Below are 112,297 nucleotides of genomic sequence, written 5' to 3' on the forward strand. Positions count from 1 at the left end.
GCGCCACCGCTGGGTCGCGGGATGGACCGGCATTGCGACGCTCGGCGCGCCACTGAGCCTTGGCTTTATCGGTATTGCGCTCGTTTCGGCGACGGTCATTGCCACCCTGCCGCATGTGGCGGGCGAGGCGCATCTTCAACTCGCAGCCGCCTATGGCATCGTGACGCGGATCCTCAGTTTCGCCTTCATGCCGCTGATGGCCATCGCACTCGCGATGCAGGGCATTGTCGGCAACAATGTCGGGGCGGGCCTGTACCGGCGCTCGGACACGGTCCTGAAGCTGGCGGTGCTGACGGCCTTTGGCTGGTGCGGTCTTGTTGAGTTTGCATGTCTGGCGGGCGCGCAGCTTGTTGGATACGGTTTCGTCAGCGACGCCGTGATCGCCGCTCAGGTGGCTGCGATCCTGCGCCCGATGGCGGCCTTGTACCTGTTTACCGGCCCGGTCCTGGTTCTTGCACTCTACTTCCAGGCCATAGGCCGGCCGGGGCAGGCGGCGGTTCTCACCCTGGTCAAGCCGTTCATCCTGTGCCCGGTTCTGGTTGTCGGGCTTGCGGCCGTCAGCGGCGCAGAGGCCTTGTGGTTGGCCTTTCCTATTGCGGAGGGGTTGGTGGCCGTCATGGCGGCGGCGATCCTCTTCGCCGCGTTGAAAGTCCGCGCGGAAACGGGCGGACTGGGGCTCGGGCCGGCGGGGACAATGGCATGACCGTGAGGACGCTGGCGGAAGCCAAGGCTGCGGCGCGCGCCCTGCGCACCGCTTTGAACGCGCTCGGACATGGCATCTGCCATGGTCAGGCGCTCGATCTGGTCGCCCGGCAGAATGGCGAGCGAAACTGGAATGCCCTGCATGCCCGGCTTTGCGGGGAGGAGGTTTCGGCCGGGGCCGCCGGCTCCGCGCCTTTTCACCTGCACCAGCGCGTGCGAGGGACCTACCTGAAGCAGCCCTTCACCGGCGAGATCGTCACGCTCTCTTGTGACGACGACACGCGCTACACGTTGACCATCCGCCTCGATGCACCCGTCGACACTGTCGCCTTCGGCAGCTTTTCGAACTGGCGACGGCGCATCCGCGGAACCGTCGGGCGCGATGGCCGTTCGTGGCGCAAGACGAGTGATGGCTCTCCGCACCTGGTCGTCGGGCCGTAAGGACGCCTTCGGCGGCCGCGTCAGGCATCTGCAAGAGCCCGACGCGGCCTCCGGTTCACTCGACCGGATGCTGCATTCGCGAGCCGACGGCGATCCGGTTCAGCAGGTTGATCGTGCCGATGGCGACGGTGAGCTGGGCGATCTCGGTATCCGTGAACTGCGCGCGCATGACGTCGTATGCCGCGTCGGGGATGCCGCTGTCCGCCAGCAGGGTGACGCTCTCGGTCCATTCCAGGGCCGCGCGCTCGCGCTCGGTGAAATAGGCGGACTCCCGCCAGGCGGGGACCAGATGCAGCTTCTGGTGGGTGAAGCCGTCGGCGAGCGCCTCCTTCACATGCATGTCGACACAAAAGGCGCAGCCGTTGATCTGCGAGGCGCGCAGCTTGACCAGATGCAGAAGCTGCGCGTCGACGCCGCAGTTCCGGATCGCGCCGTCGAGCTCCCGGATGGCCCGGTAGAGGTCGGGCGCGAGTTTGCTGATATTCAGTCTCTGTTGCATGAACGAGATCCTTTCGGAACTTGAGTACGATTCGTGGATAAAATATATCCATGATTATGGAAGCGCAAGGGAGTGTGGAATGAGACGGCTGAGCGATGGTGTCGAGGCGGCCCTTCACTGCGCCTTGGTGCTTGCCGGGCTGGCGCCGGGCAGGGTGCTTCCGGGAAAGAGCCTTGCGGAGCTGCACGGCGTTTCCGAAACCTATCTCCTGAAACACCTGCGGGCGCTGGCCGCTGCCGGCATTGTCGATGCCTTGCCCGGCCCACGCGGTGGTTACCGCCTGTCGCGGGCAGTCGAGGCGATCACCATGCTGGATGTCGTCGAGGCCATCGACGGCCCGGGGCCGGCGTTCGTTTGCCGGGAAATCCGGCGCCGGGGACCGGGCAAGACGAGCGATCCGTGCGCCTACAAGGCCGACTGCTTCATCAAGAGGCGAATGATGGCGGCCGAAACCGTCTGGCGGGATGCCTTGCGGGCGCAGACGCTTGCCGACCTCCTGCGCGACGGCGAAACCCAGATCGACCCCCGCAACAAGCAGGCCGTCGCCGAGGTCGTCGACAAGGCGCAGCGCTGACGAAGGTTGCCCGGACAGGGTGACACCGGCGGCATCGCAGCCGGCGTTCATGCGCGGGGGCCGCCTGCTCTCGTGCCTCCCCTTGACACATATATAACTCACTGGCTATTGGTGCGAATGCATAGCCATGGAGTTATGAATTGTCATGACACAGCCGCACGACGTCCTGTTCAAGGCCCTGTCCGACCCGACCCGGCGGGCGATCTTCGAACGGTTGTGCCGTGAGGGGGAGCAGACGGTGGCGGTTCTCACGAACGCCGCAGCGATCTCGCAGCCGGCCGTCTCCAAGCATCTCGGCATTTTGCGGCAGGCCGGCCTGGTGCGCGACCGCCAGGACGGTCGCCGGACGCATTACAGCGCGCAGGTGGCGGCTCTCGCACCGCTCTCCGACTGGACAAGCCGGATGACCGGCTTCTGGGAGAACCGGTTCGACGCCCTCGAGAACCTTCTGGAAAGGATGGATCAGTGAACGACGCCGCATCCCAAACCCGTACCGTCGTGGTCGAGCGGGAGATCGCCCATCCGCCGGAAAGGATCTGGCGCGCACTGACCCAGCCGCACCTTGTCGGGGAATGGCTCATGAAGGGCGATTTCCGTCCCGAGGTCGGCCACAAGTTCGACTTCCGCTTCGAATGGGGTGCCATCGACTGCGAGATCCTGGATGTCGAGGCGGAGAGGGCGATCGCCTACAGCTGGGGCGACCATGAGCTCAAGACGGTGGTCACCTGGACGCTGACGCCGACGGCGGGCGGCACCCGGCTGCGGATGGAACAGACCGGCTTCCGGACCGACCAGCCGCGCTATTTTGGCGGTGCAAGGGCCGGCTGGCCGCGCTTCTTCGACAATCTCGAAAAATTGCTGGAGCGGCTGGACTGACAGTTGCCGCCTGGCGGCACCGCGTCGGCCTTGCGCCGCGAACACAGGGAGACATCCATGAAACCGACCGGCTGGACACGACAGATACACCGATGGCTCTCCATCGTCTTCACCGTTGCGGTCCTCATCAACATTGCCGCCATGGCGCTCGGGGTGGAGGCCGTCTGGGTGGGCGTCCTGGCGCTTGTCCCCCTGATCCTGCTGATGCTGACGGGGCTCTATCTTTTCGCGCTGCCCTATGCCGCAAGATGGCGCGGTCGCCGGCAGGCCTCCTGGCAGGAGTAGGCGCAATGGCTGGCAAGACGCCCCTGCTCAGCGGCGGCAATCCGCAGATCGCGAAAGGCGACGGCGATGCGCCCGTCCAGGCCTATATCGCCGCCATGCCGGACTGGAAAAGCGAGGCCGGCAGGCGTCTCGACGCGCTTGTCGAGTGCACGGTTCCCGGTGTGGCGAAAGCGGTCAAGTGGAACTCGCCGCTCTACGGCATTGCCGGGCAGGGCTGGTTTCTTGGCGTTCACTGCTTCGCGAAATACATCAAGGTCGCCTTCTTTCGCGGCGCGCAGCTGGACCCCATGCCGCCCGTCAACTCGAAGGACGAAAACACGCGCTACGTCCATATCCACGAGGGCGAGCAGATCGACGATGAACTGATGACGAGCTGGATCCGGCAGGCGGCGGCGCTGCCGGGCTGGACACCCTGATGCGCAAGGAAGAAACGAACACGATGGCCGAAACCGCAAAAGCCGACGGCAGGTCGCCGTCTGAGCTGATCGATGCCCGCATCCGCGAACTTGGCGACTGGCGCGGCGAGATGCTTGCTCGCCTGCGTGCCGTCATCCTGCAGGCCGAGCCGGAGGCGGTCGAGGAGTGGAAATGGCGCGGCGTGCCGGTCTGGTACCGGGACGGCATGATCTGCACGGGCGAGACCTACAAGGACAAGGTCAAGCTCACCTTCGCCAAGGGGGCGGCGCTGGACGATCCTTCAAGCCTCTTCAACGCAAGCCTTGAGGGCAACGCGCGGCGCGCCATCGATTTTCATGAAGGCGCGGAGATCGACGGGAAGGCGCTGACGGCGCTTGTTCGCGCGGCCGCGACCCTCAACGCGTCCACCAAAAAGCGATCGCCACGCAAGCGATAGGCGAGGGAGACGCGCTTCCCCTTGACGCAAACCGGCATGACCTGTATTTAGCTGATACGCTAATTAGCGAGGAAGCTAAATATGAAACACATGCAGGACCCTCTCAGCGCGACCCTGTCGGCGCTCGCCGATCCGACGCGGCGGGCGATTCTCGCCCGTCTCAGCCAGGGCGCGGCCACGGTCAACGAGCTCGCCGAGCCCTTCGACATCTCGCTGCCGTCCGTCTCCCGGCACCTCAAGGTGCTGGAAGGCGCCGGCCTCATCTCGCGCGGGCGCGAGGCGCAGTGGCGCCCGTGCCGGCTCGAGGCGGCCCCGCTCAGGGAGGTCGATGGCTGGCTGGGTCGCTACAGGAAATTCTGGGAGGGAAGTTTCGACAGGATGGATGCCTATCTGGACGAACTCACCCGGGGAAAATCGGGAGACAAGGACCAATGAACGTATTGCGCGACGAGGAATTGCTGATCGAACGGGAGTTCGACGCACCGCTCGCCCTGGTGTTCCGGCTCTGGGAGAGCCGGGACCACATGCTGCGCTGGTGGGGGCCGGAAAAGTTCACGACCGTCGAGCTTGACTGGCAACTGACGCCCGGCCGGCTATGGAGCGGGGCGATGGTTTCCAAACAGTTCGGACTATCGCGCTTCGGCGGCGTCATTCGCGACGTGGAGCGGCTCCGGCGCATCGTCTTCACCTTCCAGTGGGACGAGGGTTCGGGCCGGGATCTCGACACGCTGGTGACCGTCGGTTTCGCCGAGAAGGACGGCAGGACGCTCCAGAGCTTCCACCAGGCGCCCTTCTCCAGCATCGCCATCCGCGACAGCCATGTCGGCGGCTGGAATTCGGCCCTGAACCGGCAGCAGGCCTATGTCGAGAACATCGCCGTCGCCGAAGAGAAAGGACTGCGCACATGATCACCCTGACCACCTACGAATGGGTTCCCGACTTCGCTGCACCTCTCATGCGGGCGCTGCGCGTGCGCTGGGCGCTGGAAGAGGCGGGCCTGCCCTACAAGGTCCGCACCCTGGCGCTCGGGCCGGAGCAGAGGTCGCCCGAACATCTCGCCCGCCAGCCTTTCGCTCAGGCGCCGGCGATCGAGGAGGACGGGCTGACGCTGTTCGAGAGCGGCGCGATCGTGCTTCACATCGCGGAACGGAGCGAAGTCCTCCTGCCGAAGGATCCGGCCGGGCGCGCGCGTTCGCTTGCCTGGCTGTTCGCGGCGCTGAACTCGGTCGAGACCTCATTGCAGGAATTGACGGTGATCGACCTGTTTCACGCAAAGGAAGCCTGGACGGCGGAGCGCCGGCCGCAGGTCGAGGCGTTCGTGCGAGACCGGCTTGCGATGCTGGAAGCGGCCCTTGGCGAAAAGGACTACCTCGAGGGCCGCTTTTCCGTCGGCGACCTGATGATGGCCGATGTGTTGCGCATCCCGGGGCATACCGACATCCTGGACGCATACCCCCGTCTCAAGGGCTACAAGGAGCGCTGTGAGGCCCGGCCGGCGTTCCGGCGGGCGCTGGCGGCGCAGCTGGAAGGCTTCGGGGTCGCGGCATAGCATGGCGGTCCCCGCCGGTTGACGGGCCGATTTTCATGTACCATAAAAAGTTACATGAAAATCGGCTATCGCCCCGCCTGCCTTGGGCGGGGTGGCCGCGGCGAGGACGCGCAGGATGCAACCCTTTACCGATCCGGCGGCGGTCGCCCGCTATGGGGATGAAACGCCTCGCAAGGTGCCCGGCTTTGCCGACCTGCAGCGGATGGCGATGTTGCTGCTCGCCGAGCACGCGCCCGGCGCGGCGGACATTCTCGTCCTTGGCGCCGGCGGGGGGCTGGAGCTGAAGGTTTTCGCGCAGGCACAACCGCGCTGGCGTCTGCTCGGCGTGGATCCTTCCGCGCAAATGCTTGATCTTGCGCGCGACGTGCTGGGTCCGCTCGGATCGCGTGTCGACCTGCTGGAAGGCTATGTTGACGATGTTCCCGCCGGCCCGTTCGACGGCGCGGCTTGTCTTTTGACACTGCATTTCCTGGCAAGGCCGGAGCGGCTGCGCACGCTCGGGCAGTTGCGCGCGCGCCTCCGGCCCGGAGCGCCGCTTGTCGTTGCCCATCACAGCTGCCCGCAGGAGGGCAGGCTTGCCCGCTGGCTGGCAAGGTCCGTCGCCTTTGCCGGCGACGGGCGCGCGGATCCCGCGAAGGTCTCGGCCTCCGCCGCGCTCATGGCCGACAGGTTGCCGGTCCTGTCGGTTGCCGAGGACGAAACCCTCTTGGCCGAGGCTGGCTTCTCCGACATCGCCCTGTTCTATGCCGGCTTCACCTTCCGCGGCTGGGTCGCGCTCGCCTAGGAATGCGTGCGGCCAGAGCGGCGACTTGCAGGAAATCACGGCTCGCGCGGTGACAGGCGCGGCAGTACTCTTGCCCTGTCGCGCCGGGACCGGCATGGCCGGCACCGGGGTGCAAAGCGGCGTTTGCGGAAAAAGGCGCTGTGAGGAAAAAGCGCTGAGAGGAAAGAGGGGCGGGAAACATGTTCAATCACGTGATGGTCGGATCGAACGACATCGAGCGCGCCAAGCGCTTCTACGACGCGGTGCTGGGGCTGCTGGGCGCCGGCGAACCCTTGCGCAACCAGAACGCCTCGGGCCAGACCCGCCTGTTCTACCGCCACGACGGCAGCACATTCGCCGTCACCGAGCCGGTCGACGGCCGGGAGGCGGTGCCCGCCAATGGCGGCACCATCGGCTTCAAGTGCAACTCGCCGGAGCAGGTGCAGGAGTTCCACGACGTGGCCATCGCCCATGGCGGCAGCTCGGTCGAAGGCGCGCCCGGCCCGCGCAACGGCCCCACGGGCACGCTCCATCTCGGCTATGTGCGCGATCCCGACGGCAACAAGCTCTGCGCCATCCACCGGCCTGCATAGGCGCGCGGGGGCACGAGCCACGAGGACAGGACAGCGAGCGGGTGCGCGGTTGAAGGCAGACGGGGAGGGGGCGGGGAGGTCCCTCTCGCCTGCCAGCCAGGCCTGGAAACCGGTCCCGGCTTGAGCATGGCTATTCCTCGGGCAGCGTCGGCGCGTCGCCCACGTAATGCATGATCAGGGGCGGGGGCACTTCGCTTCCGTCATAAAGGAAGGGCAAAACGCCTTTCATCCCGGCTTTGCCCCGCATTTCTATGATCTCGGCATCGGATTTCGTTACCCGCTGGGACATGCGTCGGCCCCATTGCGCAAGGTATCGGTAGAGACGTGTGATCTCCTCGGCATGCGCATCGGTCTTGCCCAGGTCGATGAACTCGTCCGGGTCGGTCTCCAGATCGAACAGCATAGGGCGGAAGCCGCCTTCGGCATGCATCATCTTCCAGCGCCCGTCGAAGACCATGAACAGGCGGCAGTCGCGCGGCTCGAGATCGAACTCGTTGGCGACAGTGCTCCCGGAATAGTCGAACTCGCTGACCAGAAACGCGCGCCAGTCGGGCACCTCCCCGTGCAGCCACGGCACGAGCGAGCGCCCCTCCAGGATATGCGCGGGAACCTCGCCGCCGGCCGCCTCGACAAAGGTCGCGGCCAGATCGATGCTCTCCACCAGCGCATCGCAGGTGGTGCCCCGGGTTCCGTCTGCCTGCGCGCGCGGGTCGTGGATGATCATTGGAACCTTGGCGGATTGATCGTGGAACAACGACTTTTCGCCCATCCAGTGATCGCCCAGGTAATCACCGTGATCCGAGGTCAGCACGATCATCGTGTCGTGTATCGCGCCGGTCTCCTCCATATGGTCCAGAATGCGCCCCAGATGGTCGTCGCATTGCTTGATGAGCCCCATATAGGCCGGGATGACCTTCTGGCGTACCTCTTCGCGCTGGAACGCCTGGCCGACGCGATTGTTCATGTAGGCCGCAAAGACGGGGTGCGTGTCGTCGAGCTCGATGTCGTGGCGGCGCGCGGGCGGAACCTGGCCGGGGCCGAACATGTCATGATAGGGCGCCGGCACGATATACGGCCAGTGAGGCTTGATATAGCTGACATGCGCGCACCACGGACCGGTGGCCTGGTCGATGAACTCGAGGGTTCTGGTGGTCAGCCATGCGGTTTCGGAATCCGCTTCATGTATATGGGCCGGCTTGTCGGCGTTGATGAACATCCAGCCCGATGCGATCGAGTTTTCCTCGCCCACGCCTGCGTTTGCATGATCCGCCCAGGGGTTCTCGGACGCGTAGCCCTTGGCTTTCAGGAACTCGTTATAGGGCGAGCGCTTCTCGTCGTAGAAGCCCAGCGGCCCCTGAGCCCACAGCCCGTCGTCGCGGATCCAGACATCGAAACCGCACTCGGCCTGTCGGGCGCCGATCACGCTGTCCGGGTCGAGCCCGAGCCGCTCCATGCCGTCCACGTCCGCGTGCATGTGCGTCTTGCCGATCAGCCAGCAATCCATTCCCAGCTTGCGCAGATGGTCGCCCATCGTCTGCTCGCCCACACGCAGGGGATAATTGTTCCACTGCGCGCCGTGGCTGGACGGGTAGCGCCCGGTGTAGAACGACATGCGGCTGGAGCCGCAAATCGGAGATTGCACGTAAGCGTTTGTGAAGCGCACCCCCATCGCCGCGACGCGGTCGAAATTCGGTGTCTTCAAATGCGGATGCCCCGCGCAGCTGAGGTAATCAAAGCGAAGCTGGTCATACATGATGAAAAGGATGTTCATGCGGGAACGCCTCATATTCCGAATATTGAAATTTCTATTGGATTTCAGGGGGTGACAGATCCGGCTCAGCTTTGGCCAAAAAAATGGCTGCCATGAATTGATGGCGGTACCGGCGACGCAATTGCGGATGAAATCCGGCCCGACTGCCTTCATGTTAGGAGTGCCGGCTCGTCATTGCAACCAATGGTCGCAAGGTGGGCGGCCAACCGAGGGAAGCCGGAGGGTAGGGACCCGTGCAGCATAGGAGATCGACGCATTCCCAAGAGACGCGTGGCGCGCCCGCATCAACCCGCCGATGACGGGATAGGGGTGGCGATGCGCCGCCCACCATCACCCGTGATTGACGTAAAGGGGGAATGCCGCTCGCATCCGGGGCACGCATTGCCTAAATGGGACGTTGTTCCAATGGCCGCATCCCGATGGCGGCAAGGAGTTTGCGGTGCCGTCTTTCTGCAGGGCGGCAATCGTCGACGCCCTTGGCTTTCAATGACAGGAATTAGAGATGACCCCTGAGCTGGAAACTTTTTTGCAAGAACGTGTTTTGCCCAGTCACAGGGACATCGTTCTTCGGTTCTGCCAACAGATGTCGGAGATTGCTCCCGAAGCAACGCAGCGCATGCGGGGCGGCACCGAAAAATATTATTCAGTGCCTGTTTACAGGGTTGATCGAGACATAGTGGCTATCAGTCCTACCAAAACGGGCATTACATTTTCATTTACCCATGGCGCGAGTTTTGACGACCCGAATGGGGTTCTGAAAGGTTCGGGCAAGCAGTCACGAACTGTCCGGGTTTCGAAGATTGACAATTATCCCGCCGCCGAGATGGCAGGCTTGATTAAACAGGCTGTGGCGCTGGGCACAGAATAGCGACCTCTTGTGAATGGCAGCCATGCCCGCGCGGCTGCCGTCGAACACTGTGTGCTTGAAACGGCTCGGCCCGAGAACCGCCCGCAGATGGAAGGTTCAGGTGAGAGGTTGCAAACTGAGCTTGGAAACTTGCTGGCGCTGATCTGGCCTCACAAGAAGGGGTCGGAGATGCAACGTTTTAAGGCGTGGAGGGCTTCGAACCCTCGGCACGGTCTCCCGTATGCACGCGTTCCAGGCGTGCGCCTTGAACCACTCGGCCACCTCTCCGCAGTCGGCCCGCATCACAAGGCGCCGTCAGAATGACCGGCGGATGGATTGCGGCGGCACTCCGAGGTTGCGCAGAAACGAGTTTCGCATCCGGTCGGCGGACCCATAACCCGTGGCACGTGCAACATGCGTCAGCGAGTGGGTCCTGCGCTCGACCCACTCGCGCGCAATCTCGAGCCGCATCTGCTCGACGGCGCGGGCGGGCGTCACGCCTGTCTCCGCGCGAAACGCCCGGGAGAAATGCCGGGGGCTCATCGCGGTCCTGGCGGCCAGGCTCTCCACGGAATGGGCCACGCCGATGTTTTCACGTATCCAGGTGAGCAGTTCGGCGAATCGGCCGCCGGTGTCGACCGTCTCGAGAAGCGCGGAAAACTGGGACTGTCGCCCCGGACGCCGATAGTAGATGACAAGCTCCTTGGCGATTTGCCGTGCAATGGAACTGCCTTGATCCTCGGCAACCATGGCCATCGCCAGATCCATGCCTGCGCTTACGCCCGCCGATGTCCACACCGCTCCGTCGCGTATCCAGATCCGGTCCGCCTCCACGCTCACGTCGGGATAGCGCCGTGCCAGCTCACCTGCGTAGCGCCAGTGCGTTGTTGCGCGTTTGCCCTTGAGGCAGCCTGCCTGAGCCAGGACGAAAGCTCCGGTACACACGCTGGCAACGCGTTGCCCTCGGCTCATGTGCAGGTTGAGAAGATCAACTGCCGCGGAATCGATTTCAGCGGCCACCGCTCCGACCCCGCCGCAGACCAGCAGGGTCTGGCAGGGGGAGCAATCGGCGAGCGGCCGTGTTTGGAGGTCGGCGCCGCCCGAACTCCTTATCACGCCGCCGGAAGCTGAAATCAGTTCAACCTTGTAGCCTCTGTTCGCTGTTTCGAAGACGGTCATCGGACCGGCCACGTCAAGCAATTGATAGTCGGGCAGGAGAAGGAAGCCGATGCGATGGACCATGTCCTTTTTTAGCGGATCTGTGTCATTGCCGCCAATACGGTTCTCCCTGCATGGTCTCGCCCGGTATCTGGACGCTCGGAAAGGCCCTGATCATGCTGGACAGAAGAGATGTGCTCGCTGGCCTCGCCAGCGCCGCGGTGATGTCATCCTGGTTTGCGTCGTCGGCAAACGGCGCGGAAACGCCGGGTTACAACTGGCAGGAGGACTTTTCGCGCTTGCCGGGCGTCACCCTGATGGGCGACGAGGACATCGCCATGCTGCTGTATCCCGGCTTCACCGCGCTGGACCTGATCGGCCCCTATCATTTCTTTGCAGGGATGATGGGCGCGCGCATCCACCTGGTGACCAACCAGGCCGACCTTTCTCCTGTTGCGAGCGACATGGGGCTGGCGGTTCAGCCAACCGTCAGGCTGGCAGATTGTCCGCGCGACCTGACGATACTATTCGCCCCCGGCGGCACGGACGGGACGATTGCGGCGGCGCGCGATCCCGACACCATCTCCTTTGTCCGGGATCGTGCGTCGCGCGCCATGTTCGTGACAAGTGTCTGCACCGGCGCACTCATTCTTGGCGCCGCCGGGCTGCTGAAGGGAAAGCGCGCAACCACCCACTGGTCCGTTCGCCCGTTGCTCGGCAGGTTCGGGGCAACGCCCGTTGATGCCCGCGTCGTGCGCGACGGCAACCTTGTTACAGGTGCCGGCGTGTCGGCGGGACTGGATTTCGGCCTGTCCATCGTGGCGCAACTGCGGGGGCAGCCCTACGCGGCCGCATCCATGCTCACGGCGGAGTACCATCCCGAGCCGCCGTTCGAAGGCGGAACGCTGTCGACCACGCCTGCAAATGTTGCGAAACCCATGACCGCGCTGTTTGAAGGCTTCGTTGAGGCAACCAAGACCCTTGGCGTCGCGCAATGACGTTGGCGAGCGGCGCTGCCACGTGAACCCCGTTTGCCGGCTCCGGCCTGTCTGGGGCGGACAGCCCCGGTGTTCCCGGCAGGTCAAAAGGCTCGCGCTTTGAACCGGCGCCTCGATCCGGGGTATCGGTTCGGCCTGGGTGTTTCTTGCGGCGGGGTGCGGGCAACCCTTCCGGCTCGGAGCCGTGAACCAGGAAAGTCTGCGTGAATTTCTGAAGAATGGCGGAGAGAGAGGGATTCGAACCCTCGATACAGTTTCCCGTATACACGCGTTCCAGGCGTGCGCCTTAAACCACTCGGCCACCTCTCCGCAGCCAGTCCGCTTTCCCTGAAGCCCGCCTTGGCGGCGGTGGGGATGCGGCCTTTTTTGCGGGGGAAAAAGCCCAGCCTGTCGCTCCTGTCCAAGGGACAGGAGGAGCCGGACCGACCCACCCGCAAGTCGCGCAATATACTGAGCGCGCGGGCAAGTTCAAGCGCTGATCCGTCGTCGCTCGCGCTTTTCAACCGGGAGCATCGGCAGCCCCTCCCGTTTGGCCGTTCCGCGCCCCCGGCGGGCGCCCGCGTGCCGCGTTCACGAAGCTTTGCGGTCGCAGGCAGCGCCGATGCGCACTATATCTTTCCTGTCGACCGGCGAGGACCTGCAGTCCCGCATGTGGCGACGTGTCATTCATCACCGGGCGGGGATCCATGTTCAGACTTATCCTGCGACTGATCGGCCTGTGGCTCGTGGCCGTGGCCCTTGTCGCGCTGGTCATCGACGGCACAAGCTCGATCGCGGCATCGGCCTGGTCGACGACGCCGCTTGGCAAATACTGGTTCGACTTCGCGCCGGAATCGCTCGGCCTTGCCCAGGCCGCGATACAGCGCCACGTCAATCCCTTCCTGTGGGATCCGGTCATCCAGACCCTGCTGGCGCAGCCGGCCTGGGTCGTCATCGGCCCGCTCGGCTTCCTGCTGCTCTGGCTGGGCGAACTGGGCCGCCGTCGGCGCCGCTCCGCCTCTCTTTGATCCTGGCTGCCCGCCGGCCGTCCCGCCGGCACTGTGAAGGAGAGTTCCATGTCGTTCATGACGATGCTCGCCAACAAGTTCGCGGTCGTCGACAAGGCGCAGGCACTGCCCGGGCGCGAGACGCCCGTCATGACACCGGGCCCGCACACGGTGCTCGGCCGGCCGATCGACCTTGCGCCTGCCGAGGGGCAGGACGAGGCGTTTTTCGGTATGGGCTGTTTCTGGGGCGCCGAGCGGCTGTTCTGGAACCTGCCGGGCGTGCTGGTCACCGCCGTCGGCTATGCCGGCGGGCATACGCCCAACCCCACCTACAACGAGGTCTGCAGCGGGCGCACCGGCCATGCCGAGGTGGTGCGCGTTGTCTTCGACACGGCGCGGATCTCGCGCGAGGAACTGCTCAAGGCGTTCTGGGAGGGGCATGACCCGACCCAGGGCATGCGCCAGGGCAATGACACGGGCACCCAGTACCGCTCGGCGATCTACTACGTCAGCGAGGAGATGAAGGCGGCGGCGGAGGCGACGCGCGCCGCCTATCTCGCGGCGCTCAAGGCGGCCGGGCATGCCCGCGCCATCACCACCGAGGTGAAGCCGCTGGCGGCCTTCTATTTCGCCGAGGATTATCACCAGCAATATCTCGACAAGAATCCCGGCGGCTATTGCGGCCTCGGCGGCACCGGGGTTGCCTGCCCCTCCGGTGTTTCTCCCTGAACCGTCCCGGTTTGCGGCAACGGCTCCGCGGCATTGCCGGGGTGCACAACTCTGCGCCGGCAGCGAAGCCGGTCTGGCCTTTGCCGTGTCCGGTGGGGACCTGGCGGGTCAGCGCGACAGGAACGCCGCCAGTCGTTCCCCGATCATCGCCGTTCGCAGGAAGAAGCCCGAGTTGCTCAGGACGACAAGAACGGTGCCTTGCACCAGGTCCCGCCGGTAGAAATTCGAAAAGGCCTGCCAGCGGCCGTAGGCGGTGACGACCGGCATGTCCTGTACGTTCCAGCCGAGCCCGGGCTGCAGGGTCTCGCCAAGCACCTTCTCCCGCACGATTTCGCCATTGGACAGCCGCACGGGTCTGTACGCCCTTGCATAGGTCTCGGCCGGCAGCAGGGTTCCCTGTCGCAGCGCCTGGTCCCAGATCACCAGGTCGCCCGCGCTTGCATAGATGTTGCCGTCGCCAGCAAGCCCGTCGAGCGGGGTCAGGTCGAACCGTACCGGCCGGCCGGCATGCAGGAACCGCTTGCGAAAGCCGAAGGCGCGGTCGGAAAGAAGGGCCTCCTTCTCGCGCCGGTCGATCACCGCGCTATGGCGCATGCCGAGCGGCGTGAACACCCGCGTCCGCATGAAATCCGCAAAGGAAAGGCCCGACACGCGCGCGACGATTTCCGCCAGTAGCACATAGTTGCTGTTGACGTAGTCTTCCCGCTCCCCGGGGGCAAAGTCCGGCGCGCGCGGATAGGCCGCGAGCCAGTCGATCAGGCCGTCCGGAGTGAGCAGCATGGCCGTTGCCTCCAGCCGCCGCGCCAGCGCCTTGTCGAGCGCGTAGTCCGGCAGGCCGGACGTGTGTTCCAGCAGATGGTTGATCGTCACCTTGCCATGGCGGTGAAGTTCCGGGATATGGCGGGTGAGAAGGTCACCTGTCGACAGCTTCCCCTCGTGCTCGAGCAGCAGGATGGCAAAGGCCGTCATCTGCTTGCTGACGGAGGCGAGATTGAAGGATGTCCGGTCGCCGATCGGCCGTCCGTCCGTGTCGGCCGCGCCGATATTGCGCTGCAGGACGGTGCGCCCGTCCCGAGCGACCAGGATCGTTCCGTTGAACTTTTCCCGCCGCTCCAGTTCGTCCAGCCACGCGTCCAGAGCGGCTGCCTTTTCCGGCTCCGTCAGCCCTGCCGGGGCGGCGAGCCGGGGCAGATGGACGGCGGAGAGTTCGAGAAAGATGAAAAGGCTCGCGACCGCCAGGGCCAGCATGCCCAGGGCAGCAAGGACGGCAAGGGCGATCTGGGCGGGGGTCACGGCCTTGCGGGCCCCTGTGTCCGCACCGCGCTTCCCGCCAGTCCCCCCGCCAATCCCCCCGACAGTCCCCGTGTCAGGGTCGACCAGGCAAGCCCGGCCGCCTGGGAATGGGTGAGGCGCCCCTCCCGCACTTCGCCCCAGGCCGCGTGGATGAGGTGGTCGAAACTCGTCGCGATCCAGGTGGGCGGGCAGTCGGGATGGAACGTCCCTTCCTCCGTTGCCTCGGCGATCACCGAGAGGAACCGCGCCTCCGTGCGGCGCTCCTCCGGCGCGGCGCCGGTGCCTGCGGGCGGGAAGGCGCGCGCCAGGAACCAGTGGCGGTCGCCGAGCGCGATCATCGCCGCCATGATCCGCCTCAGCGCGTCCGTGTGCGACGTGGCCCCGATACAGGCCGCGTTCGCCCGCTCCTCCATTTCGGCGCGGGCCAGCAGGCCGAGCTGTTCGAGAAGGTCTTCGCGGCCGGCGAAATGCCGATGCAGCGTGGCGCGGCCGACACCGGCGAGGGTGGCGATTTCCTCCAGCGAGGCGGCCGGATCGGCGCTCCATGTCCTGAAGGCCGCCTCGATGATGGCGTCGCGGGTGGCGGGGCGGATCGGGGATGTTTGCGTCATGAGACATTGATGTCTCATTTAATGTGTATGAGTCAACAGGCCGTGTCGCTCACGGCAGGCTCACACGCAGCTCGCCGTCAGGCCGCCATCGACGACCAGCTCATGCGCGGTGATGTAGCGGGCTTCGTCGGACGCGAGGAAAAGTGCCGCATGTGCCGTGTCCCATGCATCGCCCATGCGCCCGGTCGGGCTCTGCGCGTCGCGCTTGGCGATCATCTCCTGCTCGCCGCCATAGGCGCCGGCAAGGGGCTTGCGGATCATCGGCGTGTTCATCAGGCCAGGCGAAACGCAATTGGCGCGGATGCCGTGCGAGGCATATTGCAGGGCGATGTTGCGGGTCATGGCGACGACGGCGCCCTTGGAGGCCGAATAAGCCGCATAGGGAAAGCCGATATAGCGCGAGGCGGCGATCGAGGCGACATTGACGATGGCGCCGGCGCGCTGGGCGATCATGGCCGGCAGCACATGCTTGCAGGTCAGGAAGACGCTGGTCTGGTTGATCGCGATGACCCGGTTCCAGCTGTCCTCGCTGGCTTCCACCGGGCCGCCGGTTTCCGATATCCCGACATTGTTGTGCAGGATGTCGATGCAGCCGAAGCGGGTGAGGCAGGCGGCAACCATCGCGGCGACGTCGGTATCGCGCGAGACGTCGGCCTGCGCCGTCTCGCAGGTGCCGCCCTCCGCCTCGATGATGTCGCGGGTTGCCGCGGCCGCGTGCGCGTCGCGGTCGACCGCGAAGATCGTCGCCCCCTGCCGGGCAAAGAGCACGGCGGCCGCCTTGCCGTTGCCCCAGCCTTCGCCGGACGAGCCGGCACCGACCACCATGGCGATCTTGCCGGCGAGCCGGCCCGTTGACGGGGAGGGCGTGTGGTCTGTCATCTGCGATATCCCGGGAAAGGGCCGTTGGCCGGTTGTGAAAACGGACCCGGGCAGCACGGTGCCGCCCGGATCCTTCTCCGTGGGACTTGGGAGCCGTGCCCATTCGGGAGCGGCGTCTGTCTCCTGTGGGAGGAGCTTATTCCGCCGCCTCGCGATGGGCGCGCGCGTAGCGGGTCAGCGCGTCGTCGGCAACCGGCTCGATCGGCGTGAAGTCGCGATGGGCGATGAATTCCGGTCGCGTCGGCTTGCGGATCGCGTTGGAGATCGTCGACAGCGTCAGGTAGACGATCTTGCGCGGGTAGGGGGTGATGTTGCCCGACGAGCCATGCACGAGATTGCCATGGTGGATGAGCAGCCCGCCGGCCTTGCCGGTCGGAGCGGCGATCTCGCCCTTGGCGGCAAGCTCCGTGACCGTGTCATTGTCGAGCGTCCACAGCCCGTAGCTCGTGGTCTCGGTGTCGTATTCGGACTTCAACTGGCCGTGGGTATGCGAGCCGGCGATCACCATCAGCGGCCCGTTGATCGGCAGCACGTCGTCGAGGAAGACGGAGATGTTCATCGCCCGCGGCTCGGGCATGCCGTCATCCTTGTGCCAGGTCGGGAAGTCCTGGTGCCACTGCCACACGTCGCCGGTGAAGGCCGCCTTGGCGTTGACCTTGAACTGGTGCATGTACAGCTGCTCGCCGAAGATCTGCTGCACCGGCTCGATCAGGCGGGGATGCCGGCCCAGCAACCGGAACGCCTCGTTATAGGTGTGACAGGCGAAGGCCGTGCGCGGCGTTCCGTCCTTCTCGCGCCAGATCTCCTTGCGATCCTCGTCGAAAATGCCGACCGCGGCCTCGCGCATCACCTCGACTTCTTCCGGCGAAAAGGCTTCCGGCAGGAACAGGAAGCCCTTGCGGTTGAATTCTGCAATCTGCTCGTCGCTCAGTTTCATGGGTCGTTCCTCCTTGGTCGGATTCGGCTCTCAGGCCGAATTCCTCAGTGCCCGGCCTTCGCGCAGCCGCGCTTCTGTCTCGTGCCCGGCAGTTTCCGCGTGCGCACGAGCCGCCTCGCCGGCGGAACTGTCTCCGGCCAGCACCAGTCGGGCGATCTCGCCGTGCTGCTGCCAGGCCTTGGAGCGAAAACCACCAATATCGAGCACCAGCCGCATCGAGCGCATCATGTGGGCGAATTGCGGCTCCAGCGTTTCGGCGATCCGTCGGTTGCCGGACATGGCGATGATCTGGTTGTGAAAAGCGATGTCGAGCGCGATGCGCTCGTCCGTCGGCGTTTCGTCGCCAAAGGCGTCCGCCTTGTCGAGGATCGTGGTCAGGGCCTGGCTCGCCGCCGTCGGCATCTTTCCGGACGCGACGCGTTCGGCGGCGAGCCGTGCGGCCAGCGCGTCGAGCGCCGCGCGCACCTGGTAGACGTCGCGCAGATGCGCCGGGTCGATCTCGGTGACCTTCAGCCCCTTGCGGCCGGTTTCCTCGACCAGCCCGTCGCGTTTCAGAAGCTGCAGGGCGTGGCTGACCGGTTGGCGCGAGACCCCGAGCCGGTCGGCAAGCTCCGCCTGGCGGATCCGCTCGCCCGGCGCCAGCGCGCAGGTCGCGATCGCGTTGCGCAGCTTGTCATAGACGCGGTCGACGAGGATCGGTGTCTGGTCGATCAGTTCCATCCGGTCTTGCGTCCCTCGTTCGCCGTTCCGACCGGTCCCGCTGACCGGTCATTCTGGAATTTGGAATTCCGAATTCAAACATGCGGCATGATTGGTCGTCAAGTATGGAATTCCGAATTCGATTTGACCGGGAAGAGCGACAACAGCCGCCGGCGCCCGAGAAAGCGCCCGCGAAAGCGCCTGCGCTGCGTGGCGGAATCCGCAGGAAGGTGCCAGGCAACACCGGCAAGGAGATGAAGGCGAAGTTGAATCGCGCCCGGAACCGCCGCGACGCGAGGCGGGTCTCGGGTCCTGATCCTAGCTGCCCTGGAGCCCGAGTTCGCTGCGAAGGGCGCGGGTCAGTTTCGCCGCGACGATCCGGTGCGCCTCGGCGATATGGGCGCGCAGGTCCTCGTCGCTGAGCGGCGCGCCGCCGCGCACTTGCACCCAGGAGGCGCGGGCGAGATAGGGCGCCGGCACGACATTGTCGAGCTCGGTCAGGATTTTGTAGCTGAGCTCGGAACACTTGAAGGCGATCGCATCGCTGGCGCCCTCGCCCCAGCTGGAACACACGGCGAAGATCTTGCCGCCGACCTTCCAGACCGAGGCATTGCCCCATTGGATGACATGGGTCGTTGCCGTGAGTGTCGCGCAATAGGCATCGAAATCCGCACGCGTCATCCTGCCTGCCTCGTTCCCAATGATGTGAAACCCGTTCCTGCGCGGAGCCCGCCGGGACATCGGACGCCTGCCGGTTTCAAGGCGGCGAACGGGAATCGCGGCGCCATGGCTCTGGCGATTGCCGAGCTTGCGCATATATGGCGGGTAACACAACCTGTACCGGTTGCTGTCTGGCGTGCCGGTCCGACCTAGAGAGGCTTCATGCAAGATGTCCGCATTCTCGTCCTGTCCGGCTCGATCCGTTCAGGCTCCTACAACACGCAACTCGCCGGGCTGGTGGCGAAATATGCCGCCCTTGCCGATGCGCAAGTGACGCAGATATCGCTCGCCGACTATCCGATGCCGATCTACGACGGTGATACCGAGAAGGAAAAAGGGGCGCCGGAGGCGGCGCGCAAGCTGAAGGCGGTGTTCCAGAAGCACAACGGGGTCTTCATCGCCTCGCCGGAATACAACACCGCCATCACGCCGCTTTTGAAGAACACGCTCGACTGGGTGTCGCGCCTGTCGGACGAGGGCGAGCCGCCGTCCGCCGCTTTCAGGAACCGGGTCTTCGCGATCGGGGCGGCATCGCCGGGTGGGCTCGGCGGCATTCGCGGGCTGATCGGGCTGCGCACGATCCTGGAGATAGGCCTCGGCGCGCTGGTGATCCCGGACATGGGCATGGTGCCGAACGCGGCCTCGGCCTTCGACGAGCATGGCGAACCCGTCAACGAGCGCACGGCGAAGCTGCTGCAGGCGATGGTCGACCGGCTGGTCATGGAAGTGAAGCTGCGCGGCTGAGCGGCAGGCGGCCGCGAACAGGTCACGGCAAGACGGGAAGCGGGAAAGGCAGATCGGGGTACTCGCCCGGGTCGGGGCCGTTGTCCCGGTCTCAGGCGACGTTGCGCCGGTAGACCCACACGCGCGCCGGCGGCAGGTTCTTCAGGATCCAGCCGCTGCGCTGAACCGTGAAATTCTCGGGCTCCGGCTCCACCGGCGGCACCAGCGCATAGGAAAACTGGATGAAGGGCGCGCCCGGCTGCAGCAGCTCGAACGCTTCCATGAGGAGCGCCCGTCGCTCCGCCTTGGGACGCGAGAACAGCGGCAGGGACGAGACGATGCTGGCTAGCGAACCGGAGGGAATGTTCGCCAGGGTCTTGCGCAGTTGATAGGCGTCGCCCTCGACGACGGCCATGTCGGGATAGCGGCGGCGCAGGAGCCGGCAGAAGTCTTCGTTGTACTCCAGCGCGATCACCCGCTCGGTCGCGATGCCGCGTTCCAGGATCGCGTGGGTCACGACGCCGGTGCCCGGTCCCAGTTCCAGAACGGCGCCTGGCCTGTCGCGCTCGATGAAGCTGGCCATCCGCCGCGTCAGGTCCGGTCCGGATGGGCTCACGGCGCCGGTTGTCAGCGGGTTTTCCGCCCAGTTGCGGATGAAGCGGATCTCGTCGGCAAGCTTCGCCGAGAAGCCCTTGACCTTGCGCGCGGAAACATCGAGCATATTGAAATCCACCCTGAAAAAGTCAAAACAACATGCCGTCCGGGGCCTGTGGCCGCTCAGGTTGGCACAGCAAGGTGGTCGCGCCTCATGGCGAATTCATGGCGCGGCCGCGACCCGGGAGCGTATCTCCCGGCAATACGACACTTTTCGGTTTTACGTGACGTTCCGCGAAACGGACCGCTTCAACTGCCGAGATTGTCGAGGAAGTCCTTCACCCGGGCGAAGAAGCCGTGCGATTCCGGATGCGTGTCGCCGGAGGATTCCTGCTCGAACTCCGCCAGCAATTCGCGCTGCCGCTTGGTCAGGTTGGCCGGCGTCTCTACGGTCACCTGGATATAGGCATCGCCCAGCTGCTGCGAGCGCATCACCGGCATGCCCTTGCCGCGCAGGCGGAACTGCTTGCCCGTCTGGGTGCCTTCGGGGACCTTGACCCGCGTGGTCTCGCCGCTCAGCGTCGGCACCTCGAACTGGCCGCCAAGGGCCGCCGTCGTCATCGAGATCGGCACCCGGCAATAGAGATCCGCGCCGTCGCGCTGGAAGAAGGCATGCGGGCGGATCGACAGGAAGATGTAGAGGTCGCCGGAGGGGCCGCCGCGCAGGCCCGCCTCGCCCTCGCCGCCGAGGCGGATGCGCGTGCCGTCCTCGATACCGGCGGGAATGTTGACCGACAGCATCCGGTTGACGGTCTTGCGCCCGGCGCCCGAGCACTCGGTGCAGGGATCGGCGATCACCTGGCCACGTCCCTGGCAGGCCGCGCAGGTGCGTTCCAGGGTGAAGAAGCCCTGCGAGGCTCTGACCCTGCCCGAGCCGCCGCAGGTGCGGCAGATGGTGGGCGCGCTGCCGGTCTTTGCGCCAGATCCGGAACAGGCCTCGCAGGAAATCGAGGTCGGCACCTCGATCTCGACCGCCTTGCCGGAAAAGGCCTCTTCCAGGGAGATGTCCAGGTTGTAGCGCAAGTCCGCGCCCCGGTCGCGGCCACCGCCCCGCCGGCCGCCGCCCATGCCGAAGAACTCGTCGAAAATGTCGGACATGGCCGAAGCGAAATCGCCGGGATGGCCGCCGCCGCGCGCGCCGAAGCCGCCGTTTTCGAAGGCGGCGTGGCCGAACCGGTCATAGGCCGCGCGCTTTTGCGCGTCCTTGAGCGTGTCATAGGCTTCGCTGACTTCCTTGAAGCGGTTTTCCGCCTCCGCATCGCCCGGGTTGCGGTCCGGGTGGAACTGCATCGCGAGCTTTCGATAGGCGCTCTTCAGCGCCTTCTCGTCGGCATCGCGGGCAACGCCCAGCACCTCGTAGTAGTCGCGCTTGTCCATCAGGCTGTTCCATCCCTGCGCCCGGCCGTGTCGGCATCCTGCGTGTGAACGCGTCGAAGCAGCGCGTTCAGACGGGTGCGGCGGGCGAGTTCGTATCCATTGTCGAGGCAGATGCGGACGACGCCCGGCAACGCCTTCTCCTTGCCGGCCTCGACCACGATGAAGTCCGGGCGCAGGCCCGTCGGTCCGTTGGCGAACAGGCCGCGCAGCGCCGCCTCGTCATGGCCTTCGAGATCGACCTTCATCGCGTCGATGCGGACGATTCCGCGCCGCGCGCAGATCTCGTGGATCGGCAGCACCTCGAAACTCCCGGCGTCGTCCTCGCCCGCGGAGCGCACCCTGTGCTCGCCGCGATTGCCCTCGTGGGCGAGGATCGCGCCGCGGCCGGCATGTTCGCCCACTGCGCAATCGGCAACCATCACGCAATCGATGCCGGAGGCGGCAAGATTGGCTTCCAGCCGCGCCCTTGTGCCCGCGTCCGGCTCCACGGCAAGCACCACCACCTCGCGCGACAGCGCGCGCGCGGTGCTGACCATCCACAGGCTGTAGAGGCCGACATTGGCGCCAAGGTCGAGAAACACGAACGGGGAGGAGGGAGACGCGGCGAAGACGTCGCGCAGGGCCGCGCGCTCGTCCGGGTCGAAAAGCTGGGCGCCGGCGACAGCGCGCTTCTCGCAGCGATTGGAGGTCGGGTAGAGCCGGGCGCGGATCGAGGGAAACACCTCGACGTCGAACGGCCCGGGCGCGCCGCCAGTTGCCAGCTTGCGGATCAGCGACACGCCGATCCGGCCCAGCCGGTTCTCCGGCATCGCGCCGGCAAGCCGGCGCAGCGCCTCGCGCGGAGCGGACAGGGCATGGGCGCCGAATGGCGGATCGAGCGAACGCAGCCTCATGCCCGGGTATCACACTCCAGCGTCAATGGTCGGTTTCGAATAAGGGCTTGCGCGGCAGGGAACATCCCTCCGCCGCATGGCCGGACGCGATCGCCAGAACGGCAAGAGGCACGGCACCCTGGCGGCGCCGTGCCCCTTGCGCTCGGCAATCAGGCGGACTTCTTGTCGTCTTCGTCGCGGACTTCCTCGAAATCCGCATCGACGACATCGTCATCGGCCTTGGGCGCCTCGCCGGTCTCGCCGGCATCCGTGCCTTCCTCGGCCTGGGCGGCCTTGTACATGGCCTCGCCAAGCTTCATCGAGACTTCGGACAGCGACTGGGTCTTGGCCTGGATCTGCTCCAGGTCCTCGCCCTCGAGCGCGGTCTTCAGTTCGGTGACGGCCGCTTCGATGGCACCCTTGTCCTCGGCCGTGACCTTGTCGCCATAGTCCTTCAGCGACTTCTCGGTCGAGTGCACCAGCGCCTCGCCCTGGTTGCGGGCCTCGACAAGCGACTTGCGCTTCTTGTCGTCGTCCGCATGGGCTTCCGCGTCCTTGACCATCTGCTCGATGTCCGCGTCCGAAAGACCGCCGGACGCCTGGATGCGGATCTGCTGCTCCTTGCCGGTGCCCTTGTCCTTGGCCGAGACATTGACGATGCCGTTGGCGTCGATGTCGAACGTGACCTCGACCTGCGGCACGCCGCGCGGCGCCGGGGGAATGCCGACCAGGTCGAACTGGCCCAGCATCTTGTTGTCCGCGGCCATCTCGCGCTCACCCTGGAACACCCGGATGGTCACGGCCGTCTGGTTGTCTTCCGCGGTGGAGAAGGTCTGGCCCTTCTTCGTCGGGATCGTCGTGTTGCGGTCGATCAGGCGGGTGAACACCCCGCCCAGCGTCTCGATGCCGAGCGACAGCGGCGTCACGTCGAGCAAGAGCACGTCCTTGACGTCGCCCTGCAGCACGCCGGCCTGGATCGCCGCGCCCATGGCAACGACCTCGTCCGGGTTGACGCCCTTGTGCGGCTCCTTGCCGAAGAAGGTGGAGACCACCTCCTGGATCTTCGGCATGCGCGTCATGCCGCCGACGAGAACCACCTCGTCGATCTGGCCGGCGGCGATGCCGGCATCCTTGAGCGCCGCCTTGCAGGGCTCGATCGTGCGCTGCACGAGATCATCGACGAGGCTCTCGAACTTCGCCCGCGTCAGCTTCATCGTCAGGTGCTTGGGCCCGGAGGCGTCGGCGGTGATGAACGGCAGGTTGATCTCGGTCTGCGAGGAGGACGACAGCTCGATCTTGGCCTTCTCGGCCGCCTCCTTGAGGCGCTGCAGCGCGAGCTTGTCGTTCTTCAGGTCGATGCCCTGGTCCTTCTTGAACTCCGAAGCGAAATAGTCGACCAGGCGCATGTCGAAATCCTCGCCGCCGAGGAACGTGTCGCCATTGGTGGACTTCACCTCGAACACGCCGTCGCCGATCTCCAGGATCGAGACGTCGAACGTGCCGCCGCCAAGGTCATAGACCGCGATGGTCTTGCCGTCGTTCTTGTCGAGGCCGTAGGCGAGCGCCGCCGCCGTCGGCTCGTTGATGATGCGCAGCACCTCGAGACCGGCGATCTTGCCGGCATCCTTGGTTGCCTGACGCTGGGCGTCGTTGAAATAGGCGGGAACCGTGATGACGGCCTGCGTCACCTGCTCGCCGAGATAGCTCTCGGCGGTTTCCTTCATTTTCTGAAGGATGAAGGCGGAGGCCTGCGAGGGAGAATACTTCTCGCCGCTCACCTCGACCCAGGCGTCGCCATTGTCGGCCTTGACGATCGAGTAGGGGACAAGCTTCTTGTCCTTCTCCACCGTCGGGTCTTCATAACGCCGCCCGATCAGGCGCTTCACGGCGAACACCGTTCCGGTCGGGTTCGTCACCGCCTGGCGCTTGGCCGGCTGGCCGACGAGCCGCTCGCCGTCGTCGTTGAAGGCGACCATGGACGGGGTGGTCCGCGCGCCTTCGGAATTCTCGATCACCTTGGGAGCCTTGCCGTCCATGACGGCGATGCACGAGTTGGTCGTGCCGAGGTCGATACCGATGACCTTTGCCATATTGCCCTTCCTTTCCAGCAGACCGGTCGGACCCGTTACGGCATCGGACCGGTCCCTCTTCTCGTACGTCTAGTCGTTACGCGTCTTGTGTCGATACGTCGTGTATTGCTCCCCGCATGACGTGAACCAAGGGTCGCGCGGCATGGGAGCGGAGCGTGACCGCTATATATGTTGAGCAGTGGCGCACCGCAAGGCTGGCGGCGCGCAAGGCTCCCCCGCTCCCCCGGCCCCCGCTCCGCCGCCGCGGCGGGTCGCCCCTTGTTGCGCCGCAGCGGGAACCGGCCTAGAAGCGGCGCAAACCTCAACCGCCGGAGCGCGGCCCGCATCCCCTGCGCTGCTCCTGCACCGCCGGCGATGCCGTTCGCCCCTCCACGACACGCACCGACCCGCGCCGCGCGGCACCAGAGCGGATGGCCTGATGTTCTCATTGTCCCACTATGCGCAGGACTGGACCGGCAATGTCCGCAAGGACGTGATTGCCGGCCTCGTCGTCGCGCTTGCCCTCATTCCCGAGGCGATCGCCTTTTCCATCATCGCCGGCGTCGATCCCAAGGTCGGCCTCTATGCCTCCTTCTCCATCGCCGTGATCACCGCCATTGTCGGCGGCCGCCCGGGCATGATCTCGGCCGCCACCGCGGCCACCGCCGTGCTGATGGTGACGCTGGTCAAGGAGCACGGGCTGCAATACCTGCTCGCCGCCACCGTGCTTGCCGGCCTGCTGCAGATCGTCGCGGGCCTGCTCCGGCTCGGTTCGGTGATGCGCTTCGTCTCGCGCTCGGTGATGACCGGCTTCGTCAACGCGCTCGCCATCCTGATCTTCATGGCCCAGCTGCCCGAACTGATCGGCGTCACCTGGCTGACCTATGCGATGGTCGCCGCCGGCCTTGCCATTATCTATCTGTTCCCGCGCCTGACGACGGCCATTCCCTCGCCGCTGGTCTGCATCCTGGTGCTGACCGCGGCCGCGATTGCCTTCGGCTTCGACGTGCGCACCGTCGGCGACATGGGAGAACTGCCCGACACCTTGCCGGTGTTCCTCATTCCCGACATTCCGCTGACGCTGGAAACGCTGCTGATCATCCTGCCCTATTCGGCCGCCGTCGCCGCCGTCGGCCTGCTGGAATCGCTGATGACGGCCGCCATTGTCGACGACCTGACGGACACACCCAGCGACAAGAACCAGGAATGCATCGGCCAGGGCATCGCCAACTCGGCCACCGCCTTCATTGGCGGCATGGCCGGCTGCGCCATGATCGGCCAGTCGATGATCAACGTGAAGTCGGGCGGTCGCGGCCGCCTGTCGACCTTTTCCGCCGGCATCATCCTTCTGTTCCTCATCGTCGCGCTGGGCGAATGGGTGGCGAAGATCCCGATGCCGGCCCTTGTCGCGATCATGATCATGGTCTCCATCGGCACGTTCAGCTGGTCCTCGATCGTCAATCTCAAGGACCATCCGCGCTCCTCCTCGGTGGTCATGCTGGCGACCGTCGCCGGCGTGGTGCTGACCCATAATCTCGCCATCGGCGTGCTGATCGGCGTGCTGCTGTCGGGCATCTTCTTCGCCTGGAAGATCGCCCAGATCTTCCGCGTCACCTCGAGCCTGTCGGCGGATGGGCGTTCGCGCACCTATGTCGTGGAAGGACAGGTCTTCTTCGCCTCGGCGGAGGCCTTTACAGCCGCCTTCGATTTCAGGGAGGTTCTGGAGAAGGTGACCATCGATGTCAGCCGCGCCCATATCTGGGACATCTCCGCGGTCGCCTCGCTCGACATGATCGTGCTGAAGTTCCGCCGCGAGGGCGCGGAGGTCGAGATCGTCGGCATCAACGAGGCGAGCGAGACGATCGTCGACAAACTCGCCATTCACGACAAGCCCGGCGCGCTCGACCGCCTGATGGGCCACTGACAAGGCCGGAGGACATCCCATGACAAAGCTGATCGCGCTGGTCGACGGTTCCGTCTATTCGCGAAGCGTTTGCGAACATGCCGCCTGGATCGCGGCGCGCGCCGGCGATGCCGCCCGGGTCGAGTTGCTGCATGTGCTCGGCCGCCGCCAGGCGGAGGGAGGCGCGGCGAACCTTTCCGGCAACATCGCCCTCGGCGCGCGCACCACGCTGCTTAATGAACTGGCCGAGCTCGACGCGCGCACCGCGAAGCTGGCCCAGGCGCGCGGCCGGGCGATCCTCGACGATGCCGCCAAGGTGCTGGACGAGGCCGGCATTGCCGATGTCGGCACCCGTCTGCGCGCCGGCGATCTGGTCGAGACCCTGGCCGAGATGGAGGCCGACGCCGATCTCGTCATCATCGGCAAGCGCGGCGAGGCGGCGGATTTCGCCCGGCTGCATCTTGGCTCCAACCTGGAGCGGATCGCCCGCGTGGCGAAGAAGCCGGTTTTCGTCGCCGCCCGTGCCTTCCGCCCGATCGAGCGGATGCTGATCGCCTTCGATGGCGGCACCAGCGCCCTGAAGGCGGTCGACCACATCGCCCGCAGCCGCATCCTGGCCGGTCTCGACTGCCGTCTCCTGATGGTCGGCCAGGACACGCCGGACGCGCGCCGCTCCCTCGACGGCGCCGCCGCGATCCTCAAGGGCGGCGGCTATGCGGTCACGGCCGAAATCCGTTCCGGCCAGCCCGACACGGTGATCTCCAAGGCGGTGGAAGACGAGGGCATCGACCTGCTTGTCATGGGCGCCTACGGGCATTCGCGCATCCGCTCGCTGATCATCGGCTCGACCACGAGCGAGATGATCCGCTCCTGCAAGGTCCCGGTGATGCTGTTCCGCTGAAACGCGGTCCTGCTGGCAAAGCCTTCCGGCTGCGATATAAACCGGGATGAATGCAACGGGCGGTCCCGCCGCCCTGCCGGTCCCCGGCAAGGGGGCCGGTGTGATCCAGCCCCAGCCAGCACGGGACAAGACCTGCCATGAGCGCCGAAACCGAAAGCCCCTCCCGCGACGAACTGGAGGCGCGTGTCGCCGCCGGCAATCCCTTCGCGATCTTCGCGGAATGGCTGGCGCTCGCGGAAAAGAGCGAGCCGAACGACCCCAATGCGATGGCGCTGGCGACCAGCGGCGCAAACGGACTGCCGGACGTGCGCATGGTGCTGCTGAAGGAGTTCGACGAGGCCGGCTTCGTCTTCTACACCAACACACAGTCGCAAAAGGGCGACGAGCTGGGGCAGAACATGCAGGCCGCCGGCGTGCTGCACTGGAAGTCGCTGCGCCGCCAGGTGCGCTTTCGCGGGCCGGTCGAGCTGGTCAGCGAGGCGGAGGCCGACGCTTATTTCGCCTCGCGGCCGCGCGACAGCCGCATCGGCGCCTGGGCCAGCCAGCAGTCGCGGCCGCTGGAAAGCCGCTTCGCCCTTGAGAAGGCAGTGGCGAAACACGCGACCCGCTTCGCCATTGGCGAGGTGCCGCGTCCCGACTACTGGACCGGCTACCGCATCCGCCCGCTCTATATCGAATTCTGGATGGACAAGCCCTTCCGCCTGCACGACCGGCATGTGTTCCGTCGCCCGGCGCCCGAGGGCGGCTGGACGACGGAACGTCTTTATCCGTAAGCCGGAAAGGCGTCCGACAATACGTTGTCAGGCGGCGCGGACCGTCGACAGGAAGCGTGAAAGCTCGCCGCGCAGGGTCGTTGCCTGCCGGGTCAGTTCGCTGGAGGCCTGCAGGACCTGACCGGCCGCGGTGCTCGATTCGTCCGCCGCGCGGGTCACGGTGGTGATCGCCATCGACACTTCGGCCGTGCCGGAGGAAGCTTCCTGAACATTCCGGGCAATTTCCTGCGTTGCCGCCGACTGTTCCTCGACCGCGGCCGCCACCGCCGCTGAAATGGCGTTGAGACGCTGGATCGTCTCGGCGATGCCGTTGATCGCGGTGGCGGATTCTGTCGTCGACGACTGGATCGCGGAGATCTGCCCGGCGATTTCCGTGGTCGCCTTGGCCGTCTGGTCGGCAAGGTCCTTGACCTCGGCGGCGACGACCGCAAAGCCGCGCCCTGCCTCGCCGGCGCGCGCCGCCTCGATGGTGGCATTGAGCGCAAGGAGGTTGGTCTGGGCGGCGATGCCGTTGATCAGCTCGACGATGTCGCCGATCTTCTGTGCCGCGTTGGACAGGCCGCGCACCATGGAGGCGGCAGCATCCGCATCGCTCATCGCCACCGACGACATCTTGTTCGACTGGTCGACCTGTCCGGCGATCTCGCGCACCGAGGCCGTCAGTTCCTCCGTCGCCGCGGCAACGGTCTGGACATTGGCTGAAGCTTCCTCGGACGCCGCGGCGACCGCGGTCGATTGCTGCGAGGTCTGGTCGGCGCTGCCCGACATCAACCGGGCCGAGGCCTCGAGCTGGCTCGCGGCGGCGGAAACCGATTCCACCACCTTGCCAACCGAGCGTTCGAACTCCTGCGCCAGTTGCGCCAGGGCCTGCTTCTTTTCCGCCTCCGAGCGCGCCTTCTGGGCGTCCCTCTCGCCGGCCATGGCAGCGGCCTCGATCGACTGTTCCTTGAAGAAGAGGGCGGCGCGGGCAACCTCGCCGATCTCGTCGCGGCGCTCGACGCCGGAGATCCCCACGTCGGTATTGCCGCGTGCAAGCTCGGTCAGAACCGAGACGATGCGGCCAAGCGGGCGGGAAATGCTGCTGCGGGCGATCCAGGCGGCGATCACGATGCCGAAGACGATCCCCGCCAACGCCTTCACGATCATGTCGCGGGCGGCGGTGCGGGCTTCGTCGGCGGCAACGTCGCGCTGGGCGGCCATCATCTCGGCCGAATAGGTGCTGTAGGTCTTCACCGTGTCGGTCACCGCCTTCTGCCCCTCGAGTGCCGAGGCAAGGGCGGCATCGATTGCGGAACGGTCGTTTGCGGATCTCGCCGCGACATCGACCATCGCCTCGATGCGGATGAAATACGCATTGAGCGCCGCCTTCACGTCGGCGAGGTGCTTGCGCTGGCGTGCATCGGAAACGGCTTCGAGCTTGGGCAGCCGCTCCAGCATTTCCTCGGCGCGGCGTTTGCTTTCGGCACGGAAGTCCTCGGCACGCTCCGTTGCCTGCGCCAGCTGGTAGGTCATCCGGCTGATGGCGATGATGTCGATGCGCAGGTCCATCGCCTCGCGGGCAGCTTCCTCCGATGCGCCCACCGCGTTGAAGGAGCGTGTCAGGGCGTTCAGCTCCGTATACGCGACCGCGGCGATACCGGCGGCGGTAAAGCCCATGAGCAGCACCACGGCGAGCATCTTCTGGACGATGGACACATGCTTGAGCATGGCGGCAGACCTTTTTCATGTCGGAGGGTAAGGCGGCAGCACCGCCGGAATGATGGCGCACTCTTAGGCGGGAAGTGCTTAATTGCTGCTTAAGAGGCTCGGTCTTGCTTTGGGACTGTTTGGTAATACAAGTCGAAATAGCGTTCGTACTCTTCGTCTTGCTCGATGCGGGCGGCATATATTTGCTTTGCTAAATGGAGCGAATATTCAAGCGTGGAACGCGAAACGGGTCCTCCGCCTGCGTCTCCGGATCCGTCCTGCCGCCGTCTTGCGGCGGTGGAACCATTGTTTCTCTCACCCGTTGACGGGGCAGCAACCAACCGCGGACGCCTCTCCCCGGGGCCGCCCGCAACCATAGGAGGATTGCATGCTTCGAACCATCGGCCTCGCCGGAACCGCCATTCTCGCCCTTGCCGCCGCGCCGTCCCTTGTGGGCGCGCAGGAGGCAAAGCCCGGCGTCGAGATCGGCAAGCTGACATGCGACGTGACGGGTGAAAGCAACTTCATTGTCGGCGGGACCAACTCGCTCGCCTGCAGCTATCGTCCCGCCGATGGCGGCGATACCACCTACTACCGTGGAGAAAGTCGCGAGTTCGGCCTCGATATCGGAACGCAGGACAGTGCCACGCTTGTCTGGGGCGTGTTCGCTCCCACCGCCGACACGGACCCCGGCGCCCTTGCCGGCAGCTATGGCGGGGTGACGGCGGGGGCGAGCCTCGGCGTCGGCCTGACGGCCAATGCGCTTCTCGGCGGTCTCGACAAGTCGATCGCACTCAATCCGGTCAGCGTGGAATCGCAGACCGGCACCAACCTGACCATCGGCGTCAAGTCCCTGCTGCTTGAGCCGGCCGTCTGAACATCCGAGCCGGACCCGGATCTGCCGGATTTCCAAGGGCGGCGAGCCAGAGGGTTCGCTGCCCTTTCTCTTGTCGGCAGACAGCCGCCACACGGCGGATTCCCACTGCCGGTCAAACCGTCTACGCTCCGCATATGAAAGTCGGAAACAAGACAACGGGCGTGCGCCTGCGCCTCGTGTTCGAGCCGGATGTGGCCTTTGGTCCCGGCAAGGCGGATCTTCTGGAGAACATTGCCGCGACCGGTTCCATCGCTGCGGCCGGGCGACGCATGGGCATGAGCTACAAGCGCGCCTGGATGCTGGCCGAAAGCTTGAATGCGACCTTTCACGCCCCCCTGGTCGAAAGCAGCAGGGGCGGGGCGCAGGGCGGCGGGGCACGCCTGACCGAGGCAGGCGAGAGGGTGCTCGCGCTCTACCGGCAGCTGGAGGAGAAGGCCGCGGCCGCGGGCCTTGAGGAGATCGACGGATTGCGCGCGTTGCTGCGCGAGGACTGCGGCACCGGCGCGCGCTCTGGCATCGATGTGTCCGGAAGGAAATAACGCTTGCAAACCCTCGAAAGCCAGTCGATATGTTCTATCAGACATATCGACTGCGGGTCTGCCCGCGTTCTTTCCCCTCCCGTGAGGAGCCTGCCATGAGCTCGCATCGTTTCGGCTTGGCCGTCCTGTTGTTTTCCGGTCCGTTCCCGATCGTCCGCCGGATCGCCGTCGCGGCGTTCCTGCTGCTTGCGCTGGCTGGTTGGACCCCGGACGCGGCCCGTGCCCAGACGCCGGAACGCGGCAGCGTCACGGTCTTCGCCGCCGCCAGCCTGAAGAACGCCATGGACGGGATCGCGGCCGTCTGGCGGGCGCGGACCGGGCATGACGTCGTCGTCTCGCTTGCCGGCAGTTCCGCGCTTGCCCGCCAGATCCAGGCCGGAGCCCCGGCGGACGTCTTCATCTCGGCCAATGCGAACTGGATGGACAGGCTGGAGGCGGACGGCCTGCTGATCGAGGGGACCCGCCGCGACCTGCTTGCCAATTCCATCGTGCTGGTCGCCCATGACGGCAACGTGGCTCCCCTCGAGATTTCGCCCGCCCTCGACCTGTCCGGCCTCATCGGCGAGGGGAGGCTGGCCATGGCCCTTGTCGAGGCGGTTCCCGCCGGCATCTACGGCAAGGCCGCACTGACGCACCTGGGCCTTTGGGACACGGTCGCGCCGAAGGTCGCGCAGGCGGACAATGTGCGCGCCGCCCTTGCCCTTGTCGCCACTGGCGAGGCCCCCTTCGGCATCGTCTATGCGACCGATGCGGTGGCCGAGGCGAGGGTCGGCGTGGTCGGCACATTTCCCGCCGACACGCATCCCCCGATCGTCTATCCTGCAGCAGTGCTGGACGGGCGCGACAATCCGCTGGCCACTGACTTCCTGGCCTTTCTCGGCAGTGCCGAGGCATCCGGGATCTTCGCCGCCGAGGGGTTTGTGGTCCTCGACTGAGCTTGAGCGGAACGAACGCGCATGGATTTCCTGAGCCCGGAAGAGTGGAGTGCGGTCGGCCTGTCGCTGCGGGTCTCCTTCTGGGCGACGCTTCTCAGCCTGCCGCCGGGCATTGCCGTTGCCATGCTGCTTGCCCGGGGAAATTTTCCCGGCAAGCAGCTGCTCAACGGCATCGTGCACTTGCCTTTGATCCTGCCGCCCGTCGTCACCGGCTATCTGCTGCTGCTAACCTTCGGCCGCCGCGCGCCGGTCGGCAGTTTCCTGCATGACGCCTTCGGCCTTGTCTTCGCCTTCCGCTGGACGGGCGCGGCCCTTGCCGCCGGGATCATGGCCTTCCCGCTGATGGTCAGGGCCATCCGCCTTGCCATCGAGGCGGTCGACCCGAAGCTGGAGCAGGCGGCCGGCACGCTCGGCGCCTCGCGTGTCATGGTCTTTGCCACCGTCACCCTGCCCCTGATCCTGCCCGGCGTCATCGCCGGGGCAATCCTCGCCTTCGCCAAGGCGATGGGCGAGTTCGGGGCGACCATCACCTTCGTCTCCAACATTCCCGGCGAGACCCAGACCCTGCCCTCGGCGATCTATGCCTTCCTCCAGGTGCCGGGCGGGGAGACGTCCGCCTTCCGCCTCGTGCTGGTGTCGATCGTGGTGGCGATGACCGCGCTGCTTGCCTCCGAATGGGTGGGCCGCGCCGTCGCCAGGCGGATTGCCGGCGCATGAGCCTCGACGTCTCCCTTCGCCATGCCTTCCCGGGCTTCACCCTCGATGCCCGCTTCGAGGCACCGGCCGGCGTCACCGCCCTGTTCGGCCGCTCCGGTTCGGGCAAGACCACTGTCGTCAACGCGCTGGCCGGGCTGCTGGCCGTCGACCATGGCCATGCGCGCATCAACGGCACCGTCCTCTTCGACACCGAAACCGGCGCAAGGATCCCGCCGCACCGCCGCCGCATCGGCTATGTCTTCCAGGAAGGGCGCCTGTTTCCGCACCTGACAGTCCGCCAGAACCTCAGCTACGGCCGCTGGTTCGCCGGCAGCAGGGTAAGGGCCGCCGACGGCGATGCATTCGCCCGCCTCATTGCCCTGCTCGGCATCGAGGCATTGCTGGATCGGCGGCCAGGCACCCTTTCGGGCGGCGAGAAGCAGCGCGTCGCCATCGGCCGCGCCCTGCTCAGCTTTCCCAGGCTGCTGTTGATGGACGAACCGCTCGCCGCCCTTGACGAGGCGCGCAAGGCGGAGATCCTGCCCTTTCTCGAACGCCTGGCCCACGAGACCGAGGTGCCGATCCTCTATGTCAGCCACTCGGTCGCCGAGGTGGCGCGTCTGGCCACCACGGTCGTCGCGCTGGAGAACGGCCAGGTGGTGCGCACCGGCACGCCGGTCGAGGTTCTGAGCGACCCGCGCGCGGTGCCGACGCTGGGCATTCGCGATGCCGGCGCCGTCATTCGGGCAAGGGTCCTGCGCCACCATGCCGACGGGCTGAGCGAACTGGAAACCGCCGCCGGCCCCCTGTTCCTGCCACAGGTCGCGGCGGCGGTCGGCACATGGGTGCGCGTGCGCATCCATGCGCAGGACGTGATCCTGTCGCGCACCGCGCCGGTCGGCCTTTCCGCGCTCAACATCCTGTCCGTCGAGGTCGCCGCGCTGCGCATGGGCGAGGGACCGGGCGTCGTCGTGCAACTGCGCGCCGGCGAGGAACGCCTGCTTGCCCGCATCACCCGCCGCTCGGCCGAAGCGCTTGCCCTTGCCCCCGGCCTTGCCTGCCACGCCATCCTCAAGTCCGTGGCGGTGGCGCAGGGCGATGTCTGGATCGAGGGTCGCGACGACTGACCGGCCCGGCGGCCTTCCTCGGCCGCCGCATCACTCGCCGATCGCCGCGCGGGCGTGCTTCAGGCCCTCGTCGAGGGTCGCCGCATAGGTGACCAGCGGTGCCTCCAGCCCTTGCACGACAAGCTGCCGCCGGATCTCGGGTGCGGTTCCGCTCAGCACCACGGTGACGCCGCGCCGCGAGGCCTTGGCCGCCAGGCTCTCGATGCTGTGCGCGCCGGTCGAATCGAGGAACGGCACGGCGGCGAAGTCGATCACCAGCGCCCTGTGGCTGTCGGCGATCCGCTCGAGCACCGCCGCGATCGAGGCGGCCGCGCCGAAGAAGAAGGCGCCGGAGATGCGGTAGACGACCACCTGAGGGTCGATGCTGCTGGCCTCGTCATAGGGCCGGCGGCCGCCACCGGGCCTGTCGGCTTCGTCCTCGGCGACGAAGGGCAGATGGGTCTCGACCGCCGTTACCTGCGACATGCGGTGGATGAACAGCACCGAGCCGAGCGCGAAGCCGACGATGATCGCCTCGCTCACGTCCCGGAACACGGTCAGCCCGAAGGTCGCGAGCAGCACCAGCGCATCGCCCCGCGAGGCGCGTATAAGCGTCGCGAAGGCATGCCGCTCGATCATGTTCCAGGCGACGACGGCCAGCAGCCCGGCAAGGCTCGCCAGCGGGATATAGGCGGCAAGCGGTGCCGCGACCAGCATGAAGGCAAGCAGGAACAGCGCATGCGCCATGCCCGCCACCGGCCCGTGCGCGCCCGAGCGCACATTGGTGGCGGTCCGCGCGATGGTGCCGGTGACGCAGAACCCGCCGAACAGCGCCGAGCCGGCATTGGCGATGCCCTGGCCGACCAACTCGCAGTTGGAGCGGTGCCGCCGCCCGCTCATGCCGTCGGCGACCACCGCCGAGAGCAGCGATTCGATCGAGCCGAGCAGGGTGAAGGCGAAGGCGCTGGGCAGCACCGCGACGATCCGTTCGAGCGAGAGATCGGGCAGCGCCGGCATCGGCAGGGAGGAGGGAATGCCGCCGAAGCGCGAGCCGATCGTCTCCACCGGCAGCCCGGCCAGCGCGGTGACGGCGGCCGCCAGTGCGATGGCGATGAGCAGGCCCGGCCAGGTCGGGCGCCAGCGCTTCAGCAACACGATCACGGCGACCGTTGCCCCGGCAAGCGCGCTGCTTGCCGGCGTGATGCTCGGCAGCGCCGCCCACAGAACGGGAAGCTTTTCCGCCAGCGGCCCGGGCTCGGGCCCCGACAGCTGCAACCCGAGGAGGTCCTTCACCTGACTGGCGAAGATGATGACGGCGATGCCGGCGGTGAAGCCCACCGTCACCGGATAGGGCACGAATTTCACATAGGTGCCAAAGCGCAGCAATCCGGCGGCAACCAGCATCAGGCCCGACAGGAACGTGGCGAGCACCAGCCCCTCGACCCCGTGCGTCGCCACCGTCGTTGCCACCAGCACGATGAAGGCGCCCGCCGGTCCGCCGATCTGGAAACGGCTGCCGCCGAGCGCGGAGACGAGGAAGCCGCCGACGATGGCCGTCGTCAGGCCCTGCGCGGGCGACACGCCCGAGGCGATGGCGATCGCCATCGACAGCGGCAGCGCGACGATGGCGACCGTCAGTCCGGCAAGCGCATCGGCCTTCAGATGCGCGCGCGTATAGCCCTCGCGCAGCACCGTGACGAGCTTGGGCGTGAACAGGTCGGCAAAGCCCGGCGCGTCCTTGCGACTGTCGCTGCCCGCTGTCGCCGGACCGGCGCTCACGGCTGTTCTCCCGTGCGCGCGCCGCCGGATGCCGCCGGTTCCCTCAAGCGCACCCCGCGCCCCGATCCGATGGACGGTGCGCCCTCGCCGATCAGTTCGATGCCGGAACGCGAAAGCGCCTCGACCACCTTGGTCAGGCTGTCGACGACGCCGCGCACATTGCCGGAACTGGCTTCCATGCGCTGGATCGTCGGCACCGATACGCCGGCGCGCTCGGCCAGCGTCTTCTGGTCGATGCCGAGCAGCGCCCGCGCGGCGCGCATCTGGGCGGCGGTGATCATGTCGGAAAGGCTCCAGTGGGCAGTATGGATATCTCACTTTGTCAAATTGATGTGTCAGATATCAATACGCAGAAACGCGGAGCCGCTGCGGACGCGAAAAGCGCCGGACCCGTTTTCGGATCCGGCGCTTGACTTTCCCCAGGGCTGGAGGTTCCGCCGACGCGGCTCAGATGATCGCGTGGCGGACCTTGGCCGAGACCCATTCGCTGAAGACGACGGTGGCCAGGATGACGAGCAGGATCGTCGTCACCTGCGGCCAGGCCAGAACGTTGAGCGAAGCCTGCAACTGCAGGCCGAGACCGCCGGCGCCGACGAGGCCCAGCACCGCGCTCTCGCGGATGTTGATGTCCCAGCGGAACACCGAGATGCCCCAGAAGGCGGGCGCGATCTGCGGCCAGTAGCCGTAGATCAGCACCTGGCCACCGCTGGCCCCGGTTGCCTCGATTGCCTCGGTCTGGCTGGCGTCGGTCTCCTCGATGGCCTCGTAGAGCAGCTTGCCGACGAAGCCGATGGAGCGCAGCGCGATGGCGATGATGCCGGCGAGCAGGCCGGGGCCGAGAATGGAGACCAGCAGCAGCGCCCAGATCAGCGAGTTGATCGAACGCGAGGCGACGATGATGAACAGCGCGATCGGCCGGGCGACCAGCAGGCTCGGCGTGGTGTTGCGCGCGGCCAGGAAGGCGACGGGCGTCGCGATGATGACACCCAGCATCGTGCCCAGCGTCGCGATGTTGAGCGTGTCCCACAAGGGCCAGAGCAGCTTCTCGATATAGGAAAGGCGCGGCGGGAACATGCGCGAGCCGATATCGGCGGCCTGCTGCGGGGCGTCCATGACGAAGAGCCAGATCGTGTCCTTCGTCATGATCTGCCAGCACCAGACGGTCAGCGCGACGAGCGCGAACCATCCTGCCCAAAGGGCAAGCCGCGCGCGCGGTGTGCGAAGGTGCCAGGCCGGCCCGTTTTCGGTTTGTGTCACCGGCATCTTACTGCACCCACTTGCGGATATAGCTGGAGGAGTATTCGGCGAACATCACCACGGCGATGATGATCAGGAGGATCGCCCCGGCGCTGTCATATTCGTAGCGGTCGATGGCCGTGTTCAGCGTCGCGCCGATGCCGCCCGCTCCGACGATGCCGATCACCGCGCTTTCGCGGAAATTGATGTCGAAGCGATAGAGCGTCAGTCCGATCAGGCGCGGCATCACCTGCGGCTGCACCGCGTAGTTGACCAGTTGCCACCAGGAGGCGCCGGTGGCGCGGATGGCCTCGGCCTGGGTCTCGTCGATGTCCTCGATGTCCTCCGCCAGCAGTTTCGCCAGGAAGCCGATCGTGGCGAAGGTAAGGGTCAGGAAACCCGCGAAGGGACCGAAACCGAACATCGCGACCAGCAGGATGGCGATGATGATCTCCTGCAGCGAGCGGCTGAGGGCGATCAGACCGCGGCAGGCGTAATAGACAGGCATCGGGGCGATGTTGCGCGCCGCGCCGATGCCGATCGGAACGGAAATCAGCACGCCCGCAACGGTCGCAGTCACCGTCATGGTCAGGCTTTCCACCATGCCATTGCTGATATCCTTCCAGCGGCTGGTGAAGTCGGGCGTCAGGAAGCCCATGACGAAGCGCCCGCCCCGGTCGAGCCCGTCCCAGACGCGGGCCCAGTTGACGTCGACCGTGCTGATGGCGAGCACCAGGTAGATCAGGATGGCGGCGTAGATCCCGTAGCGCCAGCGCGGATCGGGGATCATCGTCGCCGGCCGGCGCCAGCGGCGCGGATAGGTCTTGGCGGTCGCGCTCATGGCTCAGATCATCCCGGCCATGCGCTCGGCCGCGTCGCGCTCCGCATGGTCGTCCTCTTCCGCCGCGCGGCGCATGGCGGTCCAGTCCTCCTCGCCATAGATGCGGGTCAGCACGCTTTCGTCGAGCAGCTCGGGGGCGCCGTCGAAGACGATCTCGCCAGCCTTCAGACCGATGATCCGCTGGGTGAATTGTTGCGCCAGCACGACATCGTGGATGTTGATGATCGCCGGCAACTCGCGCTCCTCGCAGATCTCGACGATGAGCCGCATGATCTGCCTCGAGGTCTTCGGGTCGAGCGAGGCGGTCGGCTCGTCGATCAGCAGCAGTTCCGGGTCCTGGGCAAGCGCGCGGGCAATGCCGACACGTTGGCGCTGGCCGCCCGACAGCGCGTCGGCACGCTTGTCGGCGTGATCGATCAGTCCGACCCGGTCGAGCAGGCGGAAGGCGTTCTGCACGTCGTCGCCGGCAAATTGGCGCAGGAACGAGCGCCAGAAGCCGACATAGCCGAGCCGGCCCGACAGCACGTTCTCCATCACCGTCAGCCGTTCCACCAGGGCGTATTCCTGGAAGATCATGCCGATCCGGCGTCTTGCCCGGCGCAATTCGCCTGCCGGCAGTCCGGTGATGTTCAGGTCATTCAGCAGGACCCGGCCTTCGCTCGGTTCGACAAGGCGGTTGATGCAGCGGATCAGCGACGACTTGCCGGCGCCCGAGGGGCCGATCAGGCCGACCACCTGTCCCTTCGGCACGGTGAAGCTGACCGACTTCAGCGCCTTGTCGCCGGTCTTGTAGGTCTTGGTGAGCGCATCGACTGTCAGCATGCGGTGTCCTGCAATGTGGCAATGGCACGGGGGAAGAGGGGGGAAGAAAAGCGCGACAACGACGGGAATGCGCGGGCGGAAGGCCGCCCGCGCACCCGTTCAGTTGCAACGCTGCCCTTACTGGCAGTTGTAGGAGACGTCGTTGGCCGCGTCGATCTGGCGGATCACCGACCAGTTGTCCTTGAAGGTGATCGGGATGAACTGCGCCTCGCCGGACTTGGAGAATTCCTTCTCCAGCGACGAACCTTCCCACTTGAAGGTGGCGAAGCCTTCCTTGATCTTCTCCTGCAGCTCCGGCTTCAGGTTATGGGCGATGCCATAGCCGGTGGTCGGGAAGGTCTGCGACTTGTAGATCGACACGAGCTGTTCCGCCTTGACCACTTCGCGGTCGATCATCCGGTGCATCACCGAGTTGGCGATGGCCGCTGCCGGATAGTCCTTGTTGGCGACGCCGAGGACCGAGTTGTCGTGCTTGCCGGAAAAAGCCGGCTCATAATCGGTTCCCGCGACCAGGCCATACTCGGCCTTGAGCAGCGCGGAGGGCGCCTTGTAGCCGGAGTTCGAGGTCTCGGCGGTGAAGGCAAGTGTCTTGCCCTTGATGTCCTCCGGCTTCTCGATGCCGGAGCCCGGATAGGAGATGATCTCCATCTCGTAGCCGAAGCTGCCATCGGCCTTGGCCATCATAGTGAAGGGGCGGAACCCGGCGCAGGCGACGGCAAGCGGGTTGGAGCCGGTGTTGAAACCGGCGACATGCAGGCGGCCGGCGCGCATCGCCTCGATCTGGGCGGCGTTCGACTGGACCGGGAAGAACTGCACCTTCTTGCCGGTGACGCTTTCCATATGCGTCAGGAAGTCGGCCCAGGCCTCGGCATAGACCGCCGGGTCCTCGACCGGTGTATAGGCGAAGATCAGCGTCGACGGGTCGACCTGCTGGGCCGGGTCGGAGGGAATGTCGGCGATCAGGTCGCCGTCGGCATCGCTGTAGCGGCTGTCGAGCTTGAACTCGGCCTGCGCCGCGCCGGCGAGCAGCGCGGTGAGAAGTGCGGCAACGCTGGCCGCACCGGCGACTTTCGTCAGGTGCATGGTCATGTCTGTTTCCTCCACTGGGGCGCGATGCGCATCCGTTGTCGTCCGGATGTCTGATAGGCGACCTTGGTGAAGGCTGGATGACAATGTTAGCCGCGTCAAGACCTTGGCTTGCACCGGCCGGCACGGGATGCGGGCCGGTTCACCCCGGCAGCACCTGGGCATGCTTGACCGTGCCGAAGGCGAAGCTCGATTCCAGCGAGGCGATGCAGGGAATCTTGTGAATGCGCCGCCGCATGAAAGCCTCGTAATCAGCCAGCGAGGCGACGACGACCTTCAGCAGATAGTCGCGGTCGCCGGCCAGAAGATAGCAATCCATGATCTCCTCGATCCCGGCCACCGCCTGTTCGAACGTGGCGACGGTTTCCTGGGTGTGCGGGGTGAGCTTCACCTGCAGAAAAACGGTTACAGGCAGCCCGTAGGCCTGCGGATCGACCACGGCCGCATAGCCGGAAATGACGCCGGACTTCTCCAGGTTGCGCACACGGCGCAGGCAGGGCGAGGGCGACAGGCCCACCCGTTCGGAGAGCTCCTGGTTGGTGAGCCGCCCGTTCCGCTGCAACTCGCGCAGGATGCGACGATCGATATCATCCATGTTTCGGCTCCCTACTGGCAGGATCTGCCAATCCAAGGGGATTGAGAGGCAAACTACGCCAGAAACAGCCTCGTGTGAAACCCTAGACTGCTCTCAGCAGTTCGGGAGAGGAACGGGGCGAGGTAGCCCGCGCTCTCGCCGCTCGCCCCCGGTAGAGGAGCCTTCGCCATGACCCGCAGCAACCGCCCGCTCGGCTTTGCCACCCGCGCCATCCATCACGGCTACGATCCGCTCGCCCACGAGGGCGCGCTGACCCCGCCGGTTCATATGACCTCGACCTTCGCCTTCGAGACGGCCGGGGCCGGCGGCGAGATGTTTGCCGGCGAGCGCGCCGGCCATGTCTACAGCCGCATTTCCAACCCCACCCTGTCGCTGCTGGAAGAGCGCATGGCTGTGCTGGAAGGCGGAGAGGCGGCGATCGCCTTCGCATCCGGCATGGGCGCCATCACCGCGGTGATGTGGACCTTCCTGTCGCCGGGCGACGAGATCCTTGTCGACAAGACGCTTTACGGCTGCACCTTCGCCTTCTTCCGCCACGGGCTGGCGAAGTTCGGCGTCACCGTCACCCATGTCGACATGCGCGATCCGGCCAACCTTCAGGAGGCGATCTCGGATCGCACCCGCATCGTCTATTTCGAGACGCCGGCCAATCCCAACATGCGCCTCGTCGACATTGCCGCCGTGTCGGCGATCGCCCGCAAGGCCGGTGCCAAGACCGTCGTCGACAACACTTATGCGACGCCCCTCCTGACCCGGCCGCTGGAGCTCGGCGCCGACATCGTCGTCCATTCGGCGACCAAGTATCTGGGAGGTCACGGCGATCTCGTCGCCGGCCTGGCCGTCGGCAATGGCGCCGACATGCAGGCGGTGCGCCTTGTCGGGCTGAAGGACATGACCGGCGCCGTCATGGCTCCGCTCACCGCCCATCTGATCATGCGCGGGCTGAAGACGCTGGAACTGCGCATGGAGCGGCATTGCGCCAGCGCCATGGCCGCCGCCGAACTGCTCGAGGCGCATCCCTCCGTTGTCTCCGTCCACTATCCCGGGCTTGCAAGCTTTTCCCAGCACGAACTGGCCGCGCGGCAGATGCCGGGCTTCGGCGGCATGATCGCCTTCGAGCTGGTCGGCGGCATGGCGGCCGGCATCCGCTTCCTCGACGCCCTGCAACTGGCGCGCCGTGCCGTCAGCCTCGGCGACGCCGAGACCCTCGTCCAGCACCCGGCCAGCATGACCCATTCGACCTACACGGCCGAGGAGCGTCGCGCCCACGACATCTCCGACGGACTGGTCCGCCTCTCGGTCGGGCTGGAGACGCCGGGCGACATTCTCGCCGACCTGGAACAGGCCCTGCGGGGATTGCAAAAAGCCGCTGCCTGAACGGGGTTCGGGGAAATAATTTTCGTCAATTTCGATAATTTCTGAATCAATCTTTCGAACTTTTGACGCAGAACTTGTCGAAATCGGACTGAAATTGCACCGGATCGATCCTATCCTCGGTCGCTCGAACCACTGTTCGGGCGGCCGCCACGGCCGTCACCCCCAGCTGTCATCCGAGAAGGGCAAGCGTTCATGGACACGTCCCGCAAGACCGCATTGAAGGCCATCGAGAAGAAGCTTCTCTGGCTTGCATGCTGGACCATCCACAATGCCAACCACTTGCGCGAAAAGGGCGATGGCATGAAGGTCGGCGGCCATCAGGCGTCCTGCGCCTCGATGGTGTCGATCATGACGGCGCTCTATTTCGACTGCCTGCGCCCGCAGGACCGGGTGGCGGTCAAGCCGCATGCCTCGCCGCTCTTCCACGCCATGCAGTATCTCGCTGGCAACCAGACGCGCGAGAAGCTCGAGGCCTTCCGCGCCTATGGCGGCGCGCAGTCCTATCCGAGCCGCACCAAGGACATCGACGACGTGGATTTCTCCACCGGATCGGTCGGGCTCGGTGTCGCGATCACGGCGTTTTCCTCGATGATTCAGGACTATCTGGCGGCCAAGCCCTGGGCAAAGCCGCGCGATGAGGGGAGGATGATCGCGCTGGTCGGCGATGCCGAACTCGACGAGGGCAATGTCTACGAGGCGCTCCAGGAAGGCTGGAAACACGGCCTCAGGAACACCTGGTGGATCATCGACTACAACCGCCAGAGCCTCGACGGCGTCGTCCGCGAAGGCCTTGCCGGCCGCATCGAGGCGATCTTCGGCGCCTTCGGCTGGGACGTGGTGCGGCTGAAATTCGGCGCCCTGCAGCGCGCCGCCTTCGAGGAGCCGGGTGGCGGCGCCTTGCGCGACTGGATCGACACCTGCCCGAACGCGCTTTATTCGGCGCTGGCCTTCCAGGGCGGGGCGGCGTGGCGCAAGCGGCTTCTCGACGACATCGGCGACCAGGGCGATGTCAGTGCGCTGATCGAGCGTCGCTCCGATGCGCAGTTGCAGGAGCTGATGACCAATCTCGGCGGTCATTGCCTTGAAACCCTTGGCGAAACCTTCGCGGAACAGGCGCGGCACGACCGTCCCGTCGCTTTCGTCGCCTACACGATCAAGGGCTGGAACACGCCGCTCGCCGGCCACAAGGACAACCATGCCGGCCTGATGACGCCGACCCAGATGGACGCGTTCCGCACCCAGATGAATGTGCGGCCGGGCCACGAGTGGGAGATGGCCGAAGGCCTTGAGCTGGACGAGGCGGGCTTGCACGCCGTCGTCAACGAGACGCCGTTCTTCGCCGCCGGTCGCCGCCGGTTCCAGGCCGGCCGGGTGGCGACGCCGGGGCCCGTGACGCTCGACGACAAGGTGCTGTCGACCCAGGCCGGCTTCGGCAAGGTGCTGGACCAACTGGCGAAATCCGACCATCCCCTGGCGGCGCGCATTCTCACAACCTCGCCGGATGTCACCGTCTCGACCAATCTCGGTCCCTTCGTCAACCGGCGCGGCCTGTTTTCCCGCGACGCGGTTGCCGACACGTTCCGCGACGAGCGCATTCCCTCGGCGCAGAAATGGGCGTTCTCGCCGGAAGGCCAGCACATCGAACTGGGCATCGCCGAGATGAACCTGTTCCTGCTTCTGGGCGCGGCCGGCCTGTCGCATTCGCTTTTCGGCGAGCGGCTCATTCCGGTCGGCACGCTCTACGATCCCTTCATTTCGCGCGGGCTCGATGCGCTCAACTATGCCTGCTACCAGGACGCCCGCTTCATGGTCGTGGCGACGCCCTCCGGTGTGTCCCTTGCGCCCGAAGGCGGTGCCCACCAGTCGATCGCGACCCCGCTGATCGGCATGAGCCAGGACGGGCTGGCCTCCTTCGAGCCGGCCTGGCTCGACGAACTGTCGCTGATCATGGACTGGAGCTTCGATTATCTGCAGCGCGACGGCGACGCGGTCCATGACGAGCGCACCTGGCTGCGCGACGAGACTGGGGGCTCGGTCTATCTGCGCTTGTCGACAAGGGCGCTGGAACAGCCCCTGCGGCGCGAGGACGAGGCCTTCCGGCGCGGCGTCATCGACGGCGCCTACTGGCTGCGCGAGCCCGGCCCCAATTGCGAGGTGGTGATCGCCTATCAGGGCGCGGTCGCGCCCGAGGCGATCGAGGCGGCGGGACGGATCGGCACCGACCGGCGCGACATCGGCGTGCTTGCCGTCACCTCCGCCGACCGGCTCAATGCCGGCTGGCACGCGGCGATGCGCATGCGCAAGCGCGGCCATCGCGGCGCGATGAGCCATATCGAGCGCCTGCTCTCGGGCCTTCCCGCCCATTGCACCATGATCACCGTGCTTGACGGCCATCCGGCGACGCTCGCCTGGCTCGGCTCTGTCTGCGGCCACCGGACCGCGGCGCTGGGCGTCGAGCATTTCGGCCAGACCGGCACGGTGGCGGACCTCTACCACCACTTCGGCATCGATGCTGACGCGATCGTCGCGGCCGCCTCGGAACTCGCCCCCGGCCGGCCGGTGCGTCTCGTCAACCCCCTCTGAAATGCGGTCTCCCGTAGGTCTGCCGGGATTTGCAAACACGTCCCGGCGGCTTACATAGGCAGTCCGAAGAGAGTGGTTCGGCCGCTCTCCACAAGACGCTGGCAGGAGACGACAGGCGATGCAGGGACGGGACGACCCGACGGGCTGGCACGGCACGACGATCCTCAGTGTGCGCAAGGGCGGCAAGGTGGTGATCGCCGGCGACGGGCAGGTCTCGCTCGGCCAGACGGTGATCAAGAGCACGGCGCGCAAGGTTCGCCCGTTGGCCAAGGGCGACGTGATCGCCGGCTTTGCCGGCGCCACGGCGGATGCGTTCACCCTGTTCGAGCGGCTTGAAGCCAAGCTGGAGCAATATCCCGGCCAGTTGATGCGAGCCTGCGTGGAGCTTGCCAAGGACTGGCGCACCGACCGCTACCTGCGCCGGCTGGAGGCAATGATGCTGGTGGCCGACAAGTCCGTCTCGCTGGTCCTGACCGGCACCGGCGACGTGCTGGAGCCCGAAGGCGGCGTCATGGGCATCGGCTCGGGCGGCAATTACGCGCTGGCTGCCGCGCGCGCCCTAGTCGACACGGATCTCGATGCCGAAGCCATTGCCCGCAAGGCGATGGCGATCGCTGGCGAGATCTGCGTCTACACCAATGGCAACCTCACCATCGAGACGCTGGATGCCGATTGATCCGGCCCGCATCGGCTTCCGTGCCGTGACGCCGGCGGACCTGCCGCTGCTTGCCGGCTGGATGGAGACCCCGCACTGGCGCAAGTGGTGGGGCGATCCTGAGACCGAGCTCGGCTACATTCGCGACATGGTCGAGGGGCGCGACACGACCGAGCCCTACGTTTTCACGCTGGACGGTCGCGATGCCGGCTACATCCAGCTCTGGTTCGTCGACGACAACCGGGGCGAGGAGATTCTTCAGGAAAGTCCCTGGGTGGCGGAACTGCCGGAGGGAACCGTCGGCGTCGACCTGTCGATCGGCGATGCCGGGGATCTGTCCAAAGGCATCGGCACCGCCGCATTGGAGGGGTTCGTCGCCGAGCTGCGCCGGCGCGGCTTCGACCGGATCATCATCGATCCGGACCCGGAGAACGCGCACGCCCGACGCGCCTACGAGAAAGCCGGGTTTCGGCCGGTTGCGCATCTTGCCGGGCGGACCGGTGATGCCCTGATCATGGAACATGTTGCCGAAACCGAGAAAGGACGCGCATGACAGCGCAAGTGACAGCAGAGGCCCCTGCGCCGCTCGACAAGGCACGGCTTGGTGCGGCGGTCGGCGCCGGTATCCTGACATGGCCGCAGGCGGAGCGTCTGGCCGACTTCTGGATCGCTCCCGTGCCAGCTGGAACGGACGAGAGCGTCAGCCATGCGGATGCGGAGGAGGTCCGTTTCGCGCGCGGCTTCCACGACGTCTTCATCTCCATCGGCATCGTCATCCTTTTGTTCGGCCTCTGGTTCGCCCTGCGCTATTCCGAACCGCTGGCCCTGGTCTATCCCGGGCCGCTGGTGCTGCCCGCCGGAGCGGTCGCCCTCGCCATCTGGGGCCTTTCGGAGGTCTTCGCCAGGCGCAAGCGGCTGGCGCTTCCCTCCTTCATCCTGACGATCGCCTTTGCCCCGGCATTCCTGGCCGCATGTATCGGTCTCGCAACCGGCGCGTTGTCGCTGAACCTTGTCTTTGCACAGGAGCCCGGTTCGCCCCTGCTGATCCTGCCGACCCTTCTCGGCATCGGCGGCGGGGCGCTCCACTACTGGCGCTTCAGGGTTCCGGTTGGCGTTGCCGTCGTTGCAGCAACGGTGTTCTTTCTCGTTGCCGTGCTTGTCGAGGTGGCGGCCCCGGGCGCGCTCGAGGCACACACGGCGTGGTTCACGCTCGCCGCCGGGCTCGCGGCCTTCCTTGCGGCCATGCGCTACGACGCCCGCGATCCGAAACGCGTCACGGTGGCCAGCGACAAGGCGTTCTGGCTGCATCTTCTGGCCGCTCCCCTGATGGTCCATTCCATTCTTGCCCTGACGACCGCCGGCGTAAGCGAGCTCGGCCAGGGAGACGCGGTGATCGTCATCGCTCTCTTTGCGGCGCTCGCCTTCGTTGCCATCGTCGTCGACCGGCGAGCCATCCTGGTGTCGGGCCTCGGCTATTTCGGGGTGGCGATCGGTACGCTGATGGCCGAGGCCGATATCTCCGGTTCCACGGCGACCTCGGTCACCCTGGTCCTGTTGGGCTGCTTTATCCTTCTGCTCGGATCGGCCTGGCGGGCGGTGCGCCGGACGCTGGGCAAACCCTTGAACGGCACCTCCCTGGCGCGGCTTGTCCCGGCCTTCGACTGAGCTTCATCGAGAGAAAGACACGGTCATGACCACTTTGTCCCCCCGCGAGATCGTCTCCGAACTGGATCGCTACATCGTTGGCCAGAAGGACGCCAAGCGCGCCGTTGCGATCGCACTCAGGAACCGCTGGCGGCGCCAGCAGCTCGACGAGGGCCTCCGCGAGGAGGTGATGCCGAAGAACATCCTGATGATCGGCCCGACCGGCGTCGGCAAGACGGAAATCTCCCGCCGTCTCGCCAAGCTCGCCAACGCGCCCTTCGTCAAGGTCGAGGCGACCAAGTTCACCGAGGTCGGCTATGTCGGCCGCGACGTGGAACAGATCATCCGCGACCTGGTCGAGGCCGGCATCGCGCTGGTGCGCACGGCCAAGCGCAAGTCGGTGGAGGCCAAGGCCCACCTGCAGGCCGAAGAGCGTGTGCTCGAGGCGCTGGTCGGCAAGAATGCCAGCCCGTCGACCAAGGAAAGCTTCCGCAAGAAGCTGCGCGACGGCGAGCTCGACGACAAGGAAATCGAGATCCAGGTCCGCGCCCAGCCGCAGATGCCGGGCTTCGACATGCCGGGCATGCCGGGCGGCAGCGTTGGCGTGATGAACCTCTCCGACATGCTCGGCAAGGCATTTGGCGGCCAGACCAAGCCGCGTCGCATCACCGTGCGCGAGAGCTATGCGGTGCTGATCGAACAGGAGGCCGATGCCCTGCTCGATGAGGACAAGGTGGTCGAGGAGGCGATTCATCTGGTGGAGAACGCCGGGATCGTCTTTCTCGACGAGATCGACAAGATCTGCGTACGCGGCGAACGCTCCGGCGGCGACGTCTCGCGCGAAGGCGTCCAGCGCGACCTGCTGCCCTTGATCGAGGGCACGGTCGTCGCCACCAAGCACGGCCCGGTCAAGACCGATCATGTGCTGTTCATCGCATCGGGCGCCTTTCACGTGGCCAAGCCTTCCGACCTGCTGCCGGAACTTCAGGGCCGCCTGCCGATCCGCGTCGAGCTGAAGGCGCTGACCAAGGACGATTTCCGCGCCATCCTGACGGACACGGAAGTCAGCCTGATCAAGCAGTATATCGCCCTGCTCGGCACCGAGGACATCGTGCTGACCTTTACCGACGATGCCATTGACGAGATTGCCTCCATAGCCGTCGATCTCAACGCGACGATCGAGAATATCGGGGCGCGGCGCCTGCAGACCGTGATGGAGCGGGTGCTCGACGAGGTCTCCTTCACCGCGCCGGACGCGGCTGAGAAGAACGTCGCCATCAACGCCGATTTCGTGCGCGAAAACATCGGCGAGCTTGCCAAGAACATCGATCTGTCGAGGTTCATCCTGTGATTTCAAGGCACGTTCCCCCTGCGGCGGCTTGGCGCTTGCCGGCCGCCCCTGCCGGTGGCAGCATGCGCCCATGGTAGCGATCCGAAAGAGTTTCGAGGAAGGGCACCGGCGCAAGTTTCTCGTCGTCGTCGACGAGACCAGCGAATGCGACCGGGCGATCGTCTATGCCGCCAAGCGCGCCGAGCGCACCGGCGGCGTGGCGACGCTGCTCTACGTCATAGCGCCGGGGGACTTCCAGCACTGGCTGGGGGTCGAGGACATCATGCGCGCGGAGGCACGCGAGGAAGCGGAAAGCTGCCTGATGAAGGCCGCCGACCGGGTGCGTGCGGTGGCGCGCACCACGCCGGAACTGGTGGTCCGCGAGGGCAATCGCTCGGACGAGATCCTGCAACTGATCGAGGAGGATGCCGACATCGCCATCCTGGTGCTGGCGGCCGGCAGCGGCTCGGAAGGCCCGGGACCGCTGGTCAGCGCGATCGCCGGCAAGGGCGCGGGCAGTTTCCCGATCCCCGTCACGATCGTGCCGGGCACGCTGGATGACGAGTCGATTGCGGCCCTGGCGTGAGGCAGAAAAGCGCTTTCTGGAACAATTCCAATCTGGCGCTGAGCGCTTCGCGAGCGTATATTGAGAACAACAACGAAGCGACGGGCGCCCGGCGGGCGTGACCCGAGCGACGCAGACACCATGCAGAACAGGTAAGTGCGGGTCTCGCCTGCCGCCGGCAACAGCGGATGGCTTCATGAGGTCGGGCCGGAAGATCCCGGCCGGCATGCCCGCGCAACACGCGGGCCGCCCGCGATGAAAGGAAGACCGTCATGTTCATTCAGACCGAGGCGACGCCGAACCCGGCGACCCTGAAGTTCCTCCCCGGACGCATCGTGCTTCCGGAAGGCACCATGGATTTCCGCAAGACCGAGGATGCCGGCTCCTCGCCGCTCGCCCAGACACTGTTCCAGGTGGAAGGGGTCGAGGGCATCTTCTTCGGCCACGACTTCATTTCCGTGACCAAGGGCGACGTGGACTGGCAGCACATCAAGCCGGCGATCCTGGGCGCGATCATGGAGCATTTCATGTCCGGTGCCCCGGTGCTGGCAAGCGAGATGGCGGCGGACAGCGAAGAGGAGTTCTTTGAGGAGGGCGACGAGGAAACCGTCGGCACGATCAAGGAACTGATCGAGACGCGCGTGCGTCCGGCCGTTGCGCAGGATGGCGGCGATATCACCTTCAGGGGCTTCCGTGACGGGATCGTCTACCTGTCCATGCGCGGCGCCTGCTCGGGCTGCCCGTCCTCCACAGCGACCCTGAAGCACGGCATCCAGAACCTGCTGCGCCATTTCGTTCCGGAAGTCGAGGAAGTCCGCGCGCTCTGACGCAACGACGCGAGGCTGCCGAACGGCCCGGTCGCAAGCCGGGCCGTTTGTCTTTTCCGGAACACTCGCACCCGGCTTCGGCTTGATGCTGCCGCAGGCGCCCGTCCCTGGCTCCGCTGGCCAGCATGCGACCGAAGTCACCCTAGCAAATGGTCGTGTCGACGATACCGGCCGGGATCGGTTTAGTTTGCCCATGCGCCTGCTCGCCATCGATACCGCGCTCGACGCCTGCTCAGTCGCCGTCCTCGACCAGGACGGCGGGCAGGCGCGCGTGACCTCGGCCTGTGAAATTCTCGGACGCGGCCATGCCGAGCGGTTGATGGCCATGATCGGCGAGGTGATGGCCGAGGCCAGCCTGCCCTTTGCGGCTCTTGACCGGATCGTGGTGACGGCGGGGCCCGGCTCCTTCACCGGCCTGCGTGTCGGCCTGTCGGCGGCGCGCGGCATTGCCCTTGTCGTGGGAGCGCCGGCGGTGGGCATCGGCACGCTCGACGCGCTTGCGGACATGGCCCGCGAGGAAGCGGTCGAACCGTGTCCGGTGTTCGCCGTGCTCGAGGCCAAGGGCCCGGAGATCTACGGTCAGGGATTTGACGCGGACGGGACGCCGCTTGCCGCTCCGGTCGCAATCGCCGCCGCGGATTTCGGCCGTGACCTGCCCCCGCGCGCGCTGCTGGCGGGCGGCGGAGCGGCAAAGGTCGTGGCCGCGTGCGGGCGCACCGACCTGCGGGTCGCCCATGAGGCGGCCTGGCCCGACATCGCCGCCGTGGTCCGTCTTGGCGCGCAGGCTGATCCCCTCGCACATCCGCCCGAGCCGCTCTACCTGCGCGCGCCCGATGCCGCTCCCGCGCGGCGCGACGAGGGGCTGCTCGCATGAGTTTCTGGTGGTTCTGGGCGCCGCCTCCGGTGATCGAGGAGGCCGAGCCCGACGTCTATCCCGCGCTGGCCGAGCTGCATGAGCGCTCCTTCCCGAGCGGCTGGAGCGCCGACGATCTTGCGGCCCTTGCCCGCCAGCCCGGCGTCACGATCCTGCAGGCCCGCCGTGCCAGCGCCTATGGCAGCCGCGCCATCATGGGATTTCTCATCCTGAGGGTGGCGGCCGACGAGGCGGAGGTGCTGACCATTGCCGTCGACCCGCGCCAGCGTCGCCGCGGCATCGGCGAACGGCTGCTGCGCGCAGGGCTGTCGCGACTTTATGCCGACCGGGTCGCCTGCCTGTTTCTCGAGGTCGATGCCGGCAACGCCGGCGCGCTTGCCCTCTACCGCAAGCTCGGCTTTCGCAAGGTCGGCGAGCGGCGCGGCTATTATCGCGACGGCACGGGCGACGGCGGCGCGCTTGTCATGCGGGTCGATCTGGCGTAATCGGCTTGCATGGTTCGCGTGCCCGGACGACCGGGCGCGCATGGTCGATTGGTCGCAAGGAGGACAGGCGAGATGACCGATCCCGGCAGCCAGCGCTCCGACGCGGCGCCGTCCAATGCCGACCTGGCCCAGTCCACGCTCGAGGAACAATGCGTCGCCAAGGGCATGCGCATGACCGAGCAGCGGCGAATCATCGCCCGGGTCATCGAGGACGCCAGCGACCATCCCGACGTGGAGGAGCTCTACCGCCGGGCGGTGCAGAACGATCCGCGCATCTCGATTTCGACGGTCTACCGGACGGTGAAACTGTTCGAGGATGCCGGCATCATCGAGCGCCATGACTTTCGCGACGGGCGGGCCCGCTACGAGACGGTGCCAGAAGAACATCACGATCACCTGATCGACCTGAAAAGCGGCCGCGTCATCGAGTTCCGCAACGAGGAGATCGAGCACCTGCAGGAGGCGATCGCCCGCACGCTCGGCTACCGGCTGGTCGATCACCGGCTGGAGCTGTATGGCGTGCCTCTCGGCCCGAAGGACCGGGATTGACCGCATGATGCGCGTCCGCGCCGCCGCCGTGCTCGCCGTCCTGACGCTGGTGACGTTGCCGCTCATTCCCGTGCAATGGCTTGCCCTGCGCAGCCGCGGCCCGGTGAAGCGCCGGCTGCCGGTCGTCTGGCACCGGATCGCCTGCGCCGTCGTCGGCATCAAGGTGCGCGAAATCGGGACTCCCGCCACCGGGCGCCCGCTCCTGATCGCCGCGAACCACGTTTCCTGGCTCGACATCACCGTGCTCGGCAGCCGCATGCCACTGTCCTTCGTCGCAAAGACGGAGGTCGCCTCCTGGCCCGTCTTCGGTCTTTTCGCGAAGCTGCAGCGGTCGGTCTTCGTCGACAGGCAGCGGCGCAGCGCCACGGCGCGCACGGCGGAGGAACTGGGCACGCGCCTTGCCGAGGGCGATGCGATGGTGCTGTTCGCAGAAGGCACCTCGAACAGTGGCAACGAGGTGCTGCCGTTCCGCTCGGCGCTGATCGGCGCGGCGCGCCATGCGGTCGCCGGCGAGGACGGGGACGTCTGGATCCAGCCGCTGGCGCTGGCCTATACCCGCTTGCACGGACTGCCGATGGGCCGCCAGTTTCGCAACCACGTCGCCTGGTACGGCGACATGGAGATGATCCCGCATTTCATGAATGTGGTGCGCCAGGGGGCGGTCGACGTCACGGTTGTATGGGGTGAGCCGGTGCGCGCGACGCCCGGCGGCGACCGCAAGGCGCTGGCCAGGACGCTGGAGAGCGAGGTTCGCAGGCTTGCCGGCGCGGCCCGGGCCGGACGGCTTGACAGCGTGCCGGCCGGGCCGGTGCTGGCCGCCTCGGCTCATGCTATTCTCAAGAGCGACGAAAACGGCTAAAGCAGGCCGGATTTCGCGGTCGTCCGGCAACCACCTCCCGTTGTCGCCGGATCATCGCGTGAAGGACACATTCCGGCTGTATCGGAACCTGGCCGCACCGGCGGAGCAGGGGTTGCGAGCAGCGGCAACTGGCGGTGCGCCCGCGCGGAGACAGGATGAGCGACGAGATTTCCATCGCTGCAGGCAATGCCACGGCACCGGGGCAGGCCGGAGAGGGCGTTTCGCCGGCTCCGGGCGCCGCGGGGCGCAAGGTCTTCGTCAAGACCTATGGTTGCCAGATGAATGTCTATGACAGCGAGCGGATGACCGACGCCCTCGTGCCGCAGGGCTTCAGCGCCACCGATAGCGTCGAGGATGCCGACCTGATCATCCTCAACACCTGCCATATCCGGGAGAAGGCGGCGGAGAAGGTCTATTCAGAGCTCGGCCGGCTGCGCAAGCTGAAGGCGGCGCGCGCCGAAAGCGGCAAGCAGACGATGATCGGCGTTGCCGGATGCGTGGCACAGGCCGAAGGCGAGGAGATCGCCAGGCGGGCGCCCGTGGTCGATCTCGTGTTCGGGCCGCAGACCTATCACCGCCTGCCGGAACTCGTCACCCGTGCCCGGGCCGGCGAAAGCGTTGTCGAGACCGAGTTCGAGATCGAGGCGAAGTTCCGCCACCTGTCGACCCCCTCGAGCGCGCCGGCCCCGACCGGGCGGCGCGGGCCGGTGTCCGCCTTCCTGACCGTGCAGGAGGGGTGTGACAAGTTCTGCACCTTCTGTGTGGTGCCCTATACGCGCGGGGCCGAGGTCTCGCGGGATGTCGACCAGATCGTTGCCGAGGCCGAACGGCTCGCGGCGCGCGGCGTGCGCGAGGTGACGCTGCTGGGCCAGAACGTCAACGCCTGGCATGGCGAAGGGCCGGACGGGCGCGCCTGGGGGCTGGGCGAACTGCTGCACAGGCTGGCGGGCGTCGAGGGGCTCGACCGGCTGCGCTACACGACGAGCCATCCGCGCGACATGGACGATGCGCTGATCGCCGCCCATCGGGACCTGCCCGAGGTGATGCCCTATCTGCATCTTCCGGTGCAGTCGGGGTCCGACCGGATTCTCAAGGCGATGAACCGCAGGCATACGCGCGACGATTATTTCCGGCTGATCGACCGGATCCGCGAAGGCCGGCCGGACCTGGCCCTGTCATGCGATTTCATCGTCGGGTTTCCGGGGGAGACCGATGCCGATTTCCGCGACACGATGGATCTCATCGAGCGCGTCGGCTTCGCTTCCGCCTTCTCGTTCAAGTACAGCCCGCGCCCGGGAACGCCTGGTGCGACGATGGACGCGCATGTGCCCGAGGCGGTGATGAACGAACGGTTGCAGGAGTTGCAGGCACTGGTCGCACAGCAGCAGAAGGCGTTCAACGAAAGCCTTGTGGGAACAAGCTGCGACGTGCTGGTTGAAAAGCGGGGCCGCAATCCCGGCCAGGTCACCGGCCGGTCTCCCTGGCTGCAGCCCGTGCAGATCGATGCGGATGAAAGCCTGATCGGGGAGATCGTGGCGGTGGAAATCACCGGACGGGAAGCGAATTCCCTATTCGCGCGCCGCGTGGCAGGGCAAGATGGCGGACAGGCACACCCCCAGCGGGTCCGCGCGTGAGGCCTGCATTCGGGAATCCAGGAGGCAGGATGCCAGGAGAAGCCGTTTGACCGGCGCCAGCCGAACCCCGAACCGGGGCGGTTACCGCGCTGCGGTGCCCGCGTCGGACATGACCCATGTGGTTCTGGCCTTCGACGACAATCGCCTCGTCGGCGATCTTTTCGGACAGTTCGACCAGAATCTCGCCTTGATCGAGCAGCGCCTTGGCGTCGATGCCGTGGCGCGCGGCAATCAGGTTGTCATCAAGGGTCGCCATTCGGGGTGCGAACAGGCGCGCCGGGCACTTGAATCCCTTTATGCCAGACTTCAGCAGGGCCACGAGCTGCATCCGGGAGACGTCGATGGCGCGCTTCGGATGGCTGTGGCAGAGGAGGCGCAACTGGACCTTCCCACGATCGAACCGCGCTCGCACCTGTCCTTTGCCCAGGTGTCGACGCGGCGCAAGACGGTGCTGGCCCGCACGCCCGCACAGGATGCCTATATCCGGGCGATGGACCGGGCGGACCTGACCTTCGGCGTCGGACCCGCCGGCACCGGCAAGACCTTTCTGGCCGTCGCCTATGCGGCAGCGCTTTTGGAGCGCGGCGACGTCGCCCGGCTGATCCTGTCGCGGCCGGCGGTGGAGGCGGGCGAACGGCTCGGCTTCCTGCCGGGCGACATGAAGGAGAAGGTCGACCCCTATCTGCGACCGCTTTACGACGCGCTTTACGAGATGATGCCGGCGGAAAAGGTCGAGCGCGGACTGCAATCCGGCATGATCGAGGTGGCGCCGCTGGCCTTCATGCGCGGGCGAACCCTCTCCAATGCGGTGGTGATCCTCGACGAGGCGCAGAACACCACCACCATGCAGATGAAGATGTTCCTGACGCGCCTGGGCGAGAATTCCCGGATGATCGTCACGGGCGATCCGAGCCAGGTCGACCTGCCGCCCGGGCAGCAGTCGGGCCTGCGCGAGGCACTGTCGCTGCTTGAAGGCGTGGAGGGAGTGGCCGTGGTGCGCTTCACCGAGGTCGACGTGGTGCGACACGAACTCGTTGCCCGCATCGTGCGCGCCTATGACAATGCCGGCCGCGAGGCCAGCCAGAAGGCAGAGCAGGCCGCGGCTGCCGCGGCAGTGGCTGCCGCGACGTCCCCGGTGCCGAAGGGCACGACACGATGAATGCCGTGCTGGTGTCCCCCGAGGTCGATGTGGCGGTCGAGGCCGAAGGCTGGCCTGAAGACAGCGTGCTGGAGGCGCTCGTCGCCAGGGTCGTGGCTGTCGCCTGCGCCGAAGCCCGGCTCGAACTGGTCGAGGGCGCCGAGGTGTCGGTCGTCTTCGCCGACGATGCGCGGGTGCGCGAACTCAATCGAGACTGGCGCTCGAAGGATGCCCCCACCAACGTCCTCTCCTTTCCCGGAGGCGACGAGGACGAGCCGCCTTTCGGACCGCTGCTCGGCGACATCATCCTCGCCCGCGAGACCGTCGCGCGCGAGGCGGGGGAGATGGACATCGATTTTGACGCCCATGTGACGCATCTTGTGGCACATGGGTTCCTTCATCTTTTCGGCTACGATCACCAAATGGAGGACGAAGCCGAGGAGATGGAAGGGCTGGAGCGGCGCATTCTGGCGGTGCTGGGCATTGCCGATCCCTACCGGGAGCCGCCAGTCACCTGAATCTGAAGTTCGTTTCACTTCGCAGCAGCGCTTGAGCGAACTTCAGATTCAAGAAGGTGACTTGCAAGTTAAAGTCTCTAGTGTGGTTTTCGGATTTGACGTTCGTTTCGGAGCTTGCTGCAACCCGCGTAGCGAACGTCAAGTCCACCACACTCGCGGCCGACAAGACAACGGAGAGCGAGCCGCCCGCGTGATGCGGGTGCAGACATGACATGAACGATTCAAAGGCTCGAAGTACCGATGACACGGGGACGCCGAAACCGGCCGCCTCCGAAACTGGCGGGGAAACCTTCGCCCAGGCGGAAGGAGATCCTCCGCGATCGCTGCGCTCCATCTGGAGTGAGGCGCTGAAGCGGCTGAGCGGTCTGCGGCGACCTGGAAACGGGGCGGGCACCCTGCGCCAGAACCTGCAGGACGAACTCGCCCGCGAGCACGATGAAAGCGCCAGCTTCACGCCCGAGGAACGGGTGCTGCTTTCCAACATCCTGCGCCTGCGCGAGGTCCGCGTCGAGGACGTGATGGTGCCGCGCGCTGACATCGACGCTGTCGAGGACACCGTTCTTGTCGGTCATCTCATGGAAGTGTTTCGCGAGAGCGGGCATTCGCGAATGCCCGTCTATCACGACGGTCTCGATGATCCGCGCGGCATGGTCCACATCAAGGACCTGATGGCCTATTTCTCCGCCAGGGCCGCCGACGAGCCCAGCGGCGAAACCCCGTCCGGGGAAGATGACAGGCCGGAAGACGAAAAGCCGGAAGACGATAGGCAGGCCAGGGCGGAGCCGCCGGCTTCCAACGAAAAGCCGGCTCTCGACCTGTCGCGTGTGGACCTTTTGCTGCCGCTCGGGGATGCCGGCCTGATCCGCCCCGTCCTGTTCGTTCCCCCCTCCATGCCGGCCACGGACCTGATGGCCAAGATGCAGGCGGACCGTGTCCAGATGGCGCTGGTCATCGACGAATATGGCGGCACGGAAGGCCTGGTCTCGCTCGAGGACATCGTCGAGACGGTGGTCGGAGACATCGAGGACGAGCATGACGAGGACGAGGATGCGATGATCGAGAAGGTCGGCGACGGCATCTGGATCGCCGATCCGCGCGTGCCCGTCGAGGAGGTCGAGGCGGCGGTCGGCACCGGCTTCCAGCTCGGCGAACTGGCCGAGGAAGTCGATACGCTGGGCGGACTGGTCTTCACCCTGGTCGGCCGAGTGCCGGTTCGCGGCGAGCTGATCACCGCTCGCGAGTTTCCCGGTTACGAGTTCGAGGTCCTCGATGCGGATCCACGCCGCATCAAGCGCCTGCGGATCCGCGCACGCAGGGCAGAGGCCCGGCTTGGCGACGTGCGTCGTCGTCAGCGCCGCCCCAACCTCGCCAACTGACCCGGTCCTTGTCGGGGAATGCGGAGTACCTGAACGACCGCCCGCACTTGACCGGTGTTGCCCCTGCGGGGATCGTCCGTTGAGGCGCGGGTGATTCGCCCGCGCGCTCGCATCCCCGTGCGCAACCGCAGGAGTCGATGCCGTGCTGCGTCTGGCGCAAGTTTTCCTTCTCGCCCATGGTTGGCGTCGCTGGCTGCTTTCGGCCCTGGCCGGAGCCCTCGCGGCCTTCGCCATGCCGCCCTTTGGGGTGTTTCCCGTTCTGGCCGTGTCGATGCCGGCTCTTGTCTGGCTTCTCGACGGGGCGATTTCCGATAATGCAGGGCCATGGGCGCGTATGCGCCCTGCGCTCGCAGTCGGCTGGTGGTTCGGTTTCGGGTTTCATCTGGCGGGCCTGTGGTGGATCGGGCGGGCCTTCCTTGTCGAGGCGGACGCCTTCGCCTGGATGATCCCTTTCGCGGTCGTGCTCCTGCCCGCCGGGCTGGCCCTTTTCACGGCGCTGGCAACCCTTGCTGCAAGCCTTGCCTGGCGCGACGGGCCCGGCCGGCTGCTGCTGCTGGCGCTGGCCCTGGCGCTTGCCGACTGGCTGCGCGGTCATGTCCTGACGGGCTTCCCCTGGAACATCTGGGGCTATGCATTCGGCGGAACGGAGCTGCTCATGCAGCCCGCTGCCCTGGTCGGCGTCTATGGGCTCGGCCTCATCGTGGCGACGGTGTTCTGCTGCCTGGCGGGATTTGCCGACCAGACCGCCGGCGGACGCCGCGCCGGCATCGCCGCGGTGCTGCTGATGGCGCTCGTTGCCGCCGGCGGCGCCCTTCGCACGAACCTTGGCGAGGTCGGTGCCGGCACCGACATGGCCTTGCGCGTCGTGCAGCCGTCGATCCCCCAGGAAGACAAGTGGCGGCCGGAAAACCGGACCAGGGTGTTCGATACCTATCTGGAGGCAAGCCGGGCCGAGTGGGACGGCGAGACGGGGGACGGCGACCTGCCGCGTCTGGTCGTCTGGCCGGAATCCGCGCCACCGTTCCTGCTGACCGAGGCCCCTGACGCGCTGGCGGCCATTGCCGGCCTGCTGCGTCCCGGAGACACGCTGGTGACGGGAGCCGTGCGTGCCAGTGTGGAGGATGCGGGCAGCCGCGTCTTCTACAACAGCGTTTATGTGATCGACGACGAAGGCGCCATTCTCGACGCCTATGACAAGGTCCGGCTTGTGCCTTTCGGCGAATACTTGCCGATGGGCGAGACGTTGGAGGCATTCGGTCTGACGAAGCTTGTGGAACTGCCGGGAACCTTTCGCGCCGGCTTTCGTCACCGTGTCCTGAATCCGGTTGCCGGCCCGGCCTTCCTGCCGTTGATCTGCTACGAGGCGATCTTCCCGGCGGCCGCGACCAGCTCCGACGAGCGTCCGGGGTTCATTCTGAACGTCACCAACGACGCCTGGTTCGGCGATACGCCAGGACCCTACCAGCATTTCGCCCAGGCACGGATGCGTGCCGTGGAGCAGGGTTTGCCGGTTGTGCGTGCAGCCAATACGGGCATTTCGGCGGTTGTGGACGCTTACGGCCGGGTCCTGGCAATACGCCCGCTGATGGCGGCCGGACGGATTGATATGCGCATGCCATCCGCCATCTCACCTACGGTTTTTGCGCGGTACGGGCAAAACGCATTGGCAATTTTCCTAATAGTTTTTGTTGGCCTTCTTCTTGTAACGCGTTACGTAGGGAATGCGCGTAATGATTGACGGGTCGCAATGCGGCACGGCATCATAACAACCGTCGCAGCCTGGAGCGTAGATTGGGTTGTGGTAAATGAAACTGGCGGCGTTCCGCTGGCGGGAACCGGTATTGGGAAAAGAAACCCGACAACCCTTTTCCGTTGAGCAGATCAAAAGCGCCAGAAAAATAACGCCATGGTCACAGCAACCGACAGAGCCGGAAAGAAGACAAAAAATGAGCAGCAAAAAAGCACCGAACCCCATCGATGTGCATGTTGGAAGTCGTGTGCGCCTGCGCCGCATGATGCTTGGCATGAGCCAGGAGAAGCTCGGCGAGAGTCTGGGCATTACATTTCAGCAGATTCAGAAGTATGAAAAAGGCACCAACCGCATCGGCGCCAGCCGCCTTCAGCACATCGCCACCATCCTGAAGGTGCCGGTTGCATTCTTCTTCGAGGACGCGCCGGGAACGCCGGATGAGGCCAATGGCTTCGGCGAAGCCAAGCCCGCCTCCTATGTGGTCGACTTCCTGTCGTCATCGGAAGGCCTGTCCCTCAACAAGGCCTTCGTGCGGATCGAGGATGCCAAGGTGCGTCGCCGTGTCGTCGATCTGGTGCGGGCGCTCGCCGGCGAAGAGGTCTGAGCCTTCGGTTCGCCAGCCTCTTGAGGTTTCTTCCGGGCTCGCTGGTCGGGCCCGGAAATCGCGCGCAACACCGCCATTCCTGGGCCGGGCGATCCAGGTGACAGACCATCGTCGTCACCGGGAACGGCGTTCGTGCGCTTGACGAGCACTCGTCTTCACTGGCATGTGTCGTGCCTGGCGGCGGGGGTCCCCGCCGCTTTCTACTATCTTCCCAGAAGGACGGTTGAACGTGGCTCGTCAAGATTATCTCTTCACTTCCGAATCCGTGTCCGAAGGACATCCGGACAAGGTCTGCGACCGGATTTCCGATACGGTCGTCGATGCTTTTCTCTCCGAGATGCCGGAAGCGCGCGTTGCCTGCGAAACACTCGCGACGACCAATCGCGTGGTGATTGCAGGGGAAACCCGCGGCCCGGCGACAATTACAAACGAATACATTGCCCATCTGGCCCGCATGGCCATCAAGGACATCGGCTACGAGCAGGAAGGCTTCCACTGGGAGAACTGTGACGTCGCCGTCCACCTGCACGCACAGTCGGCGCATATCGCGCAGGGTGTCGACGCCTCCGACAACAAGGACGAGGGCGCCGGCGACCAGGGCATCATGTTCGGCTATGCCTGCCGCGAGACGCCGGAACTGATGCCGGCTCCGATCTACTATTCGCACAAGATCCTGAGGCTGCTCGCCGAGGCGCGCAAGTCCGGCAAGGAGCCGCTGCTCGGCCCCGACGCCAAGAGCCAGGTCACCGTGCGCTACGAGAACGGCCTGCCGGTCGGACTGGTCTCCGTCGTGCTGTCGACGCAGCATCTGGACCCCAAGCTTACCTCCGACGACATCCGCGCCATCGTCGAGCCCTACATCGTCACGTCCGTTCCCGGCGGCTGGATCAACAAGGAGACCGTCTGGCACGTCAACCCGACGGGCGCCTTCGTCATCGGCGGTCCCGACGGCGACGCCGGCCTGACCGGCCGCAAGATCATCGTCGACACCTATGGCGGTGCGGCTCCCCATGGCGGCGGCGCGTTCTCGGGCAAGGATCCGACCAAGGTCGACCGCTCGGCCGCCTATGCGGCGCGCTATCTCGCCAAGAACGTGGTCGCGGCCAATCTCGCCGACCGCTGCACGATCCAGCTCTCCTACGCCATCGGCGTGGCCGAGCCGCTGTCGGTCTATGTCGACCTGCACGGCACCGGCAAGGTCGACGAGGCGAAGCTGGAGAAGGCGCTGCGCGAGGTCATGCACCTGACGCCGCGCGGTATCCGCCAGCATCTCGGCCTCAACCGGCCGATCTACGCGCGCACCGCGGCCTACGGTCACTTCGGCCGGGAGCCGGAGGAGGATGGCGGCTTCTCCTGGGAGAAGATCGACCTGGTGCACGCCCTGCGCGACGCCGTCGCCTGATCCGGCACGGACAGACCGTGAAGTTGAACATGCCGCCCGGCACGCAGCGTGCCGGGCGGATTGCGTTTTTCTCGTCGGCTGCCAGCGGCGGGGTTGTCCGGAAGCAACAAGCATGATCGACCACAGCAAGGGCTCCTTTTTCGGCCGCCGCGTCGGCAAGCCGCTGCGCGCGGCCCGCCGCGAAATCTTCGAGGCGGCGATCGGGCGCCTGCAGCCGGATCTCGGCCGCCCCGCGCCCGCCGACCTGCGCGACATGTTCGCCTCGCCGGTGGACGAGGTCTGGATGGAGATCGGCTTCGGCGGCGGCGAACATCTGCTGCACGAGGCGGGCCGGCTGCCGCGCACCGGCTTCATCGGCGTCGAGCCCTTCGTCAGCAGCCTTGCCAAGACGGTTGCCGACATCGAGGCGGCAGAATTCGGCAACGTGCGGGTCTATGGCGACGACGCGATCAAGTTGCTCGACTGGCTGCCGGAGGCCTCCCTCGACGGCATCTACCAGCTCTATCCGGACCCCTGGCCGAAACGCCGCCACTGGAAGCGGCGCTTCGTCAATCCGGTCAACCTCGACCGGATCGCGCGGGTACTGCGGCCGGGAACCTGTTTCCGCTTCGCCAGCGACATCGACACCTATGTGGAGTGGACGCTTGCCCATCTGGCCGCGCATCCGGCATTCGAGTGGACGGCGGAGCGTGCCGCCGACTGGCTGGTGCCGTGGCAACCCTGGTCGGGAACGCGTTACGAGGACAAGGCGTTTCGAGAGGGCCGCAAGGGCCATTATCTGGAGTTTCGGCGCTGTTGAGGCGGGGCAGTCCGGGCCCCGAAGGGCGATTTGGCTTGCTTTGAGAACACGTCGCTGTATAGTGCTGACAAATAAATTCTCTAGCGGCTCGCATGAGCAGTATGAGAGTGGGCCCTCCCGGGGACCCGCTCTTTTTGTTTTTGGCGACCCGTTATCGGGACTGCCACGATGCCCAAGGGCAGGCCGCGCGACGCGCAGGGCGGGCAAGAAAGAGGTTCTGGTGCAGGATCAGGAAACGCGGATCGTCCGGGAAAACGGGCTGGAGGCACGCATCGCGGCGATGATCGAGCCGGCGATTGTCGACCTCGGCTTCCGCATCGTGCGCGTCAAGCTGTCGGGCGTCGACGGCATGACCTTGCAGATCATGGCGGAACGCCCGGACGGGACCATGTCCGTCGACGACTGCGAGACCGTCAGCCGGGCGATCACGCCGATCCTTGATGTCGAGGATCCGATCAGCCAGGAGTACAATCTCGAAATCTCGTCGCCGGGCGTCGACCGGCCGCTGGTGCGCGCCATCGATTTCATTCGCTGGAAGGGGCACCTGGTGAAGCTCGAGCTGGCGGTGCCGCGCGACGGCCGCAAGCGCTTCCGTGGCGAGATCCGTGACGTCGACGGGGGAGACCTGGTGCTCAGGCTCGAGGATCTGCCCGATGACGGCGATCCCGACATCCGCCTCTCGCTGGCCGACATGGCCGAAGCGCGGTTGATGATGACGGATGCACTGGTCGAGGCCTCGCTGAAAGCGGAAAAGGCGGCGCGCCGCCGCGCCGCGGCGAACGGTTCCAGCGACGTGGAGGGCGCCTGACCCTCAAAGGGTCTTGCGATATTTAGCGGGCGACGGCCGGGTGCCGCGCCGTGGTGATGACAGGATGCGCCGGCGAGACCGGCGCGAGAGGAGTGGACTGAGATGGCAATCAGTGCGAACCGGCTTGAGCTGCTGCAGATCGCCGACGCGGTCGCGCGGGAGAAGTCGATCGACCGCGGCATCGTGATCGCGGCGATGGAGGACGCGATCCAGAAGGCGGCGCGTTCGCGCTACGGGTCGGAGACCGAAGTCCGCGCCGAGATCAATCCGCGCACCGGCGAGATCAAGCTGCAGCGCCTGCTGCTCGTGGCCGAGGAGGTCGAGAACACCTCGACCGAGATCGGCAAGGAAGAGGCGCTGCGCCGCAATCCGATGGCGCAGATCGGCGACTTCATCGCCGAGCCGCTGCCGCCGCTCGACTTCGGTCGCATCGCCGCGCAGTCCGCCAAGCAGGTCATCGTGCAGAAGGTGCGCGAAGCTGAGCGCGACCGCCAGTTCGACGAGTTCAAGGATCGCATCGGCGAGATCGTCAATGGCGTCGTCAAGCGGGTCGAGTACGGCAACGTCATTGTCGACCTCGGCAGGGGCGAGGCGATCGTGCGCCGCGACGAGCTGATCCCGCGCGAACTGTTCCGCACCGGCGACCGGGTTCGCGCCTATATCTACGACGTGCGCCGCGAACAGCGTGGCCCGCAGGTCTTCCTCTCGCGCACCCATCCGCAGTTCATGGCGAAGCTCTTTGCCCAGGAAGTGCCGGAGATCTACGACGGCGTCATCGAGATCCGGGCCGTTGCCCGCGATCCGGGCTCGCGCGCCAAGATCGCCGTGATCTCCAAGGATAGCTCGATCGATCCGGTCGGCGCCTGTGTCGGCATGCGCGGCAGCCGCGTCCAGGCGGTGGTCGGGGAACTTCAGGGCGAGAAGATCGATATCATTCCGTGGAACCCGGACAACGCCACCTTCATCGTCAACGCGCTGCAGCCGGCGGAAGTCAGCAAGGTCGTGCTCGACGAGGATGCCGAGCGTATCGAGGTCGTGGTTCCCGACGAGCAGCTGTCGCTGGCGATCGGCCGCCGCGGACAGAATGTGCGCCTCGCGTCCCAGCTGACCGGCTGGGCAATCGACATCATGACGGAGCAGGATGAGTCCGAGCGTCGTCAGAAGGAATTCACTGACCGCACGCAGCTTTTCATGGATGCGCTCAATGTCGACGAGTTCGTCGGCCAGCTTCTCGCCTCGGAAGGGTTTGCCTCCGTCGAGGAAGTGGCGTATGTCGAACGCGACGAAGTCGCCACGATCGAGGGTTTCGACGAGGAGACGGCGGACGAAATCCAGGCCCGTGCCCGCGAATATCTCGAAGAGATCGAGGCGAAGCTCGACGAAGAGCGTCGTGGGCTGGGTGTTTCCGACGACTTGCGCGCCATCGACGGCCTGACGACAGCCATGCTCGTCGCTCTGGGCAAGGATGACGTGAAGTCGGTCGAGGATCTTGCCGGCTGCGCCACCGACGATCTCGTTGGCTGGACGGAGCGGGCGAATGGCGAGACCACGCGCCACGAGGGCACGCTGACCGGCTTTGATGTCAGTCGCGCGGATGCCGAGGCGATGATCATGGCGGCCCGTGTCGAGGCCGGCTGGATCTCCGAAGAGGATCTCGTCGAGGACGAGGCGCCTGCCGATGAAGATGCGGCCGGTGACGAGGACGAGCAGTCCGGCATCGCGGCCACGGGCGTGGTGCACGAGGTCTGAGCAAGCAAACGGCCGGGTCGGAAGCGATCGGCGGAGCAAGACGGTGCCGAGGCGAAACGAACCGCTGGAACGAAGCTGCGCCCTGACGCGCAATGTCCGACCGGTCGAGGAAATGATCCGCTTCGTGGCGGGGCCGGACGGTGTCCTGGTGCCGGATCTGAAGCGCAGGCTGCCCGGACGGGGGGTCTGGATCACGGCAAGCCGGGACGCGGTTGCCGCGGCACAGAAGAAAAAAGTCTTTCCGCGCGCCCTCAAGGACGGGAGCGTGCGGATCGAAGGTGATCTTGCCGAGCAGGTCGACAATCTGCTCGAACGGTCCGCGCTCAACGCGGTTTCGCTTGCCAGGAAGGCGGGCGAGGTCCTTGCCGGTTTCTCCAAGGTGGAGGCGGCGCTGCGCGGGCAGGAAGTGATCGGTCTCGTCCAGGCGCGCGATGGCGGCGACGACGGGGCACGCAAGCTCGCGGCGATCGCGCGGGCACGATTTGCCGACGCTGGCACCTGCCGGATGATCGGTTGTTTTACGTCGACTCAATTGGATTTGGCATTGGGTCGGTCAAATGTGATACATGCTGCACTGCTTGCAGGTCGGGCAGGCGAGAATGCTCTCGTCCGGATTGAAGAACTGGAGCGTTTTCGTTCCGGTTCCGACAATGACCCTGTTTCCGGAACGCACGGCGTTCCGGCGGCAAATGACGGTGCGGGCAATGCGGTGATCCAGGACTGAAGGCGATATGAGCGAAACGAAAAACCCCGGCGACAAGACGATCAGCATGGAGCGCAAGACACTGGGCCTGAAACGCTCCGGCGTTGAACAGGGCACGGTCCGTCAGAGCTTCTCGCACGGCCGCACGAAGGCGGTCGTGGTGGAGAAGAAGAAGCGCCGCGTCGTCCTGCCGGGCGAGACGGCCAAGCCCGAGCACGAGGCCGAGCCGGTCGCCAAGGCGCCGCCGGCTCGCGAGCGTCGTGCCGACATCGAGCCCGGCCCGTCCAATGCCGCCGCCGACGGCGCGGCGGCACGCCGTGCCGCGTCCGGCCAGCGTCCGCGTGGCGGCAACATCCTGCGCACCCTGACCGACGACGAAGCTGCTGCCCGTCAGGCCGCGCTGGTCGAGGCACAGCGCCGCGACATCGAGGACCGCAAGCGTCGCGAGGAAGAGGAGCGGCTGCGCGCCATCGAGGACGAGCGCCGCAAGGTCGAGGAAGCCGCGCGCGCCAAGCAGGAGGCCGAAGAGGCCGCCCGTCGCGCAGCCGAGGAAGCTCTCCGTGGCCCGGCCGAAGGCGACGAGGCCCGCGAAAAGGTTTCCGCCGCCGATGCCGCAGCGGCCATGGCTGCCGTCGTGTCCGACGGTGCCCCGGCCCAGCCGGCCGCGACCGACGATCGTCCGGCCCGCAAGCCTGCCGCAGCCACTGCGGCACCGGCGCGCGCCGCGGACGGAGAGGGCGATGCCCGCAAGACCGTCAAGGCCGTCAAGCGCACCAAGACCGCGCCGGAGCGCCCGACACCGGTTCGCACCGGTGACGACCGCCGCCGCTCGAAGCTGACGATTTCGTCGGCCACCGGCGACGACGAGGGGCGCAGCCGTTCGCTTGCCTCGTTGCGTCGCCGCCGCGAGAAGGAAAAGCGCGCCGGCCAGCAGGTGGTTCGCGAGAAGATCTCCCGCGAGGTCGTGCTGCCCGAGGCGATCACCATCCAGGACCTGGCCAACCGCATGGCCGAACGGGCTGTCGACGTGATCAAGCTTCTGATGAAGCAGGGCCAGATGCTGAAGATCAACGATGTGATCGATGCGGACACGGCCGAGCTGATCGCCGAGGAAATGGGGCACACCGTGAAGCGTGTCTCCGAATCCGACGTCGAGGAAGGCCTGTTCTCCGCTGCGGACGACAACGATACGCTGGTTCAGCGCCCGCCCGTGGTCACCATCATGGGCCATGTCGACCACGGCAAGACGTCGTTGCTTGATGCGCTGCGCCGTTCCAACGTGGTGCAGGGCGAGGCCGGTGGCATCACCCAGCATATCGGCGCCTATCAGGTCGACCGCGACGGCAACAAGATCACCTTCATCGATACGCCGGGCCACGCGGCCTTCACCCAGATGCGTGCCCGTGGCGCCAAGGCGACCGATATCGTCATCCTCGTGGTGGCCGCCGACGACGGCGTCATGCCGCAGACCAAGGAAGCGATCGCCCACGCCAAGGCGGCGAACGTGCCGATCATCGTGGCGATCAACAAGATCGACAAGCCGTCGGCCGACCCTGGCCGTGTCCGCACCGATCTCCTGCGTGAGGATATCGTGGTGGAGTCGATGGGCGGCGACGTCATCGATGTCGAGGTTTCCGCAGCCAAGGGCACCAATCTCGACAAGCTGCTGGAGATGATCCTGCTGCAATCCGAGGTCCTGGAGCTCAAGGCCAACCCGAACCGCACCGCCGAAGGCATCGTCATCGAGGCGCAGCTCGACAAGGGGCGCGGCCCGGTTGCGACCGTCCTCGTGCAGAAGGGAACGCTCAAGGTCGGCGATATCCTGGTGGCGGGCGCCGAGTGGGGCCGCGTGCGCGCCATGCTCGACGAGAACAGCCAGCAGGAAAAGGAAGCCGGTCCGTCGAAGCCTGTCGAGGTGCTCGGTTTCAACGGCACGCCCGAGGCCGGCGACATGGTCGCCGTGGTCGAGAACGAGGCGCGGGCCCGCGAGATCGTCGAGTATCGCCAGCGCCAGAAGCGCGAGAAGACCAGCATTCGCGACATCGGCGCGCGCGGTTCGCTCGAGCAGATGATGAATCGCCTGCAGGAAAGCGGCCACAAGGAAACGCCGCTTCTCATCAAGGGCGACGTGCAGGGTTCGGTCGAGGCGATCGCCGGCGCCCTGGAGGCGCTCGGCACCGACGAGGTCAAGGCGCGCGTGTTGCATGCCGGCGTTGGCGGCATCACCGAGAGCGACGTCACGCTGGCTGCCGCATCCGGCGCACCGATCATCGGCTTCAACGTGCGTGCCAACAAGCAGGCGCGCGACGCGGCCGAGCGCGAGGGCATCGAGATCCGCTACTACAACATCATCTACAACCTCGTGGATGACGTGAAGGCGGCGATGTCGGGCCTGCTCTCCCCGGAGCGCCGCGAGACCTTCCTTGGCAATGCGGAGATCCTGGAGATCTTCAATATCACCAAGGTCGGCAAGGTTGCCGGTTGCCGGGTGACCGAAGGCATCGTGGAGCGCGGCGCGGAAGTGCGCCTGATCCGCGAGAATGTCGTCATTCACGAAGGCAAGCTCGGCACGCTCAAGCGCTACAAGGACGAGGTGAAGGAAGTTCAGTCCGGCCAGGAGTGCGGCATGAACTTCGTCAGCTACCAGGACATGCGCCCGGGCGACGTCATCGAGTGCTACCGGGTGGAGGAGATCGCGCGCACCCTGTAAGGGGGCGCGCCACATCCGTTTTGCGCCGGCGGGAACAATCCCGCCGGCGTTTTCCGTTTCGCCGGGACATGCGCTTCCCGCCGCCGGCGCCGCCGCTTGAGGCAAAGCGCCGCCTTAACCCAACTGGACCGGTTTCATGGCCAATTCGAACAGGACCCCCGCAGGGATGCCCTCGCAGCGCCAGCTGCGGGTCGGCGAGCTCGTGCGCAAGGAGGTCTCCGACATTCTGGCGCGCGGGACGCTTGCCGATCCCGTTCTCGACGGCACCATCGTCTCCGTGCCGGAAGTGCGCATGACGCCCGATCTCAGGCTGGCGAACTGCCTGGTGATGCCGCTTGGCGGCAAGGATGCCGACAAGGTCGTCGCGGCGCTCAACCGCAGTTCCCGTCACATCCGTCGCGAGCTCGGCCGGCGGCTGACGATGAAATTTCTTCCCGACGTGCGCTTTGTCATCGACACGCGTTTCGATGACGACGACCGCATCACCTCGCTGCTGCGCCGCGAAGACGTGCGCCGCGACATCGAGGACGAGGATGAGGACGGCCAGGACCGGGACGGGCACTGACGCGATGGGACGGCGCAGCAAGGCGAACCGCAACCGCATCGACGGCTGGCTTGTACTCGACAAGCCGGTCGGGATCACCTCCAACGACGCGCTCACCCGCCTGAAGAAGATCTTTCATCCCGAGAAGGTCGGCCATGCGGGAACGCTTGACCCGCTCGCCTCGGGCCTGCTGCCGGTGGCCTTCGGCGAGGCCACGAAGACGGTCTCCTTCGCCATGGACGGACGCAAGGTCTACCGGTTCACCGCGCGCTGGGGTGAGGCAACGGAGACCGACGACACCGAAGGCGAAGTCGTCGAGACCTGCCAGATACGGCCGTCGGCCGCCGACATCACCGCGATCCTGCCCGAGTTCCGGGGCACGATCAGCCAGGTTCCGCCCAAGTATTCGGCCATCAAGGTGGATGGCGCGCGCGCCTACGATCTGGCGCGCGACGGCGAGACGGTCGAGCTGGCAGCCCGTGACATCGAGGTTCATCGGCTGGACCTGGTCGAATGCCCGGATCCCGATCATGCGGTTTTCGAGGCCGAATGCGGCAAGGGGACCTATGTCCGCGCCCTGGCGCGCGACATCGCGCGCCGGCTCGGCACCTGCGCCCATGTCGCGGAACTGCGGCGTCTTGTCGTTGGTCCCTTTGACGAGGCGGACATGATTCCGCTGGAAACTCTCGAAGAGTTGGGGCAATGTGCGCCCGGCGGGGGCCTCACCGGGGCCCACGCCGATTTTGTTTTGCCTGTTGCGACCGCGCTGGACGACATCCCGGCGCTGGCCGTCAGCCGGCAGGACGCCGCCCGCCTCAGAAGAGGGCAGGGCGTTTTGCTGCGCGGGCGGGATGCCCCGGCGTCTACCGGTCTCGTTTCAGTTACCACTCACGGAGAGTTGGTGGCGATCGGCGAGGTCGAGCGCGGGGAACTTCTGCCACGGCGCGTTTTCAATCTCGCGGAGGACACATCCACCGCGACCATCGTCGAAAGGACAACCGATGTCGATTACCGCTGAACGCAAGGCGGAACTGATCAAGGAATATGCGATCAAGGAAGGTGACACGGGGTCTGCCGATGTGCAGGTCGCGATCCTCACCGAGCGGATCGCCAACCTCACGGAACACTTCAAGGGTCATGGCAAGGACAACCACTCCCGCCGCGGCCTCCTGAAGATGGTGAGCCTGCGCCGGTCGCTTCTCGATTACCTGAAGAAGACCGAAGAAGGCCGCTACCAGGACCTGATCAAGCGTCTCGGCCTGCGCCGCTGACGACACGGCAACGCGGCGTCCGAAAGGGCGCCGCGTTCGCGTATCCGCCGTCCGCAAAGGGGCGGCCGGGTGACGGTCATGGGGCAGGATAGCAGGTGGCTTGCATGCCCGGCGAGAAGCCGGGCTCACGAGCTCCCCGCTGTCTTGCCCGTGGCGCGTCTCGTACCGGTGCGAGGGCATGGTGCCGCTCGTACCACCCCATGGGAATGACCCGCGCGAGGCCATTTGGGCGCCGCGGGTGACCGAAAGCTAGGATAGAGCATGTTTGATATTCATCGCGTGGAAGTCGACTGGGGCGGACGCCCGCTGACGCTGGAGACGGGCAAGGTTGCCCGCCAGGCGGACGGCGCGGTTCTCGCGACCTATGGCGAGACCAAGGTGCTGGCCACCGTCGTCGCCGCCAAGGAGCCGAAGCCCGGCCAGGACTTCTTCCCGCTGACCGTGAACTACCAGGAAAAGGCCTATGCGGCCGGCAAGATCCCGGGTGGCTTCTTCAAGCGCGAGGGACGCCCCTCGGAGCATGAGACGCTGACCTCGCGCCTGATCGACCGTCCGATCCGCCCGCTCTTCGTCGATGGTTTCAAGTGCGACACCCAGGTGATCATCACCGTCCTGTCGCATGACATGGAAAACGCGCCGGACATTCTTGCCATGGTGGCGGCTTCCGCGGCCCTGACCATCTCCGGCATTCCCTTCATGGGGCCGATCGGCGGCGCCCGCGTTGGCTACATCAACGGCGAGTATGTCCTCAATCCGCTGATCGACGACATGTCTGAATCCTCGCTCGACCTGATCGTTGCCGGCACCGGCGAAGCCGTGCTGATGGTCGAGTCCGAAGCCAAGGAACTGACCGAAGACGCCATGCTCGGCGCCGTCATGTTCGGCTTCAAGGGCTTCCAGACGGTGATCGACGCGATCATCAAGCTGGCCGAGACCGCGGCTCGCGCACCGCGTGAGGTGAACCTTCCGGATCATTCGGACCTGGCTGCGCGCATCAAGGCGCTGGCCGCCGACGACCTGACCGCTGCCTACGCGATCCGCGAGAAGAGCGAGCGCAAGGCCGCTGTCGACGCCGTCAAGGCCAAGGTCGTCGAGACGCTGACCGCCGAAGCCGGCGACGCCGGCATCGACAAGGTCGTTGTTGGCGATCTCTTCAAGAAGGCCGAGGCCAGCATCGTGCGCGGCGCGATCCTCGACAAGGGCGAGCGCATCGACGGTCGCGACCTGAAGACGGTCCGTCCGATCGTGTCGGAAGCGGGCATCCTGCCGCGCGCGCACGGTTCGGCGCTGTTCACCCGCGGCGAGACACAGTCGCTCGTCGTCGCGACGCTCGGCACGAACGACGACGAGCAGTTCGTCGATGCCCTGGAGGGGACCTACAAGTCCACCTTCATGCTGCATTACAACTTCCCGCCCTACTCGGTCGGCGAGACCGGCCGCACGGGTTCGCCGGGTCGCCGCGAGATCGGTCACGGCAAGCTCGCATGGCGCGCCGTGCACCCGCTGCTGCCGCCGCATCACGAGTTCCCCTACACGCTTCGGGTCGTGTCGGAGATCACCGAGTCGAACGGCTCGTCGTCGATGGCAACGGTTTGCGGCACTTCGCTGGCGCTGATGGACGCGGGCGTTCCGCTGAAGGCTCCGGTGGCGGGCATCGCCATGGGCCTGATCAAGGAGAACGACAAGTTCGCGGTCCTGTCCGACATTCTCGGCGACGAGGATCATCTCGGCGACATGGACTTCAAGGTCGCCGGTACGGGCGAGGGCATCACCTCGCTGCAGATGGACATCAAGATCGACGGCATCACCGAGGAGATCATGCGGGTTGCGCTCGATCAGGCGCGCGATGGCCGCATCCATATCCTCGGCGAAATGTCGAGCGCCCTGTCGGAGGCCCGCGCCGAGCTCGGCGAGCATGCCCCGCGCATCGAAGTGATGAAGATCCCGGTCGACAAGATCCGTGAAGTCATCGGCTCCGGCGGCAAGGTGATCCGCGAGATCGTCGAGAAGACCGGCGCCAAGGTCAACATCGAGGACGACGGCACCGTCAAGATCGCCTCCGCGGATGGCAAGGCGATCAAGGCAGCCGTGAACTGGATCAACTCCATCGCCGCCGAGCCGGAAGTGGGCGTGGTCTACGAGGGACGTGTCGTCAAGACCGTCGACTTCGGCGCCTTCGTCAATTTCTTCGGCGCCAAGGACGGGCTGGTCCATATCTCGCAGCTCGCGCCGCAGAAGGTTGCCAAGACCACCGACGTGGTCAAGGAAGGCGACAAGGTCTGGGTCAAGCTGATGGGCTTCGACGAGCGCGGCAAGGTTCGCCTGTCGATGAAGGTCGTCGATCAGGAGACCGGCAAGGAAATCGCCTCCGAGGGCTGACGTCCCGGGAGGGCCGGCTCCGGGCCGGACGCCGAGACATCCTGAAAACGGAACAAGACAGGACGGGCCGGGCCGGGGCAATCCCCGGCCCGTTTTCTTTTGTGGACGCGACTGCGGAGGCGTGCCGGTTGCCGGGGACGGCGTCGGGCGTGTCAGGCGGTTCCGGCAACCGGTGTGCCGGTTTCGCCATGCGCGCCGAGAAATCCCTGGAACTGCTCGTCGGGCATCGGGCGGCCGAGGTGGAAGCCCTGGATCTGCGTGCAACCGAGATTGCCGAGAAGCCGGCACTGGCCTTCGGTCTCGACGCCTTCCGCGATCACGGTGATGCCGAGGCTGGCCGCCATGACGACGATCGCCTCGACCAGCGCGAGGTCGTCGCGGTCGGTTTCCAGATCGCGAATGAAGGACCGGTCGATCTTCAAGGTGTCGATCGGGAAGCGCTTCAGGTTGCTGAGCGAGGAGAACCCCGTTCCGAAATCGTCGAGCGACAGCCGGATGCCCAGGCTGCGGATGGCATGCAGCGTCTCGATCGGATCGCTGCCGGTTTCGTCGAACATGACGCTTTCGGTGATTTCCAGATGCAGGCGGTCGGGCGGCATCCCGGTGCGCGCCAGCGTATCGCGCACCAGATCGATGAACCGCTCGTCACGGCACTGGCGCGGCGAGACGTTGACGCTGATTGTCGGCAGGTCCAGTCCCTTGGCGATGCAGCGCTGATAGAACAGGCAGGCTTCCTCGAGGACGAAGGCGCCAAGGGGAACGATCAGGCCGGTGTTCTCGGCGATCGGGATGAAATCGGCGGGTGAGATCGCCCCGCGCTCAGGATCGTGCCAGCGCACCAGCGCCTCGCAGCCCGACACGATGTTGCGACCGATATCGATCACCGGCTGGAAGTTCAGCGTGAGCTGGCGCTTTTCGAGCGCGCGCCGCAGCGAACTTTCCAGCTCCAGCGCCCGGGCGACATGCTCGTTCATATGGGCGGAGAAGAAGCGCAGCTTGTTCCCGCCTTCCGCCTTGGCATGGTACATGGCGGTATCGGCCTGGCGGAGCAGCAACTCGTCATCGTTTCCGTCGGCGGGGAAGACGGTGATGCCTATGCTGGCCGTCGAGAAGACCTCCACATTGCCGCCGACCACCAGCGGGCGCGACAGTTCCTCCAGGACGCGCGCCGCGGCGATCTCGACGTCGAAGACGCTGCGCGTGTTGCTGAGGATGACGGCAAACTCGTCGCCGCCCAGGCGGGCAACCGTGTCATTGTCGTCGAGCACCGATCCGATACGGGTTGCGGTGGCCTTGATGAGCTGGTCGCCGGTGCTGTGGCCAAGGCTGTCGTTGATGTTCTTGAACCGGTCGAGATCCAGGAACAGGAGCGCGACGATGTGGCCTTCCCACTGCGCCCGCGACATGGCCTGCACCAGCCGGTCGCGGAACAGGTTGCGATTGGGCAGTCCCGTCAGTGTGTCGAAATTCGCCTGTCGGACAATCAGCTCTTCCTGGCGCTTGCGCTCCGAGATGTCGCTGATCGTCGCGTAATAGGCATCGACGCCGTTCCAGCGGGTCTGGCGCAGATGAACCTCAACCCAGACGCGCGCGCTGTCCGTGGCGATTGCCTTGACCTCGTAGACATCGGGCGCGGATGCCCCGGATTCGCGCGCCTTGTTGTACGAGAACATTCTGTCGTGCTCTTCGGGAGCGAACAGGTTGATAACAGGTTGGCCGATCACCTTGTGGCGGTCGTCGATGCTGTAGCCAAGGATCCGCAACAAGGAGTCGTTGACATAAAGAACCTTCAGGTTCGCGTGGATGATGACGCCTTGCAGGGATTCATCGATCAACGCGCGGAACTGCGCATCGGTTTCCTTCAGATCCTGGAAGGCTTCCTGCAGGGTGGCGCCCAGGGCATTGAACTCGCGCACCTTGCCTGGCCGGTATGTGAGGTCGGAGGTGTCGCTGCGAATCTTGTTGGCGTAGCCGACGAGCCGTTGCAGGGCAGGACTGGTGAAGCGGTGCAGGGCATAGGCGCCCAGCACCGAGCCGGCGAGCACATAGAGAAGAAAGGGCGTGAACAGCGTCCGGTAGGTGTCCTGGATGTTTTCAATCGTTTCGCCGGGATGGTCGCTGACGAGGTGGATTTCCGGTCCGTCCATGCTGCCGGTAAGGCTCGACTGGACAAGGAGCCTGTCGTCGACCAGCACGTGGGATCCATCGGCGAAACTGTCATGCAGCTCTTCCAGGTCCACCTGCGTTCGAATCATGCCGACGCTGGCAACCACATGATTGCCCTGGAGCAGCGCCAGGCTTTCCGTGTCGAGCGCCTGAACCATGTCCGAGAGAATGAACATGCTGTCGTTCAGCACATATCCGCCAGCCAATGTGCCGAGAACCCGCCCGTCGAGCTCGTCGATAATGGGAATGGCCTCGACGGCGAGCAGCAGGGGGATGCCGTCGCGCCCGGAATCTCCCATATGCAGGCGCCAGGTGCCGGTGGGCAAGCGTGCCCGCTCGCCCGCCGGAAGGACGGCACCCAGGTCGTAGATCGACGAGCCGGCATCGATCCAGCCGGGCATTCCGGCGCGGTCGATGACGAGCAGTTCGAACTGGGCCCCGACCGGTTGCTCGGCGGCATCGGCGAGGATCTGGCGAACCAGCTTGTCATTGCCGGATGCGATACCGCGGCGCAGGGCCGAATTGTCGGCGAGAGCGCGCAGATGGGTATCGAGCCGGACGAGCGACTGGTTGAACACCAGCCGGGCAAGCATGCCTTCCTTGCGGGCGAAACGTTCCAGTTCCCGGTCGGCGATCGACAGGCTGCCGATATAGCTGATCGCGAAAAGCGCGGCCGACGTCGTCAGCAGGGCAACTGCGAAGAGCCCCAGCACGAACCTGTTGAAACTGAAATCGTTTGTTCGCCTCATCGGGAGTAGCGGAAAGCCCTCCTTTTCAACGCCTCGATCCGGGCCCGGTCATGATCGGCGGGAACCAGCTCGAACGCGCCTGAATAGACCAGCGGCACGTCGTTGCCGCGCCCCTGCTGGTCGAGGGAGATGGCTTCCGCTATGGCAACGCCGTTGTCGTCGTTCATGCGCATCACGGTGGCCGAAAGGCGTCCGTTCTCGAGCAACTCCAGTTCGGCGCTGCCACCGCCCCAGCCATTGGTCGAGACATTGCCGACCAGTCCCATTTCGGCGATGGCGTCGCTGACACCCAGGGCGATATCGGTCGAGCAGGAGAAGATGAAGCCTATATCGGGTTGCCGCGCCAGCAGCGTCATGGCTGCTTCACGTGCCTTTGCGCGGTCGAAGCCGACATAATACGAGGCGACGAGCCGTTTGCGCGAGCGCTCGACCATTGCGAGCCGGAAGGGCTCGCCACGTGCCTGGCTGACCAGGCCTTTCGGGCCGTAGAAGATCGCGTAGGGCTCGGCCTGGGGGCGCGTGTGGAGAATGTGCTCGGCGAGAAGCCGGGTGCCCGATGCATGGTCGAAGCCGACATAGAGAAACGGTTGTTCGCTTCCCCATCTGCGCAGCGGTGTGGTGATGTTCTGCAGGATCACCTTGGGCCGCTCGCGGGCAATCAGGCGTTCGACGATGACGCGATGGCGCAGGGCGTCGAGGGTGAAGACGAGATAGTCGGGGTCGGACTTGAGCGCCTCCGCCACCTGCCGGGTCTGCTCCTGGATTTCCTGGCCGGGCTGGGTGAACTGCGACGTGATTTCGTAGCTGATGCCGAGTTCGTCGAGTCGCGCCTCGAGCGCAACAATGCTCCGTCGCCAGTAGTCGGAGGCCTGGATTGCCGGATAGACGATGGCGATCCGCACGGGATCGTCAGGCGCATCGATCGGCATCGCGGCATTCGCAACCCGGTCGGAGAAGCGCTCGGTGAGGGCGCGCTGTTCGGGCTGATTCTCGAAAAGTTCGGAAAGACTCCAGTACTCGTCGGGTGTTTCACGGCCGAGTTCAGCTCTCGCGGATCCTGCAACAAGCAGCGCCACCATCAGTAAAAGGCATGCCGGAATGTTGTTTCGGTCGTTTCTCACCATTCCATTCCGAGGTTGAAGACCGCCTTGCGAAGTCTGGATGATTGCCGGTTCACTTTCAAGAGAACAGTATCCAGTTGATAAAGAATGAAAAATCGCCCCAGCATGGTACCTGTTGAAAATTACAAGGAGCGTTCGCACTCCACTGGAGACCAACGCACGGATTCGCGCAAGCACGCTTGATGTCACTGCTATGTCTTCCCGGGTGTCCGGGAGCCGACAGGAGACAGGGCCATGTGGCGACGCGTTGCAGGCCGGCGTCAACCTGCTATACCGCCCATGATGCGGGAAGCAGAGGACTGCGACAAGCGATGGAGTTGTGGAGATGACGGCGATGCGGCTGGCGGTTGTCGGTGCGGCGGGACGCATGGGCGGGGCGCTGATCCGGGCCATCGCGCAGATTGACGGGGTCGTACTGTCGGGTGCCGTCGAACGGCTGGGCGCTCCGGATATGGGCAGGGACGCCGGTGAGGTTGCGGGGCTTCCGAAAAACGGAGTGCCGATCACCGACGACGCGCTGGCGGTGTTCGCAGCCGCCGACGGGGTGCTTGATTTCACCGCGCCCGCGGCAACCCGCCAGTTCGCCGAGCTTGCCGCCCAGGCACGCATCGTCCATGTGATCGGCACGACCGGCATGAGTGACGACGACGTGGAGGCGATCCGTCCCGCTGCCCGCCATGCGCGGATCGTCAAGTCGGGCAACATGAGCCTCGGCGTCAATCTTCTGGCGGCGCTGGTGCGGCAGGCGGCCGCCGCGCTCGACGAGGATTTCGACATCGAGGTGCTGGAGATGCACCACCGTCACAAGGTCGACGCCCCTTCCGGCACGGCGCTGCTGCTGGGCGAGGCCGCCGCCGAAGGGCGCGGCATCGACCTGGCCACGCGCAGCGTGCGCTCGCGCGACGGCATCACCGGCGAGCGGCCGCGCGGCGACATCGGGTTTGCCGCCCTGCGCGGCGGCTCCGTCATCGGTGACCACAGCGTCGTCCTTGCCGGTCCGCTCGAGACCGTGACGCTCTCGCATCACGCGCAGGATCGTCAGATCTTCGCGCGCGGCGCGATCAAGGCCGCCCTGTGGGCGCGCGATCGCAAGCCCGGCCTCTACTCCATGGACGATGTTCTGGGCCTCAAGGCTTGAGATATTCCGCTGCCCGTGCCATCTGGCTGAACCCCCATCTGGAGAAATTCACGTCATGGAACACCTCCTTGTGCTCGTCCGCCATGGGCAAAGCGAATGGAACCTCAAGAACCTGTTCACCGGCTGGAAGGACCCCGGCCTGACCGAACAGGGGGTGGCCGAGGCGCGTGCGGCCGGAGCAAAGCTCAGGGACCTGAAGCTGGCCTTCGACATGGCCTACACGTCCGACCTGACCCGCGCGCAGCACACGCTGGGCCTGATCCTCAAGGAGCTTGGCCAGGAAGGACTCGAGACGGTTCGCGACCAGGCGCTGAACGAGCGTGACTACGGCGACCTGACGGGCATGAACAAGGACGAGGCGCGGGAGAAGTTCGGCGAGGAGCAGGTTCATGTCTGGCGCCGCTCGTTCGACGTGCCGCCCCCGGGAGGCGAAAGCCTGAAGATGACGGCGGAACGCGTGTTGCCCTACTACCGCTCCGAGATCCTGCCGCAGGTCATTTCCGGCAAGCGCGTGATCGTTGCCGCGCACGGCAATTCGTTGCGTGCGCTGGTGATGGAACTGGAAGGCCTGACGCCCGAGCAGATCCTCCAGCGGGAACTGGCGACCGGCGCTCCGATCGTCTATCGGCTCACCGACGAAGGCACGGTTGCCTCCGTTCAGGATCTTGCCGACTGAGCGGTTCCATCTGGCGGGCATCCTTCCTGCCGTCGGCCGGAAATGGATGAGAACAATGAAAAAGGGGCGCGAACCGACAGTGGTCCGCGCCCCTCTTCTGCTGAAGCGATCCGGGTCTTTCTAAAGAGCGAAGCCCTGCTGTCCGGCGAGCTGCCGCAGCGACTGTTCCGGCCGGGCGCCGACATGGCCGATCACCTCGGCCGCACAAAGGCAACCGAGTTCCGCCGATGTGGTGAAGTCGAAATCGCGCGACATGCCGAGGAGGAAGCCGGCGGCGAAAAGGTCTCCGGCGCCGGTCAGGTCGACGATGTCGCTGACCTTGGCGGCGGGCACTTGCACGGTCTCGCCGCGTGAAATCGCCATGGCGCCCTTGGCACCGAGGGTCAGTGCGGTCACCGCGCAATCCTCGCGAACCGCGGCGATGGCCGTGTCCAGATCGGAGGTCTCGTAGAGGGCCCGCAGTTCGTGTTCGTTGGCGAACAGCACGTCGATCGTGCCGTCGCGCATCATGCCGAGAAACTCGGCGCGGTAGCGGTCGACGCAGAAACTGTCGGACAGGGTGAGGCTGACCTTGCGGCCATTGGCATGGGCGATGCCGGCGGCCTTGAGAAAGGCCTTCTTCGCCTCGGGCGGATCCCAGAGATAGCCTTCCATGTAGGTGAGGGCGGAGGCCGCCACGGTTTCCGGCTCGATATCCCGCTCCGACAGTTCGACGCAGGCCCCCAGATAGGTGTTCATGGTCCGCTCGCCGTCCGGCGTGATCAGGATCATCGAGCGGGCCGTCGGCGGTCCCTCTCCCTCGATCAGGGCCGGTGTCTCGAAATGGACGCCGGTGCCGCGCATGTCGTGGCGATAGGCATTGCCCAGCTCGTCATTGGCGACCTTGCCGAAATAGGCCGGCGCCCCGCCGAGGGCGGCGATACCGGCTGCGGTGTTGCCGGCGCTGCCTCCCGAAATGCGGGTTGTCTGCCCCATCTTGTCGTAAAGACGCACGGCTTCCGCCGTGTCGATCAGGCGCATCGAGCCCTTCACCAGGCTTTCTTGCAGGAGGAAATCCTCCTCCACATGGGCGAACACGTCGCAGATGGCATTGCCGATGCAAAGGGTGTCGAAGCTTTGTCCTGTCATGACGGGGGCAGCATCCTTCTGATGGTGGTGGGGAAAGGGTCAGATGCCGGGCGTCGGGCGCAGGGCCCGGTTCGCTTCCGGTTCGCGGATCTTGTCCCGGAACGGGTCGGCGCGATAGACGCCAAGCAGTTTCAGCTCGGCCGAGTAAAAGGCGAGTTCTTCCAGCGCCAACGATACGGACCGGTCATCCGGGTGTCCTTCCACGTCGGCATAGAACATCGAGGCGAAAAACTGGCCTTCCAGCTGGTAGGATTCCAGCTTGGTCATGTTGACGCCGTTGGTGGCGAAGCCGCCGAGCGCCTTGTAGAGCGCCGCCGGGACGTTGCGGACGCGGAAGATGAAGGTGGTGATCACCGTCTGACCGTTGTTCGCGGCCCGCAGCGTGTCGCGCGAAAGGATCAGGAAGCGGGTGGTGTTGTGCGCCTCGTCCTCGACATCGCGGCGCAGGATCTTCAACCCGTAGGCCTCGGCGGCCATTTCGGGCGCAAGCGCCGAGGCGCTCCGGTCGCCGCGTTCCGCGACCTGGCGCGCCGACCCGGCCGTATCCGCGCCGATGATTGGCCGCAGGCCCAGTTCCCGGATCACCTTTCGGCACTGGCCGAGAGCCATGACGTGGCTCTGGACCGTGGCAAGATCCTCGATCTTGGCGTCGGGCAGGCCCATCAGCTGGAAGCGGATCGGCAGGAAATATTCGCCGATGATCTGCAGCGAGGACCGCGGCAGCAAGTGATGGATGTCGGCGACACGACCGGCGACCGAGTTCTCGATCGGGATCATGCCGAGATCGGCCTCGCCCGCTTCCATCGCGGTGAAACAGTCCTCGAACGTGGCGCAGGGGACAGGCTCGTAGTCCGGATAGACATTCCTGCAGGCCATATGCGAGTTGGCGCCATACTCGCCCTGGAAGACGATTTTCTTTTTCGTGGACATGATGGACCGGTTGTTCAGTTGGGGTTGGCGTTGCGCCGCGAGAGGACCGCTCGAACGGCCTGGAGATCCTGGGGCGTGTTGACGTCCATGGGGACGCTGTCGATGAGACCTATATCGATGCGCATCCCCGCTTCAAGCGCACGCAACTGCTCGAGGCTCTCGCGCTTTTCCAGAGACGAGGGAGGAAGCGAGACGAACCGGTCGAGTGCGCTGCGGCGGTAGGCGTAGAGACCGATATGCTGGTAGAGCGGACCGGGGCCGGACGGAGCCGTCGCCCTGGTGAAATAAAGGGCCCGGAGGCGGCGCTCCGACACTGGCGTGCCCACGGCCTTGACTGCGCCTGGGTCCTCGCGCAGCGCCGCGCTGCGGATTTCGGTCGCGATCGTGCCGATGTCGACAGCCGGATCCGCCAGCGGGTCGAATGCCGCCCTGATGGCGTCCGGCTCGATCAGCGGCACGTCGCCCTGCAGGTTGAGGATGACGTCGTACCGGCGCTCTGGATCGACAGTCTCGGCTGCGGCCCGGACCCGGTCGGATCCGCTCGGAAGGGCAGGGTCAGTCAGCACGGCGGTCCCGCCGGCTGCCTCGACCGCCGCCTTGATGCGCGGATCGTCGCAGGCGATCACCACCGGCCCGATTCCGGCCGCCTCGCCACGTTCCATGACGTGAACAATCATCGGTTTCCCGGCAATATCGGCAAGCGGCTTGTCAGGCAGGCGCGTGGACGCCATCCGCGCCGGAATGACGACGAGTGCAGGCCTCACGGGCGATCTTCCGGCCGCTCTCGTCCGGGTTTGGACGGCGCGGCGCGACATGCGATGATTTGTATCATGGATTGCTCTTTTATACCTATGGACACGAGCGTCAAAAACTTTGTAGTTTCCGGCAACTTTTTCACCACGCGCGCGTGTTGCGCGGGGCCGGTTCGCATTGGCCTCGCAGCAACCGAGGGAGTTGGAGCCAGCGGGAATGAATTCTGCCAAGCTAAATATGGTCGCCGGCGCCGTCCTGTCCGTCCTTCTCGTGACGATGGGTCTCGGTATCGTTTCGGACATTATCTTCCACGCGGAAGATCCGGCGATCCCGGGCTACGAGATCGTCGTCGCCGACGCGGACAGCTCGGCCGCCCCGGCGGAGGAAGCCCCGCAGGTCGAACCGATCGCGGTTCGCCTGGCAAGCGCCTCTGCGGAGAATGGCGAGAAGCTGACGCGCGCATGTGCCGCGTGCCACGACTTCACGCAGGGCGGGGCCAACAAGGTCGGCCCGGCGCTGTGGGGTGTGCTCGGCCGCGCCCCCGCTTCGCATGAGGGTTTCCGCTATTCCGGCGCTATGCAGGAATACGCACAGTCGGCAGGCTCCTGGGACTACGAGAACCTGGATGCCTTTCTCGCGGCTCCCAAGGCGGTCGTGTCGGGCACCTCGATGGGATATGCAGGCATGAAGAAGCCTGCCGATCGCGCCGATCTGGTTGCCTATCTGCGCACCCTCGCCGAAAGCCCGATGGCGCTGCCGGAAGCGCCTGCCGCCGAGCCCGAGGCGCCGGCTGAAGGGGCCGAGACGCCGGCCGAAGGTGCCGAGACGCCGGCCGCCAATCAGTAAGGGGCGCCATGGCGCGCTGACAACCGTTTGAAGGCCGGGCTTGCTGCCCGGCCTTTTCGCATGTGGCTTGTGCCGCGCCGCGCGTAAACCGGATTGCAAGTTGTTTGCCCTAGCGTCAAATTGTCGAGCCTTGAAACAGAACGGACCTCTCTGCGGCTTCCCTGCTGCAAATGGGGTGTTGGATTGGTGAAGGTTCGGGATAGAATTAACAATACTGATCCCTTCGGGCTGGGGGGGTGATGAGGTAACTTTAGGGAGGGCGAGGCAGCGCTCCCGCAGGAATGGCCCGTCACATGGCGCAGTGGAGCGCCGGCTGCCTATGCCTCATGGATGCACGGGGACAGATGACGCAGACGTCGGCTGGAAAGGAACTGGCGCATATCCGGTGGCGACACCGGGTGGTCGCTGCCGCCGTTCTGCTGGTGGTTTGCGTGTTCGGTATCGGGGTGACGGGCTACATTTCCGTCCTGCTGACCGAAAACGCACGCAAGCGCGTTCAGAACGAGACGCTTGCGCGCCTGTCCGAGGCGCGTGCCCGGCTCGAGGGCGAGATCGGCGCTACCCTTTATATCTCCCAGGGCCTGGTGAGCTTCACGGCCATCAACAGTGATTTGACCCAGCGTCAGTTTCGCCGTTTCGCCGAGGAGATTTCCGCAGCCAACAGTCATATCAAGCTGATCGCCCTGGCTCCCGACAACATTGTCAAATACGTCTATCCGCTGATGGGCAATTTGCGCGCCCTGGGGCTCGACTACCGCACCAACGAAGCGCAATGGCCGGTGGTGAAGCGGGTCATGGAAGAGCGCCGCACGATCGTTGCGGGACCTGTGAACCTCGTGCAGGGCGGGCAGGCGCTGATCGCGCGCTCGCCGGTGCTTATCCCCGTCGACGACAGCGAAAGCTCCCGGAATCGCCTTTACTGGGGTGTCGCCTCCGTGGTCATCGACATCCAGGCCCTGTTCGCCGATGCCGGGATCCGGCCCGAGGCGAACGGGTATTACTTCGCCATTCGGGGCGCCGACGGACTTGGAGCCGACGGCGGCATGATCATGGGCGACCCGAACCTCTTCGAGGAAGACGCGCTCGTGTTGCCGGTCAGCCTTCCCAACGGCACCTGGCAGATCGCCAGTCGTCCCGTGTCGGGATGGATCGTCACGTCTCCCGAAACGCAGATCGCCCACGTCGTCGGCTTTGGCGTGACCTTCGCGATCGCGTCCTTGTCGGTGCTTGTGGTGCTGGCCCAGCAGCGCGCCCGTTCCATGGCCTTGCATGATGCGCTGACGGGGCTGCCTAACCGGCGGCTTCTGGAGGACCGTCTCGAACAGCTGGCGGCGCTCAGTGAGCGCACCGGTTTCGGCTTTCAGGTTTTCTTTGTCGATCTCAACGCGTTCAAGCCGATCAACGACACGTTCGGGCACGCGGTTGGCGACATGGTGCTGAAGGAGGTGGGCAACCGGCTGCGGCTGGAAACACGGGATTCCGACACGATTGCCCGCATCGGGGGGGACGAATTCGTCGTTGTCGTTCCCGGCGTCATCCACCATCCGACCACGACCAGCATTGCCGCGCGCCTGCGGGAAGTGGTGAGCGAGCCGGTGCAGGTCGGCGATCATGTCATCGCGATCCGGGCAAGCGTGGGCTGGGCAACCTATCCGGACGACGCGACGACGATACCGGACATCCTCGAACTGGCGGACCGGCGCATGTATCGCGACAAGCTCGCGGCTGCCTGACCGGGCTTGGCGAACTGTTTTTCCGATTAAACTTTTGTCATGAAGCGTTTCACGCCTGTCAGCATGGCGACGAACCCCCTAGTATATGTCTGGAGAGAAATTCAAAGCGAAGGACCGGTTGCCGGCGTCCGCGCCGGTTGGCGGTGCTCACAACCAGACGGAACCGTTCGATCGCCATGATGCAAACCCCTCCCATCCCGACCAACACGTGGGCCCGCCTGCGTGCAGTTCGTACTATCGCGGCCAGGGCCGGCGACAGGCATGCTGACAGTGCCGGCGCATGGTTTGCGGCTCCGCTTCTGGCGCTGGCCCTGTTGCTTGCGGCAATGTCCGCCGGACTTGCCCAGGCCGAGCCGGAATGGCGGCACGGAGCGGCGCTGAGCGGCGAGCCGAAATATGCCGAAGGGTTCGAGCACTTCGATTACGTCAACCCGGACGCACCCAAGGGCGGCATCGTGCGGCTCGGCGAATCCACCGGCTTCGACACGCTCAATCCGGTCCTGCCGAAGGGCAACACCGCACCCGGCCTCGGGCTGATGTACGATTCCCTGCTCGAGCCGGCGCTTGACGAAATCAACATCAACGCCGAATACGGTTTGATCGCGGAGGCTTTCCGCTACCCCGACGATTATTCCTGGGTGGAGTACCGGCTCAATCCGCAGGCCCGCTGGCATGACGGAACGCCGATCAGTGTCGATGACGTGATCTGGAGTTTCGGCAAGCTGAAAGACGTCAATCCCAGCCAGGCCTTCTACTACCGGCACGTGGCAAGCGCGGAAGCCACGGGAGAACGCGTCGTGCGCTTCACCTTCGATGCGCCGGGAAATCGCGAACTGCCCAAGATCGTGGGCCAGCTGATAGTCCTGCCCAAGCACTGGTGGGAGGGAACCGGTGCCAATGGGGCGCCCCGCGACATCTCCGGCGCGACGCTGGAGGCGCCGCTCGGATCCGGTCCCTACCGCATCGGCGCTTTCGAGCCCGGCCGCTATATCGAATACGAGCGCGTAGCGGATTACTGGGCGAACGAGCACCCGGTGCGGGTCGGCACCAACAATTTCGACAAGGTGCGCTACGAGAGCTACCGCGACCAGACGGTTCTGTTGCAGGCTTTCAAGGCTGACCAGTATGACTTCCGCGCCGAGAACAGCGCCAAGAACTGGGCGACCGGTTACGATTTCCCGGCGGTCAGGGACGGACGCGTCGTCCTCGAGACCTTCCCCGACAAGGCGCGCGGGATCATGCAGGCCTTCGTCCTGAACCTGCGCCGCGAGCCGTTCTCGGATATTCGCGTCCGGCAGGCGTTCAACCTCGCATTCGACTTCGAGACGGCCAACAAGACCGTCTTCTTCGGCCAGTACAAGCGCATTCCTTCCTATTTTGCCGGAACGGAGCTCGCATCGAGCGGTCTGCCGCAAGGCAAGGAACTGGAGATCCTGGAAAGCGTGCGTGATCTCGTGCCCGAGCGGGTCTTCACCACACCCTACGAGAACCCGGTCAATGGCGATCCGGCTGCGCTGCGCGACAATCTGCGCAAGGCGGTCGAACTGTTGCGCGAGGCGGGCTACGAGCTGCGCGGGCGGCAGATGGTCAGTGTGGCGACCGGCGAGCCGCTGGAGATCGAGTTCCTCGGAAATGACCCCAATTCGGAGCGCTACGTCCTGCCCTACGCGCACAATCTGGAGCGCATCGGCATCAAGATGACGCTGCGCACCGTCGACACGCCGCAATACATCAATCGTATTCGCGAGCGCGACTTCGACGTGACGACGCTCGGCTGGGCCCAGTCCCTGTCGCCGGGCAATGAGCAGCGCGACTACTGGGGCAGCGAAGCGGCGGACCGGCCCCAGTCGCGCAACTATGGCGGCATCAAGGATGCAGGCGTCGACGCCCTGATCGAGAAGGTCATCTATGCCGGCGACCGGGACGAACTGGTCGCCGCGACGCGGGCGCTCGACCGGGTGCTGATGGCGCATTATTTCGTCGTGCCGCAGTTCTATATCGACGTTGACCGGACCGCCCGCTGGGACCGCTTCGGGCATCCGGAAAACATTCCCGAATACACCCACGGATTCCCCACGATCTGGTGGTGGGATGCGCAAAAGGCCGAACGCGTCGGAGGCCGGGGATGAGCGGGGACGCGGACCGCCTCCTGCTGGCGCGATTCGACCCGAGCCGGCGCGAGTTGCTGGCCGGCGTCGCGGCCTTCTCCGCGGCAACGCTTCTCCCGGTCCGCTCCGGTCTTGCCGAGGAGGCGGTGGACCGCCGCCACGGCCTGTCCGTCTTCGGCGATCTGAAGTACCCGCAAGGGTTCGGCAGTTTCGACTATGTCGACCCGTCAGCGCCGAAGGACGGCCGAATTTCCTTCACCGCCCCGTCCTGGGCCTACAACCAGAACCCGCAGACCTTCAACAGCTTCAACACGTTCATCCTCAAGGGCGATGCGCCGCCGCGGATGGAACTGTGTTTCGACACGCTGATGGTGCGCGCCCTCGATGAACCGGACGCCGTCTACGGGCTGGTGGCCGAAAGCGTCGAGGTGTCGGCGGACGGCAATGCCTATACGTTCAACCTCAGGCCCGAGGCGCGGTTTCACGATGAAAGTCCCCTGACGGCCGATGATGTCGCCTTCTCGCTGATGACGCTGAAGGAGAAGGGACATCCCTCCATCCGGCAGGTACTGCGCGAGATGGACGAGGCGAGGGTCGAGGGACCTCACAGGGTGACGCTGGTGTTCTCCGGCCGGCAGTCGCGCAAGGTGCCGCTGATCGCGACGGGCATGCCGATCTTCTCGAAGGTCTACTACACCCGCTACGATTTCGAACAGACGACGCTGACCCCGCCCCTGTCGTCCGGGCCGTACAAGGTGGGCCGCCACGAAGTCGGCCGCTATGTGGAGTACGAACGTGTCGCGTCCTGGTGGGGAGCGGACCTGCCGGTCAGCCGCGGCCACTACAATTTTTCCCAGGTGCGGCTGGAATTCTTCCGCGACCGCCAGGTGGATTTCGAGGCCTTCAAGAAGGGCGTGACGACGTTTCGCGAGGAGTTCACCTCGCGCACCTGGGCAACGGAATACAATTTCCCCGCCGTCGCGGACGGTCGCGTCAAGCGCGAGGAAATTCCAGACGGCCGACCCTCGGGCGGCCAGGGCTGGTTCCTGAACACCCGGCGGTCGAAATTCTCCGATCCGCGCATTCGCCAGGCGCTCGGCCTTGCCTTCGATTTCGAATGGACCAATGCCTCGCTCTTCTTTGGCGCCTACAAGCGCACCCAGTCCTTCTTCCAGAACTCGCCGATGATCGCCGAGGGCACACCCGACGCCGCTGAACTGGAGCTGCTCGAGCCATGGCGGGGCAAGGTTCCCGAGGCGGTCTTCGGGCCGGCAATCGTGCCGCCGGTCTCCGACGGCACCGGCCAGGACCGGTCGATGCTGCGCGAGGCGGACCGGTTGTTGCGCGAGGCCGGATGCCGCCGCGACGGGGCGAGACTGCTGCTGCCGGACGGTCAGCCCCTCGCCTTCGAGATCATGTCGAACACGACGAGCTTCGAGCGGGTCACGCTTCCCTATATCAACAACCTGGAACGCTTGGGCATTGCCGCCAATTTCCGCGTTGTCGATCCGGCGCAGTACCAGGCTCGGATCAACGATTACGACTATGACGTGGTCTCGCGCCGCTTCGCGCTGCCAGCGACGCTGGGCGAGGAGATCCGCCAGTACTGGGGATCGGAGGCGGCGGATACGCCCGGCTCCAGCAACCTGTCCGGGATCAGGGATGCGGCCGTCGATGCGCTGGTGGGCAAGATCCTTGCCGCGACCACCCGCGAGCAGATGACGGTTGCCGCCCGTGCGCTGGACCGGGTGCTGCGGGCTGGCTACTACTGGGTGCCGCACTGGTACAAGGCGGTTCACACCGTGGCCATGTGGGATATCTTTGGCCGGCCGGCCACTCCGCCGGAGCACGGGTTCGCCCCGGAGGCGCATTGGTGGTTCGACCGGGAAAGCGCCGAACGCATCGGCGTCCAATGACAAGAGCGGACGCAAGCCGCGGGCGAAACGGCTGCATGATGATGCAGGTCGCCGTTTCTCGAGAAAGGGATCTCTGACACGATGGGCGCCTACATCCTGCGCCGGCTGTTGCTGATCGTGCCGACGCTGGTCGGCATCATGGCCATCAATTTCGTCATCATCCAGTTTGCGCCCGGCGGGCCTGTCGAGCGGGTGATCGCGCAGCTTCAGGGCACCGACGTTTCCGCGACCGCCCGGATTTCCGGCGGCGGAAGCGACTTCGCCGGCAGCGGCGCGGATACGAGTGGCGAGGCGGCGGGCGGTTCGAAATATCGCGGTGCGCAAGGCCTCGATCCGGAGTTCATCAAGGATCTCGAACGTCAGTTCGGCTTCGACAAGCCGCCCCTCGAGCGCTTCGCCGGCATGTTGTGGGACTATGCCCGCTTCGATTTCGGCGACAGCTATTTCCGCGATATCGCGGTGCTCGACCTGATTCTCGAAAAAATGCCGGTGTCGATCTCGCTCGGCCTTTGGATGACCTTCATCTCCTACATGATCTCGATCCCGCTCGGCATTCGCAAGGCGGTGAGAGATGGTTCGCGTTTCGATGTGTGGACGTCGGCGGTGATCGTCGTCGGCTACGCGATCCCCGGGTTTCTCTTCGCCGTCCTGCTGATCGTGCTCTTTGCCGGCGGCTCCTTCCTCGACTGGTTCCCCTTGCGCGGTCTCACATCGGAAAACTGGGAGCAACTGTCCTGGCCGGCCCGCATCCTGGACTATTTCTGGCATTTGGCGCTGCCGCTCACCGCAATGGTGTTATCGGCCTTCGCCACGGTGACGCTGCTGACCAAGAACTCGTTCCTCGACGAGATCCGCAAGCAATATGTCCAGACAGCAAGGGCCAAGGGGCTGAACGAGCGACAGGTGCTCTACGGTCACGTCTTTCGCAACGCCATGCTGATCGTGATTGCCGGGTTCCCCGGAGCGTTCATCTCATCCTTTTTCGCCGGATCGCTGCTGATCGAGACGATCTTCTCGCTCGACGGTCTCGGCCTGCTCGGCTTCGAGGCGGTGATCAATCGGGACTATGCCGTGGTTTTCGCCACGCTCTATATCTTCTCGCTCATGGGCCTGCTGGTGAACCTGATTTCCGATCTCACCTATACCTGGATCGATCCGCGCATCGACTTTGAAAGCCGGGAGGTCTGAGATGGCGGATCACCCGATGAACGAGCCGGGCAGCGTTGCCGCAGGGACGGGCGTGAGCGCGCGGGTGGACCGGCCGACCGGTTTCCTGTCGCCGATCAATCGCCGCCGCCTGACCAATTTCAAGGCCAACCGCCGCGGCTACTGGTCCCTGTGGATCTTCATGGTGCTGTTCGTGCTGTCGCTGCTGGCCGAACTTCTCGTCAACGACAAGCCTATTGTCGTTGTCTACAAGGGAGAGGTGCTGGCGCCGATCCTGGTTGACTATCCCGAGGAGAAATTCGGCGGCTTCCTTGCCGTGACGGACTACCGCGACCCCTACATCCAGGAAGAGATCAACACCAATGGCTGGATGCTCTGGCCGCCGATCCGCTATTCCTATCGCACCGTGAACAACGAGATCCCGGTGCCGGCGCCGGCTCCGCCCTCCTGGTTGCTCGAAAAGCAGGAGCGCTGCAGCCGCTATCCGCTCGGCATTGACGACCCGAACTGCACGCTTGGCAACTGGAACTGGCTGGGCACGGACGACCAGGGCCGCGACGTCGTCGCGCGCCTCGTCTACGGGTTCCGCATCTCGGTCCTGTTCGGCCTGGCGCTCACTGTCGCTTCCTCGGCGATCGGCATCGGCGCCGGCGCGGTGCAGGGGTATTACGGCGGCTGGACCGATCTTCTCTTCCAGCGGTTCATCGAGATCTGGACGGCGATCCCCACGCTCTATCTGATCCTGATCGTCTCCTCCGTGCTGATACCCGGCTTCTGGACCCTGTTCACGATCCTGCTCGCCTTCTCCTGGGTGGCGCTGGTCGGAGTGGTGCGGGCGGAGTTCCTGCGCGCCCGCAACTTCGAATACGTGACGGCGGCGCGCGCGCTTGGCGTTGGCAATGCCACGATCATGTGGCGACACCTGCTGCCCAACGCGATGGTGGCGACGCTGACCTTCATGCCCTTCATCCTCAACGGCTCGATCTCGACACTGACGGCGCTCGACTTCCTCGGCTTCGGTCTGCCGCCGGGCTCCGCCTCGCTTGGCGAGCTTCTGGCCCAGGGCAAGAACAATCTCCAGGCCCCCTGGCTCGGGATCACCGGCTTCATCGTCATCTCGACCATGCTGAGCCTGCTGATCTTCATCGGCGAGGCCGTGCGCGACGCCTTCGATCCGCGCAAGAGCTTCGCGTGAGGACCCCATGACCACCGACACGACATCCGCACCGCTTCTTTCCGTCCGCGACCTTTCCGTCGCCTTCACGCAGAACGGGGTCACCCAGACCGCCGTCGACCGCGTCTCCTTCGATATCGCGCCCGGCGAGACGGTCGCGCTGGTCGGCGAGAGCGGGTCGGGCAAATCGGTCTCGGCGCTGTCCGCCGTGCGGCTGCTGCCCTATCCGGCAGCCTCGCATCCGAGCGGCGAGATCCTGTTCAAGGGCGAGGACGTTCTGAAGGCCGGCGAACCGGCACTCCGGCGCATTCGCGGTAACGAGATCTCGATGATCTTCCAGGAGCCGATGACCTCGCTCAATCCGTTGCACTCGGTGGAAAAGCAGGTGGCCGAGGTGCTGAAGCTGCACCGGGGCATGGGCGAGACGACAGCGCGCAAACGCGTGGTGCAACTGCTCGACCAGGTCGGCATCCGCGACCCGGAAAGCCGCCTGCAGAGCTACCCGCATCAGCTCTCCGGCGGCCAGCGCCAGCGCGTCATGATCGCGATGGCGCTGGCCAACGAACCGGACCTGCTGATTGCCGACGAGCCGACCACGGCGCTCGACGTCACCGTTCAGGCACAGATCCTCAAGCTGCTAAAGGATCTGCAGCGCGACACCGGCATGGCGATGCTGTTCATCACCCATGACCTGGGTATCGTCCGCAAGGTCGCCGACCGCGTCTGCGTGATGACCAAGGGCAAGATCGTCGAGAGCGGGTCCGTCGCACAGGTCTTCAAGACCCCCCAACACGACTACACGCGCCACCTGATCGAGGCCGAGCCGAAGGGCAAGCCGCCGGTGACCGACGACCGCCGCCCGATCGTTGTCGAGGCGAAGGACGTCAAGGTCTGGTTCCCGGTCAGGCGTGGCTTCCTGCGTCGCACCGTCGATCACATCAAGGCGGTCGACGGCATCGACGTCACCGTGCGCGAGGGCCAGACACTCGGCATTGTCGGCGAGAGCGGGTCGGGCAAGACGACGCTCGGCCTCGCGCTGCTCCGGATGATCTCATCCACCGGCAAGATCCGCTTCGGCAAGCGCGACATCGACACCCTGTCCTGGAAGGACATGCGCCCGCTTCGCCGCGACATGCAGGTGGTGTTCCAGGATCCGTTTGGTTCGCTTTCCCCGCGCATGTCCGTCGCCGATATTGTCGGCGAGGGGCTGGCCGTCCATTTCCCGGGGATTTCGGCGGACGAGCGTGATGCCAAGGTGGCGGCCGCCCTTGTCGAGGTGGGCCTCGACGAGAACACCCGCTTCCGCTATCCGCACGAGTTCTCCGGGGGGCAGCGGCAGCGCATCTCGATTGCCCGCGCCATGGTGCTGCAGCCGAAATTCGTCATGCTCGACGAGCCGACGTCGGCGCTCGACATGAGCGTGCAGGCGCAGGTGGTCGATCTCCTGCGAGACTTGCAGAAGCGGCACGGCCTTGCCTATCTCTTCATCTCGCATGATCTGAAAGTGGTGCGCGCGCTTGCCAACGAAGTGGTCGTCATGCGCGCCGGCAAGGTGGTGGAGGCGGGATCGGCGGTCGATGTCTTCGACGCGCCGAGGACCGACTACACCAAGGCGCTGATGGCCGCCGCCTTCCATCTGGAGACGGCGGACACCGGTATCGTCAGCGAGTAGGCTTCACTCCAGCCAGCAGGTGGCGCGCCGGCCCGTTTTTTCCTGTTCGAGCCCAAGGGTGCGCCGCGTCTTGAAGCCGATCAGTCCGTCGGCGCCGCCCACATCGTAGCCCTTTCCTTCAAGCGTCAGCTGCAACTCGCGGACCGCGCCGCGCGAGCGCGTCTTCACGTCCTTCCAACCCTGCACGAAGCCCGTATTGCTGCCGTAGCGGTCCGCCAGATGGCCAACGAAGAGCGCGTAGACATCGGATTCGTTGTAGGCCTTGAGCACGTAGAAATTGTCGGTGGCGATGAAGGCCGGCCCGTTGCGTCCTGCCGGCATGAGAAGAAAGCCCGGTTGCGGCAGCTCATGCGCGGGGAAGGGACGATCCTTGACGCGCGTAACGCCTTCCGCCACCCAGGCCGAGATCGGCTGCCCCCGATCCGGCCCCTCGCGCGAACAGGAGATGGAGGCGGGTATCACCGCCTCATAGCCCCAGTCGCGCCCCTTCACCCAGCCGTACCAGGCAAGGTAATTGGCGATGGAGGCGAGCGTGTCGGGCACCGAGCGCCAGATGTCGCGCTTGCCGTCGCCGTCGAAATCGACGGCGAGCCGAAGGAAGCTGGAGGGCAGGAATTGCGGTTGCCCGAGCGCGCCGCCCCAGGAGCTTTTCATCTCGGCCCGGGAAATGTGGCCGTCGGCAAGGATCTGCAGCGCCGCGACGGTTTCGCTGGCGAAGAAGTCGCGCCGGTCGCCCATGAAGGCGCGGGTCGCAAGTGTTCGCAGGGCGTCATGGGGAATGCGGGCGCCGCCATAGCCGGATTCCCTTGCCCAGATGGCAAGCAGGATGCGCGAGGGTACGCCGTATTTTCGTTCGATCCGGGCCAGTGTGTCCTGGTGGGTGCGGGCAAGCGCCCGGCCGCGATTGACCAGCGCGTTGAACTGGTTGTCGCGGAAATAGCCGCCCGGTGCCCGGAACTCCGACTGGTAGTTGACGGAAGGCGGGCGCTCCGGCCCGTCCGGGTCGCCGAGGCCGGGAAGCGATGTGTCCGGCGATAGGCCCTTGAGTTCGCGCGCGATCACGGAAGCGGGAATACCGGCCTCCCGCGCGGCCGGCACAATGCGGGTCTCCAGGAAGCTTGTGAACTTCGCCTGCAATCCCTGTTGCGCGGACGCGGGCAGAGTGAAGAGCGCAAGCAAGGCCGGGATGATGGCAAGGCGTAAAAGGGGAAGCGGGGCGCGTTGCATGTCGGTCCGGTGCTGTTGGTCTTGCAGTGTCAACCTAGCATGCCCGGTTCCGCTTTTCATTTGTCCCCGGTTCAACCTGCCCCCGGACTTGTCTGCAAGGGCTCAGAACGCGGTGCGGGCCTTCAGCGCCTGGGCAAGGGTTCCTTCGTCGAGATAGTCGAGTTCGCCGCCGACCGGCACGCCATGGGCGAGGCGCGTCACCTTGACGTCGAACCCGCGCAAGCGGTCGGTGATGTAATGGGCCGTGGTCTGCCCCTCGACCGTTGCGTTGACGGCAAGCACGATCTCTGTGACCTCGCCCTCGGCCACCCGCGCGACCAGCTTGTCGATGGTCAGGTCGTCCGGCCCGATGCCGTCAAGCGGGGACAGCGTGCCGCCAAGCACATGGTAGCGGCAGTTGAGCGCTCCGGCGCGCTCCAGTGCCCACAGGTCGGCGACATCCTCGACGACCACCACCGTGGAGCCGTCGCGGCGCGTGTCGGCGCAGATCGTGCAAGGGTCGCTGGTGTCGACCGTGCCGCAGGTGGAGCATACGGTGACGTGCTCCACCGCCACGCCCATGGCCTGGGCGAGCGGGATCAGCAACTGATCCTTCTTCTTGATCAGGTGGAGCGCCGCGCGCCGGGCCGAACGCGGACCCAGCCCGGGCAGCTTGGCGAGCAGCTGGATCAGCCGTTCGACCTCGGGTCCGGCCACTGCGCGATTGTTCATCGGATCAGAACGGCAGCTTGAAACCGGCGGGGAGGCCGAGGCCGCCCATCATTTCCTGGGTCTTTTCCTGCAGCATCGCCTCGGCCTTCGCCTTGGCGTCCTGATGGGCCGCAAGGATGAGGTCTTCCAGGATGTCGACCTCGTCGGCCTTGGCGAGTGAGGGGTCGATGCGGATCCCCTTGAGCTCTCCCTTGCCGGACAAGGTGACGGTGACCATGCCGCCGGCCGCCGCGCCGTCGACGGTGAGGGAGGCGATCTCCTCCTGCAGGGAGCCCATCTGCTCCTGCATCTGTTTCGCCTGTTTCATCATCTTCATAATGTCCATCGTGGTCTCCTTGGCGCGCCCGACCCTAAACGGCCCGGGCGGTCGGAAAATGGGAGCTGCCGGCGGTGTTTTCCAATCCGGCGCCCGCTTCAGATATCGGGATCGGTGTCGTCTTCGACCGGAGCCATGTCAAGGGGCGAGTCTTCGGCCGTGCTGACGCGCACGTCGACAACCTTGGCCCCCGGGAAGGTGGCGAGAAGGGCGGCGACCGCTGGCTCCGCCTTGGCATCGGAGATGAGCTGGCGCTGCGTCTCCTCGCGCTCCTCGTGAAGCGTCGGGCGGCCTTCCGTCCTCGACACGGTGACGATCCATCGCCGGCCGGTCCATTCGCTCAGCTTGCGCCCAAGACGTCCGGCCAGGTCCGGATCGGCATCCTTCACCGGCTGGATCTCGATCCGGCCCGGCTCGAACCGCACCAGCCGCATCTGCCGCTCGATCTCGACCTTCAGGCGAATGTCGCGCTTTTCGGCGGCCAGGGCGGCGCAGTCGGCAAGCGACATCGGGCCGTCATAAGCCGGTTCCTCGGGTTGCGGCCGGGAGACGGTCTGTACCTGATGGCGAGGCTCGGCCTCGGAGCGGCGTGCGGCAAGGGCAGCGCCTCCCGGCAGAGCCTGCAGGCGTGGCGGCGTGTTGCCGGACGATACGGATGGCGAGACCGTCGGCTGCGAGACGGTGGACGGCTCGAAGTTGACATGTTGCGCAGGCGTGACCGGCGCGCTGGCCGTTGCCCCGCCGGCCGGCGGGGTCGGCGCCGGCAAGGTCGAGGCAAGCGCTTCGCCCTGGCCGGCGCGCAGCAGCTTCAGCGCTTCCTCCGGATCGGGCAGGTCGGCGGCATAGGCAAGGCGCACCAGAACCATGTCGGCGGCCAAGTGCGGCTTGGGGGCGGCCTGGACCTCCTCGATGCCCTTCAGCAGGATCTGCCAGGTTCGCGACAGCAGTCGCAGCGACAGGCGGGCGGCCAGATCGCGCCCGCGCAGCCTTTCGGTTTCGGTCACGGAGGCGTCGTTGCCGGCATCGGGCACGATCTTCAACCGGGTCACCAGATGGGTGAACTCCGCGAGGTCCGAAAGCACGACGACAGGATCCGCGCCGACATCGTATTGCACCCGGAACTCCGCCATCGCCGCGCCGGCATCGCCCCGCATGAGCTGTTCGAACAGGTCGATGACACGCGCCCTGTCGGCAAGGCCGAGCATGCCGCGCACGGTATCCGCGGTGATCCCTTCGGCCGCGCCGGGCGCGGCGACGCTGCCATGGGCAATGGCCTGGTCCAGCAGGGAGAGCGAATCGCGTGCCGAGCCTTCGCCGGCCCGGGCGACGAGCGCCAGCGCTTCGTCCTCGATCGGGATGCCTTCGGCCGCGGAGATCCGGCGCAGCAGGCCGACCAGCTTGTCGGCGTCGATCCGGCGCAGGTCGAAGCGCTGGCAGCGCGACAGCACGGTGACCGGAACCTTGCGGATTTCGGTCGTCGCAAAGATGAATTTCACATGCTCGGGCGGTTCCTCGAGTGTCTTCAGAAGGCCGTTGAAGGCCGACTTGGACAGCATGTGCACTTCGTCGATGATATAGACCTTGAAGCGGGCGGAGGCGGGGCGATAGCGCGCCGCCTCGGTGATCTCGCGAATGTCGTCGATACCGGTATGCGAGGCAGCGTCCATCTCGATGACGTCGACATGGCGCCCGTCCATGATCGCTTCGCAGTGAACGCCGGGGCGGTCGAGATTGACGGTCGGTCGGTCGACCTCGCCGGGGATCTCGTAGTTCAGCCCGCGGGCGAGGATGCGTGCCGTCGTCGTCTTGCCGACGCCGCGAACGCCCGTCAGCATCCAGGCTTGGGCGATCCTGCCTGTCTCGAACGCGTTGCGCAGGGTCTGGACCATCGGCTCCTGGCCGACGAGGTCCTCGAAACTTCTCGGTCGGTACTTGCGCGCAAGAACCCGATAGCCGGGATCGCGCGTGCCGCCGCCGGTGCCGTCCGGTGAATTGGGTGTGGAGCCATCCATGGCGTCAAGCTTAGCGGTGCGGGCCGGTATTGTTGAGGCCTATTCCGCATGGCGGCGACGATTTCCCCGCCTGCGGTCCCGGCCGGCTGACAGCTTCGGCCGACGCCGCCGGTATCGGCGCGCCGGGGTCAAACAGATGTTCCAAGGGAAAGGGTGGGAGGCTGGCACGGTGACCCGTGCCGCGACTCGTTGGGGCTGCTTCCTTCCGGACCTGACCCGGTTGGCGAGTGGCTCGTCCACCACCAACCTCCCGCGCCCTATATCGTGATTTTCATGGCCGGATGCAAGGAAAAATCCTGAAAATCCGGCTCAGGCACCTGCCGCCTGTCCGGGCTCCGCGGCGGCGCGGGCCCGCAACTCCCTGCGGATGATCTTGCCGGTCGTCGTCATCGGCAGGCTGTCGACAAAGGCGATTTCGCGCGGATACTCGTGCGCGGCAAGTCGCGACTTGACGAATTCCTGCAGTTCCCTCGCCAATGGCTCCGAGGCGGCGTGTCCTTCCGCCAGGACCACATAGGCCTTGACGATCTCGGTGCGGGTCGCATCCGGCTTGCCGATCACGCCGGCCATGGCGACGGCCTCGTGAGCGATCAGGCAGTCCTCGATCTCGCCAGGCCCGATGCGGTATCCCGACGAAGTGATGACATCGTCGTCACGGCCCACGAAGCGCAGCCAGCCGTCTTCGTCTCTCACACCCATGTCGCCGGTCAGAAGGTAGTCGCCGGCGAATTTCGCATCGGTCGCTTCGCGGTTGTTCCAGTAGCCCAGGAACATGACCGGGTCGCCGCGCCGCACGCCGATATTGCCCTGGGTCCCGTCGGGCACCGGATGGCCGAGCGCGTTGACGATGGCGACCGCGTGCCCGGGCACCGCGCGTCCCATGATGCCCGGCCGCGCCGGCATCAGTGCGGCGCAGGAGGAGACGATCATGTTGCATTCCGTCTGGCCGTAAAACTCGTTGATGGTGACGCCGAACACCTTGCGTCCCCATTCGACGAGTTCGCTGCCCAGCGTTTCGCCGCCGCTGGCAATGGTACGCATGCGCAGGTTGAGTCCGGCCGGCGGATCGCCGGCAGCGCGCATCATCTTCAAGGCGGTCGGTGGAAGAAAGGCATTGCGCACGCCCTCTTGCGAGATCAGTCGGAATGCGGCCTCCGCCGTGAACTTGGCAAAGCGGCAGGCGACGACGGTGATGCCGTGATGGAGCGCCGGCATCAGCACGTCGAGCAGCCCGCCGATCCAGGCCCAGTCGGCCGGTGTCCAGATCCGGTCGCCAGGCTGCGGAAAGAGGTCGTGGCTCATTTCGACGCCGGGAAGGTGGCCAAGCAGCACCCGATGGGCGTGCAGCGCGCCTTTCGGCTGGCCCGTGGTCCCCGACGTGTAGATGATGATCGCCGGATCGTCGGCGCTGGTCGCTGCCGGCGTGAACTCCGCCGGCAGTGCGGCTGCCCCTGCGTGCAGGTCGACGGTCGAGGCGTCGCTGCCGTCGATCCGGTAGACCACCGAGAGCCCGGGCAGATCGTCCCGGATTCCTGCAAGCTTGGCTGCTCCGGTCCGGTTGGTGACCACTGCCTTCGCGCCGGAATTGCCAAGCCGGTAGGCGAGGGCTTCCTCGCCGAACAGCATGAAAAGGGGAATGGTGATGGCGCCGAGCTTCAGCGCCGCGATATGCGCTGCCGCTGTCTCCTTCGCCTGCGGAAGCAGTACTGCCACGCGGTCGCCGCGCCTGACGCCGTCGCGTTGGAAAAGGTTGGCGATCCGGTTCGACAGCGCCTTGAGTTCGGCGAAGCTGACGGTCTCGCGGGTGCCGTCCTCTCCGATGCACACGAGGGCGATCCGGTCCGGGTCGGCGTCCGCCCACTTGTCGCAGATGTCGACGCCGATATTGTAGCGCTCCGGCACGTTCCATTCGAAACGGGCGACAAGCTCCTCGTAGTTTTTCGCGTCGGCCAGCATGCCTTACCTCTCCCCAAGACCCGGATCATTGGCTGATCGGCGACCCGGTGCCGTCTTTCGCATGCAATGGGCTGCCGGCGTCGTCAACGGGAAAAGCGCTGCCAGCCCGGGGCTGGCGCCGCCGTTTCCCGCAGCTATAGTGCGCAAGACCGGGGCCAATGTTCCAGGTTCTGCCGCATGGTCCGTCCGGGCCGATCGACCTTCAGGGGTAGCCATGAGTAGCTTCCAGACCGACCCGCGTCTCGCCGGCGACAGCGTCCCCGTCTGTGACCTTGCCCTGTGCACGGTCCGGCTGATGCGGGACGGTCGCTTCGACTGGCTGCTGCTGGTTCCGCGCCAGGCCGATCTCGTCGAGATCGTCGACCTGGGAGAGAGCGATCAGCTTCTCCTGATGCAGGAGATCGCCATCGCAAGCCGCGTGCTGAAGGCGGAGACGGATTGCGACAAGCTCAATGTGGGGGCGCTGGGCAACATTGTCTCGCAACTGCATGTCCACGTGATCGCCCGCCGCAAAGACGATCCGGCCTGGCCCGGACCCGTCTGGGGTGCGGGCCAGGCGGTTGCCCGTCCCGAGGCCGAGCGGGAGAAGCTGGTCTCACGCCTCGCGGCGGCCTTCGCCCGGGAGAGCGGATGACTTTCCGTCCCGGAGACCGGTTCCCACACTCCCTGTTTTGCACCTTCCTGCCAGAAAGCTCTTCATGACCGATCCGCATGTCCTTGGTTTTGCCTATCACGGCAATCCTCTCGACCGTCTCTCTGAGCATCGCGGCGACGATGGCTGGTTCAATGCTCACCTGCAGGGTTCCTCCGCCCGCTTCGTTTTCCTGTGCGAAGGACGGCCGCTGGTCGGGACTGCAGCGCATCCTCTTTCCATCCTGCATGGACGCGATGTGGGAGGCATGTTCCCGCCGCGCGAGGGCGAGGTCGTACTGCTCGGCTTCGACGTCGATGGAGCCCCGGTCTTTGCCGCGCCGCTGGGCGCCGGCGCCGAGGAGGTCGAGGCTGCCCTTCCCTCCGGCCTGAAACTGATCGATATCCGCTCGCTGGCGGTCCAGGATGCGCTGGCGCCCGGGCATCTTGGCATTCTGGCGCAGGCGAGCGCACTCCTTCACTGGCATGCGACGCACCGGCACTGCTCTCGCTGCGGTGCCGAAAGCGTCATGACGCAAGGGGGCTACAGGCGCGATTGCCCGTCCTGCGGCGGGCTGCATTTTCCGCGCACCGATCCGGTGGCCATCATGCTGGTGGCCGATGGCGACGATTGCCTGATGGGACGCCCGCCCCGTCTTCCGGAGGGCGTTTTTTCCACTCTTGCCGGGTTCATCGAGCCGGGGGAGACGATCGAAGAGGCTGTCCGCCGGGAAGTGTTCGAGGAGGCCGGCATTCGCGTTGGCCAGGTGGACTATCACGCCAGCCAGCCCTGGCCGTTTCCGGCTTCTCTCATGATCGGCTGTCACGGGGTCGCGACAAGCCGGGACATCACCATGGATGAAAGCGAACTGGAGGCCTGCCGCTGGTTCCCGCGCGAGGAAGTGCTGGCAATGCTTGAGGACCGTCATCCGGACGGACTGAAGGTGCCGCCGCCGCTGTCCATCGCGCATTGGCTGATTCGCAACTGGGCGGAGCGCAGGAGCGTCTCCGAGTGATCCGTCCGGACGGCGACTGCATCTATCTCACCCATCCGCAGGTCGAGATCGATCCGGCCGTGCCCGTGCCCGACTGGGGGCTGTCCGAGGCGGGTTTCCGGCGTGCCCGGGCCGGTGCGCTCCTTCCGGTCTTTTCCGGCGTGCGCTACATCGTCTCCAGCGCGGAACGCAAGGCGCGCCAGACGGCGGAGATCCTTGCCGGCCATCTCGGTCTGAGGGTCGTTGTTGACGAACTCATGCATGAGAACGACCGGTCTGCGACCGGCTTCCTGCCGCCGCCGGAATTCGAGGCGGTGGCCGACCGGTTCTTTGCCGCACCGGATGAGAGCGTGCGCGGCTGGGAGACGGCCCGGGCCGCGCAGACGCGCATCCTCGGACGGGTGCGGGCCCATCTTGCCGGAATTCCGGCGAACGAGACGGTGCTCTTCGTTGGCCATGGCGGCGTGGGAACGTTGCTCAAGTGCCATGTCGGCGGGTTCGCGATCGACCGCAGGCACGACCAGCCGCCGGGCGGGGGCGGGTGCTTTTTCATGTTTTCCCGTGCGGCGCTCGATGAGCGCAGCGCCAAGGGCCTCGACTGGTTGTCCGTCGACGACTGAGATGTCCGCTGCGCGCCGATCCGGGCATGCCGTCTTGCGCAGCGCAGGTCAGCCACCTACGTGAACGCTGCCACCTCTATCGTCAGGACCGAATCGCATCATGATTGCAGCCGCATTGCGCGCCCTTTCCCAGATCTTCGAACCTCGTCTCAGGGCGATCTTCTGGAAAACGCTCGGCTACACGCTGGTGCTGCTTTTTCTTGTGTGGGCGGCACTGAACGGTGCCGTGGCGACGCTCGTTACGCTGCCCTATCCCTGGTTGGAGACCGCGCTTTCCCTGTTGACGGGCATCGGCGCGATCTTCCTGCTCGGCTTTCTGGTCGCGCCGGTCACGGCCATCATCGCCGGCATCCTGCAGGACGAGATTGCCGAGGTGGTGGAGCAGGGGGACTATCCCGACGACCCGTCCGGGCGCGCGATGCCGCTGTCGAAGGCCCTGCCGCAGGCGATCAAGTTTGCCGGGATCGTGATTGCCGGCAACTTGCTGGCGCTGTTGCTGCTTCTCGTTCCGGGCGTCAACCTGATCGCGTTTTTTGTCGTCAACGGCTATTTGCTGGGCCGCGAGTTCTTCGAGTTCGCCGCAATGCGGTTCCGGTCCCCGGAAGAGGCAAGGGCGTTGCGCCGCGCGCACTCGGGAACCGTGTTCATGGGAGGCCTGGTCATTGCCGGCTTTCTCGCCGTGCCGCTCCTGAACCTGCTGACGCCGATCTTCGCCACCGTCATGATGGTGCATCTGAACAAGCGACTTACCTATAGGTAAGGTTTGACCTGGCATTCTCCGTCTGCCTGACCTGCGGTCGCGGTGAAAAGACTTCACCGGCTTCTCCGATAGGATATTTTGACGTTCCCGCCTGATGGGTTTAGAAGGCGGGTACACAAGGCCCTGATTTAGCTAACGTTTACGTAAGCGTAAGCCGATTGGGGAGACGGGAGAACAATCCATGTCGGATGTCGGGATGAAAAACAGCCGGCCCCTTTCGCCGCATCTCCAGATCTACAAACCCATCCTCACAATGGTCATGTCGATCCTGCACCGCATTACCGGTGCGGCGCTGTACTTCGGCACCATACTTCTCGCCTGGTGGCTTGTCGCCGCGGCGGCCGGTCCCGATTATTTCGAGTTCGTCAACGAGCTCTACGGGTCGATCCTCGGGCGCCTCGTACTGTTCGGCTTCACCTGGGCGCTGGTTCATCACATGCTTGGCGGCATGCGGCATTTCATCTGGGACATGGGCCATGGCTTCGGAACGGAGGCGCGCGAATGGCTCGCCCGGGCCACGATCGCCGGTTCCGTCATCCTGACGATCCTGCTTTGGATCGTCGGCTATGCCGTGCGCTGAGGGAGGCACCACCATGACTGACATGCGTACCCCGCTTTCCCGCGTTCGCGGTCTCGGCTCGGCAAAGGACGGCACCACCCATTTCTGGCGCCAGCGCGTCACGGCCGTCGCCAACGTCTTCCTGATCTCCTTCTTCGTGGTTCTCGTCGTCGCCCTGCAGGGCGGGGACCACGCCTCGGTGACTTCCGCGCTCGGCAACCCGCTGATCGCGATCCTGATGCTGCTGGTGATCCTGTCGGGCATTTATCACATGAAGCTCGGCATGCAGGTGATCATCGAGGACTACCTTCACGGCGAGGCGCTGAAGCTGCTGGCGCTGATGGGCAACACCTTCTTCTCGGTATTCGTCGGCCTTGCGTCGGTCTTTGCCGTTCTCAAGATCAGCTTCGGAGGCTGAAAACATGGCAGGACAAGCCTATTCCTTTGTCGATCACCGCTATGATGTGGTGGTCGTGGGGGCCGGTGGCGCGGGCCTTCGGGCGACGCTCGGCATGGCCGAGCAGGGTCTGAGGACCGCCTGCATCTCCAAGGTCTTCCCGACCCGCTCGCATACGGTGGCGGCGCAGGGCGGCATTGCCGCGAGCCTGCAGAACATGACGCCCGACTGCTGGCAGTGGCACATGTACGACACCGTCAAGGGCTCAGACTGGCTCGGCGACACCGACGCGATGGAATATCTCGCGCGGGAGGCGCCCAAGGCGGTCTACGAGCTCGAGCATTACGGCGTGCCCTTCTCGCGCACCGAGGACGGCCGCATCTACCAGCGTCCCTTCGGCGGTCACATGCAGAATTACGGCGACGGTCCTCCGGTGCAGCGCACCTGCGCCGCTGCGGACCGCACCGGCCATGCCATCCTGCATACGCTCTATGGCCAGTCGCTCCGCCACAATGCCGAGTTCTTCATCGAGTATTTCGCTCTCGACCTGATCATGTCCGAGGACGGCGTCTGTCAGGGCGTCATCGCCTGGAACCTCGATGACGGCACCATTCACCGTTTCTCCGCCAAGATGGTCGTGCTTGCGACCGGCGGTTACGGCCGGGCCTACTTCTCCGCCACCTCCGCCCATACCTGCACCGGCGATGGCGGCGGCATGGTAGCGCGTGCCGGCCTGCCGCTTCAGGACATGGAGTTCGTGCAGTTCCACCCGACCGGCATCTACGGCGCCGGCTGCCTGATTACCGAGGGCGCGCGCGGCGAGGGCGGCTATCTGGTCAATTCCGAGGGTGAACGCTTCATGGAGCGTTATGCGCCGTCGGCCAAGGATCTCGCCTCGCGCGATGTCGTCTCGCGCTGCATGACGATGGAGATTCGTGACGGCCGGGGCGTGGGCAAGAACAAGGATCACATCTTCCTGCATCTCGACCACCTCGATCCCGACATCCTCGCGGAGCGCCTGCCGGGCATCTCGGAATCGGCGAAGATCTTCGCCGGCGTCGACGTGACCAAGGAGCCGATCCCGGTCCTGCCGACGGTCCACTACAACATGGGCGGCGTTCCGACCAACTACTGGGGCGAGGTGCTCAATCCGACCAAGGACGATCCGAGCGCCATCCAGCCGGGCCTGATGGCGGTCGGCGAGGCGGGCTGTGCCTCCGTGCATGGCGCCAACCGCCTCGGCTCCAACTCGCTGATCGATCTCGTCGTGTTCGGCCGTGCCGCCGCGATCAGGGCCGGCGAGGTGGTCGACCGCAAGTCCGCCGTGCCGACGCCGAACGAGGCGAGCTGCGAGAAGATCATGGCGCGCTTCGACAAGCTCCGCCACGCCGACGGCTCCACGCCGACAGCGCAGCTGCGCGAGAAGATGCAGCGCGCCATGCAGGAAGACGCCGCGGTCTTCCGGACCCAGGAGAGCCTGGAGCAGGGCTGCCAACGCATTTCCGCGATCTGGGGCGAGCTTGCCGATCTCAAGGTGAGCGACCGTTCGATGATCTGGAACTCCGATCTCGTCGAGACGCTGGAGCTGGAAAACCTGATGGCCAACGCCATCACCACGGTTTACGGCGCCGAGGCGCGCAAGGAGAGCCGCGGGGCGCATGCGCGCGAGGACTTCAAGGACGGTCCGCTGGGCGGTCGTGACGACGACAACTGGCGCAAGCACACGCTTGCCTGGGTCGCCGAGGACGGAACGACGACGCTGGGTTATCGCCCGGTCGTCACCGAGCCGCTCACGACCTTCGAGGAAGGTGGCATCGACCCGAAGAAGATCGCGCCGAAGGCGCGCGTCTACTGAGGCAGGGCCGCGGCAGAGAGCAGGAACCCGTTGGGAACATGACGGCGACAGGCATCGCGATCGACACGACCTCGCCCTTCGGCACTTATGGTGCCGAGGGTCTGGCCAGGTTTGCCTGGGCGCTTGCCGACCGCCACGAGATGACCGCGGGTTTGCGAAAGCGCATGCGCACGCTGGTGTCGCGGATCTGGGCTGGCCCCTATGACGCGGAAGCGGACGGGCTCCGCTTTCGTCTCTATCCCGGCTCGAACTACGACGACCGAAAGATCATGGCCCGGCGGCGCCTGCCGGAGCGCGCCGAGCACGACATGCTCGCGCGTCATCTGGTCAAGGGGACGGTCTTTGTCGACATCGGAGCCAATATCGGCAGCTATGCGCTCCAGGCGGCGCGGCGGGGTGCGCAGGTGCTGGCGGTCGAGGCCAACCCCGAAACGGCGGGGCGGCTGGCGTTCAACATTGCTGCGAACCGTCTCGACGAGATCGTCGTTGCGACCGTTGCCGTGGGAAACATGCCAGGAACCATGCAGTTGTGGAGCGAGCCGACGAATTGCGGTTTCGCGACGCTGGTCGAGGATCTGACGACGGGCGAGTGGGCTGGCGACTGGTCATCGCGCACGGTGACCGTGCGTCCGCTGGCGAACCTTCTCGCCGCGCACGGGATCGGCCGCGTCGACGTGCTCAAGGTCGACGTGGAAGGTTTCGAGGATCGGGTGCTCTTGCCCTATCTGCAGGATTGCGAGCCCGGTCTGCTGCCCCGGGCAGTGTTGATCGAGACGAATTGCCGGGAGCATTGGGCGCAGGACTGCCTCGCCGTTCTTGCCGGCCTGGGATACGCCATCGAAGGCGAGACAATGGACAACATGCTTTTTGGGCGCGCCGCCTGAAGGGCTGAATGCAAACCAGAATGAATGGCCTGCCTTGCGGACGGGCCGAAACGCGGAGCGACGAGATATGGTACAGCTGACGCTTCCCAAGAACTCCCAGGTTGCGGAAGGCAAGGTCTGGGACAAGCCGGCCGGCGCCAAGCACCTGCACGAGTTCCGCATCTACCGCTGGAACCCGGACGACGGCCGCAACCCGCGGGTCGATACCTACTTCATCGACAGCGACGATTGCGGGCCGATGGTTCTCGACGGGCTCATCTATATCAAGGACAAGATCGACCCGACGCTGACCTTCCGCCGCTCCTGCCGCGAGGGCATTTGCGGATCCTGCGCGATGAACATCGACGGGACCAACACGCTCGCCTGCACCCGGGGCATGGAGGAAATCGGCGAGAAACCGGTGAAGATCTATCCCTTGCCGCACATGCCGGTGGTCAAGGATCTGGTTCCCGACCTGACGCGCTTCTATGCCCAGCACCGTTCGATCGAACCCTGGCTGCAGACGACAACGCCGGCACCCGAAAAGGAATGGCGCCAGAGCCATGAGGACCGCGCCAAGCTCGACGGCCTCTACGAGTGCATCCTGTGCGCCTGTTGCTCGACCTCGTGCCCGAGCTACTGGTGGAACGGCGACCGCTATCTCGGCCCGGCCGTGCTGTTGCAGGCCTATCGTTGGCTGATCGACAGCCGCGACGAGGCCACCGGCGAGCGTCTCGACAATCTCGAGGACCCGTTCCGCCTCTACCGCTGCCACACGATCATGAACTGTTCGCAGGCTTGCCCGAAGGGGCTCAACCCGGCCAAAGCGATCGCCGAGATCAAGAAGATGATGGTCGAGCGTCGCTACTGACCGGGTTTCCGGCCGATACGGGAGTTGGAAGGGCGGCCGGTGTGCCGCCTTTCGCTTTTCTGCTCAGAAGTGAACCGAGAGACCGCCGCGCACGAGGTCGACATTGCCGCCATAGCGGAAGTTGCCCAGGCCCAGATTGTAGGTCTTGTAAGGCAACTGGTAGTGCAGGTACTCGCCTCGGAGCGACAGAAAGTCCGTCAGCATCACCTCGAGGCCGCCGCCTGCCACCCATCCGACATGAGTCTCGCTCTGCTTGGCACCTGTGAAGCGCGCCTGCGAGATGCGTGCGGCGCCAATGCCGGCGGTGGCAAAGAGCAGGTAGCGGTCATGGGTCACGCCGGCGCGGACCCTTGCCGAAGTCAGCAGGCTGACCTGGTCGCTGAAGCGGCTCCACTCGTTGATCGTGGCCGAACTCAGGTCGATCTCGGCGCCCAGCAGAAATCGTCCGACCATGTGATTGTAACCGCCATGGCCGCCGAACAACTCTCCCCGGTCCGTGGTCGAATGGCCGCTTGGCCAGGTGGTCGTGAACCAGCCGTAGCCGCCGTGTGCGCCCAGATAGAACCCGTCCCAGGAAAAACCGTCCGGGTTGGCGGAGACAAAGGGATTGAAACCGTCACTGGCGTGAGAGGGGGCGGCGGCAAGGGCAAGGCTCAGGGCAAGGGCGATCGGGGCAATACGCATCTACAGGCTCCAGAATTCTCGATCGAAAAAAGTCCCAGGTCGCCGACTTCGTGTGAAATGAACGGCTCCGACACCTAAATGCAACTTACAGGAGAGTGCAACCGTCCTGTGGTCTGGTGGGTCAACTCCAGACCGGGCTGGTGAAGATCGCCACGCTCGCCGCGAAACCGACGGTCCAGGCGAGTGAGCGCGGCGTCGAGCGGTCTGTCCAGTAGCAGAAGACGAAGATCACCCGCGCGCCGATGAAAAGCCCGGCAAGGTTGTCGACCCATTGTGGATCACCGCCCTGCCAGAGACCGGTGACGACCGCGACGGCGAAAAGCGGAAAGGCCTCGAAACCGTTCGCCTGGGCGGCTGCCGCCCGGGCCCGGAAGCCGTCCTTCCAGAAATCCGGATCGCGGGGGCTGGAATTGTTGAATTCCTTCGTCAGCTTGGCCGGGAAGGCCGAGAGGATCGGCAGGATCGCGGCGGCAAGCACGCACCACAGGGCAAAAGGCATGGGCAGGTCCTTCTTGGCAGCGGACGGCGTCCGCAGGCAGTCCCTGCACTTGCGGTGTCGCGAGGCGAAGGTCAAGTCGGCGGTGCGCCGCGTTGATCCAGAACAAGGCGCGTGCCCTCGCTTTCGCTATCGTCCGACCCGTCGAAAACCGAGCGGAGTTTCCCGAAAATGGCCGTGAGTGACTGGCAGGCTTTCGTCGAGCAGACGGACGGGCGCATGGGCGCGCTGCGGACCGGTATTCCGGGCGTTGCGAAAGGGTTTCAGGAGATCGCGCGCGCGGCGATCGGCGCCGGTGCGCTTGACAGCAGAACCAAGGAACTCATCGCGCTCGCCATCGGCATTGCCGCACGGTGCGACGGATGTCTCGCCTATCATGCGAAAGCAGCCGCAAGATACGGCGCCACCCGCGAGGAGGTGATGGAGACGATCGGGGTCGCCGTCTACATGGGGGGCGGGCCGTCGATGATCTATGGCGCGGAAGCGCTGGCGGCCTTCGACAGTTTTGCGGAGGGCTGAAAACGGTCCTTTCCTCCTGCCACGGGATCGCCGCGATTTGGCCCGGAAGTGTTTGGCAGCTCGTCACATTGCCGTTTCGAAGCCCGCGTATCACCTGCGCTTGCGCCGGGGGGCGATTCGAAATCACCACGGACAAAGGCTCCGGCCAGCGCCAGTCGCGCGCGGGAGCCGGGCGGATCCTGCATCGCCTGCGTCATGCGGCGGTCGCGATCCAAGGAGTGACGATGTCGGTAAATGTCCTGTTCCTGTGCGACGACAACGCGCGTCTCAGCCCGATGGCCGAGGCCTATCTCAACGTGGATCCTTCTCGCGGCCTCCGGGCCTTCTCCGCCGGGTTGTCGCCTGCGCCGGATCTCGCCGAGGGCGTCGGCAAGATCCTTGCCGCGCACGGGCTGTCGCTGACCGGCCTGCAGCCGAAAAGCTGGCGGCTTTTCACCCTGCCGCACGCGCCCGTCCCCGATGTCGTCGTCGGGCTTACACCGGCGGCCCTGGTGGCGACGACCCGTGCCTGGCCCGCCCACACGCGACTGGTCGACTGGGGCCTTGGCACGCGCGCGACGGCGCTGGTCGGGCGCGAGGCGCTGCGCGACGCTTTCCACGAGATCCGCCGCCGGATCAACCGGGCCATCGACGAGCAGAGCTTCCGCCACTCCGGGTTTCGCCGCATTGCCTGACTGGCGGGCGGTTAGCGTCCCGCCGGACGGCGGCCGGTATCGGTGAAGGCGCCGATCACGCCAAAGGCGTCGGCAATCTGTTCGCGGGCAAGGCTGAAAAGCGAGAACGAGCGCGGCTCGATGCGGCCGATGATGTCGCCCATCTCGAAGGTGAGGTCCGCTGTGAATTTTCGTGCCAGTTGCTGCATGGCGCGATTGGTTGCCAGGCAGTTCATGTAGATGTGCCTGCAGCCGCGATTGCGCGCCGCGATCAGCGTCAGTTCCATAAGGCGCGTTCCGATGCCGGCCTGCTGGCTGCCGCTTTCGACGGAGAAGGCGGCCTCGGCCGTTTCGCCATCGCTGAACGAACGCAGCTCCGCCACGGCGCGCAAATGCCCGTCGGCAAAGTAGCCGTGGATCACTGTTCCCAGCGTGAAGCTCGTCTCGGCATAGCAGCGCAGGAACGCATCGCTTGCCGGCATGGCAAAGCGGGCGCGGCGCGCTTGCGGATCGAGCCGCAGCAGGTGGTCGCGAAAGCGCGGCTGGTCCGCGAATGTCAGTTTTCGGTAGTAGCCGGTCTGCGGCTTTTCGCTTGAATGCGGCATGCGATGCTCCTGAAGGATAGGCACCGCTCCTTGGGGTCTCCCCAGACCAGATCCCTTGCTAGGCGCGACTTGCGGCGGATTCGTGGCGATCCGGGTCATCCCGGGTGGCATTTCCCGCAGTCTGCGGGTCATTATTTGGACCCAATTGCCTGCCCATTGGAAACGCGTCAACCATTTGGTCACCAAAACCGACAAGAATCATGACGGTTGGTGCCATGACATAGCGGGCAGGTCGACCGGGATACCGGACCTGGTCCCACTTGGCTTCCGGAAGCCGGTTTGCGTGTCATGGCAAGCAGATGATGCCCCGCCCGGCTCGGGTCGCGCACTGTGAAACCGTGTGAAGCCAGAACGAGCAAGGACAGACAGAACATGATCCGTTCCGCCCAGCATAGCGCACCCCTGGCAGCCATGCTCTGCCTCACCGTGGCGCTGGCCGGCTGTCAGCGCCTGGGATACGGAAGCCGCAGCGCGCCGCTCCCGGCAACGCCCACCGCGCCTGTTGCCAGCCAGTCGCTGGAGCCGCTGCAACCTCTTGATCCGGCCTATGGCCAGCCTGGAACCGGCGTTGACGGCGCGCCGCTTGGCGACGCCGGCACCCAGGTCGCCGGTGTCGATCCGACCGCCGGTGCCTCCGGCGCTCCGCCGGCCGGCGCGCGCGAAATCGGTCGCAGCGACATGCTCGGCGGCTGGTCGCTGGCCTCCGGTTCCGACAACTGCAAGCTCTTCATGACCCTGACCACCTGGAGCGGCGGCTATCGCGCCAATTCCCGCGGTTGCGCGTCTCCGCAGATGCAGACGATCTCCGCCTGGGACCTGCAGGGCAAGCAGGTGCTGCTCAAGGACAACAGCGGTACCACTGTCGCGGAACTTTACGCGACAGGCGCGGAGAGTTTCTCCGGTCGCACCACGTCCGGGGCGCCTGTCCAGGTGTTCCGCTAGGGCGTTCGATGAACGTGCCCGGTCGGAAAGGCCGGGTCGATACCGAGACTGGGAGGGGGCATGTCTGTCTGGCCTATACTTGCAGACGAGGAACTGCCGGCGCGTTCTGCCGCGGTCGTCGCTGATATCAAGGCGACGCGGAACACTGACTTCATCAACAATTTCTGGCGGGTTCTCGCCAATGACCCGCGGCTTCTGGAGCGTACCTGGTCCAGCCTGAAGGACGTCATGGGTCCGGGTTCGATCGATCCGCTGACCAAGGAAATGCTGTATGTCGCGGTGTCGATCGTCAACGGCTGCGAGTATTGCATTCGCTCGCACACGGCGGCGGCAAGGGCCAAGGGCATGAGCGAGGAGCAACTCGGCGAACTGCTGGCGATCGTCGGCATGGCGAGCGAGACGAACAGGCTGGCGACCGGGTTGCAGGTGCCGGTGGATCAGCAGTTTCTGCCACCAGCGCAGGATCGGGACACACAAGACTAGGAGACGGGCGAGATGTCCGGCGGATCGCCGCGCGGACAGGCCGCCAGCGGCACCTTGTCCGCGATACGGCACCCGTCAAGGGAGTTGCGGCGGACACGGGCGCGCGTTATCAGCGCCGCACCGGGCCCTCATGCTCCGCAGTGGGGTCTGGGCCGGCCACGCTGTTTCCCGTTTTGCCGAAGGGTTCCATCAACATGAGTGCCACGCCGTCAGCCCGGACAATCCCGATCGCGCATACGGTAGCGGGGCGCTACGGCGCCCTTGTCGAGGCCGGCGAGATAGAACGGGACGTGGCGCAGACCGAAGTCGTGGCGGCGCTTGACCGGCTCAACGAGCTGCTCGCCGAGACCGGGCCGGCATCGAAGAAGAGCGCGCTCGGCTGGCTGTTCGGCAAGCGCGGCGCCAGCCGTGAGCCCGTCAAGGGACTGTATGTCTGGGGCAAGGTCGGCCGCGGCAAGACCATGCTGATGGATCTGTTCTTCGACATTGCCGTGACGAAGAAGAAGCGACGCGTTCATTTTCACGAGTTCATGGCCGATGTGCACGAGCGCGTCCACCGGGTACGGGCGGCGATCCGTGACGGCAAGATGAGCGGGGACGACCCGATCCCGCCGGTTGCCTCCGAGATTTCCGGCGAGACGCGGCTGCTGTGTTTCGACGAATTCACGGTGACCGATATCGCCGATGCGATGATCCTCGGCCGGCTGTTCACAAAGCTCTTCGAGCGGGGCGTGATCGTGGTCGCGACCTCGAATGTCGATCCGGACGATCTTTATCGCGACGGTCTCAACCGCGGGCATTTTCTCAGCTTCGTCGAGCTCTTCAAAACGCGTGTCGACGTCGTCTGCCTGGACGCGCGCACCGACTACCGGCTGGAGAAGCTTGCCGGGGCGCCGCTCTATATCTCGCCGCTGGGCCCGGAGGCCGGTGAAAGGGTCGACGACCTGTGGCGGAAGCTGACACATGGCCTGCAGCCGCATTCGGAGGAACTGGAGGTCAAGGGGCGGCGCATCCCGATATCGCGCACGGCAGCCGGCGTCGCCCGCTTTACCTTTGCGGAACTCTGCGAGCAGCCATTGGGCGCTGCCGACTACCAGCGGCTGGCGCTGTCCTACCACACGTTCGTTGTCGAGGGCGTGCCGGTCATGGACCTTGCGCAGCGCAATGCGGCCAAGCGCTTCATCAACCTCGTAGACACGCTCTACAACAACCGAAGCAAGCTGATCGTTTCCGCCGCCACCGAGCCTGAAGGCCTCTATGTGGCGACGAGCGGAACCGAGTCGTTCGAGTTCCAGAGGACCGTTTCGCGCCTTGTCGAAATGCGCTCGCAGGACTGGCTCAGCGACGAGGCGTGAGCCGTCTCCGGGAGGGGCTATTCCTTCGATTAGCTTGCACCCCGGCGCCAAAGGGTTTAGTGCCATGCGCGACCGTTGGGAACGGTTCATGCTCCATTTTACGTAAAGGGAAGCAATAGGATATGGCTCGGAACAAGATCGCTCTGATCGGCTCAGGACAGATTGGCGGCACGCTCGCCCACCTCGCCGGCCTGAAGGAACTCGGCGACATCGTCCTCTTCGACATTGCCGAAGGTACCCCCCAGGGCAAGGCGCTCGACCTTGCCGAATCCTCCCCGGTTGACGGCTTCGATGCCAAGCTCTCCGGCGCCAACTCCTACGAGGCGATCGCCGGTGCCGACGTCGTCATCGTCACCGCCGGCGTGCCGCGCAAGCCCGGTATGAGCCGCGACGACCTGCTTGAGATCAACCTGAAGGTGATGGAGCAGGTGGGCGCGGGCATCAAGGCGCATGCCCCGAACGCCTTCGTCATCTGCATCACCAATCCGCTCGACGCGATGGTCTGGGCCCTGCAGAAGTTCTCCGGCCTGCCGGCGAACAAGGTGGTCGGCATGGCCGGTGTCCTCGACAGCGCCCGCTTCCGCTACTTCCTCGCCGAGGAATTCGAGGTCTCCGTCGAGGACGTGACGGCCTTCGTGCTTGGCGGTCACGGCGACACGATGGTGCCGCTGACGCGTTACTCCACCGTTGCCGGCATCCCGCTGACCGATCTGGTCAAGATGGGCTGGTGCACGGCGGAACGTCTGGAGGAAATCGTCCAGCGCACCCGTGACGGCGGCGCCGAGATCGTCGGCCTGCTGAAGACTGGCTCGGCCTTCTATGCCCCGGCCTCCTCGGCGATCGCCATGGCCGAGAGCTACCTCAAGGACAAGAAGCGCGTGCTGCCCTGCGCCGCGCATCTGGACGGCCAGTATGGTCTCAACGACACCTATGTCGGCGTTCCGGTCGTCATCGGCGCCGGTGGTGTCGAGCGTGTCATCGAGATCGAGATGAACGGTGACGAGAAGGCGATGTTTGACAAGTCCATCGCCTCTGTCGACGGCCTCGTCGAGGCCTGCAAGAAGATCCAGCCGGCTCTTGCCTGACGTCGCTTTCGGGAGGTCCTTGGGCCTCCCGTTTTGCATGACGCCAACCCTCTTCCAAACTATCCGGGGGATAGACGCATGAATATCCACGAATACCAGGCCAAAGAGGTCCTCAAGTCCTTCGGTGCGCCGGTGGCCAACGGGGTCGCAATCTTTTCCGCCGACGAGGCCGAGGCCGCCGCGAAGCAGCTTCCCGGCCCGCTCTGGGTGGTGAAGTCGCAGATCCATGCCGGCGGTCGCGGCAAGGGCAAGTTCAAGGAACTGCCTGCCGACGCCAAGGGCGGCGTCCGCCTCGCCTTCTCGCTTGACGAGGTGAAGGCGCATGCCGCCGATATGCTCGGCAACACGCTTGTGACCAAGCAGACCGGCCCGGCCGGCAAGGTCGTCAACCGCCTCTATATCGAGGACGGCGCTGACATCGAGCGCGAGCTCTATCTCTCGATCCTGGTCGATCGCACGGTCGGTCGTCCGGCCTTCGTCGTCTCGACGGAAGGCGGCATGGACATCGAGGCCGTCGCCGAGGAGACGCCGGAGAAGATCCACAACCTGCCGATCGACCCGGACACGGGCGTCACGGAAGCGGACGCCGCGCAGCTTTGCGACTGGCTGGCGCTCGAAGGTGCGGCGCGCGCCGACGGCATGACGCTGTTCCCGATCCTCCACAAGGCCTTTGTCGAAAAGGACATGGCGCTGCTGGAAGTGAACCCGCTGATCGTCATGAAGGACGGCCGTCTGCGCGTCCTCGACGCCAAGGTCTCCTTCGACGGCAATGCGCTCTTCCGGCATTCCGATATCGTCGCCCTGCGCGACGAGACGGAGGAGGACGCCAAGGAGATCGAGGCGTCGAAGTACGACCTTGCCTATGTTGCGCTCGACGGCGACATCGGCTGCATGGTCAACGGCGCCGGCCTTGCCATGGCGACCATGGACATCATCAAGCTCTATGGCGCGGAGCCGGCCAACTTCCTCGACGTCGGCGGCGGTGCCAACAAGGAGAAGGTGACGGCGGCGTTCAAGATCATCACCTCGGATCCGAACGTGAAGGGCATCCTGGTCAATA

The 112,297-nt window shown here is 65.6% G+C and carries 113 protein-coding genes, 2 tRNA genes and 1 other RNA gene (2 of these 116 cut by a window edge); 79 read left to right on the forward strand and 37 right to left on the reverse strand.

Annotated elements, in window-relative coordinates:
* Positions 1-703 carry the 3' portion of an MATE family efflux transporter gene (locus RBB46_RS06180; RefSeq protein ID WP_306028029.1) on the forward strand. 695 nt of this gene lie to the left of the window's left edge, so the window shows 703 of its 1,398 coding nt (coding positions 696-1,398); its start codon lies beyond the left edge, outside the window; the stop codon is at positions 701-703.
* On the forward strand, positions 700-1,143 hold the full coding sequence (locus RBB46_RS06185; RefSeq protein WP_306028030.1) for a glyoxalase superfamily protein: 444 nt from the start codon (positions 700-702) through the stop codon (positions 1,141-1,143). Before RBB46_RS06180 ends, RBB46_RS06185 begins: the two co-directional genes overlap by 4 nt.
* A gap of 55 nt (positions 1,144-1,198) precedes the next feature.
* Here the strand turns inward: RBB46_RS06185 and RBB46_RS06190 are convergent, their stop codons facing one another.
* Positions 1,199-1,642: a carboxymuconolactone decarboxylase family protein gene (locus RBB46_RS06190; RefSeq protein ID WP_306028031.1), complete on the reverse strand. Its 444-nt coding sequence runs from the start codon at positions 1,640-1,642 to the stop codon at positions 1,199-1,201.
* A 79-nt stretch (positions 1,643-1,721) separates the two neighbouring features.
* Here RBB46_RS06190 and RBB46_RS06195 point away from each other — a divergent pair, with 79 nt between their 5' ends.
* The 11 genes from RBB46_RS06195 to RBB46_RS06245 all read left to right on the forward strand — a co-directional run bounded on the left by RBB46_RS06195 (position 1,722) and on the right by RBB46_RS06245 (position 7,135).
* Entirely contained in the window at positions 1,722-2,216 is a 495-nt protein-coding gene (locus RBB46_RS06195) for an Rrf2 family transcriptional regulator (RefSeq protein WP_306028032.1), read from the forward strand.
* A gap of 145 nt (positions 2,217-2,361) precedes the next feature.
* On the forward strand, positions 2,362-2,685 hold the full coding sequence (locus RBB46_RS06200; protein WP_306028033.1) for a helix-turn-helix transcriptional regulator: 324 nt from the start codon (positions 2,362-2,364) through the stop codon (positions 2,683-2,685).
* Complete coding sequence (locus RBB46_RS06205; protein WP_306028034.1) at positions 2,682-3,092, forward strand: SRPBCC domain-containing protein; 411 nt, start codon at positions 2,682-2,684, stop codon at positions 3,090-3,092. Before RBB46_RS06200 ends, RBB46_RS06205 begins: the two co-directional genes overlap by 4 nt.
* Before the next feature lie 57 nt (positions 3,093-3,149).
* Positions 3,150-3,377, forward strand: a complete 228-nt coding sequence (locus RBB46_RS06210) for a hypothetical protein (RefSeq protein WP_306028035.1) — start codon at positions 3,150-3,152, stop codon at positions 3,375-3,377.
* A 5-nt stretch (positions 3,378-3,382) separates the two neighbouring features.
* The gene (locus RBB46_RS06215; protein WP_336623140.1) at positions 3,383-3,793 is read left to right on the forward strand and encodes a DUF1801 domain-containing protein; all 411 of its coding nucleotides are present in this window, start codon (positions 3,383-3,385) and stop codon (positions 3,791-3,793) included.
* Positions 3,793-4,230, forward strand: coding sequence for a DUF1801 domain-containing protein (locus RBB46_RS06220; RefSeq protein WP_306028037.1), 438 nt, complete (start codon positions 3,793-3,795; stop codon positions 4,228-4,230). The genes RBB46_RS06215 and RBB46_RS06220 overlap by 1 nt, the downstream gene beginning before the upstream one ends.
* Positions 4,231-4,311: 81 nt before the next feature.
* Complete coding sequence (locus RBB46_RS06225) at positions 4,312-4,665, forward strand: helix-turn-helix transcriptional regulator (RefSeq protein ID WP_306028038.1); 354 nt, start codon at positions 4,312-4,314, stop codon at positions 4,663-4,665.
* Complete coding sequence (locus RBB46_RS06230) at positions 4,662-5,138, forward strand: SRPBCC domain-containing protein (protein ID WP_306028039.1); 477 nt, start codon at positions 4,662-4,664, stop codon at positions 5,136-5,138. The genes RBB46_RS06225 and RBB46_RS06230 overlap by 4 nt, the downstream gene beginning before the upstream one ends.
* On the forward strand, positions 5,135-5,779 hold the full coding sequence (locus RBB46_RS06235) for a glutathione S-transferase family protein (RefSeq protein ID WP_306028040.1): 645 nt from the start codon (positions 5,135-5,137) through the stop codon (positions 5,777-5,779). The genes RBB46_RS06230 and RBB46_RS06235 overlap by 4 nt, the downstream gene beginning before the upstream one ends.
* A 115-nt stretch (positions 5,780-5,894) precedes the next feature.
* Positions 5,895-6,563 (forward strand): class I SAM-dependent methyltransferase, encoded by a 669-nt coding sequence (locus RBB46_RS06240; protein WP_306028041.1) that lies wholly within the window; start codon positions 5,895-5,897, stop codon positions 6,561-6,563.
* 179 nt (positions 6,564-6,742) lie between these two features.
* Entirely contained in the window at positions 6,743-7,135 is a 393-nt protein-coding gene (locus RBB46_RS06245) for a VOC family protein (protein ID WP_306028042.1), read from the forward strand.
* A 130-nt stretch (positions 7,136-7,265) separates the two neighbouring features.
* Here RBB46_RS06245 and RBB46_RS06250 read toward each other — a convergent pair whose 3' ends face one another.
* Positions 7,266-9,059 (reverse strand): sulfatase-like hydrolase/transferase, encoded by a 1,794-nt coding sequence (locus RBB46_RS06250; protein ID WP_306028043.1) that lies wholly within the window; start codon positions 9,057-9,059, stop codon positions 7,266-7,268.
* A 349-nt stretch (positions 9,060-9,408) separates the two neighbouring features.
* Here RBB46_RS06250 and RBB46_RS06255 point away from each other — a divergent pair, with 349 nt between their 5' ends.
* A complete protein-coding gene (locus tag RBB46_RS06255; protein WP_306028044.1) occupies positions 9,409-9,774 on the forward strand; it encodes a DUF1801 domain-containing protein in 366 nt (121 codons plus the stop codon).
* A gap of 180 nt (positions 9,775-9,954) precedes the next feature.
* On the opposite strand, the gene RBB46_RS06260 is transcribed toward RBB46_RS06255, so the two are convergent.
* Together RBB46_RS06260 and RBB46_RS06265 are read right to left on the reverse strand one after the other, a co-directional pair.
* A tRNA-Ser gene (locus RBB46_RS06260) sits at positions 9,955-10,037 on the reverse strand.
* Between the two features lie 31 nt (positions 10,038-10,068).
* Positions 10,069-10,995 (reverse strand): GlxA family transcriptional regulator, encoded by a 927-nt coding sequence (locus RBB46_RS06265; RefSeq protein WP_306028045.1) that lies wholly within the window; start codon positions 10,993-10,995, stop codon positions 10,069-10,071.
* Positions 10,996-11,045: 50 nt separating this feature from the next.
* On the opposite strand from RBB46_RS06265, the gene RBB46_RS06270 reads away from it, so the two are divergent.
* Entirely contained in the window at positions 11,046-11,909 is an 864-nt protein-coding gene (locus tag RBB46_RS06270; RefSeq protein WP_306028046.1) for a DJ-1/PfpI family protein, read from the forward strand.
* 219 nt (positions 11,910-12,128) lie between these two features.
* Here RBB46_RS06270 and RBB46_RS06275 read toward each other — a convergent pair.
* Positions 12,129-12,218, reverse strand: a tRNA-Ser gene (locus tag RBB46_RS06275).
* Positions 12,219-12,595: 377 nt separating this feature from the next.
* Here RBB46_RS06275 and RBB46_RS06280 point away from each other — a divergent pair.
* Positions 12,596-12,916 (forward strand): hypothetical protein, encoded by a 321-nt coding sequence (locus RBB46_RS06280; protein ID WP_306028047.1) that lies wholly within the window; start codon positions 12,596-12,598, stop codon positions 12,914-12,916.
* A gap of 48 nt (positions 12,917-12,964) precedes the next feature.
* Positions 12,965-13,624, forward strand: a complete 660-nt coding sequence (gene msrA, locus RBB46_RS06285) for a peptide-methionine (S)-S-oxide reductase MsrA (RefSeq protein ID WP_306028048.1) — start codon at positions 12,965-12,967, stop codon at positions 13,622-13,624.
* A 108-nt stretch (positions 13,625-13,732) separates the two neighbouring features.
* Here the strand turns inward: msrA and RBB46_RS06290 are convergent, their stop codons facing one another.
* From RBB46_RS06290 to RBB46_RS06315, 6 genes are all read right to left on the reverse strand, one after another.
* Complete coding sequence (locus RBB46_RS06290) at positions 13,733-14,917, reverse strand: serine hydrolase (RefSeq protein WP_306028049.1); 1,185 nt, start codon at positions 14,915-14,917, stop codon at positions 13,733-13,735.
* Positions 14,914-15,528: a TetR/AcrR family transcriptional regulator gene (locus RBB46_RS06295; protein WP_306028050.1), complete on the reverse strand. Its 615-nt coding sequence runs from the start codon at positions 15,526-15,528 to the stop codon at positions 14,914-14,916. Before RBB46_RS06295 ends, RBB46_RS06290 begins: the two co-directional genes overlap by 4 nt.
* 60 nt (positions 15,529-15,588) lie before the next feature.
* Positions 15,589-16,407 (reverse strand): SDR family NAD(P)-dependent oxidoreductase, encoded by an 819-nt coding sequence (locus tag RBB46_RS06300; protein WP_306028051.1) that lies wholly within the window; start codon positions 16,405-16,407, stop codon positions 15,589-15,591.
* Between the two features lie 136 nt (positions 16,408-16,543).
* Entirely contained in the window at positions 16,544-17,344 is an 801-nt protein-coding gene (locus RBB46_RS06305) for a phytanoyl-CoA dioxygenase family protein (RefSeq protein WP_306028052.1), read from the reverse strand.
* Between the two features lie 30 nt (positions 17,345-17,374).
* On the reverse strand, positions 17,375-18,064 hold the full coding sequence (locus RBB46_RS06310) for a GntR family transcriptional regulator (RefSeq protein WP_306028053.1): 690 nt from the start codon (positions 18,062-18,064) through the stop codon (positions 17,375-17,377).
* A 297-nt stretch (positions 18,065-18,361) separates the two neighbouring features.
* Positions 18,362-18,724 (reverse strand): MmcQ/YjbR family DNA-binding protein, encoded by a 363-nt coding sequence (locus tag RBB46_RS06315; protein ID WP_306028054.1) that lies wholly within the window; start codon positions 18,722-18,724, stop codon positions 18,362-18,364.
* Between the two features lie 201 nt (positions 18,725-18,925).
* On the opposite strand from RBB46_RS06315, the gene RBB46_RS06320 reads away from it, so the two are divergent.
* Entirely contained in the window at positions 18,926-19,507 is a 582-nt protein-coding gene (locus RBB46_RS06320; RefSeq protein ID WP_306028055.1) for an NADPH-dependent FMN reductase, read from the forward strand.
* Between the two features lie 91 nt (positions 19,508-19,598).
* On the opposite strand, the gene RBB46_RS06325 is transcribed toward RBB46_RS06320, so the two are convergent.
* The 4 genes from RBB46_RS06325 to dnaK form a co-directional block, all read right to left on the reverse strand.
* The gene (locus RBB46_RS06325; RefSeq protein WP_306028056.1) at positions 19,599-20,207 is read right to left on the reverse strand and encodes a class I SAM-dependent methyltransferase; all 609 of its coding nucleotides are present in this window, start codon (positions 20,205-20,207) and stop codon (positions 19,599-19,601) included.
* Between the two features lie 182 nt (positions 20,208-20,389).
* Positions 20,390-21,517 (reverse strand): molecular chaperone DnaJ, encoded by a 1,128-nt coding sequence (gene dnaJ / locus RBB46_RS06330; protein WP_306028057.1) that lies wholly within the window; start codon positions 21,515-21,517, stop codon positions 20,390-20,392.
* A complete protein-coding gene (locus tag RBB46_RS06335; RefSeq protein ID WP_306028058.1) occupies positions 21,517-22,410 on the reverse strand; it encodes an FkbM family methyltransferase in 894 nt (297 codons plus the stop codon). Before RBB46_RS06335 ends, dnaJ begins: the two co-directional genes overlap by 1 nt.
* Positions 22,411-22,559: 149 nt before the next feature.
* Positions 22,560-24,479, reverse strand: coding sequence for a molecular chaperone DnaK (gene dnaK, locus RBB46_RS06340; protein WP_306028059.1), 1,920 nt, complete (start codon positions 24,477-24,479; stop codon positions 22,560-22,562).
* Positions 24,480-24,897: 418 nt separating this feature from the next.
* Here dnaK and RBB46_RS06345 point away from each other — a divergent pair, with 418 nt between their 5' ends.
* The 3 genes from RBB46_RS06345 to pdxH all read left to right on the forward strand — a co-directional run bounded on the left by RBB46_RS06345 (position 24,898) and on the right by pdxH (position 28,035).
* Positions 24,898-26,382, forward strand: coding sequence for a SulP family inorganic anion transporter (locus tag RBB46_RS06345; RefSeq protein ID WP_306028060.1), 1,485 nt, complete (start codon positions 24,898-24,900; stop codon positions 26,380-26,382).
* Between the two features lie 19 nt (positions 26,383-26,401).
* The gene (locus RBB46_RS06350; RefSeq protein WP_306028061.1) at positions 26,402-27,262 is read left to right on the forward strand and encodes a universal stress protein; all 861 of its coding nucleotides are present in this window, start codon (positions 26,402-26,404) and stop codon (positions 27,260-27,262) included.
* A 137-nt stretch (positions 27,263-27,399) separates the two neighbouring features.
* Positions 27,400-28,035: a pyridoxamine 5'-phosphate oxidase gene (gene pdxH / locus RBB46_RS06355; protein ID WP_306028062.1), complete on the forward strand. Its 636-nt coding sequence runs from the start codon at positions 27,400-27,402 to the stop codon at positions 28,033-28,035.
* A 27-nt stretch (positions 28,036-28,062) separates the two neighbouring features.
* Here the strand turns inward: pdxH and RBB46_RS06360 are convergent, their stop codons facing one another.
* Complete coding sequence (locus tag RBB46_RS06360) at positions 28,063-29,742, reverse strand: methyl-accepting chemotaxis protein (RefSeq protein ID WP_306028063.1); 1,680 nt, start codon at positions 29,740-29,742, stop codon at positions 28,063-28,065.
* A gap of 367 nt (positions 29,743-30,109) precedes the next feature.
* On the opposite strand from RBB46_RS06360, the gene RBB46_RS06365 reads away from it, so the two are divergent.
* The 5 genes from RBB46_RS06365 to modC all read left to right on the forward strand — a co-directional run bounded on the left by RBB46_RS06365 (position 30,110) and on the right by modC (position 33,895).
* A complete protein-coding gene (locus RBB46_RS06365; RefSeq protein WP_306028064.1) occupies positions 30,110-30,598 on the forward strand; it encodes a DUF992 domain-containing protein in 489 nt (162 codons plus the stop codon).
* Positions 30,599-30,759: 161 nt separating this feature from the next.
* Positions 30,760-31,137, forward strand: coding sequence for a LysR family transcriptional regulator (locus RBB46_RS06370; protein ID WP_336623141.1), 378 nt, complete (start codon positions 30,760-30,762; stop codon positions 31,135-31,137).
* Positions 31,138-31,232: 95 nt separating this feature from the next.
* A complete protein-coding gene (modA, locus tag RBB46_RS06375) occupies positions 31,233-32,072 on the forward strand; it encodes a molybdate ABC transporter substrate-binding protein (RefSeq protein WP_306028066.1) in 840 nt (279 codons plus the stop codon).
* Between the two features lie 21 nt (positions 32,073-32,093).
* Entirely contained in the window at positions 32,094-32,789 is a 696-nt protein-coding gene (modB, locus tag RBB46_RS06380; protein WP_306028067.1) for a molybdate ABC transporter permease subunit, read from the forward strand.
* The gene (modC, locus tag RBB46_RS06385) at positions 32,786-33,895 is read left to right on the forward strand and encodes a molybdenum ABC transporter ATP-binding protein (RefSeq protein ID WP_306028068.1); all 1,110 of its coding nucleotides are present in this window, start codon (positions 32,786-32,788) and stop codon (positions 33,893-33,895) included. The genes modB and modC overlap by 4 nt, the downstream gene beginning before the upstream one ends.
* A 30-nt stretch (positions 33,896-33,925) precedes the next feature.
* Here the strand turns inward: modC and RBB46_RS06390 are convergent, their stop codons facing one another.
* The 7 genes from RBB46_RS06390 to RBB46_RS06420 all read right to left on the reverse strand — a co-directional run bounded on the left by RBB46_RS06390 (position 33,926) and on the right by RBB46_RS06420 (position 40,233).
* On the reverse strand, positions 33,926-35,653 hold the full coding sequence (locus RBB46_RS06390; protein WP_306028069.1) for a SulP family inorganic anion transporter: 1,728 nt from the start codon (positions 35,651-35,653) through the stop codon (positions 33,926-33,928).
* Complete coding sequence (locus tag RBB46_RS06395; RefSeq protein WP_306028070.1) at positions 35,650-35,934, reverse strand: helix-turn-helix domain-containing protein; 285 nt, start codon at positions 35,932-35,934, stop codon at positions 35,650-35,652. The genes RBB46_RS06390 and RBB46_RS06395 overlap by 4 nt, the downstream gene beginning before the upstream one ends.
* A 166-nt stretch (positions 35,935-36,100) precedes the next feature.
* Positions 36,101-36,916 carry a phosphonate ABC transporter, permease protein PhnE gene (phnE, locus tag RBB46_RS06400; RefSeq protein ID WP_306028071.1) on the reverse strand — a complete coding sequence of 272 codons (816 nt, stop codon included), beginning with the start codon at positions 36,914-36,916 and terminating at the stop codon, positions 36,101-36,103.
* A gap of 1 nt (position 36,917) precedes the next feature.
* The gene (gene phnE / locus RBB46_RS06405) at positions 36,918-37,730 is read right to left on the reverse strand and encodes a phosphonate ABC transporter, permease protein PhnE (protein WP_306028072.1); all 813 of its coding nucleotides are present in this window, start codon (positions 37,728-37,730) and stop codon (positions 36,918-36,920) included.
* Positions 37,731-37,733: 3 nt separating this feature from the next.
* Positions 37,734-38,552 (reverse strand): phosphonate ABC transporter ATP-binding protein, encoded by an 819-nt coding sequence (phnC, locus tag RBB46_RS06410; protein WP_306028073.1) that lies wholly within the window; start codon positions 38,550-38,552, stop codon positions 37,734-37,736.
* A 117-nt stretch (positions 38,553-38,669) separates the two neighbouring features.
* The gene (gene phnD, locus RBB46_RS06415; protein ID WP_306028074.1) at positions 38,670-39,641 is read right to left on the reverse strand and encodes a phosphate/phosphite/phosphonate ABC transporter substrate-binding protein; all 972 of its coding nucleotides are present in this window, start codon (positions 39,639-39,641) and stop codon (positions 38,670-38,672) included.
* Between the two features lie 139 nt (positions 39,642-39,780).
* Entirely contained in the window at positions 39,781-40,233 is a 453-nt protein-coding gene (locus tag RBB46_RS06420; protein ID WP_306028075.1) for an Lrp/AsnC family transcriptional regulator, read from the reverse strand.
* Positions 40,234-40,401: 168 nt separating this feature from the next.
* On the opposite strand from RBB46_RS06420, the gene RBB46_RS06425 reads away from it, so the two are divergent.
* From RBB46_RS06425 to pnp, 28 genes are all read left to right on the forward strand, one after another.
* Entirely contained in the window at positions 40,402-41,610 is a 1,209-nt protein-coding gene (locus RBB46_RS06425) for a methionine gamma-lyase (RefSeq protein ID WP_306028076.1), read from the forward strand.
* A gap of 192 nt (positions 41,611-41,802) precedes the next feature.
* On the forward strand, positions 41,803-44,193 hold the full coding sequence (locus RBB46_RS06430) for a 1-deoxy-D-xylulose-5-phosphate synthase N-terminal domain-containing protein (protein ID WP_306028077.1): 2,391 nt from the start codon (positions 41,803-41,805) through the stop codon (positions 44,191-44,193).
* 118 nt (positions 44,194-44,311) lie between these two features.
* Positions 44,312-44,869, forward strand: coding sequence for an ATP-dependent protease subunit HslV (gene hslV, locus RBB46_RS06435; RefSeq protein ID WP_306028078.1), 558 nt, complete (start codon positions 44,312-44,314; stop codon positions 44,867-44,869).
* Positions 44,859-45,401 carry a GNAT family N-acetyltransferase gene (locus tag RBB46_RS06440; RefSeq protein WP_306028079.1) on the forward strand — a complete coding sequence of 181 codons (543 nt, stop codon included), beginning with the start codon at positions 44,859-44,861 and terminating at the stop codon, positions 45,399-45,401. The genes hslV and RBB46_RS06440 overlap by 11 nt, the downstream gene beginning before the upstream one ends.
* Entirely contained in the window at positions 45,398-46,513 is a 1,116-nt protein-coding gene (locus RBB46_RS06445) for a hypothetical protein (RefSeq protein WP_306028080.1), read from the forward strand. The genes RBB46_RS06440 and RBB46_RS06445 overlap by 4 nt, the downstream gene beginning before the upstream one ends.
* Positions 46,514-46,538: 25 nt before the next feature.
* Positions 46,539-47,843: an ATP-dependent protease ATPase subunit HslU gene (hslU, locus tag RBB46_RS06450; protein WP_306028081.1), complete on the forward strand. Its 1,305-nt coding sequence runs from the start codon at positions 46,539-46,541 to the stop codon at positions 47,841-47,843.
* A 70-nt stretch (positions 47,844-47,913) separates the two neighbouring features.
* Positions 47,914-48,408: a universal stress protein gene (locus RBB46_RS06455; RefSeq protein WP_306028082.1), complete on the forward strand. Its 495-nt coding sequence runs from the start codon at positions 47,914-47,916 to the stop codon at positions 48,406-48,408.
* A gap of 251 nt (positions 48,409-48,659) precedes the next feature.
* Positions 48,660-49,214: a NifU family protein gene (locus RBB46_RS06460; RefSeq protein ID WP_306028083.1), complete on the forward strand. Its 555-nt coding sequence runs from the start codon at positions 48,660-48,662 to the stop codon at positions 49,212-49,214.
* Positions 49,215-49,407: 193 nt separating this feature from the next.
* The gene (gene tsaB, locus RBB46_RS06465) at positions 49,408-50,088 is read left to right on the forward strand and encodes a tRNA (adenosine(37)-N6)-threonylcarbamoyltransferase complex dimerization subunit type 1 TsaB (protein WP_306028222.1); all 681 of its coding nucleotides are present in this window, start codon (positions 49,408-49,410) and stop codon (positions 50,086-50,088) included.
* Entirely contained in the window at positions 50,085-50,573 is a 489-nt protein-coding gene (rimI, locus tag RBB46_RS06470) for a ribosomal protein S18-alanine N-acetyltransferase (protein ID WP_306028084.1), read from the forward strand. The genes tsaB and rimI overlap by 4 nt, the downstream gene beginning before the upstream one ends.
* A 72-nt stretch (positions 50,574-50,645) precedes the next feature.
* The gene (locus tag RBB46_RS06475) at positions 50,646-51,122 is read left to right on the forward strand and encodes a Fur family transcriptional regulator (RefSeq protein WP_306028085.1); all 477 of its coding nucleotides are present in this window, start codon (positions 50,646-50,648) and stop codon (positions 51,120-51,122) included.
* A 4-nt stretch (positions 51,123-51,126) separates the two neighbouring features.
* On the forward strand, positions 51,127-51,981 hold the full coding sequence (locus RBB46_RS06480) for a 1-acyl-sn-glycerol-3-phosphate acyltransferase (protein ID WP_306028086.1): 855 nt from the start codon (positions 51,127-51,129) through the stop codon (positions 51,979-51,981).
* A 155-nt stretch (positions 51,982-52,136) separates the two neighbouring features.
* A complete protein-coding gene (gene miaB / locus RBB46_RS06485; protein ID WP_306028087.1) occupies positions 52,137-53,615 on the forward strand; it encodes a tRNA (N6-isopentenyl adenosine(37)-C2)-methylthiotransferase MiaB in 1,479 nt (492 codons plus the stop codon).
* A 109-nt stretch (positions 53,616-53,724) separates the two neighbouring features.
* On the forward strand, positions 53,725-54,774 hold the full coding sequence (locus RBB46_RS06490; protein ID WP_306028223.1) for a PhoH family protein: 1,050 nt from the start codon (positions 53,725-53,727) through the stop codon (positions 54,772-54,774).
* Entirely contained in the window at positions 54,771-55,271 is a 501-nt protein-coding gene (gene ybeY, locus RBB46_RS06495; protein WP_306028088.1) for an rRNA maturation RNase YbeY, read from the forward strand. The genes RBB46_RS06490 and ybeY overlap by 4 nt, the downstream gene beginning before the upstream one ends.
* A gap of 212 nt (positions 55,272-55,483) precedes the next feature.
* On the forward strand, positions 55,484-56,647 hold the full coding sequence (locus RBB46_RS06500) for a transporter associated domain-containing protein (RefSeq protein ID WP_306028089.1): 1,164 nt from the start codon (positions 55,484-55,486) through the stop codon (positions 56,645-56,647).
* 142 nt (positions 56,648-56,789) lie between these two features.
* A complete protein-coding gene (lnt, locus tag RBB46_RS06505) occupies positions 56,790-58,385 on the forward strand; it encodes an apolipoprotein N-acyltransferase (RefSeq protein WP_306028090.1) in 1,596 nt (531 codons plus the stop codon).
* Between the two features lie 208 nt (positions 58,386-58,593).
* Positions 58,594-59,001: a helix-turn-helix domain-containing protein gene (locus RBB46_RS06510; protein ID WP_306028224.1), complete on the forward strand. Its 408-nt coding sequence runs from the start codon at positions 58,594-58,596 to the stop codon at positions 58,999-59,001.
* A gap of 229 nt (positions 59,002-59,230) precedes the next feature.
* Positions 59,231-60,403: a methionine adenosyltransferase gene (gene metK / locus RBB46_RS06515; RefSeq protein ID WP_306028091.1), complete on the forward strand. Its 1,173-nt coding sequence runs from the start codon at positions 59,231-59,233 to the stop codon at positions 60,401-60,403.
* Between the two features lie 112 nt (positions 60,404-60,515).
* On the forward strand, positions 60,516-61,202 hold the full coding sequence (locus RBB46_RS06520) for a tRNA (guanosine(46)-N(7))-methyltransferase TrmB (protein WP_306028092.1): 687 nt from the start codon (positions 60,516-60,518) through the stop codon (positions 61,200-61,202).
* A gap of 220 nt (positions 61,203-61,422) precedes the next feature.
* Positions 61,423-62,010 (forward strand): ribosome maturation factor RimP, encoded by a 588-nt coding sequence (gene rimP, locus RBB46_RS06525; protein ID WP_306028093.1) that lies wholly within the window; start codon positions 61,423-61,425, stop codon positions 62,008-62,010.
* A 102-nt stretch (positions 62,011-62,112) separates the two neighbouring features.
* Positions 62,113-63,759 carry a transcription termination factor NusA gene (nusA, locus tag RBB46_RS06530; RefSeq protein ID WP_306028094.1) on the forward strand — a complete coding sequence of 549 codons (1,647 nt, stop codon included), beginning with the start codon at positions 62,113-62,115 and terminating at the stop codon, positions 63,757-63,759.
* A gap of 43 nt (positions 63,760-63,802) precedes the next feature.
* Complete coding sequence (locus RBB46_RS06535; RefSeq protein ID WP_306028225.1) at positions 63,803-64,483, forward strand: RNA-binding protein; 681 nt, start codon at positions 63,803-63,805, stop codon at positions 64,481-64,483.
* 7 nt (positions 64,484-64,490) lie between these two features.
* Positions 64,491-67,172: a translation initiation factor IF-2 gene (gene infB / locus RBB46_RS06540; protein ID WP_306028095.1), complete on the forward strand. Its 2,682-nt coding sequence runs from the start codon at positions 64,491-64,493 to the stop codon at positions 67,170-67,172.
* A 136-nt stretch (positions 67,173-67,308) separates the two neighbouring features.
* On the forward strand, positions 67,309-67,737 hold the full coding sequence (rbfA, locus tag RBB46_RS06545; RefSeq protein WP_306028096.1) for a 30S ribosome-binding factor RbfA: 429 nt from the start codon (positions 67,309-67,311) through the stop codon (positions 67,735-67,737).
* A complete protein-coding gene (gene truB, locus RBB46_RS06550; protein WP_306028097.1) occupies positions 67,706-68,734 on the forward strand; it encodes a tRNA pseudouridine(55) synthase TruB in 1,029 nt (342 codons plus the stop codon). Before rbfA ends, truB begins: the two co-directional genes overlap by 32 nt.
* Complete coding sequence (rpsO, locus tag RBB46_RS06555; protein ID WP_306028098.1) at positions 68,718-68,987, forward strand: 30S ribosomal protein S15; 270 nt, start codon at positions 68,718-68,720, stop codon at positions 68,985-68,987. The genes truB and rpsO overlap by 17 nt, the downstream gene beginning before the upstream one ends.
* A gap of 261 nt (positions 68,988-69,248) precedes the next feature.
* Positions 69,249-71,366 (forward strand): polyribonucleotide nucleotidyltransferase, encoded by a 2,118-nt coding sequence (pnp, locus tag RBB46_RS06560; RefSeq protein WP_306028099.1) that lies wholly within the window; start codon positions 69,249-69,251, stop codon positions 71,364-71,366.
* A gap of 152 nt (positions 71,367-71,518) precedes the next feature.
* Here the strand turns inward: pnp and RBB46_RS06565 are convergent, their stop codons facing one another.
* Positions 71,519-74,281: an EAL domain-containing protein gene (locus tag RBB46_RS06565; RefSeq protein WP_306028100.1), complete on the reverse strand. Its 2,763-nt coding sequence runs from the start codon at positions 74,279-74,281 to the stop codon at positions 71,519-71,521.
* Positions 74,278-75,402, reverse strand: a complete 1,125-nt coding sequence (locus RBB46_RS06570; protein WP_306028101.1) for an autoinducer 2-binding periplasmic protein LuxP — start codon at positions 75,400-75,402, stop codon at positions 74,278-74,280. The genes RBB46_RS06565 and RBB46_RS06570 overlap by 4 nt, the downstream gene beginning before the upstream one ends.
* 334 nt (positions 75,403-75,736) lie before the next feature.
* Between RBB46_RS06570 and dapB the strand changes: the two genes are divergently transcribed.
* The gene (gene dapB, locus RBB46_RS06575; protein ID WP_306028226.1) at positions 75,737-76,540 is read left to right on the forward strand and encodes a 4-hydroxy-tetrahydrodipicolinate reductase; all 804 of its coding nucleotides are present in this window, start codon (positions 75,737-75,739) and stop codon (positions 76,538-76,540) included.
* A 55-nt stretch (positions 76,541-76,595) separates the two neighbouring features.
* Positions 76,596-77,216, forward strand: a complete 621-nt coding sequence (locus RBB46_RS06580) for a 2,3-bisphosphoglycerate-dependent phosphoglycerate mutase (protein ID WP_306028102.1) — start codon at positions 76,596-76,598, stop codon at positions 77,214-77,216.
* A gap of 120 nt (positions 77,217-77,336) precedes the next feature.
* On the opposite strand, the gene RBB46_RS06585 is transcribed toward RBB46_RS06580, so the two are convergent.
* The 3 genes from RBB46_RS06585 to RBB46_RS06595 are packed head-to-tail and all read right to left on the reverse strand — an operon-like array spanning position 77,337 to position 80,038.
* Positions 77,337-78,344: an adenosine kinase gene (locus tag RBB46_RS06585; RefSeq protein ID WP_306028103.1), complete on the reverse strand. Its 1,008-nt coding sequence runs from the start codon at positions 78,342-78,344 to the stop codon at positions 77,337-77,339.
* 39 nt (positions 78,345-78,383) lie between these two features.
* Positions 78,384-79,274 (reverse strand): prephenate dehydratase, encoded by an 891-nt coding sequence (locus tag RBB46_RS06590; protein WP_306028104.1) that lies wholly within the window; start codon positions 79,272-79,274, stop codon positions 78,384-78,386.
* Positions 79,275-79,288: 14 nt separating this feature from the next.
* Complete coding sequence (locus RBB46_RS06595; protein ID WP_306028105.1) at positions 79,289-80,038, reverse strand: 3-deoxy-manno-octulosonate cytidylyltransferase; 750 nt, start codon at positions 80,036-80,038, stop codon at positions 79,289-79,291.
* A 205-nt stretch (positions 80,039-80,243) separates the two neighbouring features.
* On the opposite strand from RBB46_RS06595, the gene RBB46_RS06600 reads away from it, so the two are divergent.
* The 7 genes from RBB46_RS06600 to RBB46_RS06630 all read left to right on the forward strand — a co-directional run bounded on the left by RBB46_RS06600 (position 80,244) and on the right by RBB46_RS06630 (position 90,643).
* Complete coding sequence (locus tag RBB46_RS06600; protein WP_306028106.1) at positions 80,244-80,873, forward strand: cytochrome c family protein; 630 nt, start codon at positions 80,244-80,246, stop codon at positions 80,871-80,873.
* Between the two features lie 344 nt (positions 80,874-81,217).
* On the forward strand, positions 81,218-82,606 hold the full coding sequence (locus tag RBB46_RS06605) for a diguanylate cyclase (RefSeq protein ID WP_306028107.1): 1,389 nt from the start codon (positions 81,218-81,220) through the stop codon (positions 82,604-82,606).
* A gap of 326 nt (positions 82,607-82,932) precedes the next feature.
* On the forward strand, positions 82,933-84,735 hold the full coding sequence (locus RBB46_RS06610; protein WP_306028227.1) for an extracellular solute-binding protein: 1,803 nt from the start codon (positions 82,933-82,935) through the stop codon (positions 84,733-84,735).
* Complete coding sequence (locus tag RBB46_RS06615; protein ID WP_306028108.1) at positions 84,732-86,630, forward strand: extracellular solute-binding protein; 1,899 nt, start codon at positions 84,732-84,734, stop codon at positions 86,628-86,630. Before RBB46_RS06610 ends, RBB46_RS06615 begins: the two co-directional genes overlap by 4 nt.
* A gap of 81 nt (positions 86,631-86,711) precedes the next feature.
* The gene (locus tag RBB46_RS06620) at positions 86,712-87,818 is read left to right on the forward strand and encodes a microcin C ABC transporter permease YejB (RefSeq protein WP_306028109.1); all 1,107 of its coding nucleotides are present in this window, start codon (positions 86,712-86,714) and stop codon (positions 87,816-87,818) included.
* Positions 87,819-87,834: 16 nt separating this feature from the next.
* The gene (locus tag RBB46_RS06625; protein ID WP_306028228.1) at positions 87,835-88,992 is read left to right on the forward strand and encodes an ABC transporter permease; all 1,158 of its coding nucleotides are present in this window, start codon (positions 87,835-87,837) and stop codon (positions 88,990-88,992) included.
* Positions 88,993-88,999: 7 nt separating this feature from the next.
* A complete protein-coding gene (locus tag RBB46_RS06630; RefSeq protein ID WP_306028110.1) occupies positions 89,000-90,643 on the forward strand; it encodes an ABC transporter ATP-binding protein in 1,644 nt (547 codons plus the stop codon).
* Positions 90,644-90,646: 3 nt separating this feature from the next.
* On the opposite strand, the gene RBB46_RS06635 is transcribed toward RBB46_RS06630, so the two are convergent.
* From RBB46_RS06635 to RBB46_RS06660, 6 genes are all read right to left on the reverse strand, one after another.
* A complete protein-coding gene (locus RBB46_RS06635) occupies positions 90,647-91,870 on the reverse strand; it encodes a lytic transglycosylase domain-containing protein (RefSeq protein ID WP_306028111.1) in 1,224 nt (407 codons plus the stop codon).
* A gap of 102 nt (positions 91,871-91,972) precedes the next feature.
* The gene (recR, locus tag RBB46_RS06640; RefSeq protein WP_306028112.1) at positions 91,973-92,581 is read right to left on the reverse strand and encodes a recombination mediator RecR; all 609 of its coding nucleotides are present in this window, start codon (positions 92,579-92,581) and stop codon (positions 91,973-91,975) included.
* Between the two features lie 4 nt (positions 92,582-92,585).
* A complete protein-coding gene (locus RBB46_RS06645; RefSeq protein ID WP_306028113.1) occupies positions 92,586-92,906 on the reverse strand; it encodes a YbaB/EbfC family nucleoid-associated protein in 321 nt (106 codons plus the stop codon).
* Between the two features lie 89 nt (positions 92,907-92,995).
* On the reverse strand, positions 92,996-94,909 hold the full coding sequence (locus RBB46_RS06650; RefSeq protein ID WP_306028114.1) for a DNA polymerase III subunit gamma/tau: 1,914 nt from the start codon (positions 94,907-94,909) through the stop codon (positions 92,996-92,998).
* Between the two features lie 153 nt (positions 94,910-95,062).
* An RNA gene (gene ffs, locus RBB46_RS06655) (signal recognition particle sRNA small type) lies at positions 95,063-95,160 on the reverse strand.
* A gap of 58 nt (positions 95,161-95,218) precedes the next feature.
* Entirely contained in the window at positions 95,219-96,865 is a 1,647-nt protein-coding gene (locus tag RBB46_RS06660) for an acyl-CoA synthetase (protein ID WP_306028115.1), read from the reverse strand.
* A gap of 214 nt (positions 96,866-97,079) precedes the next feature.
* Between RBB46_RS06660 and RBB46_RS06665 the strand changes: the two genes are divergently transcribed.
* The 9 genes from RBB46_RS06665 (at position 97,080) to RBB46_RS06705 (ending at position 104,415) form a co-directional block, all read left to right on the forward strand.
* A complete protein-coding gene (locus tag RBB46_RS06665) occupies positions 97,080-97,499 on the forward strand; it encodes an HIT family protein (RefSeq protein ID WP_306028116.1) in 420 nt (139 codons plus the stop codon).
* A 64-nt stretch (positions 97,500-97,563) separates the two neighbouring features.
* A complete protein-coding gene (gene nudC / locus RBB46_RS06670) occupies positions 97,564-98,511 on the forward strand; it encodes an NAD(+) diphosphatase (protein ID WP_306028117.1) in 948 nt (315 codons plus the stop codon).
* Positions 98,508-99,110, forward strand: a complete 603-nt coding sequence (locus RBB46_RS06675) for a histidine phosphatase family protein (protein WP_306028118.1) — start codon at positions 98,508-98,510, stop codon at positions 99,108-99,110. Before nudC ends, RBB46_RS06675 begins: the two co-directional genes overlap by 4 nt.
* A gap of 100 nt (positions 99,111-99,210) precedes the next feature.
* Positions 99,211-99,870, forward strand: a complete 660-nt coding sequence (locus RBB46_RS06680; protein ID WP_306028119.1) for a sulfate transporter family protein — start codon at positions 99,211-99,213, stop codon at positions 99,868-99,870.
* Positions 99,871-100,051: 181 nt separating this feature from the next.
* Positions 100,052-100,450, forward strand: a complete 399-nt coding sequence (sdhC, locus tag RBB46_RS06685; protein ID WP_306028120.1) for a succinate dehydrogenase, cytochrome b556 subunit — start codon at positions 100,052-100,054, stop codon at positions 100,448-100,450.
* Between the two features lie 13 nt (positions 100,451-100,463).
* A complete protein-coding gene (gene sdhD / locus RBB46_RS06690; protein ID WP_306028121.1) occupies positions 100,464-100,847 on the forward strand; it encodes a succinate dehydrogenase, hydrophobic membrane anchor protein in 384 nt (127 codons plus the stop codon).
* Between the two features lie 4 nt (positions 100,848-100,851).
* On the forward strand, positions 100,852-102,681 hold the full coding sequence (sdhA, locus tag RBB46_RS06695) for a succinate dehydrogenase flavoprotein subunit (RefSeq protein WP_306028122.1): 1,830 nt from the start codon (positions 100,852-100,854) through the stop codon (positions 102,679-102,681).
* Between the two features lie 38 nt (positions 102,682-102,719).
* Positions 102,720-103,565: an FkbM family methyltransferase gene (locus RBB46_RS06700; protein WP_306028123.1), complete on the forward strand. Its 846-nt coding sequence runs from the start codon at positions 102,720-102,722 to the stop codon at positions 103,563-103,565.
* Between the two features lie 67 nt (positions 103,566-103,632).
* Complete coding sequence (locus tag RBB46_RS06705) at positions 103,633-104,415, forward strand: succinate dehydrogenase iron-sulfur subunit (RefSeq protein ID WP_306028124.1); 783 nt, start codon at positions 103,633-103,635, stop codon at positions 104,413-104,415.
* Between the two features lie 63 nt (positions 104,416-104,478).
* Here RBB46_RS06705 and RBB46_RS06710 read toward each other — a convergent pair whose 3' ends face one another.
* Together RBB46_RS06710 and RBB46_RS06715 are read right to left on the reverse strand one after the other, a co-directional pair.
* A complete protein-coding gene (locus RBB46_RS06710; RefSeq protein WP_306028125.1) occupies positions 104,479-105,099 on the reverse strand; it encodes an outer membrane protein in 621 nt (206 codons plus the stop codon).
* A gap of 121 nt (positions 105,100-105,220) precedes the next feature.
* On the reverse strand, positions 105,221-105,598 hold the full coding sequence (locus RBB46_RS06715) for an MAPEG family protein (RefSeq protein ID WP_306028126.1): 378 nt from the start codon (positions 105,596-105,598) through the stop codon (positions 105,221-105,223).
* Positions 105,599-105,766: 168 nt separating this feature from the next.
* Between RBB46_RS06715 and RBB46_RS06720 the strand changes: the two genes are divergently transcribed.
* Positions 105,767-106,114: a carboxymuconolactone decarboxylase family protein gene (locus RBB46_RS06720; protein WP_306028127.1), complete on the forward strand. Its 348-nt coding sequence runs from the start codon at positions 105,767-105,769 to the stop codon at positions 106,112-106,114.
* A 224-nt stretch (positions 106,115-106,338) separates the two neighbouring features.
* Positions 106,339-106,788: a low molecular weight phosphatase family protein gene (locus RBB46_RS06725; RefSeq protein ID WP_306028128.1), complete on the forward strand. Its 450-nt coding sequence runs from the start codon at positions 106,339-106,341 to the stop codon at positions 106,786-106,788.
* Between the two features lie 11 nt (positions 106,789-106,799).
* Here the strand turns inward: RBB46_RS06725 and RBB46_RS06730 are convergent, their stop codons facing one another.
* On the reverse strand, positions 106,800-107,372 hold the full coding sequence (locus RBB46_RS06730) for a GNAT family N-acetyltransferase (protein WP_306028129.1): 573 nt from the start codon (positions 107,370-107,372) through the stop codon (positions 106,800-106,802).
* A gap of 372 nt (positions 107,373-107,744) precedes the next feature.
* On the opposite strand from RBB46_RS06730, the gene RBB46_RS06735 reads away from it, so the two are divergent.
* From RBB46_RS06735 to sucC, 5 genes are all read left to right on the forward strand, one after another.
* A complete protein-coding gene (locus tag RBB46_RS06735) occupies positions 107,745-108,314 on the forward strand; it encodes an AprI/Inh family metalloprotease inhibitor (protein WP_306028130.1) in 570 nt (189 codons plus the stop codon).
* 60 nt (positions 108,315-108,374) lie between these two features.
* Entirely contained in the window at positions 108,375-108,797 is a 423-nt protein-coding gene (locus tag RBB46_RS06740) for a carboxymuconolactone decarboxylase family protein (RefSeq protein ID WP_306028131.1), read from the forward strand.
* Between the two features lie 194 nt (positions 108,798-108,991).
* Positions 108,992-110,152, forward strand: coding sequence for a cell division protein ZapE (gene zapE, locus RBB46_RS06745; protein WP_306028132.1), 1,161 nt, complete (start codon positions 108,992-108,994; stop codon positions 110,150-110,152).
* 122 nt (positions 110,153-110,274) lie between these two features.
* Positions 110,275-111,237 (forward strand): malate dehydrogenase, encoded by a 963-nt coding sequence (gene mdh, locus RBB46_RS06750; protein ID WP_306028133.1) that lies wholly within the window; start codon positions 110,275-110,277, stop codon positions 111,235-111,237.
* Positions 111,238-111,315: 78 nt separating this feature from the next.
* A protein-coding gene (sucC, locus tag RBB46_RS06755; RefSeq protein WP_306028134.1) for an ADP-forming succinate--CoA ligase subunit beta crosses the window boundary here: on the forward strand, positions 111,316-112,297 show its 5' portion. 212 nt of this gene lie beyond the right edge of the window; only the first 982 of its 1,194 coding nucleotides appear in the window; the start codon lies at positions 111,316-111,318; its stop codon lies off the right edge, out of view.

Source organism: Stappia sp. MMSF_3263 (genome assembly GCF_030733745.1).
GTDB lineage: Bacteria > Pseudomonadota > Alphaproteobacteria > Rhizobiales > Stappiaceae > Stappia.

Coding starts and splice junctions, on each gene's coding strand:
- tsaB (WP_306028222.1), top strand. CDS start 49,408: ATGCGCCTGCTCGCCATCGATACCGCGCTCGACGCCTGCTCAGTCGCC.
- RBB46_RS06320 (WP_306028055.1), top strand. CDS start 18,926: ATGCAAGATGTCCGCATTCTCGTCCTGTCCGGCTCGATCCGTTCAGGC.
- RBB46_RS06715 (WP_306028126.1), bottom strand. CDS start 105,598: ATGCCTTTTGCCCTGTGGTGCGTGCTTGCCGCCGCGATCCTGCCGATC.
- RBB46_RS06345 (WP_306028060.1), top strand. CDS start 24,898: ATGTTCTCATTGTCCCACTATGCGCAGGACTGGACCGGCAATGTCCGC.
- RBB46_RS06740 (WP_306028131.1), top strand. CDS start 108,375: ATGTCTGTCTGGCCTATACTTGCAGACGAGGAACTGCCGGCGCGTTCT.
- RBB46_RS06195 (WP_306028032.1), top strand. CDS start 1,722: ATGAGACGGCTGAGCGATGGTGTCGAGGCGGCCCTTCACTGCGCCTTG.
- dapB (WP_306028226.1), top strand. CDS start 75,737: ATGCGGCTGGCGGTTGTCGGTGCGGCGGGACGCATGGGCGGGGCGCTG.
- RBB46_RS06520 (WP_306028092.1), top strand. CDS start 60,516: ATGATCGACCACAGCAAGGGCTCCTTTTTCGGCCGCCGCGTCGGCAAG.
- RBB46_RS06720 (WP_306028127.1), top strand. CDS start 105,767: ATGGCCGTGAGTGACTGGCAGGCTTTCGTCGAGCAGACGGACGGGCGC.
- RBB46_RS06350 (WP_306028061.1), top strand. CDS start 26,402: ATGACAAAGCTGATCGCGCTGGTCGACGGTTCCGTCTATTCGCGAAGC.
- pnp (WP_306028099.1), top strand. CDS start 69,249: ATGTTTGATATTCATCGCGTGGAAGTCGACTGGGGCGGACGCCCGCTG.
- sdhD (WP_306028121.1), top strand. CDS start 100,464: ATGACTGACATGCGTACCCCGCTTTCCCGCGTTCGCGGTCTCGGCTCG.
- RBB46_RS06710 (WP_306028125.1), bottom strand. CDS start 105,099: ATGCGTATTGCCCCGATCGCCCTTGCCCTGAGCCTTGCCCTTGCCGCC.
- RBB46_RS06225 (WP_306028038.1), top strand. CDS start 4,312: ATGAAACACATGCAGGACCCTCTCAGCGCGACCCTGTCGGCGCTCGCC.
- phnE (WP_306028071.1), bottom strand. CDS start 36,916: ATGCCGGTGACACAAACCGAAAACGGGCCGGCCTGGCACCTTCGCACA.
- sdhC (WP_306028120.1), top strand. CDS start 100,052: ATGTCGGATGTCGGGATGAAAAACAGCCGGCCCCTTTCGCCGCATCTC.
- nudC (WP_306028117.1), top strand. CDS start 97,564: ATGACCGATCCGCATGTCCTTGGTTTTGCCTATCACGGCAATCCTCTC.
- RBB46_RS06185 (WP_306028030.1), top strand. CDS start 700: ATGACCGTGAGGACGCTGGCGGAAGCCAAGGCTGCGGCGCGCGCCCTG.
- RBB46_RS06255 (WP_306028044.1), top strand. CDS start 9,409: ATGACCCCTGAGCTGGAAACTTTTTTGCAAGAACGTGTTTTGCCCAGT.
- truB (WP_306028097.1), top strand. CDS start 67,706: ATGAGGACGGCCAGGACCGGGACGGGCACTGACGCGATGGGACGGCGC.
- recR (WP_306028112.1), bottom strand. CDS start 92,581: ATGAACAATCGCGCAGTGGCCGGACCCGAGGTCGAACGGCTGATCCAG.
- RBB46_RS06310 (WP_306028053.1), bottom strand. CDS start 18,064: ATGGAACTGATCGACCAGACACCGATCCTCGTCGACCGCGTCTATGAC.
- phnD (WP_306028074.1), bottom strand. CDS start 39,641: ATGACCATGCACCTGACGAAAGTCGCCGGTGCGGCCAGCGTTGCCGCA.
- RBB46_RS06500 (WP_306028089.1), top strand. CDS start 55,484: ATGAACGATTCAAAGGCTCGAAGTACCGATGACACGGGGACGCCGAAA.
- RBB46_RS06250 (WP_306028043.1), bottom strand. CDS start 9,059: ATGAAGGCAGTCGGGCCGGATTTCATCCGCAATTGCGTCGCCGGTACC.
- RBB46_RS06580 (WP_306028102.1), top strand. CDS start 76,596: ATGGAACACCTCCTTGTGCTCGTCCGCCATGGGCAAAGCGAATGGAAC.
- mdh (WP_306028133.1), top strand. CDS start 110,275: ATGGCTCGGAACAAGATCGCTCTGATCGGCTCAGGACAGATTGGCGGC.
- RBB46_RS06455 (WP_306028082.1), top strand. CDS start 47,914: ATGGTAGCGATCCGAAAGAGTTTCGAGGAAGGGCACCGGCGCAAGTTT.
- modA (WP_306028066.1), top strand. CDS start 31,233: ATGAGCTCGCATCGTTTCGGCTTGGCCGTCCTGTTGTTTTCCGGTCCG.
- RBB46_RS06430 (WP_306028077.1), top strand. CDS start 41,803: ATGGACACGTCCCGCAAGACCGCATTGAAGGCCATCGAGAAGAAGCTT.
- rimI (WP_306028084.1), top strand. CDS start 50,085: ATGAGTTTCTGGTGGTTCTGGGCGCCGCCTCCGGTGATCGAGGAGGCC.
- RBB46_RS06235 (WP_306028040.1), top strand. CDS start 5,135: ATGATCACCCTGACCACCTACGAATGGGTTCCCGACTTCGCTGCACCT.
- RBB46_RS06440 (WP_306028079.1), top strand. CDS start 44,859: ATGCCGATTGATCCGGCCCGCATCGGCTTCCGTGCCGTGACGCCGGCG.
- sdhA (WP_306028122.1), top strand. CDS start 100,852: ATGGCAGGACAAGCCTATTCCTTTGTCGATCACCGCTATGATGTGGTG.
- RBB46_RS06190 (WP_306028031.1), bottom strand. CDS start 1,642: ATGCAACAGAGACTGAATATCAGCAAACTCGCGCCCGACCTCTACCGG.
- rbfA (WP_306028096.1), top strand. CDS start 67,309: ATGGCCAATTCGAACAGGACCCCCGCAGGGATGCCCTCGCAGCGCCAG.
- RBB46_RS06635 (WP_306028111.1), bottom strand. CDS start 91,870: ATGCAACGCGCCCCGCTTCCCCTTTTACGCCTTGCCATCATCCCGGCC.
- ybeY (WP_306028088.1), top strand. CDS start 54,771: ATGAATGCCGTGCTGGTGTCCCCCGAGGTCGATGTGGCGGTCGAGGCC.
- dnaK (WP_306028059.1), bottom strand. CDS start 24,479: ATGGCAAAGGTCATCGGTATCGACCTCGGCACGACCAACTCGTGCATC.
- dnaJ (WP_306028057.1), bottom strand. CDS start 21,517: ATGGACAAGCGCGACTACTACGAGGTGCTGGGCGTTGCCCGCGATGCC.
- hslV (WP_306028078.1), top strand. CDS start 44,312: ATGCAGGGACGGGACGACCCGACGGGCTGGCACGGCACGACGATCCTC.
- rpsO (WP_306028098.1), top strand. CDS start 68,718: ATGTCGATTACCGCTGAACGCAAGGCGGAACTGATCAAGGAATATGCG.
- RBB46_RS06725 (WP_306028128.1), top strand. CDS start 106,339: ATGTCGGTAAATGTCCTGTTCCTGTGCGACGACAACGCGCGTCTCAGC.
- RBB46_RS06270 (WP_306028046.1), top strand. CDS start 11,046: ATGGTCTCGCCCGGTATCTGGACGCTCGGAAAGGCCCTGATCATGCTG.
- RBB46_RS06480 (WP_306028086.1), top strand. CDS start 51,127: ATGATGCGCGTCCGCGCCGCCGCCGTGCTCGCCGTCCTGACGCTGGTG.
- RBB46_RS06325 (WP_306028056.1), bottom strand. CDS start 20,207: ATGCTCGATGTTTCCGCGCGCAAGGTCAAGGGCTTCTCGGCGAAGCTT.
- RBB46_RS06735 (WP_306028130.1), top strand. CDS start 107,745: ATGATCCGTTCCGCCCAGCATAGCGCACCCCTGGCAGCCATGCTCTGC.
- RBB46_RS06660 (WP_306028115.1), bottom strand. CDS start 96,865: ATGCTGGCCGACGCGAAAAACTACGAGGAGCTTGTCGCCCGTTTCGAA.
- RBB46_RS06305 (WP_306028052.1), bottom strand. CDS start 17,344: ATGAAACTGAGCGACGAGCAGATTGCAGAATTCAACCGCAAGGGCTTC.
- zapE (WP_306028132.1), top strand. CDS start 108,992: ATGAGTGCCACGCCGTCAGCCCGGACAATCCCGATCGCGCATACGGTA.
- modC (WP_306028068.1), top strand. CDS start 32,786: ATGAGCCTCGACGTCTCCCTTCGCCATGCCTTCCCGGGCTTCACCCTC.
- RBB46_RS06610 (WP_306028227.1), top strand. CDS start 82,933: ATGTCCGCCGGACTTGCCCAGGCCGAGCCGGAATGGCGGCACGGAGCG.
- RBB46_RS06630 (WP_306028110.1), top strand. CDS start 89,000: ATGACCACCGACACGACATCCGCACCGCTTCTTTCCGTCCGCGACCTT.
- RBB46_RS06510 (WP_306028224.1), top strand. CDS start 58,594: ATGAGCAGCAAAAAAGCACCGAACCCCATCGATGTGCATGTTGGAAGT.
- miaB (WP_306028087.1), top strand. CDS start 52,137: ATGAGCGACGAGATTTCCATCGCTGCAGGCAATGCCACGGCACCGGGG.
- RBB46_RS06230 (WP_306028039.1), top strand. CDS start 4,662: ATGAACGTATTGCGCGACGAGGAATTGCTGATCGAACGGGAGTTCGAC.
- RBB46_RS06280 (WP_306028047.1), top strand. CDS start 12,596: ATGTTCAGACTTATCCTGCGACTGATCGGCCTGTGGCTCGTGGCCGTG.
- RBB46_RS06475 (WP_306028085.1), top strand. CDS start 50,646: ATGACCGATCCCGGCAGCCAGCGCTCCGACGCGGCGCCGTCCAATGCC.
- RBB46_RS06645 (WP_306028113.1), bottom strand. CDS start 92,906: ATGGACATTATGAAGATGATGAAACAGGCGAAACAGATGCAGGAGCAG.
- RBB46_RS06445 (WP_306028080.1), top strand. CDS start 45,398: ATGACAGCGCAAGTGACAGCAGAGGCCCCTGCGCCGCTCGACAAGGCA.
- RBB46_RS06615 (WP_306028108.1), top strand. CDS start 84,732: ATGAGCGGGGACGCGGACCGCCTCCTGCTGGCGCGATTCGACCCGAGC.
- RBB46_RS06420 (WP_306028075.1), bottom strand. CDS start 40,233: ATGGATGATATCGATCGTCGCATCCTGCGCGAGTTGCAGCGGAACGGG.
- RBB46_RS06395 (WP_306028070.1), bottom strand. CDS start 35,934: ATGATCACCGCCGCCCAGATGCGCGCCGCGCGGGCGCTGCTCGGCATC.
- RBB46_RS06490 (WP_306028223.1), top strand. CDS start 53,725: ATGACCCATGTGGTTCTGGCCTTCGACGACAATCGCCTCGTCGGCGAT.
- RBB46_RS06245 (WP_306028042.1), top strand. CDS start 6,743: ATGTTCAATCACGTGATGGTCGGATCGAACGACATCGAGCGCGCCAAG.
- infB (WP_306028095.1), top strand. CDS start 64,491: ATGAGCGAAACGAAAAACCCCGGCGACAAGACGATCAGCATGGAGCGC.
- RBB46_RS06315 (WP_306028054.1), bottom strand. CDS start 18,724: ATGACGCGTGCGGATTTCGATGCCTATTGCGCGACACTCACGGCAACG.
- RBB46_RS06265 (WP_306028045.1), bottom strand. CDS start 10,995: ATGGTCCATCGCATCGGCTTCCTTCTCCTGCCCGACTATCAATTGCTT.
- RBB46_RS06665 (WP_306028116.1), top strand. CDS start 97,080: ATGAGTAGCTTCCAGACCGACCCGCGTCTCGCCGGCGACAGCGTCCCC.
- phnC (WP_306028073.1), bottom strand. CDS start 38,552: ATGCTGACAGTCGATGCGCTCACCAAGACCTACAAGACCGGCGACAAG.
- RBB46_RS06360 (WP_306028063.1), bottom strand. CDS start 29,742: ATGCTCAAGCATGTGTCCATCGTCCAGAAGATGCTCGCCGTGGTGCTG.
- RBB46_RS06605 (WP_306028107.1), top strand. CDS start 81,218: ATGACGCAGACGTCGGCTGGAAAGGAACTGGCGCATATCCGGTGGCGA.
- RBB46_RS06565 (WP_306028100.1), bottom strand. CDS start 74,281: ATGAGGCGAACAAACGATTTCAGTTTCAACAGGTTCGTGCTGGGGCTC.
- pdxH (WP_306028062.1), top strand. CDS start 27,400: ATGAGCGCCGAAACCGAAAGCCCCTCCCGCGACGAACTGGAGGCGCGT.
- RBB46_RS06220 (WP_306028037.1), top strand. CDS start 3,793: ATGCGCAAGGAAGAAACGAACACGATGGCCGAAACCGCAAAAGCCGAC.
- RBB46_RS06590 (WP_306028104.1), bottom strand. CDS start 79,274: ATGTCCACGAAAAAGAAAATCGTCTTCCAGGGCGAGTATGGCGCCAAC.
- RBB46_RS06200 (WP_306028033.1), top strand. CDS start 2,362: ATGACACAGCCGCACGACGTCCTGTTCAAGGCCCTGTCCGACCCGACC.
- RBB46_RS06240 (WP_306028041.1), top strand. CDS start 5,895: ATGCAACCCTTTACCGATCCGGCGGCGGTCGCCCGCTATGGGGATGAA.
- RBB46_RS06680 (WP_306028119.1), top strand. CDS start 99,211: ATGATTGCAGCCGCATTGCGCGCCCTTTCCCAGATCTTCGAACCTCGT.
- RBB46_RS06425 (WP_306028076.1), top strand. CDS start 40,402: ATGACCCGCAGCAACCGCCCGCTCGGCTTTGCCACCCGCGCCATCCAT.
- RBB46_RS06620 (WP_306028109.1), top strand. CDS start 86,712: ATGGGCGCCTACATCCTGCGCCGGCTGTTGCTGATCGTGCCGACGCTG.
- hslU (WP_306028081.1), top strand. CDS start 46,539: ATGACCACTTTGTCCCCCCGCGAGATCGTCTCCGAACTGGATCGCTAC.
- RBB46_RS06705 (WP_306028124.1), top strand. CDS start 103,633: ATGGTACAGCTGACGCTTCCCAAGAACTCCCAGGTTGCGGAAGGCAAG.
- RBB46_RS06730 (WP_306028129.1), bottom strand. CDS start 107,372: ATGCCGCATTCAAGCGAAAAGCCGCAGACCGGCTACTACCGAAAACTG.
- RBB46_RS06215 (WP_336623140.1), top strand. CDS start 3,383: ATGGCTGGCAAGACGCCCCTGCTCAGCGGCGGCAATCCGCAGATCGCG.
- modB (WP_306028067.1), top strand. CDS start 32,094: ATGGATTTCCTGAGCCCGGAAGAGTGGAGTGCGGTCGGCCTGTCGCTG.
- RBB46_RS06295 (WP_306028050.1), bottom strand. CDS start 15,528: ATGACGCAAACATCCCCGATCCGCCCCGCCACCCGCGACGCCATCATC.
- RBB46_RS06585 (WP_306028103.1), bottom strand. CDS start 78,344: ATGACAGGACAAAGCTTCGACACCCTTTGCATCGGCAATGCCATCTGC.
- RBB46_RS06650 (WP_306028114.1), bottom strand. CDS start 94,909: ATGGATGGCTCCACACCCAATTCACCGGACGGCACCGGCGGCGGCACG.
- phnE (WP_306028072.1), bottom strand. CDS start 37,730: ATGAGCGCGACCGCCAAGACCTATCCGCGCCGCTGGCGCCGGCCGGCG.
- RBB46_RS06625 (WP_306028228.1), top strand. CDS start 87,835: ATGAACGAGCCGGGCAGCGTTGCCGCAGGGACGGGCGTGAGCGCGCGG.
- RBB46_RS06210 (WP_306028035.1), top strand. CDS start 3,150: ATGAAACCGACCGGCTGGACACGACAGATACACCGATGGCTCTCCATC.
- RBB46_RS06460 (WP_306028083.1), top strand. CDS start 48,660: ATGTTCATTCAGACCGAGGCGACGCCGAACCCGGCGACCCTGAAGTTC.
- RBB46_RS06335 (WP_306028058.1), bottom strand. CDS start 22,410: ATGAGGCTGCGTTCGCTCGATCCGCCATTCGGCGCCCATGCCCTGTCC.
- RBB46_RS06600 (WP_306028106.1), top strand. CDS start 80,244: ATGAATTCTGCCAAGCTAAATATGGTCGCCGGCGCCGTCCTGTCCGTC.
- nusA (WP_306028094.1), top strand. CDS start 62,113: ATGGCAATCAGTGCGAACCGGCTTGAGCTGCTGCAGATCGCCGACGCG.
- RBB46_RS06300 (WP_306028051.1), bottom strand. CDS start 16,407: ATGACAGACCACACGCCCTCCCCGTCAACGGGCCGGCTCGCCGGCAAG.
- RBB46_RS06700 (WP_306028123.1), top strand. CDS start 102,720: ATGACGGCGACAGGCATCGCGATCGACACGACCTCGCCCTTCGGCACT.
- msrA (WP_306028048.1), top strand. CDS start 12,965: ATGTCGTTCATGACGATGCTCGCCAACAAGTTCGCGGTCGTCGACAAG.
- RBB46_RS06365 (WP_306028064.1), top strand. CDS start 30,110: ATGCTTCGAACCATCGGCCTCGCCGGAACCGCCATTCTCGCCCTTGCC.